This is a genomic window from Vibrio sp. R12-SG2-ISO1 (assembly GCF_059834045.1).
In genome coordinates, this window is sequence record NZ_JCBDGO010000017.1 from 1 (window position 1) to 115,343 (window position 115,343).

Consider the following 115,343-nt stretch of genomic DNA (forward strand, 5'->3'; position numbering starts at 1 on the left):
ACCTTCTGCCAATGAACAAATAAGCTCGTAAAGCTATAGGCTACTCCAACGTTATGCTTGAGAGAGATTGACGCAAGATACGGTTTGAGTGGCTGATGCAGTACTTGAGATACATCAAGTCGACTTTCCAAAATTTGCAGTATCTTGATATGGCACTGGTTGATTATGGAGTAAGCGATGAAAATGTTCAGAATCGAGACTTACACGAACGAAGTGAAAGAAAGTACGGTGAGTGTTCCATTGGCGTTAGCAACGATTGCTATAAAACCGTTCTTAAGCCGCATCATGACCACACAGAAAGACGTGATCTTAGCCGCGTTAGAAGACAAAACTTTTTCAGGTGTGATTTTGGAGCTGGATGATCATGCATCGGGTGAACGAGTGATCTTTTCTGTAAGTTGAGCAAGCCGTAGTTTACTTATGGAATTTGACCATTGGCTTCAAGAAACAGTCATTGATGTTTCATCTCTTAGAATGTGCTGCATGGGTAACATGAGTACTATTTAAATACATGAAAGTGCTCGCAAACCCCCTCAACAATTAAAGCTATTTGGGGTCGCTGTAGTATGTTTCTTGTTCAGTTTTGGCTTGACAGGAACAACTATGACTACAAGAAACATATTCGCCTGTTTTTTATTGGGTGCTTTGTTATTAGGGTGCAAAACGACCCTTATCGATCAGTCTTTTACGGCTGATACGAGATGGCAAACGACGACGTTAGACAACGGACTCGTTCTACATGTCAAAGAAGTACCGGGGGAAGCAGTATCGACACGCTTTTTGATTCGAACCGGTTCTAGAGATGAGGCAGATGACCAACAAGGATACGCGCACTTTCTTGAACATATGGCGTTTAACGGTACTGAGTCCTTTCCTAAAAATGAGACAGTCTCTCTATTCGGTGAAGAGGGACTGGCGTTCGGCCAGCACCTCAACGCTTTCACTACCCATACCCATACCGTCTATCAGGTTGATCTTCCCTCTGATGACAAACTTGCCAACGCCTTAACGTGGTTCAGAGAAATTTCGACTTCACTGTCCCTAGACTCTGAGGAATTGTCTAAAGAGCGAGGGGTGGTTCTGGGAGAAATGCGGTCTCGATCTCAACTAAATGGACACCTAGATTTTGAAATTTACCGATTAATTGGCGAACAGCTCTACGGTGTTAAAGGGGAGGTTATTGGTAACGAAGACAGCATTCAAAATATCTCAGAGCGCCGATTGAGAGATTTTTACCAGATTTACTACACCCCAAATCGCAGTGAAATCTTTATTGCGGGTAATGTTGACGCCACTTCGGTGGTTGCTAAGGTCCAAGCCATGTTTGGCCAGTGGTCTCCAGCAGAAAAAGACTCTTCAATAAAGAGTATATCTCCACTGAGTCGCTCAAAGAGTACCATTCTCCGAGGCAAGGACGGTTCATTACCATCGACTACCCTACTGGTGGACTTAGGCGCAAACCCTATGGTCTCGGTGGCTGATTTTGAAGATTTTGCAGCGGCGAGCATATTGTCGGATGCCATTAGCACGCGCTTGAACGATCGCGCACGAGATCTGAATGCTCCTATACAAAATACCCATGCAAATTTGATCCAATGGTTTGAGCGCATGGTGCTGAAAATTCATGTTTCGTATGAAGAGCAAGATCAACAGAAAGCCATGCAGTTTTTGGGAAAAGAGCTAGCAACGTTGAGAGACCAGGGTTTAAGCACTTTGGAACTGAATGCACAAGCGAGTGCTTTCTTAAAACTCGAATCAACCTTTGCTGACAACTATACGGCACGCAACTACGCCGAGGATCATGTTTTCTTTCGTATGATTGGTAGACAAACCTTGTCCCCAGAGACTTATAAGTCGTTGACGAAAGCCTTGGTCGAACGAGCTGACAAAGCTTGGTTTAATAAGAAGCTATATGGGTTGCTTGAAAGTGATGATGTCCAAACTATCGTGACAGTCGATCATCACCAAAACCTAACAGAAGTGGTAAAACAAGAACAGTTGGCCTTCGTTTCTGATTTGGAGAGAACGTTCAAGCAGAGTGGCAAAACGCTAATATTGCCCGAAGTGCTATCGGACTTTCCTCAACCAAGTAAAAGCGGTGAAATCGTGCTAATAGAGGAGCTCGATCCCAGCACGAGCAAGTGGCAACTTAGCAATGGCGTAACGGTTTACTTGAGGCAGATGCCAAACGCTGGCGATGAAATTCACGTTTACGCAGGCTCAAAAGGTGGGCTGTCAGCCCTTGCGACGCCAATTCGCCCTGCAGGTAATTTGTTAGTTGGGGCTTATACGGAGAGTGGTCTTGGCGGCTTTTCCGCTAGTGACTACAATCGTTTGATGCTCAGAGAAAATGCCTATCTTGAACCTCTTGTTTTGGAGCATTTGCATGGTTTCTATGGCAAATCCACCAAAGCCTCGTTGCCTTTAGTCCTTGCCTCTATCTATCAAGGTTTTCAGCACGCAGAACTTGATGAAGAGATGTTTGCCCGCTACAAATCACAGTTTATAACAGGTGCCCATCAATACCTTAAATCGGCAGATGGAAAGGCATTTACGGCCGTTTCAAATGCTATTTATGATTCTGACTCCGTTCGCCATACAAGATCGGCTGAAGATTATGAAATAGTAACCTCCAGTGATGTGAGACATGCCTATGAGCAACTCATGAAAACCAATCGTGGAGTGGTGTACGTCATCGCGGGAGATATCGCAATGGATGAATTCAAGCCACTGGCTAGAAATTATCTGGCGTCTATGACGTTCAATGAGTTATCTGCTAGTGAGCTGTATCAAGTGAAGTTGGCTCCTAAGGATGAGGAACTCACAATCGCGTTTGGACAGGCAGGGAATAATGTGGAGCTATATTCCATGTTCGCGCGCAATGCGAAGGAGAAAACCACGAAGGATTATTTCTTGACTGACATAGCAGGGCGCATTGTCACTAATCGTTTGACGGAGAAAGTCAGGGAATTCGGAAGTCTGGATTATTCACCTTACGCACTTGTAATTTGGCCTGAAGGCGCTGACAGTCAACAACTGCTCATTGTGATGAGTTCTTCTCTCATTCAACGAAAAGAGGCACGCGCCGCTCTGAACGACATTATTGACTCGATTGGTGATGGAGCTACCATCGACGAGTTCAACAGTACAACAAAGCAGTTATCTCATGCTCTACAAGAGGGTTTATCTCAACCAAAAGAGCAGGCAAGAATGATGTTCAACTATGTACTTTCTGATGCCGACCCTTTGGCTGTGGTTAATCCTGACAGTGTGATTGATTCATTGAGTCAAGAAGACATCAACGAGTACCTGAGGGCGTTTACGTCAAAAACAGCGACTCGAATAGATATAACTAACTTGCCTTCAGGCAACTAACGAGTATACGGGCATTGCCGCGGCTTTTTAATTCGCCCAGAGTGATGTGGTTGTTGAGGGGTGAGATAATTTCGCAGCTAACGGTCAAATTAGCGTTATATACCAGTAATCAGAAAGTCGATAGCAGCGATAATTTCGTTTCTAAATGTGCTTAGATCATTGACTGGGGTCGTGAGGATTTGAGTTGGTACACTAGCCATTTGTTGAGTAAGAATCACAAAGTCACCTTCATCAATATGGATCGTAGGGCACAGATGGCTAGGGGCTTTGTTCTCTAGCCGTTCGATAGGAGTTAAGGGAATGACCAAGCGACTATTTAGTGAATCGAGCAACTCGCTTTGAACATCAACAAAATACGGGTAAGTGCTTGCGGCGCTCTTATCGTTGTTTTTATAAAGTGTAAATTGTGACATTAGAATACTCGGTATGAATCAGAAAATAGTCCGTGTTTTGCAGTTAAGTCGTTACACGCTTCAATTGCTTCGGCGTTTTGTTCTAACCATTCGGCTTTCAATTGTTGCTTTACTTCTTTTTCCAAAGCCTTCTCCATTGTTGCTGATAGGTTGATGTTTAGGCGCTTAGCTTCGGCAAGTAACTCACTGTTTAAACTAAGGTTTGTCGCCTTTTTAGGTGCATGTGTGCTATATATATATTTCATGAAGTGTTTCCATGCGTATTAATGATGCGCATTTAGTATAGGTAAAAGCTAGGCATACGACAAATTGTTCAAGAGGGATTCATCCCGCGTGGCATTTTTACTATGCGGTTGTCAGTTTCACATTTGGTTAGGCCATGTGTTTATTGTTGGAGATACATAGCAATGGAAGTCACTATTGGGAATGATGCCGAGTTGATAAAGCGAGCTCAATCTATCCGCTATCAGGTGTTCACACTTGAGCAACAGATCCCGAAAGAATTAGACCTTGATGGACTAGATGAATAGTCAATCCATGCGTTAGTTGTGGAACAAGGTAAACCCATCGCCACTGCTCGCCTAACAGTGAAACAGGGCAGTACGTGTACTTTGGCTAGGGTAGCGGTCACAAAAGCATATCGAGGGGCTGGAGTTGCCTCAAAAGTTATCCAGGCTTTGATGGGTTATGCGCAGAGTAATGGTGTTGAGTCTATTGTGATCCACGCTCATAGTTATCTTCGAAATTACTATGAAAGGTTTGGCTTTGAGTTCATCAAAGAAGTGGAGATTGTGGGTGAACATCAGTTAATTGAAATGCGGCATCAAATAGTAAAGCGGTAGTTGCTCAAAGGAAATCTGATGAAACTCTTACTGGATACCTCTTATTTCTCTACCATCTTGCAGGACTTCTTCAATCTCCGCTCCATCAAGCATTTTTCCTAGTGGAGATTGAGGAGTGATGACAACAACGCGGTCGTTATCGAGTTTGTAGCCACCACATGCAGGTAAAAACCAACATGTCATGCCATCTGAGAGCGTCACTATCGCGCCGAGTTTGATCTCATCTTCTTCGTCAAAATTAATAAGTGGCAGAGACTTAAGGCGATTAATGGTTATATCAAATTCAGCCACACGCTGCGATTGACCATGTGCTAAGTACGCGGCCTCTAGTCCAACGGTATCGTACTGTGTTTCTGCAACACTTTGTTCATGCGTAGCAAGATCATGGGCGGTATCCGCCGCATCTAATGCATTTTGGCGTTGAGTGAAAAGGATCTCTAGGAGCTCGGTGCGCAGTTGTTCTTTGTTCAGCATGGTGTACAAGTGTTTGGGTAGACGCGTTGATAATACTGGATTAGCGATCAGAGTGCGATAGGGGATACAGCAACGATTTTATTTGTTCCAAAAACGGTGAAACCCCGATGTTGGTAGCATCGGGGTTTCGAATTTTTAGAAGTCTCGGTTGGTAAGGCCGATATTCTTTATGCAAAAGGCTGGATTACAATCCGGCTATTCCTTGGTAGGAGGAATTAGATGCGGATGAAGTCCATGTGCTCAACTTTTGGCTTGAAAGCGTGACGTTGAACGTCTTGTGGCTTAACTTTCACTTCAGCGCCGTCGATCACTAGAACGATACCTTCGTAGAACTCAGGCTTGTCCATTTGGTTAACGATGTCATCGTGGTTAAGAACGATCGATACTGGTGCAGCTTCGCCACCGTAAACGATAGCAGGGAATTTACCAGCGTGACGTAGGCGGCGGCTCGCACCTTTACCTAGTTCAGTACGTACTACTGCTTCAAATTTCATAGTAATTACTCTCAAATATGAAAAAATTAACTTCACATCTCGCAATGCGACCTTGCAGATGTGGTGTGCGCTTTAGAGAAATTGGTCGTAACTCTTAAAACGAGCGCGGATACTACCATCCATACCGTTTTCTCGCAATAGATATTCGCCGTGCGCGCGACAATTTCGCCTATTTTGTTTCAACGGCTTAGCGCTTGTGCTTCTTGGTTGCACTCGCACGTTGCATGGTGAGGATGGCTTTCAATCCACCTTGAGCACCCGCTTCTAAGCTCAGTGCGCCGCGATAGCTGTGTGCCATCTCTTGTACAATGTTCAAACCTAGCCCCGAGCCTGGGATGTGCTCGTCTAAGCGTACGCCACGTTTGAGCACTTGCTGAATGTGCTCTTTGGCAATTCCGGGGCCATTATCTTCAATCACGATGGAGAGTTGATGCCCGTCGTCGGCTTCGCGTTTTGCCTCATTAGTGATGACATCCACACTGTAGATTCTGATCATACTGCTGGCCCATTTATAGGCGTTCTCCAAAAGATTACCCAGCATCTCGTCGAGGTCGGTTTGTTCCACGGCAAGCTCAATATCGGAATCCAGTTCATTGATGACGGTTAAGCCTCGGTTGGCGTATATTTTGTCAAACGCGAGCGTGATGGCATCGACGCGCTCGGCGGGATTGGATTTTACCGCGAGAATGTTTTTTGCGCCGGCCATGCGGGCGCGTCCGAGGTGATAATCAATTTGGTGCTGAATTTGATCGATGGCTGGGGTCAGTTTTGCTTGTTCAGCCTCCCCCAATTGACGGATTTCATTCTTAAGCACAGACAGCGGCGTTTTTAAGGCATGCGAGAGGTTACCAGCGTGATGACGGGCACGTTCAAGAAGCTCTTGATAGTGAAACAGCAGCGCGTTGAGGTCACTGATCACCGGAGCCACATCTTTGGGGTAGGCTTCATCAAGGCGACTTTTTTCGCCACGACGCAGCTCGGCCAGCTCTTTCTTCATCTTGCCCAGTGGGCTTAATGACCACTCCACTTGCAGCATAATAACAGTCAGCAGCCCAAGATAGAGTAAGCCGAGGATCAGCCACAGCTGACCCATCAACTCGGTGACGGTCGCTTCGATGGGCTGTTCATCCATGCCAATCGTCACTTGAATAGGGCCGTTGTAATCGGGGAAATAGAGGGTCGAATCCATGGTGATGAGTTTCTCGCCTTTTGCCCCAAATACAGCGCTTTTGCCTTTATGTTTTTTGGGGCCTTTGAAGGTCAGTGTCTGATCCCACAGAGAACGCGAACGCAGCAAGTCGCTATCAGTGCTCGCTTGCCAGTAGAAACCACTATAAGGGCGAGTAAAGCGAGGATCGGATAAGCCCGAAGAGAGCGAGAGTTCACCTCGGTCATTGACGTTAAGCGCACCCGCCATTTCATCCATATAAATAGAGAGCTGATCGCGGCTGTCCTCAACCATATAGTGCAGAACTTGGGTCGGTACCGTCACGCCGGCGGCGATGATCATCGCCGTGAGCCAGATGATAGCGGCAAAGACCAGGCGACTTTTTAGGCTGAGCTTTTTAAGGTTGGCGACCCGGAGCTTAGGCATTGAGCTGGTATCCTAGCCCACGCACGGTTTTGATGACGTCAGTCGCGATTTTTTTGCGGATACGGCCAATAAAAACCTCAATGGTGTTGGAATCACGATCAAAATCTTGTTTGTAGATGTGCTCGACCAGTTCGGTGCGAGAGATAACTTTGTCTGGGTTGTGCATAAAGTAGGCGACGACTTTGTATTCTAGCGCCGTGAGTGTGACGGGGGTTTGCTGCCAGAGTACGGTAGAGCTGCGGGTATCGAGGCTCAGGTTACCCACCTGCATGACGGGTGAAGCATTACCAGAGGCTCGGCGAAGCTGGGCGCGAACGCGGGCGATCAACTCGACCATCTCAAACGGTTTGGTGAGGTAATCATCGGCGCCAGCATTCAGTCCTTCTACTCGCTCGCTGAGCGCGTCACGGGCACTGAGTATCACCACTGGGGTATTGATGTTGTTGGCGCGAATGCCACTCAACACCGAAAGCCCATCCAGTTTGGGTAGGCCCAAGTCCAATACAATCGCGTCCCACTCTTCGCTAGTGGCACGATAGAGACCATCCTCACCATCGGCAGACCACTCACTGACCCAATCTGCATCGTCAAAAGACGCTTGAATTTGTTGTCCAAGGCGAGAGTCGTCTTCAATCACCAATATTTTCATTGTAACCGAGGCTCCTTATTCGGTGGGTTTAAGCGCGTCGCGAAAGTGTCGGCCTTTGATTTCCAGCATTTCTAAACTGGCTGCATTGTACTCAACTTTAATGATGTTGTTATTGTGGTTGAGTTTGAGCTCATAAATCCAAATGCCATCATCTTGATCCAATTCAACTTGGATGATTCTACCATGCAAGTCGCGCTCGACCGCTGCGTACATCTCGGAAAAGGGTCGAATGTCGCCATTTTGCACCGCTCTATACACTTCGTCTTGATCGCCATCGAGATCGACGCGGGTTCCCGGGTGGTACTCATCTTGAACTAGGGCGTGGCCGTCTTGCGCCGCACTGGGCAGAGAAAAGAAGACGGCACTAGCAAGAAGAAAGGAAGCCGGTAAAAATTGACTCATACGGGGTGTTCTCAGTGTATTCATCAGTATATTCCTCTGTTCAGAATCAACATGAGCATACACGCAACAAGATGAACCTTGAGTGAATTATCCGTTCAGCTCATCGTCAAAGATTTTATCGCGCATTTTCCAAAAGCGCCCGACCTTACGCGCAATCACAAACTGCGGCGGGCGAAAGCGGTGTTGGTTATCGACCACTTTACTCGGTGATAGGGTATCAAAGGGGCGATGCTTGTCCGCCAAATGCGGACGAACGAAGCGATCTTTGAAGGTCTTTTTCTGTTTAGGCGTGGTGAGAGACCAAAATTCATGCACCTTGGCATCGTTGTCACCCACGTAGCTGATCCGGAGCTGGTTTTTACCTTGGCCATCTTTGTGCAGTGAAAAGTCCATCGCCAAGCACTCAAACACTAAAGCATCTTTAAGGTTTAACGCCTCTTTAAGCTTCTTGTCTGGGTCGACTAGGGTGGCGTCACACTCATGGCAAATACGCGCAGCAATATCGTTATCGGCGCCGCAATCACCGCAGTATTTTGCGCGAAAGCGGTAGTTGCAGTGCTCGCGTTCGCCCGTCTCTTCATCGGTAAAGTACCCTTGACACTTACGGCCAAAATGCTCAATTAAAAAGCCATTGCTATCGAGCTTGCCCCAAAAGTTGTTGTTAAAGCCACAAGCCGGACAGGGGATGGTGATGATTTCGCTGTCCGAGTCTGGTTTAGGGTCGCCCACTTCGGGTTGATAGAGATCGTAAGTGTTGCCTGCGTAATCAAGTACCAAGCAATCGCTTTTTCCCGGTGATAAACGTAGCCCACGACCGACAATCTGTTGATACAAACTGACCGATTCTGTTGGACGCAGAATGGCAATCAGATCCACATGCGGCGCATCAAAGCCCGTCGTCAGCACCGAGACATTGACCAGATATTTGATTTGGCGCTGCTTAAAGCGTTCGATGATGCTGTCACGCTCCGTAGTAGGCGTATCACCGATGACCAGCGCGGTGTGATCGCTAGGGAGAAGCGAAAAGACCTCCTGCGCATGCCTCACCGTGGCGGCGAATATCATTACGCCTTGCCTGTGCTCAGCGTGCTGGATGATTTGCTCGACGATTTGTGGCGTAGCGCGCTTGGCATTGTCAATCACCATATCAAGTTCTGACTCTTTATAGCGCCCGGTACTGGCGGGTTTGAGTTGCGAGAAATCATAGCTCAGTACCGGGGCATCGAGCAGCGTGGCAGGTGTTAGAAATCCTTCATCAAGTAAATATTGGATAGGCAGTTCAAAGATGCAATCGCGGAAGAATCTCGGTTCATCACTGCGCACTAAGCCACGTGTGTGGTACTGGTAAATCCAACCCATCCCAAGGCGATAGGGCGTGGCCGTCAGACCAAGCACTTTAATGCCAGGGTTAAGCTCGCTCAAGTGGCGAATGACTTTTTGATAACTGGTGTTTTTGTCATCTGGTACGCGGTGACATTCATCGATCACCAGTAGCGAAAATTGGTGACTAAACGCGTCCAAATTGCGCACAACCGATTGCACCGAGGCAAACACCACTTGCTGATCGGTCTCCTTGCGGCCAAGCCCGGCAGAAAAAATCGCCCCCTCTAACCCGTAACCTTCGTACTTGGCGTGGTTTTGCTCAACCAACTCTTTGACGTGTGCCAGCACCAAGACGCGCCCTTTTGCCAAACGCGCTAATTCTGCGATGACTAAGCTTTTCCCTGCACCCGTTGGCAACACAAGCACCGCAGGGGTTTGATTGGCGCGAAAGTAATGGATTACCGCTTTGACGGAGTCTGCTTGGTATGGTCTGAGGGTGTACATGGTAATGCGTAGCTGAGAATTTTTTACAATTATACACAGGTAAAAGTGTTGTTTTAATATGAATTAAATTCATATTAAAACTGTCTTTTGTTCTGTCTATACTCATCTCAATATGTGGTATCTTGATAGACAGTACTGATACGTAGACATTGTGTAGATAAGAGTGCAAATAAACAAACCCGTGTCACAATCAACGAGCATCGCCCTTGCTACATAGGGCTAGCCTTTGCTGTATTGGTGATAGAAGTTTCGCTTTAATCAGGTAAATCGATGCCAAAGGCCACCCATTTTGATTTTAATCTTTTGCGCGTATTTCTTAGCGTCTACAAAAGTCACTCATATACTGTGACCGCCGAGGAGTTGGATTTGACCCCCTCAGCGGTGAGCCATGCGGTCAAGCGACTCAATACACAATTAGGGGAAACCTTATTTCAGCGTAAACACGTCGGTGTAGAGCCAACGTTTGTCGCGCATGATCTGTTTAAGCAAGTCGCTGAACCATTTCATTCGATAGAACGGACCATTCTCGGTTATGAGGATTTCTCGCCAAGCAAAACGGATCGAGCGTTTCGTGTCTATGTGCCTGACGTGTATATGTCAGACCTAATTCAGCGTTTGGTTGGCCAGCATGACATTAGCGCTGAGGTGATATTCGCCGCGTTACCTTCCGATCAAGATGACACTTATGATTCACTCGCCAGCGGGGTGGTCGACTTGGTGGTGGATTATGTTGCGCCCAGACTGGGAGGTATTGCCTCTCAACTAGCTAAAGAGGAGTCGATGGTGTGCGTGGTCCATCGTGATCATCCTCGTATTGGCGATACCATTAGTTATGAGCAGTATTTTGCCGAGTCTCACGCTTTTCTGAATTTGGTGCGATTTAATACTCGCGCTGCGGAGACCTTGGCTAAGCAGCCGATCCCACAGCGTAAAATACACAGCGACCACAACTCACTGTACTCAATGCTACACACGATTGCACATACAGATGCTATTGGTATCTGTACACAAGACGTCGCCAGCCTTATGCAAGCATCATTACCCATTAAAACGATGGCTGTACCTTATGAGATCAACAAGGTCGCGCTATGGGTCAATTGGCCGAAGAAGCTGGATAATAACCCAGCGAATCAGTGGCTCCGCTCATTGGTGATTGAGTTGCTGGCGCAAGCGTAAAGGGTTCGCAGCGCGCAGTGAACTCTGTATACTGCGCGGCGAACACAGAGTGAGGTAAAAATGCGTTTAGACAAATTTCTCTGCGATGCCTTAGGTGCGACGCGAAAAGAAGCCACGAAAATCATCAAAAGTGGCGAAGTGACGGTCAACGATGTGATGCAAAAAAGCGGTGCAGTTAAAGTTTCCGACACGTGCGTCGTCGAGTGGCAGGGTCGTGAAATCGGCAAACCCGGGCCAAAGTACATCATGCTCTACAAACCTGAGGGATTTGTCTGCTCTCATGAAGATGGTTTTAATCACACCGCTTTTGTGCTGCTCGATGAGGTGAAGATTGAGAATCTGCATTTTGCTGGGCGATTAGACGTCGATACCACAGGTTTGGTGTTGATTACCGATGATGGCCAGTGGTCGCACCGCATCACTTCACCGAAGCATAAGTGTGAGAAGATGTACCGAGTGTGGCTGGCCGATCCTATCGGTGACGACTATGCTGAAAAATTCGCCCAAGGCATCGAACTGCGTAATGAGAAAGAGCCGACGCTGCCCGCGAAACTAGAAATCATCAACGCGGATGAGCACGAAGTGCTGCTGACCATTACTGAAGGCAAGTACCACCAAGTGAAACGCATGTTTGCTGCACTGGGCAATAAGGTTGAGCATCTTCACCGTGAACGCATCGGTGCGATAGCGCTGGATGATTCGCTTGAACCGGGTGAATACCGTTACCTGACTCAAGCAGAAATTGATTCTATTTGGAATTAATACCCCAATTTGGAAGAGCTTTATTTCCTAATAGGAACTAGTAATTTGATCTCAATCGGTTGAATATAGTCCGGTTAACTTCATTTCTTTTGACGAGCCGCCTTTCTGCGGCTCGTTTTTTCGCTATCGGATAGGAGACTTATGTCTGATACTGCTATTACCAAAACCGACACACCTCAGTTGAGCTTTTTGTTGTTTTTAGTTTTGGGTGCCATTGGTGCCTTAACGCCATTGGCGATTGATATGTATTTGCCCGCGATGCCCTCCATCGCTGCCGATCTCGGTGTCGAAAGTGGCGCGGTGCAAATCACCCTTACGGCTTATACCGCGGGCTTTGCTATTGGTCAGTTGATTCATGGTCCATTGGCGGACAGCTATGGTCGTCGCCCGGTGCTGATCCTTGGCGTGCTGTTTTTTGGTTTGGCCTCATTGGTGAGTGCAACCACCACAAGTATTGAAGCGCTCACTTGGGTGCGTACCGCGCAAGGCTTTGCGGGCGCTGCAGCGGCCGTCATTATTCAAGCTGTCGTGCGTGACATGTTTGATCGTGAGGATTTCGCGCGCACCATGTCATTTGTGACCTTAGTGATTACCATAGCGCCTTTGGTGGCACCGATGATCGGCGGTCACGTCGCCATTTGGTTTGGCTGGCGAGCAATTTTTTGGATCCTGGCGATTTTTGCCGCCATCGTGATCTCCTTGGTGCTTTGGAAAATTCCAGAAACCTTGCCAGTGGAGAAGCGTCAGCCGCTGCGTTTTCGCACCACGATGCAAAACTACTTCCGTTTGTGTGCCAACCCTGTGGCGATGGGGTTAATTTTCTCCGGTGCATTTTCATTCGCCGGTATGTTTGCCTTTTTGACCGCAGGCTCGTTCGTCTACATTGATATTTATGGCGTACGCCCGGATCACTTTGGTTATCTGTTTGGCTTGAACATCGTTGCGATGATCATCATGACCAGCATCAATGGCCGCTTGGTACGTAAAGTCGGCTCTCACGCGATGCTAAGATTTGGACTTGCAGTGCAATTGCTCGCCGGCATTGGGATGTTCATTACCTGGATGCTAGATCTTGGTCTTTGGGGCACCGTACCTTTTGTGGTGCTGTTTATCGGTACGTTATCGACTATCGGCAGTAACAGTATGGGGCTGCTGTTGAGCGGCTATCCGTCGATGGCGGGCACGGCGTCATCATTGGCGGGCACGCTGCGTTTTGGTACAGGTTCCGTAATTGGCGTGGTGGTTGCGATGTTGCCAAGTGATGCGACTTGGCCGATGATAGCGACCATGACGGCATGTTCGATACTCTCTGCCGCGTTGTATGGATTTTTTGGAAGAAAGGCGTAATGTCTGAATACACGATTGAGATGCGCAAGTTAGTCACACTTGCGCTTGAAGAGCTCGATGCGCAGCATCGTTTAGGAAAGCTGACCGACGCTCCGGTCGCCAACAATCATTATTTAGTACGCTGGGTGACCCGAGCGCTTAAAGAGCAGCGTTTTCATCGCGTGGTTGGTAATGACCTAAAACGTTGGCAAAAAATGGGGCGCTCAAAAGGCAACGAAGCAGGGCTGTTGTTCACGTTTAAACGCATCGCTAAGCTGTACGACACCTTCTTTAGTGGTGAGGAACGAACGCTGAAAGACAGTGATATTGAGCAGTTCCTTGATCTGATGGAGAACGCGGATTGGGAAGTCTCTACCTCAGAACCCTTAGTGGGTGTGGGTAAGGTGCAACTCTTTACGGAAGGGCAAAACTCCTTGGCACTGTGCGCGGATCAATGTGACGCTTGCTTTGAAGGCGAGGCTTTAGTTAAGCCGATGAGCTGGTTTGTTCGTGGTAATCACGCCGAGTTCGTTGAGAAAGCCACAGCCGCAGGCTTTTTGGTGCACAAGGTGACCGACTACAAGTCGAATGTGAAGTACCACGGTGAATATCTGATTTTTCCTGCTAATCGCGGAACACAGTTGCCCGAAATTCCCCTTAGCTTGACGGCTTAGCCTGAGTTCTTAATAATAAAAACAACGCCTTGCTGACACACAAGGCGTTGTTTTTTTTTGGCTTTATTCTGCTGCCTTTCTCACAATAGCTCTAACCATGCCTTTGAAGATAAACAGGTGCGGTAGCATCATGGCAAACCAATACATTAACCCCCAAAACCCTTGCGGGTGCCACCAAGCGGTGACGCTGAGTGTGCGCTGGGTGCCATTATCCTCAATAGAAAATTCCAAACGGCCCAAACCAGGCCCTTTCATACCAAACAGCAATGAGAGAAAACGCTTGGGTTCACAACGGATCACTTTCCACGAGTCAATAAAATCACCCACTTTAAGCTCAGGCCCAGGAGGTTGACGCCGAATCGGCGCTCCAGCGCCAAACAAGACGTCAAGCCATTCGCGTGTTCGCCATAAGCCATTGGCGAAAAAGTAGCCCTGATCGGGTTGGCCGATGGTTTGAATGATTTGCCAAAGCGCGTCGGAAGTGAGTGGCGTTTTTATCGTTGCGCCTGCCTGTTTCGGGTAATAGCCATAGCCCGGTTGCCAGCGATTGAGCGCCGCAGGGTCATACCCCCACACGTTACTGCGCACGAATTCTCCCTCTTGTTCTATCGCGCGCTCAATCATGGTTTGAAAGTCAATTAAGGTCTGTGGGTAGCGAGTGCGTATCTCGGCTGAATCCGCGACAAAGTCATGAGACAGCCCCGCCAGAAGCGCTGAGCCGACCGACGCAGGAACAGAGGTCACCAAGGCGAGCCAACGCGAGGCCATCTTAGGCGTGAGCAGCTCAGTGCTGACAAGTCGAACCCGTTTGCCCGCCGCTTGACCGATAACCTGAAACTGTTCTCGATAGTTCAACACATCTGGGCCGCCCACTTCAAAGCATTGATGCTGAGTCACTCGCTCTTTGATCAGGCAGAGTAGGTAGTGATTAAGGTTCGCCAATGCGATGGGATTCGCTTTTGAATCGACCCATTTAGGCGCGATGAGAATAGGCAGGTTGTAAACAAAGTCGCGCATGATCTCAAACGCCGCCGAGCCAGGACCAATGATGACGCCAGCACGTAACTCGGTGATAGGGACACCCGCTTGACGGATGATCTCTCCGGTCATCAAACGCGCTTTAAGGTGTTGTGAGTTGCCTGTTTGCGGTTGGAGCGCACTTAAATAAATCACATGTTTCACTTGGCTCACTCGAAGTGCGTCGCGAAAATGTTCTGCCAAGCTGATTTCATAATCGACAAAGTCTGAACCGTGGGCCATACCGTGTACCAAAAACAGGACGATATCAAAGGCGCGCACTAGTTTGATGGTCTCGGCGCGATCTGCCAGGTCTAAGTAAGTCAAGGTGAGGTTGGGATGCGGTGGGATACGCGTCTTCAATGCCGAAACATCTCGCGAAGCAGCAGTGACGCTGTAACCTTGTTCGCACAGCTGAGGAAGCAGTTGTGACCCGACATAGCCAGATCCGCCCAGCACCAACACTTTTTTCATCGACATTCCTTATGGCCTTGAGCAACAAAGTGATTCACACCTATAATAGCGACAAGTGGCAGCTCTGCCCAAACCCACCGCTCAACGCTTTGATCACCTTACCAAAAAGGACGTGCTCTTGTTCATTTCTCAGGTTTTGTCGCACACTCGCGGCGATTTTATTCGTCGCCTTATTGCTATTGCGCTGCCCATCACCTTGCAAAGCATTATGTTCTCTAGCCGAGGCTTGGTGGATGTGATCATGCTGGGTCAGTTAGGTGAAGCGGAGATCGCCGCGGTGGGTGTGGCCGCGCGTGCGACATTCGTGACCACCATTATGCTGGTTGGGGTGACCACCGGAGGTGCACTGCTTACGGCGCAGTATTGGGGCGCCGGTGATCAGCAAGGGGTGAGGCAGAGTACGGCGTTAACATGGCTTGTTTCGATGGTATTTGCGGCGTTGACCGCGGCGTTTTTCCTCCTCTTTCCGAGTGAGATTATGGCGCTGACAACAGATTCCGCAGAGGTCAATCAACTGGGCAGCGACTACTTGGTGTTAACCTCGGTGAGTATGTTTGCTGTGGCCTGCGTGGCCAGTATGTCTGTGGGTTTGCGCGCCATGCATCGCCCCGGCATTAGTACTTTCTTTAGTGGCATCGGCATTGTTGCGAACATCATTCTTAACTGGGTGCTTATCTTTGGTCAATTTGGCATGCCAGCCATGGGCATCAAAGGGGCGGCAATTGCCACCGTGCTTAGTGGTGCGATTGAAGTGGGCACCTTGTATGGTTATCTCTATCTGCGTCGACACTTACTGGCGTTTGGTGTCGATGACATCAAGGCTATCCTAAAGCTAGATAAGGTCGTGCGCTTCTTAAAACTCTCTCTGCCGACGACCTTTAATTTTCTTGCTTGGGCTGGCGGACTTTTTGTCTATCACGCGATTATGGGACAATCTGGCGTGCAGGGTTTGGCGGCGCTCTCGGTGATGACGCCAGTTGAATCGATCTCTCTCAGTTTGTTGATTGGTATGTCCAATGCAGCGGCCGTGTTGGTCGGAAATCAAATTGGCGCTAAAGCGTATAAAGAAGTCTATTATCAAGCGATTGGCGTCACGATATTGAATGTAGCGGTCAGCGTGATCGTGGCTATCTTACTCTATATGGTTCAAGGGGCGGTGCTTGGTGCCTTCAGTGCTCTGACCGATGAGACCCGCGCGTTGGCCGACCAATTCATTGTGATTTTGAGTGTAGGGATTGTGCTTCGCTCTGTCCCCATGATGCTGATCGTAGGTGTATTGCGTGCGGGGGGCGATGTGAAGTTCTGCCTCTATCAAGATCTTGTCGCGCAGTGGCTGATTGGGATTCCTTTGGCCGCGTTTGCTGCTATCGGTCTTGGGATGGAACCTCAGTGGATTTATCTGCTGTTTCTAACCGAAGAAGCGATCAAGTGGTTTGGATCCATATACCGTACCAAAAGTAAAAAGTGGATTCGAAATTTGATCGAAAATTAGACATCGTGCAGCGAAGTGGTGGGGTTTGATGCATATGTTGTGATCTCCCCTCCAAAACACTTTCTACTCATCACAATTTAGTGTAGATTCACAGTCCCATTTCTATCAAAGGTGAGACGGTTAATGCTACAACTTACAGACCTGTGTAAAGGCTATGTCGACGGCGGTGAATTTCATCCTGTCTTACAAGGTGCTGAGTTGTTGTTAAACCAGGGGCAGCAAATTGCATTAATGGGCGAGAGTGGGGCAGGCAAGAGTACCCTGCTCAATCTGATTGCTGGGCTGGATGTCGTTGATTCTGGCACCATTAGCTTCCCTAACATGTCGATGGACAGCGCCACCGAAAGCGAGCGCACCCTCTACCGTCGCAATAATATTGGTCTTATCTTTCAGCAGTATAACTTGCTGCCCACTCTTAATATTGCCGATAACATCCGCTTCTGCCGCCAATTGAAAGGCTTACCAGAAGACGCCGGATTGTGGCGACAAATATTATCTGCGTTGGATCTCATGCCGCTGCTTGGCCGTTACCCTGAAGAGGTATCGGGCGGTCAGCAGCAGCGAGCCGCGATTGCTCGTGCGCTCTATATGGAGCCCAAATTGCTGCTTGCTGATGAGCCAACAGGAAGCTTGGATGAGCGCAATGCCGAAGCCGTGATGCGACTTTTGACTTCATTGAGCCGCCAACTAGATTGCACTCTGCTGTTGGTGACGCACAGTGAACGCGTTGCTGAACATATGCAAGGAAAGGTACGTCTGCAAGGAGGGCAACTCCATGTTATGGCCCGTCATTAAGGCATTACTGGGGCATTACCGACGTTATCCTTTTCAAATTCTGCTTGTTTGGCTTGGCCTGACACTGGGCGTCTCGTTATTGGTTGGCGTGACCGCGATCAATGAGCATGCGAGACAAAGCTACGCGCATGGAGAAAAACTCTTTTCTAATCCTTTGCCTTACCGTATCCGCCCCAAACACGCGACCAACAAAATTCCTCAAGGTTTTTACATTCAATTACGCCGAGAAGGCTTTCATCAATGTGCGCCGTTTGATTTCGTTCGCGTCAGAACCAAGGATTACCGCGATCTGGTCGTCGTGGGCATGGATCCTATGTTCATGCTCAAAGATACGCCCGCGACGCGCTTAAAAAGCGCTTCAATTCTTGATCTGATGAAGCCGCCATACCCGATTATGGTCAGCGCTGAGTTGGCTGAGCACATGCGTTGGCACAATAACGATTTTGTCGAACTTGGCGATGGCAGTAAATTAGGGCCGATCATCGTTGATAAGCAAAACTTGATCCACGGGACTCGTATCGTCGCGGACATGTCGTTGGTACGAATGATTGAACGCAGTTCTGGCTTGTCGGTCATTGCGTGTAGTGAAATGCCGCTCGAGAAAGTTGAGCGGTTGAAAGAGCTGTTGCCCAACGGTATGAATTTAGCGCGCAACTCTCGAGTTGAACTCGAAGCGCTCACGGAGGCGTTCCACGTCAATCTCAGTGCGATGGGGATGATGGCGTTCTTAGTGGGGCTGTTTATTTTCTATCAAGCGATGTCGCTCTCTTTAATTCAACGCCAGCCATTAGTGGGTGTACTTCGTCAAACCGGTGTCAGTGGCGTTCAACTGGCGGCGTCGCTGTGCATTGAATTAGTGGCGTTAGTGTTGGTGAGTTGGCTGTGTGGTAACGCCTTTGGCATGGTGCTCGCGAAGCAGTTGATGCCAGCGGTATCGGCAAGCCTTGGTGATCTCTACGATGCGAACGTTGGCTTGGTGATTGGTTGGAGTTGGTCTTCCAGTCTTTACAGCCTCTCTCTGACCTTACTCGGTGCCATTATCGCCTGTGGTTGGCCTTTGGTGAGATTGCTGCGCTCTCAGCCGGTCCGTTTAACCACTCGTCTCTCTTTAGTGCGTTTCGCCGGCCGTGAATTCTCAATTCAAGCGTTGATTGCTGTTGGATTAGCGGTGGCGGGGATCGCCATTTACCAAGCGCCACAAACTCAACAGACAGGCTTTGCCATTATTACTTGCTTGCTGCTTGGTGCCGCGCTCATCACGCCGTTTATTATCTGGAAAGTATTCAATATCCTTTCCTATAAACTGCGCTGGGTGAAAGCGCGTTGGTTCTTTGCTGATGCGGCATCTAGTATGAGTTACCGCGGTGTGGCAACCATGGCCTTTATGCTGGCGATGGCTGCCAACATTGGGGTGGAAACCATGGTGGGTAGCTTTAGAGATACGACGGATAAGTGGCTATCCCAACGTTTGGCCGCCGATCTCTACATTTACCCGAGTAACAGTGCGTCGGTTCGCATGAGCAATTGGTTGACCAAGCAACCCGAAGTGAAGTCGGTCTGGTGGCGATGGGAAAAAGAGGTCACGGAGAAAGAAGGCGTGCTGCAAGTGGTCAGCACCGGTGGTTCCGAAGGGGAGCTAGAAGCGCTAACTGTTAAACTCGGTATCCCGAACTATTGGTACTATCTGCACAACACCAAAGGGGTAATGGTCAGTGAGTCAATGGCGTTAAAGCTCGGCATTCGTCCCGGTGATACCTTGGATTTGAAAGGTCGACTTGGCAGTGGTTGGCAAGTGGTCGGCATCTACTACGATTACGGCAACCCTTACAATCAGGTGCTTTTATCACACAGAAATTGGTTGTACGCCTACGCAGGCCGCGGCAATGTGGCGCTCGGCGCTGTGCTCAATGATGGCACCGATTCCAGTGCCTTGAAACGCCGTTTGGAGACGGTGTTTAGGATTGACGCTGAGCGTGTGTTTGACAACAGTCATATTCATAAGCAAGCGCTGCACATTTTTGACCGCACCTTCTCTATCGCAGACACCTTGGGCAACATTACCTTGATTATTGCTGTGTTTGGTATCTTTTTCGCCACTGTCGCGGGCGAGATCTCGCGCCAAAAACACGTCTCTTTGCTGCGTTGTCTTGGCATGAAAGGGTGGGAGCTGATCGTGATGGGCGGTTTACAACTGTTTGTCTTTGGTACCATCGCGATGCTGATCGCATTGCCGCTCGGTTGGGTACTGGCGGAGTTGGTGGTGGACATCATCATCAAGCAGTCGTTCGGTTGGACGCTTGAGCTGCAACTGATTCCGCAAGCTTATCTCACCACTGGTTTACTGGCGATGGGCGCATTGATGGTGGCGGGAGCATTGCCGGTATTGCGGATGGTACGAAACACGCCGATGAAATCGTTAAGGGATGCATTGTAATGACACAAGGTCGAGTGTTGAATCGTTCAGCCATTATGGCGGTGGGTTTGGTGGTCGCAGGGCTCATTGCGCTGCTGATCATCTTTCGTGAGACGCCATCTGAAGAGCCAAATGACTTCGATAGCATGAATGACATGCTGCGCGCGCAAAAAAGGCAGGTCTTTGAGCCTGTGCTGCCCAACTACCCCGTGATTTTACCCAACGACTTTTCCTTCAATAATGAGTACCAGCACGGTTGGTGGCAGTTCTTTGCTAATGTGCAAGATGAGGCCGGCACTGAATACGGCATTCAGTGGAGTTTTATTCGGATTGCCAGTCATGATCAACCTTTGCGTGGTTGGTTAAGCCCTCAAGTCTACGTGTCTCATCTTGTGGTATCGAGTCAATATGGCGTTTGGAAAGAGCAGCGGGTGGCTCGAGGTGGGATTGGCCAAGCAGAAATGACGTCACAGCCTTTTCGCATGTGGATCGATAATTGGAACTGGCGATCGCTTGGCAGAACGCCGTTTCCTGGCATGCTCACTGCGCAAACCGATGAGTTTAGTGTCCAGTTGAGTGCGTCGACCAATGGACCTTTTGTCCTGCCGGGTGAGCGTGGCTATGTGGCCAAACACGATCTGCTGCCGATTGCGTCCTACAATATTTTCGCGCCGTTCCTTAATGTACAGGGCTCAATCACGTTGCCGGGCGATCGTCAGATTAAGGTCGATGGCAAAGCGTGGATGAGTAAAGAGTGGGGAAGTGGCTTACTCGCTGAAGGGCAACAGGGTTGGGATTGGTTTGTCGTCCATCTGGATGATGAAACTACGTTATCTGTGAGTCAATATCGTCAAAACAAGCAACTTCCCTATTGGTTTGGCACCTTATCCAGTAACGATGGGAAAGTGATTAACCTCGCAGACTCTGATCTTGTCATTACGCCCTATGCACCAAGTCTCGTCGCGCGTGGCAAACGAGTGCCGATGAGTTGGACGATAGAAGTGCCCGCGCACAATATTCATCTCACCGTATCTGCGACTAATCAGAATCTTTGGCTGCCCTTTTTTGTGCCTTATTGGGAAGGACCAATAACAACCACGGGTAGTCATAAGGCACAAGGCTTCATGCAGCTGATAGGGTATTAACTTTACTCATTGTTTCTAATTGATTGTCGTTGTTAAGAGCAGGTTACCTCAGGGTAATCTGCTTTTTTTTTGCATGTTCTATACTAATGATTCAGTTTGGTGATAGAAGTGAGGTTGAACCTATTCGTTGGTGCTATTTATGCTGGGTATTGCATTGATTTTATGGTTTGTCGCCTCAATTTGTGGTACACAATCAGAGAGTTAGGTTGATTGTGTCCGACAGGTGACATGTTTAGCGACGACATCAATGCGGCATGATAGCCCTAGTGTCTCTAAGCATTCATTGGGTGTTCTCGTCAGGTTTTTATAAATAGCGTTATCAGATAGGTCTTAAATGATGAACAAATGGGTCCGTGACTTCTTCCGATTGGAGTCTGCCAGTGGGATTTTACTTATCGTCGCCGCTGTCGTGGCGATGACTATCGCAAACTCACCTTTAAATGAACATTATCAGCACTTTTTACACATCTATATTTTTGGGATGTCACTATCGCATTGGATTAACGATGGTTTGATGGCGATTTTCTTCCTGGTGATTGGCCTTGAAGTCAAGCGTGAACTGGTGGAGGGGGCGCTCAAGTCAAAGGAAACCGCCACATTACCAGCGGTTGCTGCCGTGGGGGGAATGGTGGTTCCTGCGTTGATTTATGCTGGTATGAACTGGGGCAACGACAACGCAATGGCGGGGTGGGCGATTCCTGCGGCAACGGATATCGCGTTTGCACTTGGTATTATGGCGCTCTTGGGTAAACGCGTTCCGATTGCCCTTAAGGTGTTTCTATTGGCACTGGCGATCATCGATGACCTAGGCGCGGTACTGATTATCGCTTTCTTCTATACGTCAGACTTGTCGACGCTTGCATTGACCATGGGCTTTATCTCTACGGGCGTGTTGTTTTGGCTTAACGCGAAGCGTGTCACACGCCTGACTCCCTACCTGATTGTCGGGGCGATTTTATGGTTCGCGGTGCTGAAATCTGGCGTTCATGCGACACTGGCTGGCGTGGTGATTGGTTTTGCTATTCCGCTAAAAAGTGAGAAGGAGCTTTACTCACCACTCAAATACCTTGAGCACTGGTTACACCCTTATGTCTCCTATGGCGTCTTACCTCTGTTTGCATTGGCGAACGCGGGGATCTCGTTGCAGGGCATTTCAATGGACGGCCTAATGTCGACGGTACCACTCGGCGTCGCGATGGGGCTATTGCTCGGTAAACCGATAGGCATCATGTTGTTCTGTTGGGCCTCACTGGCGCTGAAAATTACTGTGTTGCCAGAAGGCATCACTAAGCGACATCTGTTTGCCGTCTCTATTTTGTGTGGTATTGGCTTTACGATGTCGATCTTTATCTCTTCGTTGGCCTTTGGTTTCGATTTTGCCACGCTCGACACTTACGCACGTTTAGGTATCTTGATGGGGTCAACACTGGCAGCGGTATTGGGCTACATTGCTCTGCGTGTTTCTCTGCCGAAAGAGCCTGTGGCGGTGTCCGCGTCATCCTAGTGATATAAACATCTAACTTGAGCCCGCCAGGTCACCCCGGCGGGCTTTTTTTGTTAAGGGTCTGCGGAATCGTTCAGAGGGAAAGTACGCGAAGAGGCAGGGTAAGTAACACGACAAAAAAGTGTTTCATCGTGTTTCGTAAATTTGGTCTATGTGAGAGGGTGAAGTATCATCAATGCTTATGTTTGATGGTATTTCCTACTAATTTCTGCTTTGAGTTCGTTTTTTTCGAAAGAAGAGCTCCAGAGAAGCGAATGTTATTGTTAACAGGATTTGAATAGACTTTCGCACATTCACGTAAAGTGAGCTAGATCAACTAATGTTTCACTAACGTGTGAGTTTCACTCATGTTCTAGTTTCGCTAACGCTTTATAGCTTGGAGGCTTTTTTCGATGCTGTATGCAGTCCTGTCCGGTTTTTTCCTGGCAGCGTTTGTTCCTTGGCTGTTTCGCCAATTTGGTGAGCAGACCAGCAAACTGTTGGCACTTTTGCCCGCAGGTTTGTTTGTCTATTTCTCAACCTTTTGGACTCAGATAACAGAGCAAGGCCCACTTCTGATTCGTTATGACTGGGTCCCTTCGTTGGGTATCAGTCTCGATTTCTGGTTAGATGGCCTGAGTTTACTCTTTGCGCTGCTGATCTCTGGGATCGGTTTTTTTGTCGTTATCTATGCGGGCAGTTATCTGGCCAACAAACCGGATCAACGCAAACTGCTGACCTATTTGATGGCGTTCATGGGCGCGATGTTGGGCGTGGTGTTATCCAACAACCTGATGGCGATGTTTGTCTTTTGGGAGCTGACCAGTATTACCTCTTACATGCTGATCGGTTACTACCACGAAAAAGAGTCGTCGCGTAAATCTGCGCTGCAAGGTCTGTTTGTCACCGTCGGCGGCGGCTTGGCGCTATTGGCTGGTATTATTCTGCTTGGCAGCCTTGCGGGCACTTATCAGATCAACGAGATTCTTTCGCAAGGTACGCAGCTGCAAACGCACGCGCTGTTTAGCGTGATGATGTTGGCGATTTTGGGCGGCACCTTTACTAAATCGGCCCAGTTCCCATTCCACTTTTGGCTACCTAATGCGATGGCAGCGCCAACGCCCGTTAGTTCTTACCTGCACTCTGCGACCATGGTCAAAGCCGGTGTCTACTTGATGGCACGTTTGCAACCGACGATGGCGGGGCATGAGCTATGGACCTGGCTACTGACGTTTGTTGGCGCCACCACTATGCTCTTGGGCGCGGCAATGGCGGTGACCAGCACGGATCTGAAGCGTATTCTGGCCTATTCAACCGTGATGGCACTGGGTACCTTGACCATGCTGATTGGTATCGGCACGGAAGCGGCGCTGGTGGCGGCGGTGGTGTTCTTACTTGGCCACGCCCTCTACAAAGGTGCACTCTTCATGGCAGCGGGTACCATAGATCACGAAACGGGCACCAAAGATGTGCGTGAGTTAGGCGGGCTACGTAAAGCGATGCCGTACACCGCGGCGTTCATGTCACTCGCCGCACTGGCTTTAGCAGGCGTTCCACCTCTGTTTGGGTTCATCGGTAAAGAGATGATGCTCGAAGGCGTGTTGTCCAGCCCTTGGGCAGCGTTGCTTGCGCTTATGGCGCTGTTGACCTCCATCTTTATTGTCGCTTGTGCAGGGCTATTAGTGATCAAACCCTTCTGGGGTGAGAAGAAAGCCACGCCAAAAGAGGCGCACGAAGCGCCGCTTGGAATGCGTCTTGGCTTTACGGTGCTTTCGGTGTTAGGTCTGGTTCTTGGCTTGATTCCTTCATTGGCTTCGCCGCTTGTTGTATCTGCAGCGACGGCGATTCTAGGTAATCCTGCGAGTAAGGTGGATCTCGCGCTGTGGCATGGTCTCAATCTTCCGCTGATGCTGAGTATTACGGCTATGGTGGTCGGTTACCTCCTGTTTAAGCAGTGGGATAAACTCGGCAAACGTGCAATTAAAGCCAAACCATTACTGAACTACGGACCGGAAGCGGGTTACTTTGTCTTTATGGACAACATGGTGAAATTCGCCAAATGGAGTACCGCCAAACTGCAAAATGGTTATATGTCGAACTACATTTTGACCATTTTCCTCACGACGATCGGTTTGGTGGCGTACGCCATGGTTACCCGCGTTGGTTTCCACTGGGATTTGGATTTCTCTGACGTGACGCTCAAAGAGATCGGCCTATCGATTCTGATCATCGCGGTGATTACGTTTGCTTGCTTGACCAAAGTACGTTTGAGCTCGGTGGCGGCCCTTGGCGCACTCGGTTTTGCCATGGCGCTGATTTACGTCTTCTTTAGCGCGCCTGATTTGGCCATCACGCAGGTGCTGATTGAAACTCTGACGGTCATCATGTTGGTGTTGGTTTTGTTCAAACTGCCTAAGTTCCAAACGCTCTCAAGCGCGGATGTGCGTTGGCGTGACACCACCGTCGCCCTGTTGTTTGGTGCAATGATGGCGACGCTATTGATGACAGTAGTGCATTTCTCGATGCCAGGCGGTATTAGCGGTTACTTGATTGAAAACAGTGTGCCGATCGCGAAAGGGCGCAATATCGTCAACGTGATTTTGGTCGACTACCGTGCACTGGATACGCTAGGTGAGATTTTCGTCTTGTCGTTGGCGGCGATTGGTGTGACTGCGATGCTGCGTTCGAAGAGGGACTGATGATGAACAAGACAAGTACTTCTATGATTTTGCAGGTCATCGCACGCTTTCTGCTGCCGATGTTGCTGCTGTTTTCTGTGTTTTTGTTGGTGCGTGGTCATGATGAGCCGGGCGGCGGTTTTATCGCGGGCTTGGTGGCGTCAGCGGCTTTTGCATTGCACTTGTTCGCGTTTGATGCCAAAGAGACGCGCAAGTTGATTGGTATCGACAGCACCTACCTGATGGGTGGAGGATTGATTATCTCAACGCTCAGCGGTTTTGTCGGTGTGATTAAATCTGGCAGCACGTTTTTGACCGCGCAGTGGTGGTACGTCAATGTGCCGGGATTGGGTGAACTGAAACTGAGCACGCCGCTGATGTTTGATGTGGGTGTCTACTTTGTCGTTGTCGGCATGGTGACGACACTGCTTTTCTCACTGGCACAGTTGGAGGATTAAATGACCACATTATTTGCTTTGGTGATCGGTGCGCTCTACGCCGCTGCTCTGTACATGATGTTGCGCCGCAGTGTGGTGAAGTTGGTCATTGGCCTCATCATTCTGTCGAATGCGACCAACTTGCTGATCTTTACTGGTGGCGGCCTGGTTCGCGGTGCGCCACCACTGATCGCTGAGGGTATGACGGCTCCGGTGGGCGCGATTGCTGACCCGCTGCCCCAAGCCCTTATTCTGACTGCTATCGTCATCAGCTTTGGCGTATTAGCCTTTGCCGTGGTGCTGATTAAGCGCGCGTACAGCGTGATCGGTCAAGATGACATGAACGAAATGAAGAGTACAGATTCACAATTATGATGCTTCTATTGCCCGTACTGATCCCTATGTTTGCCGCGGCGTTGTCGATGACGCTGTGGAAACATCAAACGCTGCAACGCTGGATCAGTGTATTCTCTAATTTTGCGTTGCTGATTGCCGCGGTCACCTTGTTCTACACCGTCTATAACGATGGGATCCAAGTAGTCACCTTGGGAGACTGGCAGCCGCCTTATGGTATTTCAATGGTGGCGGATCTGTTGGCGGTGATTATGGTCACAGTGTCAGCGGTCGTGGCGTTTTGTATCTCCATTTATGCCTTGGCTACCATGAGTGAGGAGCACGAAAAGTTCGGCTTCTACCCGCTACTGCATCTGATGTTAGCCGGTGTTATTGGCTCTTTCCTAACCGGTGATATTTTCAACCTCTACGTTTGGTTTGAAATCATGCTGGTGGCGTCGTTTGGCTTGCTGATTTTGGGCGGCGAACGCAGTCAAATGGAGGGCGCGCTAAAATATGTGACGCTTAACTTGCTCTCTTCTGCATTGTTCCTCAGTGCGATTGGTCTGCTTTACGCCTATGCAGGTACCTTGAATATGGCGGATCTGGGGCAAAAATTGGCGACCACAGACAGCCCACAAGTGGTGACAGTAATTTCACTACTTTTCTTGGTGGCGTTTGGTATTAAAGCGGCGGCATTTCCGATGTTTTTCTGGCTGCCAGCCTCCTACCATACACCACCGGTCGCCATTTCTGCGGTGTTTGCAGGCCTGTTGACTAAAGTGGGCGTCTACGCACTGTATCGCGTGTTTAGCCTAATCTTTGTCGGTGATATCGCCTTTACTCACGGTACTTTGTTGATGTGGATGGGTATTTTCACCATGGTGACGGGCGTGCTGGGAGCGGCGGCGCAGTTTGAAGTGCGTCGTATCTTGTCTTTCCATATCGTGAGCCAGATTGGCTACATGATTTTAGGTTTGGCGCTCTTCACACCATTGGCGATTTTAGGGGGGGTATTTTATCTCTTCCACCACATCGTGGTGAAAACCAATCTGTTCCTTATCGGTGGTGTGATGCATCGTATGCACGGCAGTTACGATCTGGGTCGGTTAGGTGGTTTGTATAAATCCGCGCCGTTCCTTGCGATTTTGTTTGCTATTCCAGCCATGTCTCTGGCGGGTATTCCACCGTTGTCAGGCTTCTTCGCTAAGTTTGTCGTGATCAAGGCGGGTATTGATGCTCAAGCATGGATAGGGGTGATTGCTTCGCTCGCCGTGGGGCTACTGACGCTCTATTCGATGGTGAAAATTTGGGCGGAAGCGTTCTGGAAGAAGCTGCCAGAGGATGCAGAAGTGTTGCCAGCGATGTCAGATTCAGAGCGATTCTTCCTTTACCTACCGATCATCTTGATGGCTATCATTACCGTTACGATTGGTATCAACGCAGAATGGTTTGTCAATCTCGCAAGCATGACCGCGGATCAGCTACTGGATCCTGCGCAATACATCGATGCTGTGTTAGGAGGTCAATAAGATGAAAGCCTTTGGTTGGAATATGTTATTGGCGTTGGCGTGGGTGATCTTATCGGGCACCTACACCATCTCAAATCTCTTTGGCGGCATGCTGCTGAGCTATGTGGTGTTGGCTTACGTGCTGCGCGATCAGCCTGCGTTCAAACGTTACTTCGGTAAGTTTCCTAAGTTTGTTAAGTTCGCGCTGTTCTTTATCTGGGATTTGATTAAATCGAACGCTCGAGTGGCATACGATGTACTGACGCCGACGCATTTGATGAAGCCTGCGGTGATTGCCGTCCCACTCGACATTAAAAGCGATGCCGGAATCACGCTATTTTCGAACTTAATTACCGTTACACCAGGTTCATTAGCACTGGATGTGTCCACCGACAAAAAAGTGCTGTTTGTCCACCTGATGTATTTTGAAGATGAACAACAGCATGTGGCAGAGCTGAAAAAGCTTGAAGCCATGGTGCTGGAAATTATGGAGTAAGGCGACGATGGATACTGTATATACCCTCTGTTTTGCCATGCTAATTCTTGCGCTGCTGATCTCTTCGGTCCGTTTGTTGAAAGGACCGTCGCTACCCGACCGAGTGGTTGCGCTTGAGCTAATGGCCTCACTTACCGTCGGTTTGGTCGTGCTGTATGGACTGGCATACCAAGAGCCAGCGTTTATTGATGTGGCTATCGTACTGGCGTTGACGTCGTTTCTTGCGGCTGTAGGGTTCTCGAGCTTTTTGGAGAAAAGGGGAATTCAAGATGATGACTGAGTTTTTTGTTGCGCTATTTGCACTGCTGGGCTCTTTCTTGATGCTCCTTGCCAGCATTGGCTTAAACCGCATGCCTGACTTGCTGACTCGTATGCATGCGACCACTAAAGCAGGTGCGTTAGGGGTGGGTCTACTGGTGATCGCCTTTGCGATTGTTTTTTGGAGCGACGCCGCCATCGTCGTTCGCGCAGCAGCGGTTGTCGTGTTCATCATGGTGACGGCACCGATTGCGGCGCATGTGGTGGCGCGGACCAGTTACTTCGTCGGTGTCCCTGTTTGGGAAGGCACGGTAAAAGATGCCATCAAAGAGCAGTACGATATGGATACGCACCAGCTGTCTAGTCAAAACTGTACCGAAGCAACCCCCAGCGCTGTCGAGATGCCTGCTGCGGTGGAAACGCCGGGAGTCAAAGACGAGCCTTCGGCATCGTGACTGCTTTGACGTCGAGTGTAGTCATACTGTAAAGAAAACCGCCCCCACTGCTGGCAGTGAGGGCGGTTTTGCTATCAGAGAGGTTTATCGTCTCAATCCTTAAACAGCCACTTGGAACAGGGCTACTTAGGAATGGTTGTAAATATCGTCCACTCTTTGACCACTTCTCGGCTCATGCCGACCACGGTGGCGGACACCTTGCGATCTAAGGCTTCAGTAGTCGCGTCACCCGCGCTTTCTTCGGCTGCGCTGTCTCCGAAACCAACAATGGCAATCCGTTCAGGCTCCACACCGTAATAGAGTAACTCTTGCTCAACGGCATTTGCTCGTAGCTTAGACAGTTCTAAATTGCGTTCCGCGCTGCCGGTTTTACTGGCGTAGCCTTGCAGTTGTATTGATGTCTCTGGATATTGGGCAAGAAACTCTGCCATCGCTTCAATTTGGGTTGAATATTGCCAATCGACTTCGGCCGAATTGTTTGCAAATAAGATAAACAGCTGAGACTCTTCGCGTTTCGCGAGGGCTTGGCCACAGCCATCATTGTCAATCAAGGCACCTCTAGGTGTGCCGGGGCAGAAGTCACGTGCGTTCACTACACCATCACTGTCGTCATCGGTGAGATCAAATGGTTGCTCTGCTGTGGGAGTGTCAATATAGTCATACTGATCGTCTTCGGCTTGTGCGGTAAAGGCAAGCGCTACACTGAGCAGAGAAAACGGGAATAGCATCAATTTGTTCATCTTAATACTCCATCTTCTCTTGCCACTCTTTTGGCGTATCCACTAATAGGGCGTCGAGCAAGTTACCGGTCGCATTCATCACTCGATACTTGGCGTACTGCTCAGCGTAGTGGGCGTCGAGGTAATCTTTGCGTGCCTCAAACAGTTCGTTTTCGGTGTTGAGTAAGTCGAGTAGGGTACGTTGGCCGATACGATACTGTTTCTCGTAGGCAATCACTGTTTCTGAGGCAGAATCGACATGGTCAGAGAGAAACTGCTTTTGTTGCAAGGTCAAATCAAGCGCACTCCAGGAAAGGCGCAAACCTTCCTCTACTTGACGATACGCGTTGTCGCGTAAATCTTTGGCCTTGTTAAGTTGATAAGCCGCTCGTTCCGACAGGTCACTGTCGCTACCACCGTTATAGAGGTTGTAGCGCATGCGAAGCATAGCGAGGGTTTCGTCACTACGCCCTTCATCGCCGCCAGCGTCATCTCGCCAAGTTTGACTCGCCTCTATAGAGAAGGTGGGGTAGAAGTTGCCTTTGGACTGCTTGTATTGGAAACGTGCAGCATCGACATCCGCGTGTGAGGTTTGAATCACAGGGTGAGAGGCAATGGCCTGATCAAGTGCCTCTTCCAGAGTAAGAGGAATGCGTGATTCGTCAGCACGCGGGTAGATGAGTCCAAGCGGCGCTTGACCTACCACACGCTGAAACTGAGTATGGGTATCAAAGAGGTTATTTTGCGCCGCTAGCAAGTTACCATGCGCTTTGGCGATACGCGCTTCAACCTGAGTAACGTCGGCGGTCGAACCAACGCCAGAGTCGGCGCGACGTTTGATGTCTTTGTAGATGTCTTTATGGACCTTGAGGTTACTCTCTGAAAGCTGCAATACCTCGTAGGCTTTAACGGCATCTAGGTAAATCTCGGTGACTTGAAGTGCAAGGTCTGAAGCCTGCGACAAAAGTTGTAACCTCAAAGACTCCGCATCCGCCGCGGTGCGGTCGATATCGTTTAATGTTGCGTTACCGTCCCATAGTAACTGCGTTAAGCTTACGGTCGCTTCCTTTCGGGTGAGGTCAGTATCATCCCCTTGCCCAGGCGCTGGGCTAATGCCCTCATACCCGATCCCCGCATCTAAATCGATACTCGGCAAGTATGCACCGACTGCCGCATCGCTAGATTTCACGGCACTGCGGAACTCATTGTAGCTCGATTTTAGATCCGGATTAGTGGCAATGGTATAAGCCACCGCTTGTTCTAACGTTTGTGACTGTGCTGCGAGGCTCAACATCAGTGTGCTCGCGGCGACGCATGATAACTTCCAGTTCAAGGTGATCTCCCTATACATCTCGTTACAGATAAGACGCTGTCACATAAGGTGTTTGTATTTCGTTATAGTTGTTACTAGCTTAGCCTTTCTAATGACAAAGTGAGAGGGGCAAATTCAAAAAATGACCGAATGTAGTACTCATTTACAGGTACTGTCTCATTTTTGAGATGTTAGAGATGGTTTTTACTGATTGAGTTTGGGGTGGGACGCAATTTTACAGCGAGTTTTTTGTCGTTCATTTTCCTATGATTTGCGTATCCGCCAATACACGCAATGACTCTTATACCTCCCGGTTTTTTTGATTCAGCCTATTAACATGAAATCATGTTGATTGACGTGGTCTATTAACGCTTTTGTTTTGATAGATTAATTAATAATTTATTTCGATAGTGCGAAAATGAGTTGCCAATTTCCGGCAAATTATGATACTTTCGCGCGCAATCTCGGAGGGCAGTCGCAGTGACGCTCTGGGGGACACGCGTGAGGTCATTCGGGCTGAGTGAACACCACGTAGGGTAGGTATCGATAAGTCCTTTTATCGATAGACGGGATACTGTTGTCGTATAGCGACATATGAATGGGAAACCCAACATTGAATCCACTAAACAAACACACATTGATCAGCTTAGTTCTTCCTGAGTGCCCTGTTTTACAAGACAGTTGCATCACTGAACCTTGATTTTCTACTAAACGTCGAATCCATCCCATGTGATGGTCTGTTTATGCTTGGTTGCGATTTGTTATCGACACCGGGCCGTTTGCTGTTCCTTTTCCTCTCCCATTTTATCTCGGAAAAGGCCGAAAATTGTTTCAATGGAACTTATCATGAGCACAGCTTTTGAAGTCGATACCAACGCTATCGCAACCCCTTTTTCAACTCAGATCCCTGTTGTGGATGGTCTGTATGATCTCACGCCTGATCAAATTTTGCTTGATCAGCAGCAGCACGAATCTGAAGTTCGCTCTTACCCTCGACGTCTACCGATCGCGATTAAACAAGCGTACGGTGCTTTAGTTGAAGATACACGCGGTCAGTTATTCCTCGACTGTCTGGCCGGTGCGGGTACATTGGCTTTGGGTTACAACCACCCAGAGATCAACCAAGCACTGAAAGATCAACTCGACAGTGGATTGCCGTATCAAACATTGGACATCGCCACCCAAGCGAAGACTCACTTTATCAAGACGGTGAAGGAATTCTTACCTGAGCAATTAGGCGACAATTGTGTGATTCAATTTTGTGGCCCATCAGGTGCGGACGCTGTAGAAGCCGCGATCAAATTGGCGAAGCAGACCACCGGTCGTAACACCATGTTCGCTTTCCGTGGTGCGTACCACGGTATGACAAACGGCACCATGGGCATGATGGGCAACCTAGGCACTAAAGCGCGTCGTACTGGCCTGATGTCTGATGTGCACTTTATGCCATTCCCATACAGCCTACGCTGCCCATTTGGGTTGGGTGGCGATGAAGGCGCGAAAGCCAGCATTCGTTACATTGAGCGTCTACTTAACGACGATGAAGCGGGTATCATGAAGCCGGCAGCGATTATTGTAGAGCCAGTTCAAGGTGAAGGCGGTGTGATCCCTGCACCTGCATTCTGGCTTCAAGCTCTGCGCCGTATCTGTGATGAGCACGGCATCCTACTGATTTTTGATGAAATCCAATGTGGTGTAGCGAAAACAGGTTACAACTTTGCGTTTGAAGAAGCGGGTATTGTGCCAGACGTGCTCTGTCTATCGAAAGCGATTGGTGGCGGTATGCCGATGTCGCTGTTGGTCATCAACAAGCAGCACGATACTTGGAAACCGGGCGAGCACACGGGCACCTTCCGTGGCAACCAGTTGGCAATGGTCTCTGGTGCCAAAGCACTTGAAATCATTCAGCGTGACAACTTAGTGGAGCACGCTAACATCGCCGGTCAATACCTACGCCTTGGTTTAGAAAATATCCAAAAGCGTGTCAACTGTGTAGCAGAAGTTCGTGGTAAAGGCTTGATGCTAGGCGTTGAAATCAAGAAAACCAACGGCGAGAAGAACAAGTTTGGTGAGCCAGCCTCTGATGGCGCGATGACGTTGCGCATTCAACGTGCGGCACTAGAGCGCGGCTTGATGGTTGAAAAGGGTGGCCGTGACGGTTCGGTTATCCGTTTCCTACCACCGCTGATTATTTCGTTTGAACAAATTGATTTTGCGCTACGCACACTTGAAGCGGCGATGATTGCTGCGGGCGCGGATTACGTTGAAGCACCTGCGGACAACCAAAAGTGGAACAAGCATTTTATTCACACCGGTGAGCAGGGTGCGGATGAGTTCGCGGCGGTGATGTCTCACACTACGCGTGTGATGAAAGCGATGTTTGAGCAAGTGGAAAAACCATACTCAGGTATGGACCCTAAATTGCTTGAAGCGCAAATCAACGCGGTCAACCTTGATGCCTCTGAAACCAGCTTGAAAGATGTGATTGAGAGCACGACCGATTTGGTGGCGAAAAATGCTATTTTTACTCAGCACCCAAGCTGTATTGCCCACTTGCATACACCCCCTTTGATGCCATCTGTGGCGGCAGAGGCGATGATTGGTGCACTCAACCAGTCAATGGATTCATGGGACCAAGCGTCTTCTGCAACTTACGTTGAGCAAAAAGTGATTAACTGGCTGTGCGACAAATACGACATGAGCCAAGACGCCGACGGCATCATGACCAGCGGCGGCACGCAGAGCAACCAAATGGGTCTTATGCTGGCGCGTGATTGGATCGCCAACAAGCTTTCTGGCCACTCTATCCAAAAATTGGGTTTGCCAGATTACGCCGACAAATTGCGAATCGTCTGTTCGGCCAATGCGCACTTCACCGTGCAAAAATCCGCTTCTTGGATGGGCCTAGGTGAGAAAGCGGTATTACCTGTACCAGCGAATATTGACGGCACAATGAAAGCAGAACTGCTTGAACAAGTGGTTGCAGATGCGAAAGCGCAAGGCTTGATTCCATTTGCGATTGTCGGAACTGCAGGGACCACGGATCATGGCGCGATTGATGATCTTGAGCGTATCGCCGAGGTTGCCGAACAGCATGAACTCTGGATGCACGTCGATGGTGCATACGGTGGCGCACTGATTCTCAGTGGCTCAAAAGGTCGTCTCAAAGGTGTTGAGCGCGCAAGCTCCATCAGCGTGGACTTCCACAAGCTGTTTTTCCAAACCATTAGCTGCGGCGCTTTGCTAGTGAACGACAAAGCAAACTTTGCGTTCTTGCTTCACCACGCGGACTATTTGAACCGTGAGCACGATGAGTTGCCAAACCTAGTCGACAAGTCTATCGCGACCACCAAGCGTTTCGATGCACTGAAAGTCTTTATGACAATGCAAAGTGTCGGACCAAAGGCGCTCGGTGAGATGTACGATCACCTGTTAGAGCAAACTCAGCAAGTGGCGGATATGGTTGAGGCGGCACCTGGTTTTGAACTGTTAGCCAGACCTGCACTATCGACGGTGCTATTCCGCAGCACGCTGGGTGACGAAGCGAACTTGGATAAACTTAACCAGAAAGTGCGTATTGAAGCGCTGGTACGCGGTATTGCGGTATTGGGCGAAACCGTCATTGCGGGCAAATCAGCTCTCAAGTTTACGATTTTGAACCCAACGCTTTCATTGAAAGATTTTGAGAAACTATTAAACGACATCAACCAACTTGCGGTTGAACTAGTAAAATAAGGTAACAAAGACCATGGCAATTCTACAGATTGGTGCCGGCGGTGTTGGCTGGGTAGTCGCGCACAAAGCGGCTCAGAACAACGACGTCCTCGGTGATATCACTATCGCATCACGTACTTTAGGTAAGTGCGAGAAGATCATCGAATCGATTCAGAAGAAAAATAATCTGAAAGATTCAACTAAGAAACTAGAAGCGCGCGCAGTGAATGCGGACGACGTGGAGGCACTGGTTGCCTTAATCAAAGAGGTTCAGCCTGATCTTGTGATCAACGCGGGTCCTCCTTGGGTCAACATGGCGATCATGGAAGCGTGTTACCAAGCAAAAGTGTCATACCTAGATACCTCGGTAGCGGTTGATTTGTGCTCAGAAGGTCAGCAAGTGCCTGAAGCGTACGATTGGCAGTGGGGCTACCGTGAGAAGTTTGAAGAAGCAGGCATCACAGGCATTCTTGGTGCTGGTTTCGATCCAGGCGTGGTATCGGTATTTGCCGCGTATGCGGTGAAACACTTGTTCGATGAAATCGACACGATTGACGTGATGGATGTCAACGCGGGTGATCATGGTAAGAAGTTTGCGACTAACTTTGATCCAGAGACCAACATGCTTGAAATCCAAGGCGATTCTTTCTACTGGGAAGACGGTGAGTGGAAGCAAGTACCTTGTCACTCTCGTATGCTTGAGTTTGATTTCCCTAATTGTGGTGCTCACAAGGTGTACTCTATGGCGCACGATGAAGTGCGCTCAATGAAAGAGTTCATCCCTGCAAAACGCATTGAATTCTGGATGGGCTTTGGTGATCGTTACCTTAACTACTTCAACGTGATGCGTGATATTGGCCTACTGAGCCCAGATCCGCTGACGTTGCATGACGGCACTGTGGTTCAGCCACTGCACGTATTGAAAGCGTTACTTCCTGACCCGACCTCATTGGCGCCAGGCTACACAGGTTTAACCTGTATCGGTACTTGGGTGCAAGGTAAGAAAGATGGCGCAGAGCGTAGCGTGTTCATCTACAACAATGCGGACCACGAAGTCGCCTATCAAGATGTGGAGCATCAAGCGATCTCTTACACGACAGGTGTGCCAGCTATTACAGCTGCGCTTCAGTTCTTCCGTGGTAAATGGGCGGATAAAGGCGTGTTCAACATGGAACAGCTCGACCCAGATCCGTTCCTAGAGACCATGCCTGAGATTGGTCTAGATTGGCATGTTCAGGAACTCGAGCCTGGCCAACCCGTGATCCATAAACTCAAATAATCGAGTATCGGGTGTGAGTCCACACCCAGCGATGCTCATCAAAGCAGCCATTGGTCGTGTTCAATGGCTGTTTTTTGTCATTTAGGGTTCTATGGTGGTACAGCACAGTAGAACTCTTAAGCAGGAACTCGTGATGCACAACGAATTGAAAACTCCGTACTTTATGATCAACGAAGACAAGTTGATTGAAAACCTAGAGAAAGCCAAGCAGCTCAAAGAGATTTCGGGTGTTAAGCTAGTGTTGGCGCTGAAATGTTTTTCAACCTGGGGCGTGTTTGACATCATCAAGCCCTATCTTGATGGCACCACCAGCTCTGGCCCATTTGAAGTGAAACTCGGCTACGAAACGTTTGGCGGCGAGACGCACGCCTACAGCGTGGGTTACAGTGAAGAGGATGTGCGTGAAGTCGCGGACATCTGCGACAAGATGATTTTCAACTCGCAATCGCAACTTGCTGCGTACCGTCATATCGTTGAGGGCAAGGCGTCGATTGGTTTGCGTCTCAACCCAGGTGTCAGCTACGCAGGTCAAGATCTGGCTAACCCAGCGCGTCAGTTCTCTCGTTTGGGCGTGCAAGCGGACCATGTCAATGCAGAGGTGTTTGATGGCATCGATGGCGTGATGTTCCACATGAACTGTGAAAACAAGGACGTCGATGCGTTTATTGGCTTGCTCGATTCTATCTCGCATCAGTTTGGTGACTACCTAGATAAACTCGACTGGGTGAGCATGGGCGGCGGCGTCTTCTTCACCTGGCCAGGTTATGATATTGAAAAGCTGGGTCTAGCACTCAAAGCTTTTGCCGACAAGCATGGCGTGCAAATGTATCTTGAGCCGGGGGAAGCCATCATCACTAAGACCACCGATTTAGTGGTCACCGTCGTCGATATCGTTGAGAACGGCAAAAAAACAGCGATTGTTGATTCGGCGACCGAAGCGCACCGCTTAGATACGCTTATTTACAACGAGCCTGCCTCGATTCTAGAAGCGTCTGATGGTGGTGAGCATGAATATGTGATCGGATCATGTTCGTGTCTTGCTGGGGATCAATTCTGTGTTGCAAACTTTGACCAGCCGCTTGAGATTGGTCAGCGCCTTCATATTCTTGACAGCGCGGGCTACACCATGGTGAAACTGAACTGGTTCAACGGCCTGCGCATGCCATCCGTGTACTGCGAGCGCTCGTCTGGTGAGGTACAGAAGCTGAACGAGTTTGATTACTCGGATTTCAAACGCTCTCTCTCGCAATGGAGTGTCCGTTAAACATCAATATAATGTGATGAATACACGGTTCTACAAGCCATTTCTCCCAAACCCTATCTTCGGATAGGGTTTTTTATTGTCGTCAGAATTGTCTGAAAATTCGACGCTTTAGCTGCATCTGGTATCAGGTTCGCTACAATTAACCATGATCTAGGTTAAATTCTTGACTATTAGACGTTAACTGTGTGTACTGGATGTGCACATTATTAAATATACCTATAAAAAATTTGTTGCTGGGTTGTTTTTGATTCGGTTGTCAGGTGAGTTAAAGGCTAGGAGAGCAGATGCGCCCTATTATGTATATTGAAGTTGGCGGCGTCCTTTGGCAGATCATGCCAGATGGTAGCTGGCAACAAATCCCTTTCGACACTAGCAAAGAGCCAGATGTGCTGGTGATTACTCAAGATGTCGAGGGTGACAATCTTGTCCTGACGCCAGAGCAAGAAGAGGCCATTGAAGCGCAGCTAGACCAAGTGGTAGAAGAGCTGACTCAATACACGCTTAACAACCGAAGCGGAGAGGCGTACTCAGGCGCGAATTCGCAAGAGAGTCAAAGCGCTTCTTTGATTAACTTTGTTCAAGCAACCCTGCTAGAAACCATCGCTAAAGCGGGCTTTGACACCCGTCCTAACGACCCTTTCGCTAACGATGATGCCCAGCCTGAGCCAGAAGTGCTTGATCTCCTTAATCAAAACGCTCAACTGAGCGTGGATATCCTCGATGGCGGAGACGGCTACGAAAACCGATTTGAATCGCCAGGTGTGGTGATCCAAGGAACGGCGCCGAATATTCGTGACGGTCGCACCGTCAACATCACCATTACCGATATCAATGGTAAGAGTGTATCAACCACTGCAGTGACGAATGATGAAATCTACTCGGTAAGCGGAGTGGATTTGACCTCTCTCGCCGAGGGACCCCTGTTGGTCAACGCCGTGGTCGCAGACAACTTTGGCAATAGCGTCAGCGCCCAAGACAACACAATCAAAGATACCCTTGCCACCATTGATGTCGACTTTGATGGTGAGGGTGACGAATACTACAACCAGTTCGAAGTGAGTAACGGCGCCTTAATCGGGCGTGTCGAGTTCGTCCAAGATGGTCAGCCCATCACAGTGCGAATCATTGACAGTGTGGGAACAACGTTAACACTGAGCTCTGTCGTTTCCGGCGGAACTTGGGCGATGGATAACCTCGACCTCAGCGCACTCGCCGAGGGCACCTTAACCGTTATCGCACAAACCAACGATGTGGCGGGTAACCCTGCAATCGCGCAAGACACCATCACCAAAGATACGTTGGCGTCAATTACGGCGGATGTCGAAGATGGTGGTGACAACGTCATCAATATTAATGAAAAAGAGAGCGTGACGTTTTCCGGCGCCGTGGCCAATGTCGAAAATGGTCAGCCTGTTCATGTCGTGATCACCGATGGCAGTACAACCCTTGAATTTGACACTGTGGTGGTGAACGGTCAGTGGCAGGTAGAGGATGTCGATATTGGTGATTTTGTCGACGGTACTTTAGAGGTCACGGCCAGTACGCAAGATATTGCAGGAAACCCTGCTACCACGACCGATACGAGTACCATTGTCGATACCACTGTCCCTACTATTGATATCGACACCCTGTCGGGCTTTAGCATTTTAGATTTTCGCCAAGGCAATTTGACTACGATGCAAGGCACAACCACGGGGGTTGACGATGGATTGTTGGTCACCATTACCGTTTCAGACGGTACGCAGACGTTAACCTTTCAGGGCGCCGTAACGGGCGATGCATGGAGCGTTGAAGATATCGATATCTCGTCGCTTGACCTCAGCCAAACGTGGACCATTGATGCGTCTGTTTATAACGTCATTGGCAACCAAGCTGTCGACGATATGCCGACGATCGTCCTGCCTGACTCGCTCTCATTTTCTGAAACCGTGGTGGGCATATTTGGCAGCGAAGCAAAAGATGCCAGTATTAATGTTGATTTCGCCGATTTTCGTTTTTATTCCGATCAAAGCTTTCTGACCGATAGTGTCACCTCTCAAGCCAGCAGTATCACGGTGACAGTCGCTGGCGATGGGCAAAGTCTTGAAGGGGTGAATAACACTGATGAAGTGGTGTTCAGAGCACAAATCGTCGGCGATGAAGTTCGCGTCACCTTTTACAAAGCGATAGATCAAGGCGAAGGGTTAGATTCACTGCAAACGGCTCTGTTGCTTGAAGGGGTACAAACGGACGCCGACGGGACAACCGAAACCGTGATTGCCCATTTACCCATTACGATTAAAGACTCCGATCCGCTAGTGTTTGGCGAAAGCTACACCATGACAGAAGGGACAACATCATCAGGTAACTTGCTTAACAATGATATTGATTTGGATACGCAACTTCTGATCCGAGAGGTAGAAGTTGATGGTGAGACGAAAGCTATCACTGGCAATCAGCCAGTCAGCTTTACCACCAGTGATGGCGTATTAACGGTATTTGCCAATGGTCACTGGACGTTCACCGCATCGCGAAACTTAGATCACAACGCAGAGCACTTGGTTTCTATTAACTACAAGGCGGGAGATGAGAGCAATGACTTTGGCACCGCAACCGCCACGATCACCATCAACGATGGCGGCGCGGGTGATATTCAAAACGGTGTGGCAAGTAGCACAGAATCCAACTTAAGCGATGTTTCTGCTCCTCTCAACGCAACGTTTGAGGTATTGGCTGGCTCGGATAATCCCGATCCGTCCTCACTTGTGTTTGCCAATGGCACGCTCGCTTTGCTCGATGCGTTGGGTTTGCAGTCGACCTTAGATTTAGCCGATATCACTTATACTTTAAGTGGCGATGGTACCCTTATTACTGCCAGTTCGGCTGGCGAAACCATCTTTACTTTAACATTGAGCGCAGTCGCCAATGGCGATGATGTGACGGCAACGGTCACCCTTAATCAGTCGCAGCCCATCAGTCACACCTTAAAAAGTGATGCTGTCACTATTCCTCTTTTGATTGCCGGTAGCGATTTGGATGGCACGCCATTGTCATCCGGTGCATTTGAATGGGTGATTCATGACGGTGCGGATCCTGAGTTGGCCAATGCCACCAGCGTGACGCTCAATGAAAGCGATCTTGGCTCAGCACCGTTAAGTGCAAATGGTAGTTTTTCTCTCACGATCGGCAGTGATTACCTCGATAGTCTGTTTTTTGATTTGGCCGACCAACCAACGTTAAGCAGCGGCGGTCGCGATATTGTCTTTGTTTTGAATGACGACGGCTCTCTCTCTGGCTATACAGAAGATCTGCACACTCGTCTGTTGCCCGATGAACTGGTGTTTACCGTCACCTTTGCTCAGCCTGACAATGACGCGGATGCAACCGTTCCCTATACCGTCACTCTCTATCAAGCGCTCGACCAACTGGATGGTGATAGCACGTTGCCGATCGTGGTCACCGCCAAAGACAACGATGGCGATGAGTCGAAATTGACCTTGGATATTACCGTCAGCGATGGTGGCGTGCCGAGCATTGGTTCTGGGAACGTCGATTTGTCTGAAACGCCAAGAGCAACAGGCGTGACAGCGAAAGCGACCGCCGACGTTTCGTTTGATGTCAGTGCAGCGTTTGACCCGTTGGTATATTTGGGCTTGGGCGTTGCAACGGGTGATGCCGTGTTGGACTCGAATGGCGATCCCATCACCCAAAACGGTCAAGCGATCACATGGCGAGACAATGGTGATGGGAGTTACGATGCCATTCTCGCCAATGGTCAAACCGTTTTAAGCGTTTTTCTGCCTAGCGATTTTGGACTGGCGGCAGGCGACACGACAACGATTGATGTACGTCTTGAACTGTATCAGCAAATCGATCACAACCTTGCAGGCAATGATTTAAGCTTAACCATCCCCGTACCGGTCTACACCGTGGATTCAGATGGAACGGAAAATACCGTTGAATCGAGCATAACCATTTTTGATGGCACGGATCCTCAAATTGAAGTGATTGGGTCGATGGATGTCGATGAAGAGGGGTTGACCTCAGGTCAGCAAGACAGCGGTATTGAAACGTCGACGCCTTCGATCAACTTGATTGAAGGTTCGGATGATATCGTTTCCTTGAGTTTAGATCGCACCGCCTTTGATGCACAAGGTTATACCAGTGGCGGCGTCGCACTGACGTTGGCTGAGGTCGACATCAATGGTTGGTACTATGCGATGGCTGATGGCGACGAAGCGTTTCGTATCCGTTTCAACCTAGATGGCAGCGTTGAATTTGAATTGTACCGCCCATTGGATCACGAATCGGGGTTAGGTGAGAACAACCTCGAACTCAACTTTTCTTTGACGGCGACCGATGCGGATGGCGATATCTCAACTGCCGTAGACTACACCGTCAATGTCAAAGACGATGTGCCGATCTCGGTGGATTCGACGCTCAATTTGGTCGAAGGGGACAGTCAATCAGGCAACATGATCACCGCATTTGGTCGTGTTGGCGCCGATGGTGGTCAGTTGGTCAGCATCGGTTATGATGTCGACGGCAATGGTAGCTATGATCAGTATGTTTTTAGTGATGCCAATCCGTCATATACCATCAATCTCTATAACGACAACACCCCATCAGTCAGCTACGGCACGCTAACGGTCAATCGAGACGGCAGTTACACCTTGGTGACCAACGATAGCGTAGATGCAGACCCAGTATTGAATGACTTCCTGCAATTGGTAGTGCGGGACTTTGATGGCGATGAAGCCACCAGTGAGATTAGCTTTGTACTGGGGGACAACGAAGGCTTTATTCGTGTTGCTGATACGCAAACGACCGAAGACAATCTCGCTACGCTGGCGATTGAAGTCTCCACAGGGGATGTCGACCAAGAAGAGCAGGTGACGCAAATCGCCATCAGCGAAAGTTCGCTTCAAGGTGGTTCACTCTATCTCAATGGTGTGCTTCTTGTTGCCGTTGACGGATTGATTACCCTCTCTGGCAGCCAACTCGATAGCTCGAATCCAAGTTTAGTGGTACCCAATGGTACGTTGACGTATCTTCCTGCGGAAAATCAGTCAGATACTACACAGTCGATTTCTCTTGATGTCTCTGCGGTGATCAGCACGGATACCGGTCCTCGAGATCTAACGGAAACGCTAGAGGTCTCGGTATTACCGATTGCTGATACCCCTGAATGGGGCCAGTCCCAGTTTACTTACAGCACGGTTGAAGATGCCGACGAGGCGCTGTCACTGGATATCACGGCCAACCTTGTCGACCTTGACAGCTCTGAATCGCTTAAATATGAGATCTCAAATATTCCCGACGGGATCACCGTTACCCTTAATGGCTCGCCCATCAGTGAAGGTAAACAGTACACTCAATCTCAACTCGATCAGATGAAAATCGAAGCGGACCCGAATGTCGCGGGGAGTTTCACGTTCGAGATCAAGGCGATTGCGATTGAAGCGGGGAATAGCTTTGCTAGCAGCGATGATAAAACCGCTGAAACCACCTCACAGGTGGTGGTCAACGTGAGACCGGATGCCGATACGCCGTCCCTTGAAGTGAAAGATATCAAAGGGTTGGAAGATGAGGTGATCAATCTTCAAGATTACATCTTCGCTGACCTCACCGATACCGACGGCTCAGAAAGCTTGCGCATCAACATTCAAGTACAAGACGGCTGGACTATTGAAGGCGGCAGCTATATCGGTAACAACCAGTACACGGTGTTTGCGGCGGATCTTGCGGCTGGTTTAGTGACGTTGGTGCCTAAAGAAGACATCAGTTCCTACACGGAATCACTCTTTATCAATGTCACCGCTGTGGCGACAGAATCTACCCAAGATGGCTTGATTCCAGAGAACCCTCAAGCGTCAAGCAACACTGAAACGATTCAAATTTACCTCAAAGGCGTGGTGGATGAGCCGACGGTCATCGATGGCGGCCAAGGGCATTGGCAGTATGACGCTGAGAACAAGGTGATCAGCAATCAAGCGGACATGTTGGAAGATGCGCTAATCGCACTCGATTTTATTGTCCAAACCAGTGACGACGATGTCTCAGAAGCGATCAATATTCTACTCACCGATATTCCAGAAGGTACCCAGTTAGTTGATGCTTCTGGAAACCCTGTTGCGTTAACCATCGCGTATATCGATGACACCACAGGTCCTGTATATCAGGTCAGTAATGACGATTTAGCGTCGCTCTATCTCAAACCAGTTAAAGATTTCAGTGGCCAGCTCACCTTGTCGGTGATTGCGGTGTCGACCGAGCCTGACGGTGATGCCGGCGAGTTCCCAATGACCGTCGAGATTGAGGTGTTGCCTCAGGTGGATCAAGCCGATGGCCAAGTGATTTCGACCCAAGGGGTCGAAGACCGATTGATTTCACTATCGCTTCAGCCGTCCATCAATGCCGATCAGGATGGCAGTGAGACCTTAACCGGTTACGTTATTACGTCACTAGACAATGACCTTACCCTCTACTTTGATGGTGCGCCCATTGAGATTGGAAGCGGCCTCGATTTGAGCACCTTATTGGATGGCGAGACGCCAACCCTCGACAGTTTATTAGCCAGTGGTCGCTTGAGCGTACTGGCGAGCGAAGACTTAAGTGGCGTGTTCAGTGTGGGCATTCAATACCAAGTGACGGATACCTCTAGCGAAAGCGCGACCGATGTCCGCTGGCTTGACGGTTCACTGAGTGTCAATGTGAGTGCAAAAGTCGAGCTGGATACGCGTCTTGAAAGCTCCGGCAAATTGTACAGCAGTGATGATGGCTCCGCGGTGGATATATCGGATGCGGTCATTTTCATTGACGAAGATCTTGATGGCTCGGAATACCTTGATTACATTTTGCTCGTCGTTCCGGATGGGTACACCTTGATTGTGACGCATCCTAATGGTGCTAGCCAAGATGGTGATGGTAATTGGCTGATTCCAGCAGCGGGTTTGACTAGTGACAGCTTCCAGGAGAGCGTGACACAAATTCTAAATGGTGCGACTATCTCCAGCGCACAAAACACCCCTGTGTTGGATATCGTGGTTCGCGCGCGCGTGCTTGACGGCAGCGATGACCGCTTTATCGATACCAGTTTTGAACTGCAGATCACCGGTCATGATGGCAGCGGAACATGCGATCCAGTCGGAACGCCCGGTGATATTCAGTCAGGCGATATTACGCAACCGGAAGGCGACAACATCGACCTCTCAGGGCTACTCAATAGTGATGTTGCTAGCGATCCAGACAACGTCATCTCGTTCTTTGTGCCGGCCGATTCACTGCCCGAAGGCGTTGAGATTCAGGGCAGAGGTGTCACTGTCGAGTATGATCGTTTGGGGAACGTGATTGGCTATTCCATTACTGCTTCGGCGCTGGACAGTTTGGTCTTGACTGGTATTGATGAAGATTATGCGGGTATCCTAACCTTTACCGTTCAAACCATAGAAACCTCAGCCTGTAATGGCACCTCGGTGACCACAGACCAAACCATTAGTATCAAGATTACGCCCGTGGTCGATGACATTGCGGTCACAGCGGATACTTACACGATTCAAGAGGATGCGGTCAGTGACCTCAATCTATCGCTCATTCTTGGCGATAGCATTGAAGACAGCCAGACGATCACTGGCGAGGGCACCGAAGCAACGGGTAAAGAGGCGGTCAATAGCTTGACCGTGACTCTGACTGCCGGTGCGACGCTGTCTGGCCCTGAGGATGTGTTGCAAGACAACGGCGATGGAACGTGGACTATTTTGCAGCCTGCTCGATTAAATGAAGTCGAGTTGGTACCGCCAGCGCATTACAGTGGAGACGTCGTGATGACCTTCACTGCCAACATCACCGACGAAGCGAGTGGCATCGCCGAAACTGACACGCAAGACAAATCCACGACTGTCACTGTTAATGTTGAACCTGTCGCTGATGAAGCGAATCTTGTGACAGAGAACGTGACTGGCGACGAAGACAGCTATATTTCTCTCGGCTCCATGAGTGCGGCGCTGATCGATCAAGACGGATCAGAAAGCCTCTCTTTGAGTTTAAAAGGTGTCCCTGATGGTGCGGTTGTGGTTTACAAAGTGGGAGACAGTTACGAGCTTGCACCAAACAATGGCCCTGATGGCGGCACTTTTAACGGCAGCAACACCTATGAGTGGCAGTTAGACAGTGCTCGCTTGAGCGATGTGTACATTCTTCCGCCACGTGACTTCAGTGGTGATATGCCTCTCTCCTTGGAAGCGATAACCCAAGAGCTTGAAAACAGTGATGTTAATTTCACGAGTTCTGAATTCATTGTCGGTGTATTGCCGGTAGGTGACCGTGTAGAGTTGGTCGACCTTGCTGATAGCTTGACGAGTGAGGAAAACACCGGTGTGGAGATTACACTCAACGCCTCGAGTTTTGAGACCAACAGTGACGAGTACCTACTACTCAGTTTTATTATTGAACCGACTTCTGACGCTAGTGCGTTTACGGGCTTAGATCGGATAAAAGTGGGATTGCAAACCTCGGTGTTTTTGTCGACAGGCGATGGCCGAGCGATCGCGACTGTACAGGTTAAAGCGAGCGAAATTAACAACGTCACTTTCTTCCCGGGTGATGCTTTTGGAGAGTTCGACGTGACGATTTCTGTGTCGAGCTATGATCAAGCGATCGTGTTGGGTGAGCTTGCCGATGATCTGGGCGAGGCGACCGAGGAGAGTTTAACATTAACCATTACGCCGGAGCCTGATGCGCCCACTCTGACTGTGGATTATGACACCATTGTCGCCGATGCCGATGGCACCATACCATTGGGGCTGAGTCTTGAACTTATCAATCCAGCCGACAATGAAACGGGCAGCGTGATCATCTCTGGCTTACCGAGTGGCCTAGTGTTAAGCGCGGGTACTAGTCAAAACGGTAAGTACACCGTTGCGATGGAGGACATCGCTGATTTATCGATTGTTGGCGGCTACGATGGAGCCAGTGATTTTCAGTTGTCGATTGAGCCGGTGGCCAGCATAGGTTCCGATTCAGCAAGCGGTGTCGCGCAAGTTATTGACATCAGTTTGCAAGACCCAAGCGTTGTCTCAACCACGTTGACGGGTACTGATGGCGTTAATGACCGATTTGTGATTGGTCAAAGTAGCGGCACCGATACGATTACGGATTTTGAATACAGCGCCGATAGCGATGCCATCGACTTAAGTGCGATTTTAACTGGCGTGACCGACGGCGATAGTGCGGCGCAACAACTCGATATTCGAGATGACGGCGGGGATGTCTTGATTGAGGTGACACCAGATGGCAGCACAGTTCAGCAATCCGTGCGTATTTCGGGTGTGAGCCTTAATGACTTCGCGCCGAGTGTGAGCGGGGAAGCCGAGATTCTGCAAAAAATGATTGATGATCAAAACCTCATCGTGCAGTAAAAGATGGGCAAGAAGGCTATGGAACAAGACGGGGCGTTAGACCCTTGGTATGCAGCCCTTGAGTGGTGGGTAAACCACTTTGATAAACGTTGCCACAAGGATTTGTTGCTGACGGGTTTGCCGCTGTCTGAACACGGTAGGTTGGATCATCAGCTCTTTTTCCGTGCGTTGGAACGGGCACAGCTATACGCGACGCCGTTGCCACTGTCAGAGATCACTCCACAATCCTTACCCCTCTTACTGGTGGACAAACACAGCAATCAACCTCATATCGTCACCAAGCACGATGAGCAAGGCTATCAGCTGTGGTCGGCAGAGGGCGAGAAGACCATGAGCGCCGAAGAGATCAAGCGGTGCTCAGAGCCCAACCTGTGGCGCATTGACGTTCAAGCACACTATGACGAGAGAATCGAAAACTCGCAGCCTCGTTCCCAAGGGCATTGGCTATGGAACGTGGTCAAAGAGGTGAAGCCTTGGTATCGAGATCTGCTCGTAGCGTCTTTACTTATCAACGTGCTGGCTCTGGTTGTCCCGCTGTTCACGATGAACGTGTATGATCGAGTGGTGCCCAATCAAGCCTTTAGTACTTTGTGGGTGCTGGTGGTTGGGGTCTGTGTCGTGATTGTTTTCGACTGGTTGCTGCGCGAGGCGCGAAGCTCAGTGACGGATGTCGCTGGGCGTTATCTGGATAATAAGCTGTCTGCCATCTTGCTTGGTAAAGTATTGGGGATGAAGCTAGAAAACCGTCCGCAATCGATCGGGGCGTTTTCTCGCCAACTTCAAGATTTTGATAGTGTCCGTGATTTCTTCACCTCAATTTCTCTGGTGACCTTGATTGATCTGCCTTTTACCCTGCTGTTTTTGCTTCTTATCGGCTGGCTAGGTGGGGCGATGATGTTGATTCCTGTCACTGTGATGTTGGTGCTGATCGGATTGTCGGTCGCGATGAAAGGCAAGATAGAACAAACCCAACAGGAGACGGCAGCGCTGTCGAGCCAGCGTCAAGCCCAACTGTTTGATTGCCTAAGTTCGTTGCCTGAAATCAAACAAAATAACGCACAAGGGACGATACAAAAACGCTGGGAGCAGACGGTCGCTTCCTTGTCCGACTGGCAAAATCGTTCTCGTCATTATTCCAACTTAGTGGCGCACTCGATTCAATCGAGTCAGCAAATCGTCACCATTTGCCTCATCGTGTTTGGTGTCTATCAGATTTCTGAGGGCTTGCTCAGTATGGGCGGGTTGATTGCAATTGTGATGCTCAGTGGCCGAGCGGCGGGCAGCATCAATCAGCTCTCTCTTCTCATGCTGCGCTATCAGCAAACCAAGACTGCTATCGAAGGGCTCAACGCCATCATCGATTTGCCTCAAGAAGATCAAGAAAGCAATAAATTGTCCCAAGGCCAGTTCCAAGGCGGCGTGCGTTTAGACAAGGTGAGTTACCAATACCCTCAAACTCCGACGCCTAGTGTAGAGAGCGTAAGTATTACCATTCCCACCGGTGAGCGTGTTGGCATTATTGGCGCTGCGGGCGCGGGAAAGTCTACGTTACTTGCCATTATCGCCAAGCAGGCCAATCCAACCCAAGGACGCGTCTTTTACGATGAGATTGATAGCCAACTTTGGCCGAGTGCCTCCATTCGTCATCACACCGGCTGGGTGGGACAAAACCCGCAACTGCTCTATGGCACAGTGATAGACAATATCACCTTGGGCGCGAACGAGGTCGATCAGAAAAAGTTAGCGCAGGCGATACAGCTTTCGGGACTGGGTGCCTATCTCGATCGTATGAGTAACGGGTTGGAGACCCAAGTGGGTGAAGGCGGACGTTTTTTATCCGGCGGTCAACGTCAAGCGGTGGCGTTGGCGCGTTCGTTTTATCGCACCTCAAGTTTATTGATTCTAGACGAGCCGACCGCTTCCTTAGATAGCGACGCAGAGGCACGTTTATTCCATAGTTTGCAGTCGTTGCCGCGTGACAAAACGATGCTCATTAGCTCGCACAAACACTCCTTCCTCTCCTTGTGCGACCGTATTTTGGTGGTTCATCAGGGGCAGATCGTCGCAGATGGTTCACCCGCAGAGATCTTGCATGCGCGTAAAGAGACCAACAAAAAGCGTGTCCGCTCTGTCTCAGTGGTCAAAGGAAGCAAGCATGAATAGCACCGCGTGGAACAACGCGCATTTAGCCCATCGCTCACGCCGCTTGATTTGGTTAAGTGGTGCGCTCATTGTTGCCATCATTGTGTGGGCCACGTGGGCCAAACTGGAAGAGGTGGTAGTGGGCGAAGGAAAAGTGGTACCGAGCCTTTCTGTCCAGACGATACAAAGCCTGGAAGGGGGCTTGGTGAAACAAGTGCTCGTCACTCAAGGTGAGCGCGTTGAGCTTGGTCAGCCCATAGCGATTTTAGACGACACGCGTTTTAAAGCGAGCTTTCAAGAGTCGGCTCAGCAAGCGCAATCTTTGCTGGCACAAAAGCAGCGACTGGAAGCCGAATTGATGAGTGTTCAAGTACAAAGCTCGCAAGTTGACTGGCGTGAGCAGGTCAACGTGGTCACCGCGCCCTTTGTGTTAGAAGAGGGCAGCCATAACGCACTATTTAATGAGCGCGCGAACTACTTGGAGCGCATTGGCCAGCTCAATGCAGAGCTTGAGGAGTCGACGCTGCGCATTGAGCAGCAAGCCCAAACCTACAATGATACCTTGAATGCCATCAAAACATTGCAAAGCAGTCTGGCCATTGTCACTCAAGAGCGTGACATGTTACGTGACGTCGTTGCTAGTGGCGCGGTCGCGGAAGTCGAACTGCTCAAGCTCAATCGTGATTACGTCAAGCTACAAGGTGACATCGCCAGTTCACAAGTGATGGCGCAAAAGCAAAAAGCCGCCTACGCCGAAGCGATTGCTGATAGGCGAAGCACGGCGCTCGATTTTCGCGCTAAAGCGCAAGGACAACTGAATGAAGTCGCCACTAAACTGGCTCAACTGCAAGAGAGTCAACAGGCGATAGCGGATCAACTTAATCGCACGCAGCTTGTCTCGCCAGTTGATGGACGAGTCAAAGAAGTCTTTATTCGCACCATTGGTGGTGTGGTAAGACCCGGCGAGCCGATCATGGAGTTGATACCTGAGAACAGCACCTTGATAGTTGAAGCGAGGATCTCTCCGCAAGACATTGCTTTTGTGCGCAGTGGCCTTGCTGCGACCGTGAAATTCAGTGCCTACGATTTTGTCATTTACGGTGGATTAGCAGGCAAAGTCACCTATGTCAGTGCTGACGCCCTGCAAACGGAAGAGGGAAATGCCTACTACCGTGCTCACATCACGTTGGATGACAACGAAAAGGTGTCGCAATTTACCATTATTCCGGGCATGCAGGTGGCCGTGGATATCTTGACGGGGGAGAAAACCGTCCTGAGTTATTGGCTAAAACCTATTTTGAGAGCAAAAGAGAATGCTCTTCGAGAACGATAATAAACATAAGGATAGATAATGCGTTCCAAATCGTTATTGTTAGGCGTGTTGCTCTCGAGTTCAGCGCACGCCATTTCTCTGGAAGAGTCGGTGGCGTTTGCCATCGATTACAGCCCAGAGTTGTTGGCTCAGTATTCCCGCTATCAGTCTGTAGTGCGTGATGGTGATGCCGCAAGTGGACTTCAGCTTCCACAGGCCAACCTTTATGCTGCAGCCGGTTATGAGGAGACGCGTTACAACAGTGGCTCATACATTGATCCAGATGATAGAGGCTTAACGCGCACCGAAATTGGCCTAAAAATCTCTCAATTGCTGTTTGATGGTTTTAGCACCAGTTCAAATGTGGCTCGTTTGGGGTATGAGGCAGAAGCAGAGCGCCTAACTTTAATCTCAAGGGCAGAAAACGTGTCACTGGACATTGTGCGTATTTACTTGGAACTGCTGAAAGCGCAAACCTTACTTGAGCTTGCAGAGCGCAATGTCCGAGAGCACCAAGAGATCTACCAAAATGTATTGGATAAAACGCAAAAAGGGTTGAGCAGCAATTCCGATTTAGCGCAGATTTCAGCGCGAGTCGCCACGTCCCAATCCTCTCTTATCGCTTCGCAGAACAATCTCGTCGATCTTCAGACTCAGTATTTGCGCTTGGTGGGCAAAATGCCTACGGACTTGGTCGATCCTGTGTTTGATGACGCGCTGCTGCCGAGCAGTGCGGAGGTAGCGAAAACGCAGGCCATCGACAATCACCCTGAAATTAAGGCGGCGGTATTGGATTTGGATGCCGCGCGTAAAGAGGTCCGCCGAGAAAAAGGCGGTTATTACCCAGAGATCAAGCTTGAATTACATGCCAACAAGAATGACAACGTCAGCAACGCTGAAGGGCCAGATGAAGATGCGCGTATCATGCTGACTATGGATTACGATATTTTCAATGGCTTTGCCACCGATGCGAGTGTTGAGTCTTCCGCTTGGCGCGTAGAAGAGGCTCGCGCTATTCGCTTGCGCACTGAGCGTGAAGTCGAAGAGGGCACGCAACTGGCTTGGAACGCCTACGACATGTTAGAGAAACAGATGATGTTACTGCAACAAAACGTGGATGCAGTGAAAATTGCAGAGCTTGGTTATATCCAGCAGTTTAACGTGGGTCGCCGTAGTTTGTTGGATGTGTTGGATGCCAAAGTGGAAGTGTTCTTGGCGAGAAAAAATTATGTTTCAGCTAAATACGATCATACCTTAGCCGCATACCGACTGTTTAATGCGATGGGTATTCTCACTTATGCGCTTCGGGTCGAACATCCAGAAGAGTGGCAAGGGGAGGAGAAACAATGATGAAGTGGTTACCCCTTTCGCTTGTGCTGCTGACCGCTTGTGCGCAAGAGCCAAATATTGAGACGACGCGTCACCAAATTGATGATCTGACCGATGACGATCGCGACGGCGTCATCAATCAGCGTGATTTGTGTGCATTGACGCCGGAAAATGTGGCTGTCGACAGACAAGGTTGTACGCAGTGGCAAATTGAAGAAAAAGCCAACGTGATCAGTTTCTTCTTCGATATGGACAAGCACCAAGAAACGCCGGAGCATCAGGCGCCCCTTGAGCAGCTTACGCAACTGCTCGATGCGCACCCCGATGCGTCGGTAATATTGCTCGGTGATACCAGTCCTGAAGCGAGCTTGGCGTACAACCAGGCTCTGGCTAAGCGTCGCACCTACACCATACGTTTGATGCTTGAGCGACAAGGCGTCGACCCCAACCGTATTTCAGAGCAGGAGTTCACCCAAGTGACGGCATTGACTCAGTATCTGCATGCGCGTAAACGTCGTGCCATTGCCGTCGTCATGACCGACGTCATGAGCGTAAAGCCAACATGGACGATTTTCAGCTCCGAGCAACAATTAACACCCAAAAGCAACGCAGAGGTGAAAAATGAACAGTAAACTTTTGCCACTGATGTCGACTGCGTTGTTTATTATGCCTTGGAGTATGGTCTCTAACGCATCGGCGCAAGACTCGATCACCGCAGTGGCGGTGGACAGTCATATGGTCTCTCTCATCGGTGCATTAACGGATGGCAACTTTGAGCAGTTGGACATTCTTAGCCGAGAAAATATTCCTGCGGCTATGCTTAGCCGAGAAGTTCGGGTCGGTGTGAGCGCTCGTCGTTGGACGGACTTAGAAGTGGCCAAATTTGAAAAGCTCACCGGGTATCGTCCGACCGAGCTTTACTTTACCGCTGATGTGGTGGCCGTACTAGCCAACGAAGAGAACCCAAACCAAGAGGTGACATTGCAACAGCTCCGTGACGTTTTTGGTTGTAACGACGATGTCCTGCCTACGCGCTGGTCAACGTGGGGCGAAGAAGCAGAAACGCCGCTGATGCTGCCTTTTGCGGTGGATGAAGGTTTAAAACTCCATCATACCTTCCACGAGTGGGTCACGTGCAAAGAAGGCACCTATGCGGCGACGCAGTTTGTCGCAGATGAAGAGGGGCTGGAAGAGGCGCTGGATGATAACGAGCAAGCGCTAGCGTATGTGACCTATTCCAAACGTTGGCAAGAGGCGAATATCTTGTCGGTCGTCGATGACCGAGGTGATCGTTACGATGTGAATAAAGAAACCATCTTGTCGGGCCGTTATCCGCTGTCGAGTGTTTATTACTTGTATCTCGACCTGCCACCACATCGAAATTACTTTTCACCGTCAGAAAAGCAGTTTATCGAGTTGGCACTGAGCCAAGAGCATCAATCGGTGCTCAATCGCTTTGGCTTTATCAGCTTACCTGAACAGGCGATTTGGCGAAATTATGTCAAGCTAGGCCTAGAGCCACCTATCGTTGAGGGTGGTTACAAGTAACCACTTCACTGACACTAACTCATTCGATCTAAAAAGCCCCAAACGGGGCTTTTCTATTGGTAGAGGCGGTGAAATTCCAATTAGGACTCGACCATGACGCGCGTATCTTCACTCAGCGATTCGAGTTCGTTGGCCACATCGTCAATGCTGATCTCCTGTGGTAATCGAATTGCCATGTTGGCGGTGAACAAACTCGAGCTCACTCCACCACCGCCCGCAATAAAGACGCGCTGGCAATCCATGTCGAGAATATTAATACCTTGACCATCCAGTACGTGAGTGATCTCATTAACGATGCCGTTGCGATCGTTAGCGTCTAAACGGATTTGATAAATGGTATCCGAGGCATGAGCCGCAGTGTCTGAATCGACAATTTGCACCAACAACTCATCATAAGATTGGAATGCGGCTTTGACGGTGTCTACGTTCTCCGCTGGGACATCGACTTTGATCACGGCCGCGACTTGATCCTCAATAAAATTCACTTTGCTAATCAGCCATTTACCGCCGTTCTCATGGGTAATGGCCGCGAGGTTTTTGATTGTGGTTGGCGTCGCTTTACCAACAAAATTGACAATAAATGTGTGAGTCATAAGTGCCTCCTGCGTTCTTGGACGAAAACATATCGTCTCATTTCAGTGTAGGATCGCGGTAAAGTTGAGGTTTGACTTAGGTCAATTTTTCAAGCTAATACATTGTTGAAATTGAGAATATTGGTACTTCTGACACAAAAAAGCGACGCATGGCGTCGCTCGATGAAGAAGCGTAAACACGAGACGTTAGGTTTAAAACGTCACTTTAAGCTCAAAACCGTAAAAGACGGGGTCATAGGTTGCGCCTGAATTGAGGGCAAACGTCGCGGCCTCTTGGTTACCAAACCACGGATTGCTCACGTACTGCCACTCTGCGCTGCCGCCCCAGGCGTCAGTCACCCAACCGTGAATGTGGCCAACGGGGTTCAAGAAAAACAGTGTTACGTCACCCATACCTTGGGAGCCGAACACTTCACCGCCATCGGCGACGATACTTTGTTCTGCTTCAAACATCATCTCACCGACTACGGCGCCAAAGAATGGGGTGATGAACAGATCTTGCCAAGAGGGCACTTCCGCAAAAGCTTCCACCCCGTACTCCCAGAAAAACGCTGACATCGTAGCGGAATAGAGGAAGGACTCAAACTCATTGAATCCAGCGTGACGCGCCGCAGTGTAGTAGACACCCCCAAAATAGGGGTGCATGATGTAATTGAGAAAATGCTCGTCACGATCCCAAACTGGACCATCAGAGACGTTGTCTTTCCACTTCTTACCCAAATTACTCAGGTCACGACTCTCTTCATCCCACTTAGTGATGGACTCAGGCAGTAGAGTCATCAGGCCGACAGTGGCGACACTGAGGCCTAAAATGGTGTAGGTTTGGCCCATCAAGTAATCCCAGTCTTTCTCACTTTGCACCGTAAGATAGCGTGGGCGAGGAGGCTCAGAGAGCTCAAGCTCATTTGCGCTCAGACTTAAGGTAAAAGGATCACCGCTTTGGTATTGGTATGAGTGCTCGTAGAAGGTATGGGGCTTGGCAGGGATATAACTCAACTCTATCGGCTGAATATCATGTTGGCTTCCTGCTGCGGCATAAGACGACGCCGTTAATAATAGTGCACCCACGCTTTTTCTAAACACATGAACTCCAAAGGGTTGTTATATTGATCGCGCTCACAATTATCCCTTATAGAGGGGAGAATGCAAACCAGTAAATGTCATAAATAAGAAACTAGGTGATATTAGTAATGTCTGTCACTATAGAGCGATAACAAAAAGATAAGTTTCACGCGCTGACGCTACCAAATAAAGGAATTCATATGTTAAAAATTGCCATGTTAAGTACTGGGGAAGAAGTGCTCCACGGAGATATCGTCGACACCAATGCCGCTTGGCTGTCTGAGCAGTTCTTTACACACGGATTTTCATTAGCTAAACGTTCTACCGTTGGTGATGAAGAAAGTGCCCTAGTGGAAGAGCTGTTGATGTTGAGCTTTAACTATGACGTGGTGGTGGTTAATGGCGGCCTCGGACCAACCAGCGATGATTTAAGCGCGCACGCAGCTTCGTTGGCTGCAGATGTGGAGCTTGTGCTGTATCCCGAGTGGCTTGATAAGTTGACGGCCTTTTTTGCTGCCCGCAACATGGCAATGCCCGAAAGTAACCGCAAGCAAGCGATGTTACCTAAAGGCAGTGTCTTACTCGACAATCCTATCGGCACGGCGTGTGGGTTTAAGGTCGTGATCAATGACTGCGTGTTTTATTTTACACCGGGTGTGCCGAGTGAATTTAAGCGCATGGTCAAAGAGCAAATCTTGCCTGATTTAAAACAGCAGTACCCTCAAGTGCAGGGGTACGAATGCAGTCGACTCTATACGTTTGGCACGTCCGAATCGGCGTTGTCTGACACGCTCGATAAGGTGGCATTACCAGAGGGGTATACTCTGGGCTATCGGTCTTACCTGCCTTTTATTGAGGTCAAACTCTTTGGCCCGAAAGGAGAGCTAGAGACACGGGTTAAGTTACTGCAACTGATCTTTAATCTCATTGAATCTAGTGTGGTGTCGGTAGATGAAACCATGCAAAAGCATGTCGCGTATTTAATCGAAGAGCGCAAATCATCCATTGCGACCGCCGAGCAATCGACGTTTGGTGCGCTATCTCAGTGGTTGCACGCCGAGCCAGAGGCAGCGCAATACTGTGGTCATGGCTGGGTGATTGGTCATGCGGTCTCGGTGGGCGAGCAAAAAGAGGATTCATTAGCGGCGGCGTTCGCCTTGGCGGGGGCGACTCGCGAGAAATGCGCGACGGATGTCGCTATTGTGACGGGCAAGGTCATAGAGGGGGTGTTCTCCCTCGCGCTATCGACTCCAGAAGGTGAATGGGGGCAGACGATGAAGTTCAATCGCCAATATGGTCGTCAGGATCAAATCGCGATCATTACGACCACGGCGGCGGATATGCTCAGACGCTATTTGTCAGCGAAGCCCTTGTTTGCGAAATACAGCTCGTTATCTCGTGAAAAAGAGCTGTTCGTGCCACGAAATGCACTTGAGAGCTAGCCAATAACAGTGAGTCTGTCAAATGACTCGCTATGTTATTTCTCCTTATCCTTCTGAAAAATAAGTTTATTTTCTACTCCCTCAGAATTAAATTTTTTAGAAGAAATCGTTCTAATGGTTAAACGGATGATTTTCAATAGAAGCGCTGTTTGTCTTACTTTTGCAACGTGCATTTAACAAAATTGATCGTAAACTGGAAATTCGGCAGGGTGTTGCAAAGGAGAGTGACATGTTTAATCAATCGAAGATCCTTATCTGGTATCAAGTAGCGAGCCAGAAAGTATTTCTTGGTGAAGCGCTCAGCGATGAGCATCACGATGTGATTTCTATGTGGCTCAACGCCCCAGAAGAGCTCACACCTAGAGAGAGTTTGGGCTATCGACTTTCACTGTTTGATGATGACGGAAGACAGATTGGTGACAAACCCGTCTCCATGATGACCGCCGATGCGTTTTTGTCCGGTATTCGGCTTCAGATCTAAGCTCAATCTCGATGACTTTTTTGGGGCGTTCAGTTCTGTTCAGTGACTCAGTTTAAGCAGTTGAAGATTGGATATGAAGCTTCAAAATTGACTACAGCAAAAAAGAGTAAGGCCAGCTTAATGCTGGCCTTAATGGAATAGGAAGGTTTTTGATGTTAATCGGTACGCGCTCACTAATCGCTGTTAAGCGCGTTTTTCCTTAAGGCGGTAATTGACGTCAGCCACTTCCACATCCGACTTCGCTTTACATATACAAGGTAAAATTTCATCACCCTGTGTATAAGCCATCGCAAAACCAACGTATTCCACCTCGCCTGAGACCAAAGTACAGCGGCACGCTCCACAGTGTCCATCTCGACAGTTATATTCAGGTTCCAGTCCGGCCTGTTCCATCGTCTCCAATATCGTGTTGGATGAATTGGATTGGATGGTGGTAATCGCGTTGATTTTGATACTTGGCATTACAGTTCGAAGTCCTTGAAGTCATCAGCACGTACGTCGCTGTCAATCTGACCGACAAGGTACGATGAGATCTCCGCTTCTTGCGGTGCGACTTGAACATTATCTGATGATAACCAGGCGTTGATCCAAGGGATCGGGTTCGAGGTCGCATTAGGGTAAGCGGCGCTCAGTCCGACAGCTTGCATACGAATATTAGTAATGTACTCAACGTATTGGCAGAGGATGTCTTTGTTCAAGCCGATCATAGAACCGTCTTTAAACAGGTACTCAGCCCACTCTTTTTCTTGTTCCGCCGCGGCTTTAAACAGGTCGAAGCACTCTTGCTTACACTCTTCTGCGATCTGGATAAATGAGAAGTCATCTTGACCGTTGCGAAGCAAGTTGATCATATGTTGGGTGCCAGTCAAATGGAGCGCTTCATCACGGGCAATCAACTTAATGATTTTTGCGTTGCCTTCCATCAGTTCACGTTCTGCAAACGCAAAAGAACATGCAAAGCTGACGTAGAAGCGAATGGCTTCCAATGCGTTGACAGACATCAAGCAGAGGTAAAGTTGCTTCTTCAAATTGTGCAGAGAAACCGTGACTTCTTCGCCTTTGATTTGATGAGTACCTTCACCAAAACGGTGATAGTCGTTGGTCATCTGAATCAAATCATCGTAGTAGCGTGAGATGTCGTCCGCACGCTTCAAGATGTGCTCGTTTTCAACGATGTCATCAAACACGAGACCTGGATCATTCACAATGTTACGAATGATGTGCGTGTAAGAGCGTGAGTGAATCGTTTCAGAGAACGACCAAGTCTCGATCCACGTTTCGACTTCTGGCAATGAGACCAAAGGCAACAGCGCGACGTTAGGGCTGCGACCTTGGATCGAGTCAAGTAGCGTTTGGTATTTCAGGTTGGAGATGAAAATGTGTTTTTCATGCTCTGGCAGTTTGTTGTAGTCGATGCGGTCACTCGACACGTCGACTTCTTCTGGACGCCAAAAGAAAGAAAGCTGTTTTTCGATCAGTTTTTCAAATATCTCAAATTTCTGTTGGTCGTAGCGAGCGACGTTGACAGATTGGCCCAAGAACATAGGCTCTTTGAGTTGATCATTTTTAGTTCGGTTAAAAGTACTGTAAGCCATGATGCCTCAATTCCTTTTATGCCCCGAGACTCGGGGCATTAATTTGGTTAAACGTTGCAAATCCTAGTAAGCGTTAGATCTTACAACCGCCGCCTGCACAATCGTCGTCTTGCGGCTGAACGGCGTCTTTTTGGTCGTCGCTCGCGCCATCACGCGTGTTGTGGTAGTACAAGGTTTTAACGCCGTATTTGTACGCAGTCAGAAGGTCTTGCAGCAGTTTCTTCATTGGCACTTTGCCACTTTCAAAACGGCTTGGGTCATAGTTAGTGTTCGCGGAAATCGCTTGGTCAACGAATTTCTGCATGATGCCCACTAGGTGCAAGTAACCGTCGTTTGAACCAATATTCCAAAGCAGTTCGTAGTTGTTCTTAAGCGCAGTAAAGTCAGGCACCACTTGTTTCAAGATGCCGTCTTTAGAGGCCTTAACAGAGACATAACCACGCGGTGGCTCAATACCGTTGGTGGCGTTAGAGATCTGAGATGAGGTCTCAGAAGGCATCAACGCGGTTAATGTTGAGTTGCGCAGACCGTGGGTCATGATCTCTTCACGTAGGCCATCCCAGTCGTAGTGCAGAGGTTCATCACACACTAAGTCCACGTCTTTCTTGTACGTATCGATAGGCATGAGGCCTTTCGCGTAGTTGGTCTCGTGGAACGATGGGCATTTGCCTTGTTCTTTCGCCAGTGCAACGGACGCCTTAAGTAGGTAGTACTGCATCGCTTCAAAAGTGCGGTGCGTCAGTCCGTTGGCGCTGCCATCTGAGTATTTCACGCCATTTTTCGCTAGGTAGTAAGCGTAGTTAATGACACCCACGCCGAGCGTACGGCGGTTCATGGTGGACTTATAAGCCGCTGGTAATGGGTAGTCTTGGTAATCAAGCAGTGCATCAAGGGCACGTACGACCAAGTCAGACAACTCTTCGAAGTCATCCAGTGACTGGATAGCACCCAAGTTGAAAGCAGAAAGCGTGCAGAGCGCGATCTCGCCAGAATCATCTTCAACATTGCTCAGTGGCTTGGTCGGCAAGGCGATTTCAAGACACAGATTCGATTGGCGAACCGGCGCAACGCTGGCGTCAAACGGACTGTGGGTATTACAGTGGTCGACGTTTTGAATGTAAATACGACCTGTGGATGCACGCTCTTGCATCAAGATAGAGAACATCTCGATGGCTTTTACCGTTTCCTTCTTAATCGATGGATCGTTTTCGTACTTAACGTACAAACGTTCGAACTCATCCTGATCTTCGAAGAAGGCATCGTACAACCCAGGGACATCAGAAGGAGAGAATAGGGTGATGTTGCCACCTTGAACCAAGCGTTGGTACATCAAGCGATTAAGCTGAACGCCATAGTCCATGTGACGAACACGGTTCTCTTCGACACCGCGGTTGTTCTTGAGCACCATCAGTGTCTGAGATTCGCGGTGCCAAATAGGGTAGAAGACGGTCGCGGCGCCGCCACGAACACCACCTTGAGAACAGCATTTGACGGCGGTTTGGAAGTATTTGTAGAACGGGATACAGCCAGTGTGGAACGCTTCACCGCCGCGGATCTCTGAACCCAGAGCACGGATTCGACCTGCATTGATACCAATACCGGCACGTTGTGATACGTAACGCACGATGGAGCTTGCGGTCGCGTTGATCGAATCAAGGCTGTCGCCACACTCAATCAGTACGCATGAACTAAATTGACGCGTTGGGGTACGTACACCCGACATGATTGGCGTAGGCAGAGAAATCTTAAACGTCGACGTCGCATCGTAGAATCGCTTGATGTAGTCAAGGCGCGTCTCTTTCGGGTAGTTTGCGAACAAACACGCTGCCACAAGGATGTACAAGAATTGAGCGCTCTCGTAAATTTCCCCTGTAACACGGTTTTGAACGAAATACTTACCTTCCAGCTGTTTCACAGCGGCGTAAGAGAAATCGAGATCGCGGCGGTGGTCGATGTAAGCATCGAGCTCATCTAGCTCAGACTTAGTGTAGTCCTCTAGGATGTGCTGATCGTATTTACCCATATCGACAAGGCGCGCAACGTGTTTGTACAGCGTTGGTGGCTCATATTGACCGTACGCTTTCTTACGCAGATGGAAGACGGCTAAGCGAGCGGCGAGGTATTGATAATCTGGCGTCTCTTCTGAGATAAGATCAGCGGCTGACTTGATGATGGTCTCATGGATATCAGAAGTGGTGATGCCATCGTAGAACTGGATGTGAGCGCGAAGTTCTACCTGCGACACAGAGACATTATCAAGGCCTTCTGCTGCCCAGGTAATCACTCTGTGGATCTTGTCCAGATCAATGTTTTCTTTGCTGCCATTACGTTTAGTAACGGTGAGTTGTTGGTTCATTCTGCTTCATTTCCCTAACAAAACTGATTAAAGCCGTGTTTATATGTAATTCTTGTAAAATTGATTCCAGCTTTGTGATCAAAATCATTCTATACATTGTAGTACAAACACAATATATAGGGGTGCATCGATGTGCGGGTTACAAGATAGAGCTATCGAAGACGGTTTTCAAGTTACAGTTTTGGGATGACTTGTGGATAACTGACAAAAATAGAAAAAACAGTAAGTGACTACTAACCGATGAGGAAAGGGCAAACAAGATTGTACAAAATTACCGTTTTGGAATCGGTTTAGAAGTAACCATAAACAAAAAAAAATTCCTTGATCTTTGCTAATTTTTTTCTGCGTTTTTTGATGTGTTTAAAATGGAATCACGTGCACAAAAATCGACCTAAAAAGGCGGTGAACTTGTGCTACCGCCTAGGAGATGACCACTAGATGTTGTGCGCTGATTGGGGGGCTTCGCTCAACGTTTTTGGGTATGGACGATGTAGTTTACGTCGACATTAGTGCCTAATCGATAGCGATCAGTGAGCGGATTGTAGTGCAGCCCGGTAATGCCGAGTTCAGTAAGATCCGTTTGATCAATCATCTTGATAAGCTCAGATGGGCGAATAAATTTCTCATGCTCGTGGGTGCCTTCCGGCACGATTTTGAGGAGCTTCTCCGCACCGACAATCGCAAAAAGATAAGACTTGATATTGCGGTTAAGTGTCGAGAAGAAAACGTGACCACCCGGCTTGACGAGGCGAGCACAAGATTGCACAACGGAAAGAGGCTCAGGAACATGCTCAAGCATTTCCATACACGTCACAACGTCGTAACTTTGGGCATGGGTTTGCGCATGGTCTTCAATGGTACTCTGAATGTAGGTTAACTGAGTACCGGTTTCCAAGGCGTGCAAGCGAGCGACTTCAAGGGGCTCTTTACCCATATCGAGACCGGTCACTTCCGCGCCTTCTTTCGCCATGCTCTCGGCTAAGATGCCGCCGCCACAACCGACATCCAACACACGCTTGCCAAACAGCCCACTGGCCTTGTCGAGCACATATTGTAGGCGTAGGGGATTGATTTGATGAAGGGGCTTAAACTCGCCTTCTAAATCCCACCAACGTGATGCCATATCTTCGAATTTCTTTATCTCTTTTGGATCGACGTTTTGTGATTGGCTCATAGTCATCTCTGTATCCATACCTAGGTTATTGGGCGACATTATACTCAATCATCTCCTTGGCACCATGAAAGGGCGCACTTTTCTGTATGGCTGGCTAAAAAGTAGTCATTAATCAGCAAGATAATTCATGAGTGTGCAATTTCTCAGCGTTTGATTCACAACCAAGCTCACAACCTGATAAAACGGGCGGGAAAGTAATGCCGAACTATTGATTTGTGTGTTATATTTTTGCACCTTAAACGTATTGTACATACGATCTATAAATAGAGGGATAATGGCTCTATGAGCGATCTAGCTAAAGAGATCACGCCCGTAAACATTGAAGATGAGCTGCGAGGTTCCTACCTAGACTATGCGATGTCAGTCATCGTTGGTCGTGCTCTTCCAGATGTGCGTGATGGCCTAAAGCCTGTACACCGCCGCGTGTTATTCGCGATGAACGTACTAGGTAATGATTGGAATAAACCATACAAAAAATCTGCCCGTGTTGTTGGCGACGTTATCGGTAAATATCACCCTCATGGTGACAGTGCTGTGTACGATACTATCGTACGTATGGCTCAGCCGTTTTCATTGCGCTACATGCTTGTTGATGGCCAAGGTAACTTTGGTTCTATCGATGGTGACTCCGCAGCAGCAATGCGTTACACCGAAGTGCGTATGGCAAAAATTGCCCACGAACTTCTCGCTGACCTAGACAAAGAAACCGTAGATTACGTGCCAAACTATGATGGCACAGAGCAAATCCCTGCGGTACTGCCGACAAAAATTCCTAACCTACTGGTGAACGGTGCCTCTGGTATCGCGGTAGGTATGGCCACCAATATTCCGCCTCACAACCTAGGTGAAGTGATTGATGGCTGTCTGGCTTACATCAATAATGAAGAAATCACGATTGATGAGCTTATGGACTACATACCGGGTCCTGATTTCCCGACTGCGGCGCTCATCAGTGGCCGCAAAGGCATTGTAGACGCGTACAAAACCGGTCGCGGTAAGATCTACATGCGTTCTAAAGCGGAAATCGAAGTAGAGAAAAATGGCAAAGAGACCATTATTGTCACTGAAATTCCTTATCAAGTGAACAAAGCTCGTCTTATCGAAAAGATTGCTGAGCTGGTTAAAGATAAGAAAGTGGAAGGCATCAGTGCACTGCGTGACGAGTCTGATAAAGACGGCATGCGCATTGTGATTGAATGTAAGCGTGATGCAGTAGGCGAAGTGGTGCTCAACAACCTCTACGCACAGACTCAGCTGCAAACGACTTTCGGTATCAACATGGTGGCTCTAAATAACGGCCAGCCACAGCTATTCAACCTAAAAGACATGTTGAAGTGCTTCGTTGACCACCGTCGTGAAGTGGTCACTCGTCGTACTATCTTCGAACTACGCAAAGCACGTGAACGTGCGCATATCCTTGAAGCATTATCGCTTGCGCTTGCAAACATCGATGAAGTTATTGAGCTGATCAAAAACGCACCAACACCAGCAGAAGCGAAAGTGGGCTTGGTATCGCGTGGCTGGGATCTGGGTAACGTTGCATCAATGCTTGAGCGTGCGGGTACTGATGCTGCACGTCCAGAATGGCTAGAAGATCAATACGGTATCCGTGATGGTCTGTACTACTTAACAGAAACTCAAGCGCAAGCCATTCTAGAACTTCGTCTACACCGTCTAACCGGTCTAGAGCACGAGAAGATTCTTGATGAGTACAAAGCACTTCTAGATGAAATCGCAGAGCTTATGCACATCCTGGCTAGCACTGAGCGCTTGATGGAAGTCATCCGTGAAGAGTTAGAAGCGGTACGTGATGGTTACGGCGATCCTCGTCGTACAGAAATCACAGCGGCTACCCATGACATCGACATGGAAGAGCTGATTGCTCGTGAAGACGTAGTGGTAACCCTGTCTCACGAAGGCTATGTGAAGTATCAGCTACTGAGTGATTACGAATCTCAGCGTCGTGGTGGTAAAGGTAAGAGCGCCACCAAGATGAAGGACGAAGACTTTATTGAGCGTCTGCTTGTCGCCAATACGCATGACAATATTCTCTGCTTCTCGACTCGCGGTAAGACCTACCGTTTGAAGGTGTACCAATTGCCTCAAGCGACACGCACAGCACGTGGTAAGCCAATCGTTAATATTCTGCCTCTTGAAGAGGGAGAGCGTATTACGGCTATTTTGCCAGTCGATGAGTTTTCAGCAGACAAATACATTTTCATGGCGACAGGCGATGGTACAGTGAAGAAAACGTCACTGGATCAATTTGCCAATGTTCGTTCAAATGGTCTGATTGCGGTGAACTTGCGTGATGACGATTCACTGATTGGTGTGGATATCACTACCGGTGAAAGCGACATTATGCTTTTCTCTAAAGCGGGCAAAGTGGTGCGCTTTAGTGAAGATAAAGTCCGTGCCATGGGCCGTACTGCAGCAGGTGTGCGCGGTATGAAGTTAGCGGATGATGACCAAGTGGTGTCACTGATCGTTCCTGCGAACGAAGGCGATATCCTCACCGTGACGCAAAACGGCTACGGTAAGCGTACTGAATTGGCGGAATACCCAATTAAAGGTCGCGCGACCCAAGGTGTTGTCTCTATCAAAGTCTCCGAACGTAACGGCCCAGTCGTTGGCGCTGTTCAAGTAGAAGAAGGCGATGAGATGATGATGATCACCGATGCCGGTACACTGGTACGTACTCGTGTGGCGGAAGTGAGCCAAGTCGGTCGTAACACACAAGGTGTGACTCTGATCCGCACCGCTGAAGATGAATCGGTCGTTGGATTACAGCGTATCGATGAAATCGAACAAGCAGACATCATCGATGGCGAAGATGCTGAGCAAGATGAGTTAGCACAAGTGAGCGCGCCAACTGACGCACCGGATGTGAATGACGGTGATGACGAGCAAGTGTAATCTTACTCTGTTACGTTGATAAAGAAAGCCGAGGTTAACCCCTCGGCTTTTTTGATCGATTAAAAATTGGCGTCAAAAATATATCGTTATAACAATAGTTTAGCTAATTGATGAGCGAAATTTAATTCACGTGCATAGGTGCCATTTTGCCTATAGAATGCGCGCGATGTTTATTTACTCACTCAATGCGAATCATGAAGTTATCACTCAAACAAAAACTCATTATTGCTAGTTTGTCGGCCGTTGTTTTGATGGCCAGCGTCTTGACTTGGCTGTCTGCCCAGCAACTTGCCAATCAAACTCATCAAGGTGTACAAGACCGTGCAGAAAGTATCGCCAATGCGGCGACCTCCGGTATTGCCGACTGGATAGCGATCCGCAAGGACATTGCGTCTGCCTTCAATCAATACGTAGGCGAAGAGAATGTGGTTCCTTATCTGCAACAAGCACGCAATGCTGGTGGCTTCGACGACATTTTCTACGGCACACCGAAGGGAGAGATGTTCCGCTCTCACCCTGAGCGGAATCGTGCCGACTACGACCCGCGAGTCAGACCTTGGTATATCGATGCCAAGAATGCAGGACGCCAGATGATCACTACGGCTTACCAAGATGCAATCACTAATGCGTTGCTCGTGACGATCGCTCAACCGATTACGCAGGGTACGCAGCTACTTGGTGTGGTTGGGGCCGATGTGTTGATTGATCAGCTGATTAACGACGTCATCAACCTCAATGTAGGCAAAAATGCGCACGCGATGTTGATTGATACACAAGATGGTAACTTCCTCGCTCATCCTGATAAAAACTTGCTGCTCAAACCGGTCAGTCAGTTGTTCGACCGATTATCTTTGCGAGACATCAAACAGGCAGCAGACAACGGATCGATACATCGTTTACATCAAGGCAATCAAGAGAAGCTGTACTATTTCAAATCCGTTGCCCACACCCCTTGGATTTTCGCCATTGAAATGGATGTGACGACAGAAGAAGCGGCGCTCAATCAGCTGATGATCAAGCTGGTGGTGACGTCACTGGTGATCACGGCAGTGGTCATCGCACTGGTCTCTTGGTTGGTGAGCTTCTTATTTCGCGATTTAGTGCGCGTGTCGACCGCCTTGGAAGCCATTGCGTCAGGCGAAGGGGATTTAACTCAGCGTCTAGAGCCAAGAAGTGACGATGAAGTGGGTCAACTGGCGGCAAACTTTAATACGTTTGTTGGCAATATGCATGCGATGGTATCGAAGCTGAGCCTTGTGTCTGCCTCATTGTCTGAGCAATCGAAAAGCACAGCACGAAATGCCGCGCAGAGAAGTGAACGAATTCGTTTACAGCAAGATGAGATCAACATGGTCGCCACTGCCATCAATGAGATGGCGGCCGCGACGCAAGAAATTGCCGGCAACGCGGACCACACAGCGCAGAACTCAACCCAAGCGGTATCAGCCTGTATGCAAGGTGGTAAACAAGTGGTGCAAACGCAAAGCTCGATTCAGAACCTGGCTAATGAAGTTCAAGTGGCGACAAAGGTCATTCAAGAGCTTGAAGTCCATGGCAACAGCATCAATACCATTCTTTCGACGATTCAAGACATCGCAGAGCAGACAAACTTGCTCGCCTTGAATGCGGCCATTGAAGCCGCTCGCGCTGGTGAGCAGGGTCGTGGGTTCGCGGTCGTTGCCGATGAAGTGCGCGTGCTTAGCCAACGTACCCACTCATCGACCAAAGAGATCCAACACATGATTGAGACACTACAAGGCACAACGCTAAAAGCGGTGGGCATCATGCGTGATAGTGGACAATTAGCGGGAACCAGTGTTGAAGACGCGGATTTGGCGGCACACAGCCTCACTGATATTCAACATGCGGTCGAGCGTATTAGCGATATGGCGACTCAGATCGCCTCAGCGGCAGAAGAGCAAGCCTCGGTGACGTCAGAAATCACGCGTAATACGGTTGGTATTCGTGATGTCTCCAATGAATTAGCCGATGAAGCGCATGACGCTGCGGCTCAAGCGAGACAGCTTTCCGAGCTCTCACTTCAGCTTGAACAAGAGATAAAGCGCTTTAAGCTCTAAGCGATGAGATGAAAAGCCACTAAGTAGAGATATCATTGTTAAGATAAAACAACGCCCAGCTAAGCTGGGCGTTGTCGTTTCAGTCGAACAGGCCACTTAGTCAATGAGACCGTAGTCTGCGGCAAGAATATCGATGATCTCTTGCTTCGGATTAACGCTGAGCGTAATCGCTTTGCCGGTGATCTTTTCTGCGATACCTGTGTAGGTCTTTGAGATGTCCATCAACGCAGAGAGAGGAAGGGCATTGTCACGAGCAAGGGCTTCACGCTCAGGCATGCGATCTTTATTAAGCAAGATGTCTGGGTCAGGGAAGTGGTTCAGCAAGAACTGGCGGAACCCTTCTTTTGAGTTCTCGACAATATTGCCGGCTTGGTATTGTGCTTCATCCCAAATACGTGAAGAGTCCGGTGTCCCCACTTCATCCATGTAGATGAGTTTTTCCTGACCCGCCGCGTCGGTGACGTAACCAAACTCAAATTTGGTATCAACAAAGATTTGACCGACTTTCGCTAGCGCAGAGCTAATGACGCCAAAGCCTTCACTGAGTAGCTTCTCATAAAGCGCGATGTCGCTTTGCTTTGAGAAGTTAAACGCGGCAAAGTTCTCCTCAATGTTGCGGCGACTGATGTTGACGTCGTCCGCTTCTGGTACACCAGGGATGCCATGTAGAATGCCTTTAGTGGATGGCGTCATAAGTAGCTCTGGAAGCGCTTTGTCTTTCTCTAAGCCCTCAGGTAGTGTGATACCACAAAACTCGCGCTCACCTTTTTCGTAAGCACGCCACATTGAACCGGTGATGTATTGGCGGCAGATGGCTTCGATCATGATGGGCTTGGCTTTTTGCACGATCCAAACCAATGGGTGAGGAATGTCGAGAATGTGGCTGTCTGCGAGCCCATTGTCTTTAAACAATTGGAACCAGTGGTTTGAGATGGCGTTTAACGCCGCCCCTTTACCTGGCACGCCTTTTAGATTCCCTTCACCGTGCCAAATGCAGTCAAACGCGGAGATACGGTCACTGATCACCATAATTGCTAGTGGTGCGTCAGGCGACACGTCGTAACCTTTTTCTTCGATAAGGCGTCGGCTATCGGCTTCGGTTAGCCAATACACAGAGCGGACTTTACCACTGTGAACCGGTTTATCAGTGCGGATGGGAAGATCGTCATTAACGGCGAGAACTTGTTCTGCGAGACTCATTTAGACATTCCTATAATTTGTCAAAAATGGTTGATAAGCCATGAAGGCTATTCATTTGCAGAGCATGATACCAGAACTTTTTCTCGGTTCCAGATAAAAAGCAAACGTTTGCTTGTTTTTAAGTTGAATGGGTTAGACCTTGGTTTCAAATCAAGAAACCGCGAAAAGAAACGCCTCTTATCACAACGATAAGAGGCGAAGGCAGTGAGGTTTCGATTTAGTGGTAGTGATGCATAGACGCATCAACAAAAAAGACTTCACAGTGGTGCTGCTTGGCCAGTTCTTTCAATAGTCGCTGTTCGATAAGAGAGAGCTCACAGGAGGCAACCACCGCACTGGCATTACCTGATTGAATCGCTTTGGTCACAATATCGACTTCCGACTGAGTTTGCGATGGCTTCATGTGGATGATTTGATTGCAACGCACTTGATGAGAGGACAGTTGGGCAAAATCTGGACGTGGGCATTGACCTGTAAATAGAATCCACTGTTTCTGCTGTGACAGATCAGCCAGTCGTTCAAGGCTGGTGTCATCCAAAGATAGAGGCTGGGTAGGCTGAGCCAACACATTAAACTTTGAGTAGCCCTGACGAGGTGTTTGAACTGAAATCATAATACTGTCCTTTTATACATGCTGTATGTGTATACAGTAGTTTTGTTGTGGTGAAGACGCAAGCATTTTTTGCACGCAGAATGAGCGAGTTAGGTAGGTTGATAAAAGAGGTTTGTTTTCTAACTATCTGATAAATAGTTAAATTATATTGGTTTGATAGGTTGAATGAGAGCTTTGAAAAGGTGCAGGAAATGTGATGGGTGACGCACTCTACTCAGCAGGAGGCCAAGTAGAGGCGAACAGGGTGAGAGGAGGTGCTAGAGAAAACGTTCTGGATAGTCGCTAAAAATACCATCCAATTGAGAAAGGTGTTTGAGTCGTTTCGGATTATTGATGGTGTAACACCACACTTCATACCCGGCATCTTGTAGCTTTGAAACGGTAGACTTGGTCGCCCATGTCGCGCCGATATTGCAGCCTGTCGCCTCCACCTCTTTGAGCAGTCGCCAATCCTTTCGCTTCAATCGCTCGGTAAGTAAAGCGCGTCGACACTGAGGAATTTGCTTCGCTAACTCGCGCATCACGTCATGGCTAAAACTCGACAAAATAATGCGCTCTAGCGGTATTGAGGTCGCATTGAGCGTAGAGGCCAATAGCGCGCATACCGATTGGGCGTCGTGGGTATCAACTTTCACTTCAATATTCAGCTTGATGTCGCTGGGTTCAATAAGTGTCAGTAGCTCTTCAAGGGTTAACAGGGTTTGTGGTGTCACTTGACCTTCATGGCGTGCCGCAAAGTTGAGTTGTTTGAGCGCACTGAGTGTCAAGGTGTCGACTCTGCCTGTACCATTCGAGCAACGGTCAACAGTATGGTCGTGACACACGACGAGATGCCCGTCTTTGCAAGGCTGCACATCGACTTCAACCCAAGTAAGGCCAAGATCTATCGCCGCTTGAATGCTGGCGGCGGTGTTTTCTGGATAGTGTCCTGCCACGCCGCGGTGGCCAATAATGAGCATATCTGATTCTCAACGGAGGGATTTGGTCTGAGAATACGCGTCATTGAGTGGATGTGGTAGTCATTTTGCTCTCTAAATTGTGCTCGCTCTTTCAACAGATTGCGATTAACTCTACTGGATTTTATGCTATGAGCGATATTTTTATCTAATATTTAATTTTTAGACAAAATTAAATTGGAAAAAAGAGGTTTCAGACGATTAGAATAAGCCCAGAGCACTAAATTTGATTGGAACAAGGAAGAGAGCATGAAGATCGGAGTGATCGGCGCTGGCGCAGTGGGTGTGGGTGTCTGTAATTATCTACTGACATTGGGCAGCATTAGTGAACTGGTGTTGTTGGATCAGAATCTAGCAAGGGCGGAGGGGGAAGCGTTCGATTTTCGCCATACTGCCGCGCTAACATTCACAAAAAATACCCACATTGTGCCGACCGATGACTATCTCAGTTTGATTGGCGCAGACATTGTCGTGATTACCGCAGGCGCGCAGATTAAGCAGGGGCAGACTCGAATTGATTTGGCAGAAATCAACGCCAAAATTGGTGTTGATATCGCGAGGAATGTTGAGCGCGTCGCACCGAACGCGATACTCATCGTGGTCTCCAACCCTTGTGACATTGTCACACACTTTATCGCAACCAATACTGGCTACACAGCGGAGAAAGTGATCAGCAGCGGTTGTGTGATTGATACCGCACGTTTGATGAGTATTGTGGCTAACCGCGTCAACTTAGATCCTAAAAACGTCTTCGGTTATGTTCTTGGTGAGCATGGAAGCAACTGCTTCACCCCCAAGAGCTTAATTTCGATCGCCGGACAACCTGCAGATTATTACTGCGATACACACAAAATGCCTCGTATTTGCGCGGATGAACTGCTTGAATCGGTCAAGCAAGCGGGTTACGAGATATTTAAGCGCAAGCAAAACACCACACACGGTATTGCCGCGAGTGTGTTCCGGATTATTCAAGCCATTATGATCAATGAACGCTCGGTGTTGCCGGTTGCGACCTTGATACAAGGGGATTATGGCCTCGACAATGTTGTGCTCAGTTTGCCAACCGTCGTCGGGCAAAATGGTGCCCAAGCGATTTTGCAACATCCCTTTACTCAAGATGAGCTCAGTACACTCCATGCGGTGGCGGATAACGTCACGAAAATCGTTGATCAAGTGGCGGCGCAAACAGGTTTGAATGCCCGTTAACGGGTTGTTCTTTGCAAGATCACAACCTGTCTCGCTACTGGCTTAAAAAAGAGGATAGGGCTCACAGCTTAGAGTTTTTACTCTTTGCCAAGAGTAAGACGCTGTTAATTTATAATGTGAATACATTGTTAAATTAGCAGCGTTATGCACATTCATACCATTCAAGGTTATATTCAAACCATCTATCTCGCTGAGTATCCCGACAAGCTCTTGCTTCTTGACGGCGCTAGTCGAGCCGACATTACGTACTTGTGCCAGTTCATTGAGCAGCAGCTTGCGCGTCCTCTGAGCGATCTGAAAGTCGTTGTGGTGACACACATGCACCCCGATCATGCGGGTGCGGCGCATCGTATAAGAGCATTAACGGGGTGCCAGATAGTTTCTGCCGACAAAAAGACCCATTGGTATCAAGGGTGGTCGGGTGGGGCGATGTTTTTGTCAGATTTGCTACTCGCATTATGGGTAGCGGGGAGAATGAAAAAAGCACGCGTCAACCTCTGGTATGACCGTTACCTCAAGCCTGATAGCGTAGTCAATGAAGGGGACCAGATACCTGGATTTCCAGATTGGACGATTCTAGAGACGCCGGGCCACACTGATCGGGACCTCTCTTTGTGGCATGAGCCCACACGGCTACTCTATGTGGCGGACTTAATGGTGGAAGTGAAACAGCATCTGATCTCACCTTTCCCTATCTTTTATCCTAATCACTATCGGCGCTCCGTCGAGCGGGTTTTCAAGCTAAACCCAGTGACTTTGCTCGTTGCTCATGGTGGCTCGGTGACCTTCGATGAGAGCGCCTATCAGCACCTTATCGCGACCACGCCCACCACTCCCTCAACGCACTGGAGGGCAACAAAAACCAAGTTACGCGCAGTGCTAAAAGGCCTATTCGCTCAGGTCACCATGAAAAGGAAACAGTAACTGCTCTGTGTCAAAGCCAGCGGATTGGGCAATCCTAACGTATTTATTGAGCTTGTACGCAGGCAAATCAGGCTCTCTGGCGAGAATCCATAAATAGTCTCGATTGTAACCGCTGACGACCGCGGCTGAATAATCCTCTTCTAAATAGAACACCACATAACTGCCGTAAAACGGACCAAAGAAAGAGACTTTGAGGTGCCCAATCTCCTCGCCATCGACAAATTTGGCAACACCTATCGCTTCTTTCCACTGGTTATCTTCATCACTCCAGCCACGATTGATCACTTGCACGCTGCCATCATCATTGAGCGAGTATTGTGCGCTGACATGGCTGAGACCCCGTTCAAAGCTGTGATTAAGCCGAGCAACCTCATGCCATGTGCCAAGATAGCGCTCGAGAGAGAAATCATTAACAGGCGCGATGCCGGTGGGTGTCGACACACAACCGGACAACAGCGAGATCAGTACCGCAAATAGCGCCAAAATACGGGGATGAAGGGTCATGTTACACCTCTCGTTGTGGATAGAGTGCATTGAAACAAAAAGAGAAACCGGATGGTTTCTCTTAAGTATGGTGCATTCATCGAGTAATGACGATCATTTTGAGTCTAAGCAGACAAATTCGGCTCGCCAACGCAGACGATCCGAGCTGCTCATGGTCGCAAGCAGCTCTTTACCCGACAATTGGGGGTAGGCATGTTTGATGCGATCTTGTTCACCAGAAGGGCAAGATTCATAAGCACGAACGTGAGTGAACGTACCAGTGAGATGGTTTGAAAGTAGCGCTTTTGAAAGGCAGAAGCCGTACATATCCTTTTCCATGTCCAACGTTCCTATCTGTTGAGCAGCATCGAATCTTGTGCGTGAGTCGCTTCTTTTAAACGGTGTGCTGCAGGTTAGCCAATGACGATTACCACTGAGTGTTCAAATAGTATACAAAACAAATGCGGTTTTAGTGCATAAAATGTTCTAAAAACGGTTTGATCTTAATCAATGAAAAGGAGGTTAATAACTGAATAAACATGAAGTGAACTCAAAAAAGCAACCTTGCGGCTAAAAAAGCACCAAGTTATTAGCATTTTGATCTCAATTCACTTGGGGAATTCACAGTTTGGATGAGCGCCAGTCGTCCAATACTGGCATCGATGTTAGCCTTAAAATGTCTCATTATAGGAAGGTCTCTTGATCGCAGCGACACGCGATCGGCACTGAGGAAAAGTATGAATTGGAGCAGTATCAGCTTTCGCAAACGGATGCTGATGATCATGACATTATCTGGGCTAATCGAATTGCTCTTGCTCTCGGCCGCCGGTTTTATTTACATCAAGCATTCGCAAGAAGAAGAGATGGGCTTGAAGGCGCTTGGGGTGGCCTCTTTTCTTGCCAAATCACCGATTGTGATTGAAATGATTGAAACCGGCCAAGTGCAAAGTCAGCAGCGCTATCGTGATTTGACCCAGTTGATTGGCGCCGCATTTATCGTGATCGGTGACAAGCAAGGTATGCGTTTGGTGCACCCAGTCGATGATCGAATTGGTAAGCCGATGCGCGGTGGTGATAACAAGCGCGCTTTGGTCGACGGGGAGGCGTACATCTCGTTCGCCAAAGGGTCACTGGGCTACTCTGTGCGGGGTAAAACGGCGGTGTTTAATCAGCAAGGTGAAATCATCGGCGTTGTGTCTGTCGGGTATTTGATTGACCGGCTTCAAGACAGGATTGAACCCTTCCTGTTCTTCTTGATTGTGATGGCATTAATAGTGGTCGGTGCGAACGCCTTGGTCTCTAGCTATGCATCACGGCGCTTTCAAAAAGCGATATTGGGGTTTGAGCCCGAAGAGATTGGCCGACTTTATGTCGAGTTGGATGTAACACTGGAAACCCTTAAAGAAGGCATTTTGAGTATCGATGGGGCCGGTAAACTGCGCTCAATCAATAAAAGTGCCTGCCAAATTTTAGGTTTGGATAAACAGGCATGTTTGAATCAGCCACTCAGTGAAGTGTTGCCAGACAGTGATTTGCATACTGTGTTGACGACTGCTCGCACCGATAACGACATCAATCTTTACCTCAATAATAAACGCCTTATTGCCAATCGCAGCCCGATTATATTGGATGGCCAAGTGGTCGGTGCGGTGTCCAGTTTCCGCTTGCGTGACGATATCACAGATTTAACTGAGCAATTGGCCAAAACCAAAGAGTACGCAGAGATGCTCCGCTCCCAAACGCATGAGCATCGAAACAAACTCAACACCATCAGCGGCATGGTGCAAATGGGGGAGTTAGAGGGAGTGCTTGCATTGATTGGCCAAGAGACTGAGCATTATCAAGTCTTGATCGAATTTTTACGCGAGACGGTTAAAGAGCCGCTAATCGCGGGCATGTTGCTTGGCAAAACCGAGCGCGCGCGCGAGCTTGGATTGGAGTTGACGGTAGAAGAAGGCACAAGACTCGAGCCGTTACCAAAGCGAATCAATGCCGAAGACATAGTCACCATCTTAGGTAATTTGATCGACAACGCGTTTGATGCCGTGCGTGAGGCAATTAGCCAAGAAGGGCAATTAGCCCAATCGAGGCGCATCATAGAAGTCTCGATCAGTGATTATGGTAACGAGATCATTCTTGAGGTGAGCGATCAAGGTTGCGGGCTACCTGTACACCTAAGCAAAGAGGATCTTGTTCAACGCGGTGTGTCGAGTAAAGACCAATCTAATCGCGGGGTCGGATTATACTTAGTGAATGAGCTCTCTACACGTTACCACGGACAGTTAGATATTACCGATAACAAGGATTTTGGCACCAGAATGACAGTCTATTTACCAAAGGAAGAGCGAGGATGAGTTCGGCGATTCGAATCATGATTGTGGAAGATGACTTAGCCATCGCGCAGCTTCACCAACGTTATCTCGATCAGATGGGCGGCTTTGAGGTTATTGGTATCGCGACAAGTAAAGTGGAGGCAGACATGCAACTCGATCTGCTGACCCCCGATCTCGTGCTGCTCGACGTTCACTTGCCTGATGGAACGGGGCTGGATATTTTGCGTGAATTGCGCGCAAAACAGCGCCAGTGTGACGCGATTTTGATCACGGCGGCGCGCGATGTTGAAACCTTACAACAGGCGATGCGCGGTGGTGTGGTGGATTACTTGCTCAAACCCGTCGTCTTTTCTCGCCTAGAAGCGGCGTTAAGCAAATATCGAGATAGGCAGCAACAACTGACGCACAGTGACGGTATCGATCAACGCTTAGTGGATAAAATGCTGCAAGCATCCACGCCAGCGACCTCCAATGTGGCCCGACTGCCAAAAGGCATTGACGCCGTTACTTTGGATAAAATTCGTGCTCTGTTTAAGCAAGCCGAGAGTTTGACCGCGGATGAGGCGGGCGAGCAGATTGGCGCAAGCCGCACCACAGCTCGGCGCTATCTGGAACACTTAATCAGTACGGGTGAGCTGACGGCGGATCTCAACTACGGCACGGTCGGGCGCCCTGAGCGCTGCTACAAATCTGCTGCGGCGGAGTGAAGTTGTGGTAAAGTATTGAAAAGTTAAGCTATTGGTGTGAATGGAATGGAAAGTGTTTTCATCGTTGTTGCGATACTAGTGATCTTCTTTTTCATCGTGCAAAAGCGATTTCTTACGCAAGATGAGCTCAAAGACAGCGCCTACAAACGCAAGGGCGCACTACTCAACATGCAAGAGACGGCGTTTTACAATGCCCTTATCAGCGCGGTTGGTCAGCAAGCGGTGGTGCTGAGTAAAGTGAACATGGCGAACGTCATAGCGCCCAAGGCCACCGACAAAAAGCAGTGGTTTATCGCCAACAACCGCATTGCGCGAAGCTATTTTGACTATGTGGTGTGCGATCCTCGTTCTTTGGATGTGCGGGCCGTGATTGAGCTTGATGACGGCAAAGAGCTCAATAAAGGTAAGGTCGAGCGCCAGAAGCTGTTGATGCACGTATGCAAATCTGCCGGGATCCCGCTCATCGGTGCAACGGTCAAGCACAGCTATCAAGTCGGGAGACTGCGTCGATTGCTCGCCGCACATATTGATCTGATTGAATCGGATAAAGAGGTGCGTTTTTGCAAACGCTGCGGCAGCCCAATGAACATCAAGATCGCCAGCCAAGGGGAGTTCAAAGGTCGGCGTTTCTTTACTTGTAGCCGCCAACCTCACTGTACTTACACAGAAAACTACAACGTTGTGTTTGACGACGAGTCAGACACCGCAGAATAGCGGCCCTATGAGGCCGCCGCTTCATTGCATACCATGACCTGATTGCGGCCATTTTGTTTGGCGCGATAGAGCTCTTTGTCGGCTTCACGCAGCACACTTTCAAGATCGTGGTAGTGGTCGCACTGGTAAACCCCAATACTGACGGTTAAATGAATCGGCTCTTCACGAGAGTGAAAGTTTGCACGTTCAATCGTGGCGCGAATCTGTTCGGCTTTTTGCATCGCTTGCGGTAAATCCGTGTTGTGCAGGGCAACACAAAACTCTTCGCCCCCAATGCGATAGACCAGATGCTCATCGCTTAAGGCATCAATCAGTGCCGCCGTCTGTATCAGGACCTTATCTCCGACATCGTGGCCAAATTGGTCATTGACCTGCTTAAAGTAATCCAAATCTAAGATCAGCAAAGAGAGAGGCAGTGTTTGACTCTCACGACGATAACGCTCGAAGTTATGCACCAACGCATGGCGGTTGTAGACACCCGTCAGAGCGTCGCGTGACGCTAGGTGACCTAAGGAGGCTTCAGAGGTTTTACGCTTGACCTCCAAGACGTGCGCAGTTACCCACACCGCGGCAAAGGCAAGCGCAAAGTTAATCGAGAGGTGGAAGTAATCAAGTAGGGCGGTATCGCCGTTTTTTTGAGAGATGATCACCAACTGTAAAGAGAATCCAATCGCTGTTGCAATGAAGCCTTGTCGACGACCAAGAATCAGATAAAAGAGAACTGGGTAAAGGAACGCCCATACAAACAAACCGTGCGCGACTGGGTGGCTATAGGTCGCGATGCTAATGATGGCCACCACGCTATAAATGTAGAGCACTGCTAAGGTGTTCGAGTGCCTGCCATGGTAGCAACAGTAACCCACGTAAAGAGAGAAGGTGCAAAACATCGCTTCTATGTAGGCAAGCGTATAAAACGGTCCAACATAGACGTTCACAATGGCCACCAGCATCGACATGGCAGCCAACACTAAACTAAGCCAAAATAACGTTGCCCGTCGCAATTGCCGCGACGGTCGAAAAATATCGAGTTCGTTCCCTGAAGCCATCTGTTAACCGCTGTTTTATTATACTTTTGTTTGATTAATAGACATATTATGCCATTAATTTCACTAATCAAGCTCAGGAGTGAAGTAAGATCACACTAATGAAAATGAAATTAGGTGCACTGTTACAGTGTTAGTGTGATCTCAAAGCATAAATGGCAGATAGGTGTTTGAATTCACTTTAGTTCACGTCTACCCCTTTAGGGTAGTTTGATTTTTGAATTGATTTACGTCATGAAATAAATCAGCCAATCGATAAACAATGCGCTCAGATATAAGCACCTAACTCTTAGGAAGTATTATGAGCAAGTTGAAACTGGTCATCGTCGGCAACGGCATGGTTGGCCATCGTTATCTGGAAGATTTGGTCGATAAGACGGATGTCTCACAGTTTGACATCACGGTTTTTTGCGAAGAGCCTCGTGTTGCCTATGACCGTGTCCACCTTTCTTCTTACTTTTCTCACCATACCGCGCAAGAACTCTCTCTCGTTAAAGAAGGCTTCTACGAAAAACACGCGATCAACGTATTACTCGGTGAGCGCGCAATTAACGTCAATCGAGACAAACGCACCGTCTATTCAAGCTCTGGCCGTGAAATTCAGTACGATAAGCTGATTATGGCGACGGGATCTTTCCCATTTGTGCCGCCCATTAAAGGTCGCGAAAGCAAAGATTGCTTTGTTTACCGCACCATTGAAGATCTAAAAGCGATTGAAGCTTGTGCGAAGAAGAGCAAAGTCGGTGTGGTTATCGGCGGCGGTCTACTTGGCCTTGAAGCGGCAGGCGCATTAAAGGCGCTGGGCGTTGAAACACACGTCGTTGAGTTTGCACCTAAGTTGATGGCTGAGCAACTCGATCAAGCGGGCGGCGACCAACTGCGTAACAAAATTGAAAGCATGGGCGTGAACGTTCACACCAGCAAAAACACACTTGAGATTGCACCAGAAGGCAAAAATGCACGTAACGTGATGCGTTTTGCCGATGGCACTGAGCTTGAGACGGACTTTATCGTGTTCTCGGCCGGTATTCGCCCACAAGACAAACTGGCGCGTCAAATGGAGCTAGAGATCGGGACTCGTGGCGGTATCGCCATCAACGATGTTGCTCAAACTTCAGATGAGAACATCTATGCGATCGGTGAGTGTGCCGCTTGGAACGATATGTTCTACGGCTTAGTGGCGCCAGGTTACAAGATGGCAACGGTTGCGGTTGATCACCTGCTTGGTAATGACAGCAAGTTTGAAGGTGCTGACATGTCGGCCAAACTGAAACTGCTGGGCGTGAAAGTCGGGTCTATTGGCGATGCCAACGGTCGTACTCCAGGTTGTAAGAGCTACGTTTACCAAAACGAAGAGCAAGAAGTTTACAAGCGTCTGATTGTGTCCCAAGACAACAAAAAACTGCTTGGCGCGGTGATGGTTGGTGATACGTCTGACTATGGCGATCTTCTTCAGTTGATGCTTAATGAAATTGACCTGCCAGAGCACCCAGATACGCTGATCCTGCCAGCGCACGCTGGTGCAGAGAAGCCAACACTGGGTGCAGACGCGCTACCAGAAAGTGCGGTTATCTGTTCTTGTTTCGATGTAACGAAAGGCAAAGTGGCACAAGCGGTGGCTGAAGGTCATCACACGATTGCTGACATTAAAGCGGCAACCGGTGCAGGTACTGGCTGTGGTGGTTGTATTCCACTGGTCACATCAGTTCTCAATGCTGAGCTGGCAAAATCTGGCATCGAAGTGAAAAACGATATTTGTGAGCACTTTGCCTACTCTCGCCAAGAGCTATTCCACCTGATTCGCATTGAAGAGATCAAAACGTTTGATGAGCTTCTAGAGAAGTATGGTAAAGGCTACGGCTGTGAAGTATGTAAGCCAGCAGTGGGCTCTATTCTGGCTTCTTGCTGGGGTGAGCACATCCTAAAACCACAACTGGTTAAGCTGCACGATACCAACGATAACTTCCTCGGGAACATGCAAAAAGACGGTACTTACTCGGTGATTCCGCGTATGGCCGGCGGGGAAGTCACCCCACAAGCATTGAAAGTATTGGCTGAAGTGGCAGCGGAATACAACCTTTACACCAAAGTGACGGGCGCGCAGCGTATCGGTCTATTTGGCGCGCAAAAAGATGACCTTCCTGCCATTTGGAAAAAGCTGATTGCCGCAGGCTACGAAACAGGTCAAGCGTACGCGAAAGCACTGCGTATGGCCAAGACTTGCGTGGGCTCCACGTGGTGTCGCTACGGTGTTCAAGACTCAGTTGGCCTAGGCGTGATGATCGAGAACCGCTACAAAGGCATCCGTACTCCACACAAGATGAAGTTCGGTGTCTCTGGCTGTACGCGTGAGTGTGCGGAAGCGCAAGGTAAAGACCTTGGCATCATCGCGACCGATGGAGGTTGGAATATGTACGTCTGTGGTAACGGGGGTATGAAGCCACGCCACGCTGATTTGCTCGCGAGCGACCTAGATGAAGTAACGCTCATTAAATACATTGACCGTTTCATGATGTTCTACATTCGTACGGCTGCGCCACTGCAGCGCACATCCGTGTGGCTAGAGAACATGGTAGGTGGCGTTGATTACCTGCGTGAAGTGATTGTCAAAGACAAGCTGGGTATCAACGAACAGCTAGAAACGGACGTGGCGAAATTGGTTGAAGCGTTCCGTTGCGAGTGGACGGATACCATCAACGATAAGTCGCAGTTAAAACGCTTCTCACACTTCATCAACTCAGATAAGCGTGATGACAACGTCGTGTTTGTTGATGAGCGTGCTCAGCACCGCCCAGCCACTTACACCGAAAAACACCCTGAAGCCGTCTCCTCGAAAATAAAGGGCGACATCCTTCACGTAGCAGTGACTGAATAAGAGCGGAGTCATCATCATGGCATTTGAAAAAGTATGTGACATCACAGACATCATCCCAGGCACGGGCGTATGTGCGCTAGTGAAGGAGCAACAAGTGGCAATCTTTCGTCCGTCAGAAGCAGAAGAGGTGTTTGCTATCAGCAACATGGATCCTTTCGCTCGTTCCAACGTGTTATCACGCGGCCTTATCGGTGAGCACAAAGGCGAGCTTTGGGTGGCAAGTCCACTGAAAAAGCAGCATTTCAACCTAGCAACGGGCGTGTGTATGGAAGATGAGCGCTTCAGCGTCAAAGCGTTTAATGCCCGCGTCGTGAAAGGGGCGGTAGAGATTGAGGGCTAGCGTTATCGCTTACTTTCTTTCTTAGAGTCAATAGATTAAAGGTTCCCTGTTGGCGCAGGGCTGCGACAGCTGGGAGCCTTTCCCTATTCACTTTTATTTTTAAACTTTATGGAGAGACAATGATGTCTGATTTCAAGCCTGCTGAATTCGTGCAAACGATGATCAATGTTGGTGAAGCGAAAACCAACACCCATACGCGAGATTTACTTATCCGTGGCTTTATGGCGGGTATTATCCTGTCACTGGCGGTGGTTCTGGCGCTCACGACGATTACCCAAACTGGGTTGGGTGTAGTCGGGGCGATGGTGTTCCCTGTGGGTTTTGTGATTTTGAGTATTATGGGTTACGACTTAGTGACCGGTGTCTTTGGCTTAGCGCCGCTAGCGAAATTTGAAAACCGTCCAGGCATCACCTGGGGTCGCGTCCTTCGCTGCTGGGGGCTCGTTGGCCTGGGCAACCTAGTGGGCTCTATCTTCATCGCTTACATCATTGCACTGTCACTGACCTCCAACTTCACCAATGATGGCGGCGCCGTCGCTAAAACCATCATCAATGCTTCAACAGCACGCTCGGCGGGTTTTGAATCATTAGGTATGGATGGTTGGATCACCTGCTTCGTGCGCGGCATTTTGTGTAACCTCATGGTGTGTCTCGGTGTGATTGGTAATATGACCGCGCGCCGTTTAAGTGGCCGTATCGCCGCTATGTGGTTCCCTATCTTTATTTTCTTCGCGCTAGTATTCGAGCACGCAGTAGTAAATATGTTCCTATTCCCGCTAGGTATGATGCTGGGTGCGGATTTTGGTGTCGCGACATGGTTAAACTTTAACCTAATCCCAACGATTTTAGGTAACATTGTCGGTGGCCTTGTGTTTACCTGCATCCCTCTCTATCTCACTCACGCGAAAACAGCGCCAGCGCTTGACACAGAAGAGACGAACGCGCAAGCAACTCCGGTATTGAACGCGAAATAATGTCACTCAGCCCCGCTCTCCGCGGGGCTGAATTTCGATAACAAGTGATGATTTCAATAGAGCGATTGTCACTTTTTATCGTGAATTTTTAAGAGTGGTGGCTATGTCTACAAACGCCGTTAACACAAATCAAGGTGGTTTTGTCTCTTTGGTCGGAGCGGGCCCAGGCGATCCGGATTTGCTGACAGTGAAAGGGTATCGCGTTATCCAGCAAGCGGAGGTCTTGGTCTACGACCGATTGGTGTCACAGGAGATCCTCGCCATCGCTAACCCTGAGGCTGAGCGGATTTACGTGGGTAAACAGCTCGATTTTCACTGTGTACCGCAAGATCAAATTAATCAAATTTTGGTCGAAAAAGCCCAGCAAGGCAAACGTGTCGTGCGCCTTAAAGGTGGTGACTCATTCATTTTTGGCCGTGGTGGCGAGGAGTTGGAAGCGCTCGCTCAGCACTATATCTCATTTGAAGTGGTGCCGGGCATCACCGCCGCCGCAGGTGCGACTTCTTACGCGGGGATTCCCTTGACGCACCGAGACCATGCCCAGAGCGTGCAGTTTATTACCGGTCATGTTCAACAAAATGGACAAGAGATTCAATGGTCCGCGCTGGCACAGCCCAACAACACGTTAGTCTTCTATATGGGCTTAAAACAGTGTCGCCACATTCAGGCCAATCTTATCGATCAGGGTATGGATGTCGACATGCCATGCGCTATCATCGAAAACGGCACTCGTAAAGAGCAGCGTGTCTTAACGGGTAAACTCGCAGATCTGGCGAGTCTAGGCGAACAAGCCGTGAGCCCCGCGCTGATTGTGGTCGGCAGCGTCACACAATTGCATCGTTCATTGCATTGGTTTGCACCAGAAAATAAGACGGAATAATCGTTATTCCTAGTGAAGCGGCGCAGGGTTGCTTATTCTCCTTAACAACGAATTAACGCGAACGCTTTGTTGGAGCAACGATGAAACGAATGACCACGTTATTTGCCACCCTTGTCATGGCAGCCGGCGCAAACGCCAATTTGATTATTGATAAAAACGGCGTTGATGAAAAAGACTTTATCTACGATAAACATCAATGTGAAGAGTTGGCCAATCAAGTGCAAAAAGACACCCAATCACGTGGTGCTGTCGGTGGCGCAGCCAAAGGCGCAGCGCTGGGCGCGGCGGGAACGGCAATCGCTGGTGGTTCAGGTTCGGAAGGTGCGAAGAAGGGCGCAGGCGTGGGCTTAGCGGTTGGTGTACTTGGTGGCAGTAAAGATCGCCGTGAAAACCAGAAAAACTATGAAGCTGAACGCCAAACCGTGATGCGTAACTGCATGACCAACCGTGGCTACACCGTATTAAATTAACAACTCGTTGGCTAGACGAGCGATAGCGGCAGGGACTCTCTGCCGCTATTGTTATTGCCAATAGACCGATTTCTCAACCTCATCGAATTCTGTTACAGTGCCGAACCATTGCTAAATCACCAGGTTGGATGCACTTGATGGAAACCATCGCACTCTTTGTGGATGTGCAAAACATCTATTACACCACGCGCGCGCAGTTCCGCGCTCACTTCGATTACAACCAATTTTGGTACGTGGCAACGCAAGGGCGTCAAGTGTCGATCGCCAATGCTTACGCCATCGCTTCTCATGATCCTAAACAACGCCAGTTCCACCATATCTTGCGTGGTATCGGGTTTGATGTGAAGTTGAAACCTTTCATCCAGCGTCAAGATGGCAGTGCGAAAGGGGATTGGGATGTGGGTATCGCGCTCGATGTCTATGAGACGGCGGCCAAAGTGGATAGAGTCGTTCTGCTGTCAGGGGATGGGGATTTTACCTTGTTACTGGAGCGTATTAAGCAGCGTTTTAATACGCCCGTTGACGTTTACGGTGTCGAGGCACTGACAGCACAAAGCTTGATAGAGGCGAGTGATCGATTCATCGCCATCGACCACGATCTATTACTGCGTCGCTGATTCTGAATCGGCTACGCTCTGCTTAGTCTCATTGTCTGATACTTGGGTTGCGTTCTCTTCCTCGTTTTCAAGCTTGGCGCGCTCGGCTTTTGAGATGTAACGCGGCTTGTTGCTTTTGTGCAGCTTAGCGTTCGCTTTTTTTTGTTTTGACTTCAAAATCTGGTTGATGCGTTTTTTACGATTCATGGTGAACACCTTATCGAGTAGAGGGCGCACATCCTAGCAGATTCCACCTACGCTGCAAGACTCCCCCGTCATTTGAATGGTTGAATTATCACTCAGAATGATAGTTTCAGCATTAAGATTAACTCCGATCAATAAAGGATTGGCAGCATCGCTTTACCCTTAATGCATATTTCAATAATGACAAAGGGGAATGAGCGTGAATTCATTCAAACTGAAAATATCCGCGGCGATTGGCAGCATGATTGTTGTCATCGTTGCATTGCTGACGGTGACTGGATTTTTATCATTCAAAGAGGAGAGCGTGGCACTCAGCCAAACAGTGCTGATGGAGAAAAATGCTGCAGTAGAAACCTACCTAACTGAGAAGTTCACTGGCTACCAACACGTCTTGTCGGGCGTTAAGGTGAGCGTTGGTGATATCACTGACCAAGGTTTATCGACCAAAGCGGTGACGCAGTTGGAAATGCTTTATCGCACACAGCAGTCTTTTATTGAGGGCGCGTATATTATTGATGTGGATGGCGGCATATACAACGTGGAAGGTCGCCAAATGGATTTCAACGTTAAAGAGCTCAGCCGCTCTTATTACACTGCACTGTTCACACAAGGGAAGACATTTTTCGTTTCACCGCCTTTTGTCTCTGCTGTGACACAAAAAGAAGTGGTGGTATTGGCCTACAAAATCAATTCTCACGTGGCTGTGATCACTTCGATCTACCTCGATTCATTGCTGACTAAAATCAAAGGTCGCAATGATATGTTCCTATATGGTGAAGATGGCACTATTTTGCTATCCCCGTATCAAGATCTATTAGGAAAAAACATCTACCAAGAGCGCCCACTCTATAAACAATTCAACAAGGATACCCACATCCTACAATACGAGGCAGTCGTGGATGGTAAGGCGACCGACTTCACCGCCTTTTGGACAAAACTGGACGTCAGTGGATGGAAGTTCGTCACCTTCATCCGCGATGCGCAAATTGAGCGCAATGCGAACGATCAATTGATCACATCTACTGTTATAGGTTTTGTGAGTCTGCTGCTAGCGATTGGCGTGCTGTTTGTGTTGGTCGACAAGCTGGTATTAGTCCCGGTTGGTGGTACGCCCGATGAAATTGCGCATTTGATGGAAGATATGGCCAAAGGGGACTTCAGTCAAGAGATCCCACAAACGGGCAAAGAGACGGGTATTTATCTCTCTCTGATCAAGCTCAAACTGCAACTCTCTGAGCTAATTAAGAACACACACGGCATCTCAGAAAGCGTCTCTTCGGCGTCTGAGCAGCTCAACGTCATCATGAATGACACCAAATCCAACGCACATCAAGAGTTGGCGCAGATGGAACAAATATCCACAGCCATCAATGAGTTGTCTTCTACCTCTCAAGAGGTGAGTCAGCAAGCGGTGCAAGCGGAAGAGGTTGCCAAAGGTGCACGTGAGAATGTCGCCAACGGTAAGCTGACTCTGGAGAAAAATATCGCCTTGACCGATTCTATCAGCGCCTCCGTCAATGACAGCGCGCAAATTGTCAGCGATTTGCGCCAGTTTGCGCTAGAGATCAGTAGCGTGATTGAAGTCATCAATACCATTTCGGAGCAAACCAATTTGCTGGCGCTGAATGCAGCCATTGAGGCGGCGCGTGCGGGTGAGTATGGGCGAGGCTTCGCCGTGGTGGCGGACGAAGTGCGCAGTTTGGCATCCAAAACGCAAGATTCTACCGTAAGCATCAAAGAGATCATTGAAAAGCTGCAAAAACAATCTGATGTAGCGCAGCACAATATGAGCAAAAATGTTGAGTTGATTGAGGAGTCAGTCGAGCTTGCCGATCGCGTGAAAGCCTCATTTGAAGAGATATATCGCGCGGTGGACGCCATCTCTGAAATCAACACGCTAGTGGCGACCGCCGCGCAAGACCAATTTAGCGTCACCGAGGACATCTCCCAAAACACCACTCACGCCTACGATCTGGTGCAAAAGAACGTCTCGGGTGTGGATGAAACGCTGCAAGCCTCGGCTGAGCTGTCAAAACTCGCAGTCACGCAAAAAGAAGAACTTGGCTTTTTCAAAGTGTAACGCCTTCGATTAGCACTTGGTTTATCAAGACTACCCATTAAGCTCGCCATTTGGCGGGCTTAATTTTTTTGTGTAGCTCCGCTACTATGGCGCAATGAATGGTGGATAGATAATTAGAGGTGTGAATGGATTTGGCCAGTAGGATGGAGCTGTTGCTGGAAGTATCGAAAGCGGGCTCGTTTGCTAAAGCGGCAGACCGACTCAATCTCGACCGTTCAGTGCTCTCTAAGCAGGTGAAACAGCTTGAAGAGCATTTAGGGGTAAGGCTTATCAACCGAACTACCCGTTCGTTGTCGCTAACCGATGTTGGCTATCAGATTGTGGATCAAGCCAATAAAGTCAGTTCGCTGCTCGAAGAGACCAAGCAAATTGCCGAGTCTTACCATAGTGAACCGGTCGGCAACTTGAGGATCTCAAGCAGCACGCTGTTTGGGCGTAAGTACATTCAAAAGGTGGTGGAAGCGTTTTTGGAGAAATACCCGAAAGCGACCGTCAACTTGGTGCTGGATGATTTACGTGTAGATGTGATCAAAGAGCGTATTGATCTTGCGTTTCGCATCGGCCCAATGCGGGATTCGTCCATGGTTGCGAAACGGCTGGCGGACAACAAATTGGCGCTGGTGGCGTCTGAAGAGTTTGTTGAGCAGCATGGTCTGCCTGAGACCCCTGAGCAATTGGTGGCTCTCCCAGCGGTTATTTACGCCAACAGCAGTATTGTGATTGATAAATTGCAGATTCACTCGAAAGATAACTTGCGCTTGGACACCTTCACCATGACTGGGCCATATCGCGTCAATGAGCCTCAGTTAGTGATAGACAGCGTTAAGTCGGGGATGGGGTATGCCATGATTGGTCAGTTTATGATTTCTAAAGAAATCGAAAAGATGGGGTTGGTTCAGTTGCTCCCCGATTATCACATGCCCTCTTTTGGTGATGTCTACGCCCTGTATACTCACCGCAATGTTTCGCCTTTGGCAAAAGCCTTTATTGATATTGCTCAGCAAGTCATCGGGACGCCGCCAGTGTGGGAGCAGTACTTTAGCTAACATACACCAAGTAGATTGAGTGAAAGCAGAGCGAACCGTAACGTCCGAGCAATAAAAAACGCCCAGTTGATACTGGGCGTTTTGATATACTGAGCAGACTGGCCGAACAAGGCGCGTCTCACTGTGACGATTCACGCAGACAGCTGTGGACAGCAACCGTCTAACTTAGAATGAAGTGAGGTAACGTTGTTCGCGAACGACTTCGCCGTTGTCATCAACCAGTTCAAAGGTGAAGGTACGGCCGTTATCGAACAAGTTTGCCGCAACGAAGGTGCCTTTTGAGCCTGAAATGTGAGTTTTGGTGCCGTTGCCGACGACTTTAACCGGTACGTTGCTGACCGGTTGGCCATCTTTCAATACGGTAACTTTCGCTTGGTTGTTGTTAGGTTCAACGTTCAGTGTGTAGTCACTAGCCGCAAAAGCCATGCTTGAAGTCAGTGTGGTAAGGGCGAGTACTGATAATACTTTTTTCATTTTGATTTCCTCAGAATTTGTTCACATGGGAGAAGTTGTTCTCTGTACGGAATGTATTCTGCGCGAAATCATAAGTGTGATAAATATCACGTTTGTCATTTTACATGTGCAAAAATGGCAACAATATCGCTATTGAATTTTAAATTAACCACCCCAATGTCACGAAATTAATTTGATTGTGGCTAAATCTGCACGTTTATTTTTCTGGCGAGCACGGATAACAGCACATTGAGCGCTTGACGTCAGCCACGTTGTCGCGTAGCACGTGAAAAGTGAGCTCTAGATCACATTCCAAATAACTCATTGGTATAGTTGCAAAAAGATTGATCCGACACTAGGGTCGTCAGCTTTCTAAAGCCTGATACTGCGGCGAGAAATTATTCTCAGGATGAGCTGTGTCATGCAAAAGTACTTGAAATTCATTATACCGATCGTGATTCCACTGATCGTTCTCGCCTTACCTCTGTCCGCTTTCCCGTTTGACGGATTTACGCTAGTACAACAACGTGTAACGGCGATTTTTTTACTGGCTGCGTTGTGCTGGGTATTTGAGCCGATCCCCATCTATGCCACGTCAGTGGTGATTATTGTGTTGGAATTACTGCTGGTTTCCAACAAGGGTATTTATTGGTTTCGCGCCAATGAGGGTGAGGCGCACTTTGGTACCTTACTCAACTACTCTGACATTATGGCGACCTTCGCAAGCCCAATTATCATGCTGTTTTTGGGTGGTTTTTTCTTGGCGATGGCCGCAACCAAATACCGGTTGGATGTGAACTTAGCACGAGTATTACTCAAACCGTTTGGCCATGATCCTAAGTATGTGATGCTCGGGTTAATGCTGATCACGGGCATCTTTTCCATGTTTATGTCCAACACGGCCACCACAGCGATGATGCTATCGATCTTAACGCCGGTGATTGCGCTGTTTGGCCCCAAAGATCCAGCGCGTGTGGCGTTTGCACTTTGTATTCCGGTCGCGGCCAATATCGGCGGCATCGGTACGCCAATCGGTACGCCGCCTAACGCGATCGCGTTGAAGTATCTGGTGGGGGAGAACAGCATCAGTTTTGGTGAGTGGATGGCATTTGGTGTGCCGTTTGTCGTGGTGATGATGGCGCTCGCATGGGTGTTAATGAACAGCCTCTACCGTGCGCAGCAGCAACGCATTGAACTGTCGATCAAAGGAAAGTTCCTCAAAACTCCGAAAGCAATCTTAGTGTACGCGACATTCACGCTGACGATTGTATTGTGGTTGATGGGCTCAAGCCACGGTATGAACTCCTACACCGTGGCGCTAATTCCGGTCGCGATCTTCTCGCTCACAGGCATCATCAACAAAGAAGATTTGAAGAAGATCTCTTGGGATGTCCTATGGCTCGTTTCGGGTGGTATTGCGCTCGGTCTCGCGCTGGACAAAACCGGATTAGCACAAAGTGTTGTTCACAGTATTCCGTTTGATGCTTTCTCTCCTTACGTTGTCCTGTTTGGCGCCGCAATGCTCTGCTTGTTGATGGCGAATTTCATGTCTCATACTGCAACCGCCAACTTGTTGATGCCTATTATGGCCGCGCTTGGCACCTCGATGACGTCACTGGCGCCATTGGGCGGTGAAGTGACCTTGATTCTTGTAGTGACATTCGCTGCCTCGCTTGGCATGTCGCTGCCCATCAGTACGCCTCCCAACGCGTTGGCGCACGCAACGGGTCACGTACAGAGCAACCAGATGGCGAAAGTTGGGGTGATTCTTGGCGTGGTGGGCGTGTTACTGAGCTTTGTGTTGGTGTGGATTTTAAATCTTATTGGCCATGTTGGATAACGTCATGGACGAGCTGATTCGTCACTATTTTTCAGATCCAGATCGCCAAATTGATTTGGCGGCGAATCAGGTGATCTTGCAACAAAATGGCAGTAACGATCGGCTCTACTATGTTCGAGAAGGTGAGCTTGAGGGGTTTGTTGCATCCGAATCCAAATGCAAACGCATTAAGGTGTTTACCGCTGGGCCAAGCGCCTTCATTGGCGTGCACAGTTTTTTCTCCGGGACGTGGATGGCTTCCTCAACGGTCATCAGCAAAACAGACGTCAAACTGGCTTGGATTGATCGCACCACGGCAGCGGTGGAGCCTGAACGGTTGGGGCCGCTCAATGCGCAGTTTATGCCGGTGATGGTCAATGAACTCAATCGTCGCCAGCATCGAGCAACTCAAGAAGCGCTAGCCAAAGAAAAAGCGTTACAACAGCTGCATACCGCCGAGCAGATGACCACCTTGGGTCAACTGGCTGCGGGGATCGCCCATGAACTAAACAATGCGATTGGTGTTGTTAGCAGTAAAACTGAGCGCCTGCAACACGAACTGAGTGAGCTACTGGCTGAGGTCAAACCCGCTTATAAGGCGCACTTTGATTTTGGCTTGCGGCAAGGGCAAATGATCTCGTCACGCGAGATACGCCGTTTGGCAAAAAATATTGAGCAGCGCTATCGCGTTGATAGTAAAACCGCCAGTGCGCTCGCACGCGCGTTGGCCAGTGATGAGGTGCCAAGCGAGTGGCTAAGCGATGTCGACTCAGCGCTCAAATATTGGCAGATGGGTAGGGGGATGCACGATTTGCGCAGTGCAGCGCGCCATTCTGTTGCCATCGTCAAATCGGTGAAACAGCTTGGGCGCACGGACAATGAGCCGTTGGAGCTGCTCGACATCAACGACACCCTCAACAAAGCCCTTGCGTTGCTGCAAAGTGATTTACGCCGAGTGAATGTGCACTTGCGGCCTGCTCAATTACCAAGGATTCAAGGCTCCTCGACCGAATTTGTTCAGGTATGGAGCAACATCATCAAAAACGCGTGTGATGCGATGCGCAGCACAGACGACCCGATGATTGAGATACACACTAAGGTGGTCAACCAGAGGATTTTGGTCACCATCGCTAACAATGGGCCAGAGATTGATGAGCCGACCCGGCGCAAAATTTTTCAGCCCAATTTCACCACCAAAAAAGGTGGCTTATCGTTTGGCTTGGGCCTTGGGCTTGCCATCGTTAAAAGAATCGTCAGCGAAAATGGCGGTAGTGTGGTGGTCAAAAGCGATCCTTCACGCACCATTTTTCGCGTCAAGTTACCGTTAGGAGAGAGCAATGGATAAGCTGAATGTCATTTGTGTTGACGACCAACGAGAAGTATTAAGTGCGGTCGTTCAGGATTTAGAGCCACTCAACCAATGGCTCACGGTGTTAGATTGTGAATCTGGTGAGGAAGTGCTGGAGTTAATGGATGAGCTTGATGCACAGGGCGAGTTTATCGCAGTCGTGGTCTCAGATCATGTTATGCCTGGAATGACAGGGGTAGAACTCTTAACCGAGATCACCAATGACAACCGATTTAAGCACACCAAGAAAGTCTTGCTCACTGGACAAGCGACCCACACCGACACGATCACCGCTATCAACACCGCCGGGGTGAGTCACTATTTTGAAAAACCTTGGAGCGCAAAGGAATTGCAAGGGTGCGTACGAAGCTTGGTGACAGAATATCTGTTTGATATGGGACTCGACTATCAACCTTTTCATCAGCAGCTTGATCAAACCATCGTATTGAAACGACTCAGCTAGGCGCAAACAAAGCGTGAAATTGCACAGGAAAATTGAATAACCTCGATGTTGAGGTTATGTTTATAATATTATTATAAACAGTAAGTTGAGTTGGCTATGGTTGGATATCGTCAGGTTAAAAAATCTGCAGCGCACTTTGCGGTGTACGTCATCCCGCCTCTGATGATTTTCGTTGCCTCAGTCTACTTTGCCACGCAAAAAATTCACCAAACCCTGCAAGATATCGGTGACCATTACATGGTCACCTACGAGCGCATCATCAACGGTATTCTTGATGAAAACCGCGCTGCACTCATCGCGCCCAATCTCTGTCATGTGATTCAGCAAAACATGCGCTATGAGCGAGAGGTGGAAGAGCAGCAAACCCTCCGCAATGGCCAAGTGATATGCTCATCATTGAGCAACACCAGTGCGTTGTTTCCGCTGACCGAACCGGTGGAAAATCAGACCATTGAGGTGGTGCCGCTCCCTAACTCTGTAGATGTCTCACTAGCGGTGATTAATTCACGTGTGATTGATAGCGAGATCTACCACGCTGTGTCGCTGGTGGATAGAGATTTTATGCGGGCACGTTTGGGCTATCTGACGGAGCCGAACATCAATACGGCGGTGTTAATCGTAAACGGCAAAGTTGCTCCTGCTGGTGCGAGTATCCCAAACAGTTGGTTCGTGTATTCGATAGAGTCCAGTCAATTTGGCCATCGAATGCTCGTCGAGGCGAGCAGCGAGTTAATTCGACAGACCACGCTGTATTACGTGAGTCTCGCAGTACTGGCGTTAATCGTGCTGTATATCGCGGTGTTTTTACTTAGAATTCAGCTGAGCGCAGAGCGCAGCATGTACGCAGAAATTAAGCTCGCACTGCGTCGCAATGAGTTTGTGCTCCATTATCAGCCGCAAGTGGATGCGGCGTGTGGTCGAACGGTCGGGGTGGAAGCGTTGGTGCGTTGGCAGCATCCCACTCGAGGTTTGATCTATCCGGATGTGTTTATTCCCGTGATGGAGGAGTTTGACTTAATCAATGAGTTGACCGATGTGGTGGTCAAGCAAGCATGGAATGATTGGTGCGATCGCCACTTTGATGCGCCGTTCCACTTAGGGATCAATTTCCCGCCGGGTTACTTTGCCTCAGCGGAGAAGCAACTATTTTTGGTGAATCATCACGACCAGTTCGCAAAGCGCAACATTGTATTAGGTTTAGAGGTGACCGAGCGTCAATTGCTTGATGGTCAAGCCCGAGATGGCATAGCAAAATTGCGCGAAAAAGGCCTCGAAGTGTTGATTGATGATTTTGGCACCGGACAAACCTCACTCGCGGTGTTAGAGCAGACCAAAATCGATGTGCTTAAAATTGACAAGTGCTTTGTTGATACCATCGGCGTCGACAGCGTGAGCGCACCCGTGCTTAACGCCATCATTAATCTAGCCAAAGCACTCAACCTGACCATGATCGCCGAGGGGGTTGAGTATGCGGAACAAGCCGACTACCTCCTCTCACAAGGGGTGAACTTGCATCAAGGTTACCTGTACAGTAAACCGGTGCCGCTTGGGCAGTTAAATCTGTAAATGTAGTGTGATTGAATGGGTGTAGTGCGTCTAACTCAGTTAGGAGGCAAAACCAAGTGCACAAAATTGCCAGACGCTACGGTTTGCATCTCGGTATGGATGTCGCGTTTAGTGACGAAGAGAGTGCTCTGTATATTAATATTGGTAGTGGGTTTTAGGGAATAGCAAAGTCCCCCCCGTTACATGGCGTGACGGGGGGCTAAACTCAGTTAATCAAACCGAATGCTCGGGGCAGGGCCAAACTGATGTCTGGGACAAAGGTGATGAGCAGGAGAGTGATGATCAATACCGCGCAAAAAGGCAAAACTGCACGTATTACGCTCTCTATCCTTGCGCCGCTGACACTGCAGCCGACGAATAGCGCGGTCCCTACTGGGGGCGTCGCTATGCCGATGCATAGGTTGAAGATGATCATCATCGCAAAGTGAATCGGGTGCATACCGAGTTGAGTTGCGATGGGCATAAATATTGGCGTGAAGATAAGCACGGCAGGGGTTAAGTCCATAAACATCCCGACGATGAGCAAAATCACGTTCATTAAAATGAAGATAATAATCGGGTTGTCTGAAATCGATAGCATCCATTCACTGATGAGGTTAGGCAAACCAGTGAAGGCCATCGCCCAAGACATAATTGTTGATGCACCAATCAAGAACAGCATAATCCCTGTGATTTCAGCCGTTTCCACACAGATGGTTTTTAGCTCTTTAACGCCGAGAGTGCGATAACATAATGACAAGAAAAACGAATACAAAACGGCGATACACGCGCCTTCAGTGGCGGTAAAGATCCCCCCTATAATCCCTCCAATGACGACCACGACCAACCCCAAGCTCGGTATTGCCCGCCAAGTAATGGTGAGAATTTCTCTCGCTGTTTTGGGTTGCGACAAGGTTCGATAGCCTTTTTTCTTGGCAATAAAATAGGCGACAACCATACAGCTGAGGCCCATTAAAATGCCTGGCACATAACCGGCGATAAACAGCGCCGCGATGGACGTACCACCACTGACGACAGAGAAGACGATCAATGAATTACTGGGTGGAATTAATAAGCCTGATGGACACGACGCCACATTCACTGCGGTAGCGAACGATTTGTCGTAGCCTTCCTTTTCCAGCTCTGGCTCTAGTGTTTTTCCTACCGCTGCCGCCGCGGCGACCGCTGAGCCGGAAACCGAGCCAAACAACATATTGGCAATCACATTCACATGTGACAACGAGCCGGGCATTTTTCCAACCAAGAGTTTTGCGAACTCGACCAACCGGTTGGCTATTCCCCCTCGATTCATGATGTTCCCTGCCAAAATGAAAAAAGGAATGGCAAGCAAGCTGAAGCTATCAATGCCAGTCACAATCTTTTGACCTGCGGTCATGAAGGCCACGTGAGGAGGAAGGATAGTACACATGATCACCAGTGAGGACATTGCGATGGCGATCGCAATCGGAATACTGAAGCTGATCATGACGATAAAGAGGCATAAAAGCCAAAAACCTACAGAGATATCCATATCATTACCCTTGAATGCGTCGCTCTTGTTGGTTGAAGAGCAGTAAGGTGTTGAGAAGAAGGTAAACCAGCATTAACGCTCCTGAGAGCGGCAAAATGAAATAGACATAAGCCATCGGGATCTGTAGCGCAGGCGAAAACTGCAGCATCGTCCGACCAATGAGCTGGCTGCCACCTTTGATCATGGCAAGATAGATAAAGGCACACGACACCAAGTTGATGAGTAGATGGCAGAATTTTTGGTATTTAGGACCCACTGAACCGACAAAAAGGGTGATGGCCAGATGGCCATTTTTACCGAACAGATAACTGGCACCCAGCAGACCGAACCATATCATGGTGTACCGGGCAAGCTCATCAGTAAAAGAACTGGGATCGTTAAGTACGTAGCGACTAAACACCTGCCAAGTCACAGTAATGACAAGACTAATAATGGCCACGCCACACAGTATGAGTATCACTTTATCGAGCGTCGTTTTTAACGTGTTAAGAGCAGAAACCATTGAAACTCCTATTTACAATGATTCAAAGTTGCAGCCCCACCGCGATGGTGGGGCTTGTTACTTTAAGGGGAAATCAGAGCTTTTGGATGGCTTCAATGTAGGTGCCTAAGACAGGATCTTGCTTGGCACTGTCCAACATCGGCGCGACTTTTTCGCGGAACTTGTCTTTGTCAACCTCAACAAATTTCACGGCCAATGTTTCGGCTAATTTCTTGTTCTTACTGTCGATATCAGCCCAGATCTTAATTTCTTCCTCCATCGATTCGGCGGCAGCTTCGCGAACTATGGCTTTCTGAGCGTCATTGAGGCTACTCCATGTCACTTCTGAAATCATGATGAGATCAGGCGTCATCATATGTTGATCCATGGAATAGTATTTCGCGACTTCAGAGTGTTTCATTTCGACTAAGCTGGAAATGTTGTTCTCTGCGGCATCAATTACGCCTTGCTGAAGCGCGGTATATACTTCCGTAAACGGAACGGGTGTCGCGCGTGCACCGAGCAGTCTTACCATTTCCATCATGGTTGGAGATTCTGGAACACGGACTTTGAGGCCAGCAAGATCGTCGGGGGTTTGAATGGGTTTCGAGCTGTAGAAACTGCGTGAACCAGAATCATACAGTGTGAGCCCGATGAACCCTTTTCCTTCGCTAGACTGGAGAAGTTGCTGTGCTGTCTCACTGCGCATAAAGGTATGCATATGGTCTGCATCACGGAACAAGAATGGGATAGAGATCGCTTTGTAAGTGGGTTCAAACGATTCAGCCAACGATCCGTTGATTTTCGCCATATCGATGGCGCCTGTCACGACTTGCTCTGCTTGATCGCGCTCTGACCCAAGCATGCCATTAGGAAAGATTTTTACGTCCATTTCGCCATTGGATTTTTCTTTCACTTTCGCCGCAAAGATTTCCATCCCTGCATGGGCAGCGCTCTCGAGGTTCATCGCGTGACCTAATGTTAGCGTTCGAGCTTGCGCACCGAAAGCCAAGATCATCGAGGCGGCAGCCACCGTCAGAATCGTCTGTTTCATGTTGTCATCCTTTTTATTTTGGTCGGTAGAGTGAAGAGTCTTTCAAACTTCCTCATCAGTATTTTCTTGAATTATTTGTAATACAATGACACAAAAGTTTATATGTGCGGCAAGCCAGCATAATTGAGTGGAATTTAAACTGAATTGTGATTTTACTCATATTAATTGTTGCTAAAATCACCAATTTTGGACTTTATTTTTACTTTAATGCGTAATTTAGGCTGATTTGGTGGCATTTTGATCTGCGTGGCAAAATATAACTTTGTACTGTGAGTTGGATTGGCTTTTTCGTTCTTGGTTGTTTTTGAACAATAAATAATCACTATCATGTAGGACAATAACACAAAAAGGAGTAACAAAATGAAACAAATGTTAGTGGCGACGTCGCTGCTTCTGTCCTTACCTACGCTTGCTGATGTGGCCAATAATGGTGTGAACTATCCCGTCCCTGCAGACAAGTTCGACATGCGCCACTGGAAGATCACCATTCCTTCAGACATTAACCAAGATGGCCGAGTCGATGAGATTGAAGGTGTCGCGATGATGAGTTATTCACACTCTGACTTTTTCTACCTCGATCGCCAAGGGCATTTGGTGTTTGAAGTGCACAATAAAGCCATCACCACCAAAAACTCTAAAAATGCTCGTTCAGAGTTGCGCCAAATGGCAAGAGGCGCGAACTTTGCAATCGGAACGCATGATCCTTTAAACAACTGGGCATTGTCGAGCCATCCAGACGCCGAATCATTCAGTGCTATTGGTGGTAAACTCGAAGCGACGCTCAAGGTTAATCATGTCTCTCTTCATGCTAAGTATCCAAATAAGTATCCCGCCTATTCTGTGGTGGTCGGGCAGATTCACGCTGAAAAAGACAACGATCAAATCAAAGCCAAGACAGGTTTTGGTCACGGAAACGAACCGATCAAAATTTTCTACAAGAAGTTTCCAAACCATAAAATGGGTTCAGTATTCTGGAACTATGAACGAAATTTAGCCAAAGACGATCCCAATAGAGAAGACATGGCCTACCCAGTCTGGGGTAACACTTGGGAAAATGATGCCGAGCCTGGTGAAGCGGGCATCGCCTTGGGTGAGTCATTCAGTTATCAAATTGAAGTTAACGGAACTACCATGTCTCTAATGTTTGAAGCGGACCGACATGACACCGTGACTTATGAGATTGATTTGAGTAAGGGGATTGATGACAAGGACTCACCTACCGGCTACGCCAAAGACGCGTTCTACTTTAAAGCAGGCGCCTATGGTCAATGTAGCGTTCAGGACAGTCACCCAATATGGGGCCCGGGTTGCGAGGGCACGGGTGATTTTGCCGTGGACAAACTCAACGGTGATTACAACAGCGTAACCTTCACAGAGTTAAAACTGAATGGCCAATAGTCTTAATAGACAGCGTTTCGATAGGTAAAGAGTTCGCCGTGCTCAGTCACGAGTGCCACTCATTCGCGTCTCAGACGGCGACTCTCCAAATAATTGACGGTAGCTACGGCCAAACTCTCCCATATGATAAAAGCCAAAGCGAAAAGCGATGTCTGAAATCGAACCATCCTCGAGTCGCGCCTGCAGGGCACGCCTTACTTGATTGAGCCTGACGCGCTTGATGTACTGTTTGGGTGACACCTGGCAATAGTGCTCGAAGGCGTATTGCAACGTTCTTCGGCTGACATGTGTCGCTTGGCAGAGATCACTGACGGTGATGGGGAGATGAGAGGGCGCTTGAGTGAGGTAGTCGATGGCGCTCTGGATAATACGTTGTTGCTGAGGGGTCGCCACCCGAGGGGTTGGCGCAGAGCTGCGAGATAGTAATTCGCTAATGAAATCACACAATAATCGCTGATGAGTGTGAGCTGACCATACATGCCTTTCTGGATTGAGCAGGACACTGAGATAACGCCTGAGGAGATTGGCGGATGACTCGTCTGTGATTCCAAGTAATGCGGGGTTGAGACCGGAACCTTGATGGTCGGTTTCACACAATACATGATCAAGCACTGACTGGTCAGCGACGATACCGTAGATGGCATAATCTCGCGGTGTCACGAGTTCAAACTCGCTGTTGCTATCACGCACGAGAATATCAGAAGCATTCATCGGCCGCTGGTTGACAGTAATAGCGTCAGCCTCGACGCTGAGACCTAGCCATATCCCTTCTTCAATCGAGCATTGCTGACGAAGTGAACGATTGCTGTCTTCACGAAACACATGCAGATGACGAAACCGTCGCTCTTGTATCATCCCACTAAAATTCCCCTCGCTGAGTTGATCATACTCTTGATGCCAGTTAATCAATTGGCCTGCTTGCTGATTTGCATCATTACAGTGACGAGTGCACAAGTTTGGTTCACTGGTTGGGGTATCGAGATCCATCCTGTAATACTCCTAATCTCCACTTTGCGCCATTGTGGGGCGCCCATCATTAACTCATTGAATAAAAAGGGGTTAAAGATTGCCAATTCTTGATAGTTGATTGGAACAGTTTTCGCTTCATTCCTCTTAAACACACGCTTAAAGAGTTCATTCTCTTACTGGGAATGATGAAGAGAGCAAGAACTGCACCAATAGCCAAAAAGAGGTAATGGATGGCGATTTATCGACGGCAGCAAGGAACGACAGTGTATACCTTTGCTTCACTGACAGAACTGATGGCCAAAGCGACACCTGAGCGATCAGGCGATCGCTTGGCTGGCGTGGCGGCAGAATCCGCCACCGAGCGCGCTATTGCGCAAATGACGTTGGCAGACTTGCCACTGAGCACATTTCTCGATGATCTTCTTATTCCTTATGAGGATGATGAAATCACGCGTTTGATCATCGATACACACGACCGTGAGGCGTTCAAGTTGATCGCTCACCTGACGGTGGGTGGCTTGAGAGATTGGTTGTTGAGTGATGAAGCCGATAGCCATACTCTGACCGCCATTCGGCCTGGCCTAACCCCTGAAATGGTCGCGGCAGTCAGCAAAATCATGCGCAATCAAGATTTGATTCTCGTCGCGAAGAAGTGTGAGGTGGTGACGGCGTTTCGCAATACGATTGGCTTACCCCAACGTCTATCCACACGCCTTCAGCCCAACCATCCCACAGATTCACTCAACGGGATCGCCGCGACCATTTTCGATGGTTTGATGTATGGCAATGGCGATGCGGTGATCGGCATCAATCCGGCGACAGACAACGTGCCGCAAGCGGTCAAATTGATGACCCTCATGGATGATGTTATTCAACATTACGCCATTCCTACTCAATCCTGTGTTCTGACCCATGTGACCAATACCATCGAAGCGATTGAAATGGGCGCGCCGGTTGATTTAGTTTTTCAATCTATCGGTGGCACGCAGGGTACCAACGACACGTTTGGTATTAACCTCAATATTCTAAAAGAGGCTCAAGATGCCGCACTCTCGCTAAAGCGAGGCACAGTGGGCAGCAATGTCATGTACTTTGAAACAGGCCAAGGCACGGCGCTGTCGGCCAATGCCTTTCACGGTGTGGATCAGCAGACTTGCGAGACACGCGCTTACGCTGTCGCTCGTCACTTTGACCCACTGCTTGTGAATACCGTGGTGGGTTTTATCGGTCCTGAGTACCTGTTCGATGGGAAGCAAATCATTCGCGCCGGATTAGAAGATCACTTTTGCGGCAAGCTGCTCGGGCTGCCGATGGGTTGCGACATCTGTTACACCAACCATGCTTACGCAGATCAAAACGATATGGATAACTTGCTCACGCTACTGGGTGTGGCTGAGTGCTCCTTCATCATGGGGATCCCTGGCTCTGATGACATCATGCTCAACTATCAAACCACTTCTTTTCACGATGCGCTTTACGCGCGAAAAGTGCTCGGACTAAAACCCGCGCCAGAGTTTGAACGTTGGTTAATGGAGATGCAGATCTTTGAAGATGTCAGCGGTGTACGCCTCAGTAATCAAGTCGCGAAGTCGTTTTCCAACGCAATGAATCGAATCCAGGGAGCGTAGTTGATGGGTAAAGTGATCAGATTTGAATCTCACCCTGCTCGAGAAAGTGTGGTCGAGAATCCGTGGCAGAAACTGAAAGATTTCACCTCCGCACGCATTGCACTCGGCCGTTGCGGAAGTAGTGTGCCGACCAACGAATGGCTGTCGTTTAGTTTTGACCATGCCAAGGCGATGGATGCGGTGCATTGCGCGCTCGACATTAACAAACTGGCGCAGGACATTACTCAATCAAGCGTAATGACTTCCCAGATAGGACGCGAGCCCATTGTGGCGAAATCAAAAGCCAACGACCGCTTCGAATATTTACAAAGGCCAGATTTTGGCCGTGAACTAAGCAAAGAGAGCATGGAGGTGATCGCGCAGCATCGACATGACCAACACACTTATGACTTGGCCTTTGTTGTGGCCGATGGCCTTTCATCGGTAGCGATTCAGCGACATGCAGTGCCACTGCTAGAGGCTCTGCTTGTGAGACTCACCAGCCAACACAACGCGCCTTGGCGCATCGCCCCCATCACGATTGTTGAGCAGGGAAGAGTGGCAGTCGGTGACGATGTAGCCCAGTGCCTCAATGCCAATATGGTTGTCGTTCTGATTGGTGAGCGCCCAGGGCTCACTTCGCCGGACAGCATGGGGATGTACCTCACCTGGGGCGCCAAGCGAGGCAGTAAAGACTCTGAGCGAAACTGCATCTCTAACATTCGGCCGCAAGGTTTGAACTATTCCGACGCTGCTTTTCGCGCCAGTTATCTTCTTGAAGAAGCGCGTTCGCTCAAGCTGACAGGCGTTAATCTCAAAGACCGATCAAGTATGGATGAGCAGCAAGATGGCATGACGCTCGGTGAACAACATCAATCGAACTTTCTAATTTCAAAACAGTAAAGGGAATGACTATGTCTAAACATCAAGAATACCTTGCCAAACGGCAACTGAAACGAGGCACCGCCGGTTGGGTGCTATTAGCAGGACTAGGGGTCTCGTATGTGATCTCGGGAGATTTCGCAGGGTGGAACTTTGGTATTGCCCAAGCGGGTTGGGGCGGATTTCTGATTGCCGCCGTCGCGATGGCAGTCATGTATTTAACCTTGGTTCTCTCTTTAGCGGAAATGTCTGCCGCGATCCCAGCCGCAGGCGGTGGTTACAGTTTTGCACGACAAGCCATGGGCCCAACGGGTGGGTTTATCACCGGGCTTGCCGTCTTGATTGAGTACGCGTTGGCACCAGCGGCCATTGTCATTTTCATTGGGTCTGCCGTCAATGAACTGATCGGTATTGATGGGCCTTGGGTCTATGCACTCTTTTATGCCGCCTTTATCGCTGTGCACCTAGCGGGTGTTGGCGAAGCACTTAAAGTGATGATGGTGATCAGCGGTCTTGCGGTGTTCGCCATCTTATTGACCGCCGCCGTGCTTATTGGCCATTTTGACGCCAGCAATCTATTCGATATTGCCCCAGCAAGCGCGCAAGCCACAGAGGCACTGCCTTATGGTTGGTATGGTGTTTGGGCCGCGTTGCCGTTTGCGATGTGGTTGTTTCTGGCAGTAGAAGGAGTGCCACTGGCTGCCGAAGAAGCTAAAGACCCCGCGAAAGATGTACCTAAAGGTATCATAGGCGCGATGTTATTTCTGCTGTTTACTGCGGCGTTAGTTGTGCTTCTGTTGGCGGGTGCCGTAGGGTCAAACGTGATTGGTAGCAGTGCGGTGCCGTTAGTGGATGCACTTAAACTGACAGGTAATCCGACGATAGCCACCATTGTCAACGTTTTAGGGCTTGCCGGTCTGGTCGCGTCTTTCTTTTCGATCATTTATGGCTACAGTCGTCTGGTGTTTGCTTTGTCCAGAGCCGGTTATTTACCGAAGAGCTTGTCACTGACGAGCAAAAATAAAGTCCCTTCTCGCGCGTTAATCTTCCCTGGTATTTTTGGCTTTGTGGTGTCATTAACCGGAGAGGGCGATTTGATCCTCGCTATGGCGGTAGTGGGTGCGACCGTGTCCTATGCGCTGATGGCACTGAGTCATATTCTGCTTAGAGTCAAACAGCCCGAATTGCCAAGACCATACAAAACACCGGGCGGTGTGGTCACATCGGCGATCTGTTTGGTGTTATCGCTGATTGCTATGACAGGGGTGTACGCGTTTGATCCCTCGGCCTTTATGATGACACTTGGCTTGTTCGTGATTGGTGGTGCTTACTATGGTCTATATAGCCGCAATAACTTAGTGGCGGGTACCGCAGAAGAAGAGTTCGCCATGCTGTCGATTGCTGAACAAGAGCTTGAATCTACCGCCTCTTAATCAATCGCTTTGATACTACTCAAGCCAAGCGGATATCGCTTGGCTTTTATACGTCTGGCGATATGGGCTATTGCGTTGGCTACAGCAACGAGGGGGAGCCTTCTATATTTCATGGACACCGAAATTGAGTCCTACAACTTTCAGTTTGGACACCGTTTTGGTCACCAAACAATTTTTATTTAGCCACCATTTTGGACACCAGATGGACACTGAGCATTTTTGAGTATTAAGTTGATTGTTGTAGGTGAATAAAAAATGAATGTGTATGCACTTAGTAATTACGGGAGTAGGGTAAGAATTTAGGATTTAATCAACACAAAATTACAGTGATTAAAAACAACAAAGCCCGCAAGATGCGGGCTTTGTGTTTGTTCTATAAGAACGAATTTGGTGGGTCCGGGCGAACTCGAATCGCCGACCCCTACCATGTCAAGGTAGTACTCTAACCAACTGAGCTACGGACCCAAATTCTTGTTCCACTGAACTTGATTCAGAAAGGAATGGTGCGTCCGAGTGAACTCGAATCACCGACCCCCACCATGTCAAGGTGGTGCTCTAACCAACTGAGCTACGGACGCATTCCCTTGGAACGCCGAGAATATTAACCAGTCTTAATTCCCTGTGCAAGCCTAATTTCAATGATTTGAGTGCGTTTGCTTTATATCTAATCGAATTGGCGCCGTTTTAGACGCCGTTGGCGGTAAAGTGTGCATTGGGTCACGTGTTAGCGGCCTCGGCCGTTGAACATCACGCTGACGGTTTTGGTCATGATTGCCATATCCATAAGTAACCAAGACTTCACTGACGACAAAGAGAGTGCGTAGCTGTGGTCGAATCCGACTTTACGGCGTACATCGTCGATGCAGGAGTCGTAACCTTGGTTCACTTGCGCAAGGCCTGTGATACCGGGCATAACGCCATACGTGCGGTCGGCAAAGTAGGGAATGGCGGTTTCCAGTTTTTGATAAAAGACTGGGCGTTCTGGGCGCGGGCCAATCAGTGACATTTCCCCTTTGATGACATTAAGCAGCTGCGGGATCTCATCAAGGCGTGTTTTTCTAAGGAAACGGCCGACAGGAGTGATGCGTGGATCGTTGTCGGTAGCCCAGACCGCGCCGCTGATTTTTTCTGCGTCTTGGTACATGGTTCGAAATTTAATGATTTCGAATAGCGCCATTCGATCGGGGCTGGATTGACCTACTCGCAACTGCTTGTAGAGCACCGGGCCGGGAGAGGTGAGCTTGACAGCGAGGGCGACCAACACAAAAATGGGCGCGGATAAGACCAGACCAATCAGGGCAACGGTAACGTCGAACGCGCGTTTAGAATGTTTAATCGTAGTGTAAGCAGACATAATGAACTCCTGTTACTGGTTTTGACCAGTCCAACCTTTGGCGCCGACGCCACATAGATAGCGCAGACCACCGACAAAATTTGCGTAATGACCCATCACCACATACAACATCACTTTGCACACCTTGTGACGAAAGAGGATGGGGAACAAGTAACTCAACACAGCGGTTGTGTATAAGAAGCATTGCACGAACAATGCCAAACTAAACAGCGGGTAGCTTGCAAGCAGCAAAGCCGTAATAAAACAGACAATCAATAGATACGGCGTGGCGAGTCTGAGCCCTTTGCCAGAGAGAAAAGCAAAAGCAACCCCGCGGTATTTGGGTAAGAGCATGTCAGCTAACTGTATGACTTGCTGCATGTTTCCTGCTGAGATGCGCAGGCGACGTTTGAAATCATTGTCTGGGTCAGTGGGTTCGAGTTCGAGCGCGACGAGCTCAGGTTCATAGACCGCTTGGTAGCCTTTTTTTACAATGCGCATCGGCAAAATGAAATCGTCGTTGATGGTATTCTCATCGAGAGAATCAAAAAGAGAAGTGCGAAAGAGATAAAACGCGCCATGTGCGCCCAAAGTCGAACCTAAGCTAACCTCTTGCTGTTTGACTTTGGTCTGATACTGCCAATAACGGTTTTCGCCTTGATGCTGGCTGCCAAACAGCTGGTAGTGACCATTGACCACTCCCACCTGACGGTTTTGGAAATGAGTATTAGCAAGTATCAGCGCATCCACCGAGATGATGGCTGAGACATCACTGAGCGCCGTGAGTTGAGTGGTCACCAAAGGAATCTGCTCATTCAGCACCGCGACTTTACCGCGGTTAGTGGCAAAACTCTTGATTTCGAAGTGGGTATCGGCGCAGATGGCCTCTTGCACCGTTTGCTGCGCGATATGCACGGTGTCATCAGTGCAGCCGTCACACAGAATCATCACTTGGTATTTGTGCTTGGGGTAATCTAAACAGGCTAGGTTACGAATTTTTTCCGCAATCCAAGCTTGTTCATTGTAAGCGGGAACCAAAATGGTGATGGAAGCACATTGTTCATCCTCTTTCTGCGCTTTAAAACCACGATTGGCATGGCGCGGCGCGTTGACGGGATGGTTTTTCGCATACCACGCCAATAGAAGTGGATAGCCGATATGATGGTAAATCACCAAACTGGCGGACAGGGCAAATAACGCCATTAAGATCGTATCGCTCATGCGCATGCCTCCTTAGTGAGCATTTGATAGGCTTTAATCATCTCGCGTATCTCAAATTGTCTTTCAACAAACGGGCGCGGTGAGAGGGGGAGTGCTCGGCGCTCTAGAGCCAAAATGGCTTCGCTGAGGGCGGTGACGTTATCTGGTTCAATCAGCAGGCTAGATTGTGGACACAAGGTGTCCGCAGTGCCGCCAACATCGGTCGCGATAGTAGCAATGCCACACGCTTGCGCTTCCAGCGTCGCGAGAGGAAACCCTTCAAAGCGCGAAGGTTGAACAAACACGTCTAAGCATGGGTAAAAGCGTGCGGTATCTTCTACCAGTCCAAGTAGAGTGAGCCGAGACTCGACGCCTAGCTCTCGAGCGAGCGCAATCAATGACTCACGCTCACTGCCTCTGCCGGCTATGACGAGATGGTAGTGGCTTGGCAGTGTTGCCAGTGCACGTATTGCGACATCGTGTCCTTTGACGTTTTCTAAGCGACCCGCACAGCCAATGAGCCTTTTATCGGTCGGTAAACCGAGCGCTTGACGAGCCAGTGGCTTTGCGGCCGGTTTGAAGCGTGCGCAATCAATCCCGTTGTGAATCACGGTGGAGCGAGAATAGCCAAAGTGGCCGTCGATCACCCCTTTGACATGCTGAGCATCGGCCACCAACCACGGCTTGGCGAAAGAGAGCGCAGCGCCCTGTACCCAGCGTGACTTGCTGTTTTCAAGGTGCCATGCATCGTGCTCAGTATGAATTCGATGTTTCACCCCCGCCAATCGCGCCGCGACACTGGCATAAAGCAGTGGGCCAATATGATGGGTATGCACCACATCCGGCTGCATGATTCGAAATAGACGGTAGAGCGTGCGCCATGTCTTCAACTCCACACCCGGACCTTTGCCAAGAAACAGCAGTTTGTCTTGAATCTCTGCGAGCGCTGGCCAGGCGTCAATCGCTTGTTGAAGCTGACCTTCAAGGCTGATGATGAGCACTTTATGTTCTGGAGACGCGAGCTTGGTCATGTTAATCGCTAATGTCTCTATACCGCCGGGGGTGAGATGTTGAACAACATGAAAGGTAAGTTTACGTTGTGTGGTCATGGGCACCTCATACTGATGATCGTTCCGTGATGGTTACTATGGAATTGCAGTATGTGTGCCGACTTTTATCTGCTTACATTTCAGTAAGTTAAAATCTATTCCTATTTTGACATACGGCCATTGTCAATTTGAAATTCGTTATAGTTTGCGATCTTAGGAATAGAGGTGATGACGGGGCTGCCGGTGATTGCTTGGATCTCTTGTCGGGTGCGAATGGAGGTGTCAAACAGTTCAATAAACGTGGCAATACCGCAACCTAGGCCGATGCCTGCGAATAACCCGGCGATGATAAATACGATAGTGGGGAGGTTATTGGGTGTGGTCGGTGTGTAGGGCAAATCAATGATTTTGACCCGTTTGTTTTGCTCAAACATACCGAGCGATCCGGTAAGTTGCGCCATTTCATAGCGTTGCAATAACTCGTCATAGAGCTGCTGCTTGTTGGCGACATCGCGCTGTAGGCGAAACATCTCACGCGCGTTGTCACCAAACTGATTGGCTTGCTGTTCAAGATCGGCAATGATCACTTCAAGGCTCTTTGTTTCTTCGCTCAGTGACTCGTAGCGCCCACGTTCCACTTGCAGGCTTTGCAGTTGGGTGACTAATAAGGGCTGCATACGGCGGATATCATCCAAATCTGTACTGCTGGCGATGTCCCACAATTGATCGCTCGAGACGGCGTTTTGTTTGACGGACAACAACGCCTCGCGTTCACTTTCAAGGCGCTGCAGTTCGCGCTCTTTACCTTTCACTGCGCTGTGGTTATCGGTGTATTTCGCTTTCAGTAGCGTCAGTTCACTGCGGATCTCTATGATTTGATCCTCAATTTTGCCAACCACAGGATTGGTTTTTGACAGTTGCTCATCCAAAGAACCTAAGCTTCGTTTTACCCCGGCCAGCTCCGCTTGTTTTTCTGCCAAACTTTGCTTGAGCGATGCCAGTCTACCGAGGGCTTGGCTTTGCATTTCAGGGGTGACGGAGGCGTATTGGTTGCGAAACTTGGCCAGTTTGAGTTCGGCGTCATCCAGCTCTTTGCGACGTTTGTCAATGTGCATGGCGAGAAAGTTGGCTGAATCTTCGATGCTTGAGCGCTCAGGCGCTAAAAGTTGGTCAATAAACTGATCGCTGATGGACTCTAACAGCTCTTTCATCCCGGTTGGCGAACTTGCGGTAAAGGTGATTTGCAAGAAATCTTTGCCAGGTTGCGTCACGCTAAGACTCTCTGCCAGTTTGTTGATAATAAACTCTGCCTCTTGGGGTGAGGTGTTGTCGTCAATTAACTGATGCTTGGTGGCCACTGCGGTTAACACATGGCGGCTTTTAAGCAAGGTGCTTAAGGCTGTGAGTCGTTCTTTGATCATCGACGAGACGGCCAGATCCTCTAAAAACGGATTCATTTTGGCGGTCTCTTGGATCAGCATACTGGTGTGCGAGGTGTATTTGACGGGCGCAAGGTAGCTGACAGCTAGCCCAACAAACGGCATGACCAGAATAGGCACCACGATCACGTAACGCTGCCGCCACGCCCCGTTTAGTATCTGCATTAACCGCAGTTTAAGCTCATTCATAGCGCCTCCAGCAGCGTTGCGACTTCCTTGCCTCTTGCTTGCCAGCTCTCTGCACGCAGATTAGCCGCTGGCTTGTGGGTGCGTTGTGTTTCTATTTCTCTGAGCGCGCGAGAAAAACATTCGACACCGTCTATTAAATGTAGATGATTTTTGTAATCCAAAGCGGCAGGAAAACGGCTTGAGATCACAGGTTTACCTGCGGCGAGGTATTCACGCAGCTTCAGTGGGTTACATGCCGCGATTTGTTCATTATCAACAAAAGGCAGCAATCCAACCGACCAGTGCTGGCTATATTGCGGCAATTCATGGTGCGCTTTGGGGCCGAGATAGTGGACGTTATCACGCTTTGGTAGCGGGTTATGGCTAAGTTCTTGCGGCCCGATGAAGACGAAATGCCACTCTGGATGACGCGCAGAGATAGCATCAATCAAGGGGTAATCGAGCCAATTGGAGAGACTGCCATAAAAACCGGCGATTGGTTTGCCGTCATTGGGTAGATCCTGGGCTCGCTCGGTGAATGACTCAAACAGTTCGAGGTCGACGCCATGCGGTAAGTAGTGGGTTTTACTGGCGGGAAATCGCGTCAGTAGGGCAGCACCGGAGGTGAGGATCAAATCCGCATGCTCGACCAGTGTCGCTTCGTGCTGGGCGACGCAGGCGTGATCCACTCCAGCTAAAGAGGAGAAATCATCTCCGCAATAATACACCACCGCCGACTCGCCAAAATGGCCGCATAAATCGGCCGCCGTAGGCAGAGAGGTCCACAGAATTGGCGAGCGTAACTTGAGTTTTTGTATCCACGGTTTGAGCTGCGCAATCATCATGTCACGCGCAACGCGTCTTGCGAGAGCAGAGCGCGGAGCAGGCACGGTACGTAAATTAATCACCTGAATATTTGGGTGTTGATGCGTTTGACTGGCATAGCCGCCTTTGCCTCGCCCAATCAGCTTTTGCCCAGCGCGTTTGAGATCGCTCAGTGTCCATTTGGGTTGGCGCAAGCCAATAGAGTTGACCCACAACACGCGGCGTGTCTGTGCCAATGTGCGAATGAGGTGCTGCGTACTTGAAGGCAGGCCTGTGAAGTCTTCACCGAAAACAATCAAATCGCGCATGGGTTACTCCTTCTCTTCGCTAGAGGATTTATCGCTAAAAGATTTGTCGCTAAAGGGTAAGGATTTGACCACTTTGGCAGGGTTGCCCGCCGCGACCACAAACGCCGGTAGTGACTTGGTGACGACGCTTCCTGCCGCTACGACGGTACCTTGGCCGATCGTGACACCAGGGCAGACGGTAACATTGGTGCCAAGCCAGACATCGCGCTCTAAGGTGATATCGCCGACGTCTTTGTCTAAATCCCCTTCGCCTAACGCGCGAAGTTGCGGATCAAGCGAGTGACCCGAATATCCAAACAGAAAAGCACGTCCCGCAATGCGCACGTGATCGCCGATGATCACTCTGCTGCCCACGGCGATGGTGGTTTGCCAGCCGATGTCGGTGTTACTGCCCACCACCAGTGTTGGGCGTTGAGATTGGGGGCGGGCAGAAAAGGTAGTGTGGCCGCTGATGCGCGCGTCATCGGCGATATGTATCTCTAGCGCGCCTGACACATAAGGGACGCCACCGTACAAATACAAGCGTTTACCGCATTGGTTCACCCGACCTTTAAAAATTGGTGTGTGCCAAAGAGTGCGCAGCAGTGTTTGCACTGTGAGTGAGACAGTGCGATGAGCGTGGTACATCAAACGGCACAGTGCAGTGGGAAAGGGAAGGTCATAAGCACGAATCGCTTTAAGCGTTTGGAAAGCACGCTGCTTCGTCGGGCTATCGCCATCGCGCAGCCACAGTTTGAAGGTGTTTAAATGGGTCGCCAACATCATTGCCTCTTAAGGTGTTATGAGTGTGTACTCCTTAACACTTCACAGAGTGTGCCAAAATATAAAAGCCTAGATTTCATTAAGTTACGTTTGGTCTTTGGCGGCATTCTCAATTTGAGAATAGTTTTGACTTAATTTTGCGGTGGCGATGCATATTGAGGCGAGAATATACAGCGGCCAAGTGAAGCCTTGGGTAAGGAAGGTACCCGAGACTATGGTGCCCACCAGACCGGCATAGGTGGCGAAGGTCGTTGCATGTAAATAGGTCGAGCAGTCGCACTCTGGTTTATCTAGAATGGCGAGCGCGCTGCGACTGGTGAGAATCAACTTGACGATAATGCCGCAAAAGACAATCAAACCGAGAAACCCGGTTTCAGCCAGTACGCCAAACCAAGTGCTGTGCACCGCGTGATTGACCCCATCCCAATGCGAGCTGTAGAAAAAGTAATTGGGGAAAAAGTTGTTTAAACCCACACCTGTCAGCGGGTTGTCCAGCGCCATTTTAAACGCCGCTTCCCACGCGTAGAGTCGTCCCATGGCAGAGGCGTCGATGCCTTCCTCTGCCGCGCCGCCCGATTGACGATCTGACACGCCCGCCAACGCAAACAGCACCAGCATGGCGACTACGCCCAGCGTGATCAGTAAAGTTTTGGAGCGAATCATTTTTAGACCGAAGATGCCAAACACCGCCAATGAACCAAGCAGGCCGCCGCGGCTCTGTGTGGCGATCACCGCCCACATCGTAAGCAGCATGGCCCCAAAGGCGAGATAGCGCAGCGGACCAATCTCTTTGGCGGTGGCTAAACTGACGGCAAACGCCAACGGGAACATCAGCACCAGAGAGAGATCGTTCGGATCGCCAAGCACTGACCCCAAATGGCGACCTATGGTGACCCGCGTCCCCTCAACCAATCCAACCCCTGACAGTGAATTGGAAATCGCCACGATAGCAATCAGGGTTCCTGCAATAACAATCCAAATTGAAAAGTGTTTTACCGCCTCTTCATTGTCGAGCAACCACGCGACGGCGAACGTCATAATAATGATCTTCCAATAGATGTTTTTGATGTATTCAATTGCAATCCCCGGGTTCGATGAGGTCACCGCGCCAAAAATAACCAACGCCCAGAACACGCTCAGCCAAGTGAAGGCTGGGTGCCAATACATCTCCAATTTACGGGTAATGATGGCATGCCAAAGCAGCGCCGATAGCGCGCCAAGTGAAAGCAATAACGGGATTTTCAGTGAGTAGAGGGCAGGAAGTGCTTCATGGATGCGAAAAAACGAAAACAGAACAAAAAACATCACCAACCAGAAGGAAAATCGCAGCACAAACAGCAGCGCAAACGGCAAAAAGCACAGCACCACGATCACGGCTGGGTGAGGGAGAAACTGCCACAATGCAAACAGCGTCAGGCAGAGCACCGTCATGGCGCTGAGTGTCATCCATTTACTTGCAACCACCATCGTTTGGCTCCCATGCTATCAGTGAGGTGAAATGGGTTAGGGACATTGGCACATTGTCAGCGCGACCTGCTGCATAGTTAATGCGCTGGGCTTCGTTTAAGCATAGTGCTTAGCTTGGAAATCAGCACTTTTTGCGCCACTAAGTCCTCTAAAGAGAACAGTTTGGCGAAGAGAGACAAAGCGATGAGACCGATTAAGCTCAACGCGCTGATCGCCATATACAGCCCTTGATCTTCGAGCCAAAGAGGCGTCAATACCGTCACCGCGCTCAGTATGATGACTTGGATTAGCCAAGCGAGGTGAAACGGCAGTGGGTGATGACGCTGACTTAGCGTGAGCACAAGCACAAAGCGCACAGCTTGACCAAAGCCGAGGCAGATAAGAATCGCGCCTGCGCCCATCTCGTAAAACCACACGCAGAGCAATAAGGCGGCTGTTGTCGCAATCACGTTCGAAAGCAGCAACCATCGAGATTGCTTTGCCGCCAGTAGGCCGATGTTGGTGAGCTCGGTAAGCTCTTTTAATACCATGATGATGATTGCCAAAGGCAACAGTAATGCCGCGTGCTGGTAGCTAGCGGGCATCGCCACATTGATAAAGAGCTGGGCAAACACGCCAACGCTCACCGCGATTAGGGTGAGGCACAGCACGCCAAGCTGAGTCATGCGCACCACGTAGCCTTGTTGACCTTTTTCCAGATGCGCAAAGCGTTTGGGCATCCACATCATATGAAACGGTTGAATCAAAATGCCCACCGCCAGCGCAAATTTAGCGGCAACCGCATAAAGACCAAGCTGATCGAGATTATTGCCCGCCGCGATAAACCAGCGCTCAGCACCACTCATACCAAACGCCACCATCGCAGACAGCATGATGGGCGTTGAATAGCGCAGGTAGCGCAGTAGTGTCGCTCTGCTTGGCAGCGATAAACGAAAGCGCAGCGATAGATGAAGAAAAAGGAATTGGCCCAATGTGCAGGTTACATTCCAGGCCACAATAGCGGTGATACTGGTGGTAAATTGCAGCAACGTAAATAGCCCGCCAAGCTGAAGGACCACAGTGGCAAGGGTCAGTTTGACGAACAGACTCGCTTGATCGTTTAAACGCAGCCAAGCTAAACAGATGGCTAGCGGCGCTTCGTAGCTCACCGCTAAGGCGATGAGAGCAATGTGCTGTGCAGATAAATCGCTAGGTGACAAGGCAAATAGCGTTACACCCGCAAAGGCACTGAGAAGCAGAGAAATCAGAATAGTCATGCTGTAGAGTTTGCTGGCGAGACGTTTGCGAGTGGTGTGCGCCTCTTCAACAGCAATAAATCGGTAGAGGTTTTCATGCATGGCTAACCCGACGACCAGGCTTAGAAACATGGTCACCGAACCAATCAGTTCTAACTGACCAAGCGCACTAGGGCTGAGGTATCGGGCGACAAACGGCAGGGCGATCAGCGCTGAACCTTTCATTGCGATAAGGCTGAGGGCATAAAGTGCCATCTGTGCTATCGGATTCTGCTTGGCCATAGTGACATCCTCTGTGTTGTCGTATTGATTATCTCATTGTTTACGTTTGATATTAGGGGTTACGCAGCGCTGAGCGTGTTCGCGAAGGCTTGATAGCACTGTGTGGCGGTATAGCGTTTAGCGATGCGCTGCGCGCCTTGACAACATGTAGAAAAGAGTGCCTTTTTCGTCACGGCTTGCTCGATGGAGTGGGTCAGCGCCTCGGTATCGCCCGCCGGATATTTGATGCAGTGCTCGCCGTCAGTCAGCACTTGATCCCAGTAAGATCCATCTTGAGGGAGGATGACGCACATCCCTGCGGCGAGCGCTTCAAGAATCGAGAGACCGAAAGGCTCATTGACACTGGTCGAGACAAAGATGTTGCTCTCACGGCGCAGGGTGTCGAGGTTGTCTGGATCATGGTGCCATTCGGTGTATTTCAATAATACCGGTGCGCGCGAAACAGGCAGTGTGGTCGATGTCGGAATCAAATAGCAGATGTGGGTTGCAAAGCGGGTGCGCTGATGTGCGGTTTTGAGCGCTTGCACAAACAGATCCAAACCCTTCCATTTAAGCAATGATGCCGCCCAAAAACAGACGGGTGTTTTGTGCTGACAAACGCTTGGCCAGTGAGACTCTTGCAAGCCATTAACAAATTCGACATAGCGCTCGCCGTTAAGGTAACACTCACTCAGTGCGTTAACCTCTTGCTGACCGAGCGCGCTTTGCAAGTAGCAGCTTAACGCTTGGTTAAGGCTGGCTTTGGTCGAGGGCAAATAGTGCACCGAATCCGCTTGGGTTAAGCAGTACCCAATCGAGCGTGACAGCCCGACATTGCCGTGGATAAACTGAATCACCTCAAAACGAAAACAGGGCTTGAGCAAATAAAGCGGCATATCCAGCCCAGGACCAGACGCGCCGACCACCTGCTTGAGCTGACGAGTGGTCACGCAAATCATCGCCAAGGCAAGCATAAACCAAAGCTGACACAACCAGTAGCGCGCACCGTTGTGCTGCTTGAGCAGTGAACCGGGAATCCAGAGACGCACCACTTGCACGTCGTGGGTACGATAAACATCCGAATTGCGCCAAAACGTTGGGTCCACGGTGGCGATAACAAAGCGTTTTGCATTGACTTTACAGGTGCCAAGGGCGACGGCGGTGGCAATTTTGGATCCGCCCTTAAAGGGAATCGGATCAAACACGAGCGCTGATGAGCGGGGTGATTTAGCCATGTTGACCTCCAAAGCTGAGTCGGTTGCTGATGGCGGTTTTGATGGGCAGTAGAGTGCGAAGCACACCCACTTTCTTCGGCTGCTTTTGCTTGATCAGCTTGCGATATACGCGCTCAATACTGGCGCACGCTACCGAGGTGTCATAATGCTCAGTGATGTGCTGATAGGCGTTTGCCACTAAGCTGTCACGCAGTGCTTCACTGTTGATCACATTGCGCATCGAATTCGCCATCGGGCCGTAGCCTTGATTCACGTAGAGGACGCCGGTTTTACCATGCTGAACAAACTCAGGAATGCCGCCTTCATAAGGCGCCACGACGGGGATCTGTGCAATGGCGGCTTCAGCGACCACAAGGCCAAACGCCTCACTTCGAGCGCCGCTGATAAAGGCGTCACACCCTTTTAACCAACCCACGACATGGCTCTGCTCGCCCACAAAATGCACGTGATCTTGCAGGTTTAGATAGTCACACTGCTGCTCTAAGTGATCGCGTTGTGGGCCATCACCAATCACAACCAGCTTCGTATTTGGATGCTCAAGCACCACATGGCGAAGGGAGGTAATGATGCGATCAATGCCCTTACGGTGAATGAGCGAGCCGACAGTGGCAAAAAGAAAATCGTCAGCCGCGAGGCCAAGCTCTTCGCGCACATTCACTTCTGGCTGGGTTTCAAGTGCAGTGACATCAATGCCATTGTGGATAACAGAGAGCCTGCGTTTATCAAAGCCATCACGCAAGAGCGTGCGCGCCACGTATCGGCTGACGGTAATCACATGCGGCGAAAGGTGAATGCCCAGCGTCATGCGATCGCGGGCCGTGTATGGGCAGTGAAGCTGCGTGACTAATGGCGTACCCGTCGCGCGGGAAGCCGGAATCATCCACTGACAAGGCGCGCCACTGTTGACGTGAATAAGGTCAACATTCAACTTGTGCAGCATGACGGTGGCCTTTTTGACCAACCTTGACCACGCTGAGATATCCAAGCGCGGCTTACTCCAACCGAGCAGCAGTGGGAATTCATCCAACTGACAGCGCAGACTCATCATCTCGACCTGTTTGGCCAGCGACGGGTTATTGGTCCACACCATTGGGTAATAGCCAAGGTGCGCGACGTATTTGATTTGGTCGAGCAAACACTTTTCGCTGCCACGAATCCAATCACTGCCGTAATGAACAAAAAGAATACGCTTGGCCATGGGGCTTCTCCTTAGCGGTTAATGAGTATAACAACCATAGAGCAAGGAGGGTGCCAATTGTGATGTGCGTATAACGTATTGAATTTATGTGTTATTTATTTAGGCGAGGTGAGGCTCAGTTTAAATTCTCAAATTGACAATCACTTTGGTAGTGAGGTCCATAGTAGAGTTTGAGTAGCGTCGGTAATGCCGCGCGCAGGGAGTAGTGACGACGAATTGTCTCTACAGCGCGGTGGCGCAGAGCCTGATCTTGCGCGTTATCAAGTGCCAGCACTTGGCACAGTGTATCGGTTAATTGGACAGGATCACTAACGAGAAAGCCATTTTTGCCGTGTTTAATCAGTCGGCTCAAATTACCGACATCCATTGCGATGACGATGATTCCCCGTGCCATCGCCTCAAGCGCTGTCATGGGCAACCCTTCAAATCGCGAAGGAATGACCAATACGCCGATGTCGGGCCAGATTTGATTCATCTCAGCTTGATGACCATGAAAGGTAAGGTTAGCGAGTCGCGGCTGCTGGCTTTTGGCCTCTTCTGGCCCAGTACCGTAAACATCAAAATGGTGATTAGGCAGTGCTTTGGCAAGGCCGACGAAGCGGTCTGGCGCTTTTTCAAAACTGAGCCGACCGACATAGGCGATTTGATTGCCGACTGAAGCCGCAAGACCTTGCGTGTCGATAAAGTTGTTTTGCAACTTAGAACGAAACGGGATGCGAGCGCGAATCGCATCGCTGACACAGAGTGTGTGGTGAGACATAAACGCGCTGTAGCGGTCTAGGGCATCGTAGAGCCACACTTTACCACTGGGCACTTCGCCAGCATGGTAGGTGGAGAGTTGACGCACGCCGGTGATTAACCTCGCCACTTTCCCCATTAAACTTGCTTTGTAGCCGTGGCAATGCAGGCACTGTGGTGCGTTCTGTTTTACTCTCTCAATTAAGGCAAACAGGGGCGGCTGACCACTGTCTGAAAGACAGTCGACGTCGACACCTATATCACGAAGTTTTTGTTCGAGTGGGCTGGCTGAACCATAGCGTCTGACCAAGAGTACGCGCACCGGTACGTGATTGCGGATAAGTCCGGTCGCCAGCTGCAAGACGTGGGTTTCGATGCCGCCGTAGGTGAGTGAATCGATCACCAACCAGACGGGTTTAGCTGAGCTCTTGCTGCTCATCATTTTCCCATGCCTGTTTTTTACGATAGACGGTCGAGGGGCTCAACTCCAACAAAACAGCGGCATTGAGCACGTTGCCATCACAATACTCAATCGCTTGCTGAATGGCTTCTCGCTCGATTTGCCACATGGGCCGGATAGTGATTGGTCTATCTTCAACATGAGTGATAGGCTCGTCAACGCTTTGTGCGGCGACGCCGGGTTCTGGTTGAGGTGAGGGCGGCACAGTTTGCGTGGCGGCAGGGCTAGAGACATGCGTGGGCGTGGCAACACGTGCGGGGGTTTTACCGCGGGTAATTTGCTCTGGCAAATGATCGTATTGCAGTTGGGTATCGTCATTGAGCACGACAATG

The 115,343-nt window shown here is 49.2% G+C and carries 93 protein-coding genes, 2 tRNA genes and 1 pseudogene (1 of these 96 running past the window's edge); 53 read left to right on the forward strand and 43 right to left on the reverse strand.

All coding sequences use genetic code 11. The features are described from left to right. Positions 1-177: 177 nt before the first annotated feature. Together AC6R10_RS11995 and AC6R10_RS12000 are read left to right on the forward strand one after the other, a co-directional pair. On the forward strand, positions 178-402 hold the full coding sequence (locus tag AC6R10_RS11995) for a hypothetical protein (protein WP_500628654.1): 225 nt from the start codon (positions 178-180) through the stop codon (positions 400-402). A 201-nt stretch (positions 403-603) separates the two neighbouring features. Next, positions 604-3,375 carry a M16 family metallopeptidase gene (locus AC6R10_RS12000; protein WP_500672354.1) on the forward strand — a complete coding sequence of 924 codons (2,772 nt, stop codon included), beginning with the start codon at positions 604-606 and terminating at the stop codon, positions 3,373-3,375. Positions 3,376-3,470: 95 nt separating this feature from the next. On the opposite strand, the gene AC6R10_RS12005 is transcribed toward AC6R10_RS12000, so the two are convergent. Both AC6R10_RS12005 and AC6R10_RS12010 read right to left on the reverse strand, forming a co-directional pair. After that, complete coding sequence (locus AC6R10_RS12005) at positions 3,471-3,788, reverse strand: CcdB family protein (protein ID WP_500633307.1); 318 nt, start codon at positions 3,786-3,788, stop codon at positions 3,471-3,473. Then, complete coding sequence (locus AC6R10_RS12010; protein WP_500672355.1) at positions 3,788-4,033, reverse strand: type II toxin-antitoxin system CcdA family antitoxin; 246 nt, start codon at positions 4,031-4,033, stop codon at positions 3,788-3,790. Before AC6R10_RS12010 ends, AC6R10_RS12005 begins: the two co-directional genes overlap by 1 nt. Before the next feature lie 162 nt (positions 4,034-4,195). On the opposite strand from AC6R10_RS12010, the pseudogene AC6R10_RS12015 reads away from it, so the two are divergent. Continuing rightward, a pseudogene (locus AC6R10_RS12015) lies at positions 4,196-4,630 on the forward strand (GNAT family N-acetyltransferase). A 27-nt stretch (positions 4,631-4,657) separates the two neighbouring features. Here the strand turns inward: AC6R10_RS12015 and AC6R10_RS12020 are convergent. The 6 genes from AC6R10_RS12020 to radD all read right to left on the reverse strand — a co-directional run bounded on the left by AC6R10_RS12020 (position 4,658) and on the right by radD (position 10,070). Continuing rightward, on the reverse strand, positions 4,658-5,104 hold the full coding sequence (locus AC6R10_RS12020; RefSeq protein WP_500672356.1) for a hypothetical protein: 447 nt from the start codon (positions 5,102-5,104) through the stop codon (positions 4,658-4,660). 215 nt (positions 5,105-5,319) lie between these two features. Beyond that, positions 5,320-5,598: a 50S ribosomal protein L25 gene (gene rplY / locus AC6R10_RS12025; protein ID WP_334552334.1), complete on the reverse strand. Its 279-nt coding sequence runs from the start codon at positions 5,596-5,598 to the stop codon at positions 5,320-5,322. Positions 5,599-5,785: 187 nt separating this feature from the next. Continuing rightward, positions 5,786-7,192: an ATP-binding protein gene (locus AC6R10_RS12030; RefSeq protein ID WP_500672357.1), complete on the reverse strand. Its 1,407-nt coding sequence runs from the start codon at positions 7,190-7,192 to the stop codon at positions 5,786-5,788. Continuing rightward, a complete protein-coding gene (locus AC6R10_RS12035; RefSeq protein WP_500672358.1) occupies positions 7,185-7,841 on the reverse strand; it encodes a response regulator transcription factor in 657 nt (218 codons plus the stop codon). Before AC6R10_RS12035 ends, AC6R10_RS12030 begins: the two co-directional genes overlap by 8 nt. A 15-nt stretch (positions 7,842-7,856) precedes the next feature. Continuing rightward, entirely contained in the window at positions 7,857-8,267 is a 411-nt protein-coding gene (locus tag AC6R10_RS12040) for a PepSY domain-containing protein (protein ID WP_500628445.1), read from the reverse strand. Between the two features lie 63 nt (positions 8,268-8,330). Continuing rightward, positions 8,331-10,070 (reverse strand): DNA repair helicase RadD, encoded by a 1,740-nt coding sequence (radD, locus tag AC6R10_RS12045; RefSeq protein ID WP_500672359.1) that lies wholly within the window; start codon positions 10,068-10,070, stop codon positions 8,331-8,333. Positions 10,071-10,340: 270 nt separating this feature from the next. On the opposite strand from radD, the gene AC6R10_RS12050 reads away from it, so the two are divergent. The 4 genes from AC6R10_RS12050 (at position 10,341) to AC6R10_RS12065 (ending at position 14,008) form a co-directional block, all read left to right on the forward strand. Then, positions 10,341-11,246 carry a LysR family transcriptional regulator gene (locus AC6R10_RS12050; RefSeq protein ID WP_500672360.1) on the forward strand — a complete coding sequence of 302 codons (906 nt, stop codon included), beginning with the start codon at positions 10,341-10,343 and terminating at the stop codon, positions 11,244-11,246. A 60-nt stretch (positions 11,247-11,306) separates the two neighbouring features. Next, positions 11,307-12,008 (forward strand): 16S rRNA pseudouridine(516) synthase RsuA, encoded by a 702-nt coding sequence (rsuA, locus tag AC6R10_RS12055; RefSeq protein ID WP_500672361.1) that lies wholly within the window; start codon positions 11,307-11,309, stop codon positions 12,006-12,008. Between the two features lie 141 nt (positions 12,009-12,149). After that, positions 12,150-13,355, forward strand: coding sequence for a Bcr/CflA family multidrug efflux MFS transporter (locus tag AC6R10_RS12060; protein ID WP_500672362.1), 1,206 nt, complete (start codon positions 12,150-12,152; stop codon positions 13,353-13,355). Continuing rightward, the gene (locus AC6R10_RS12065; protein ID WP_500672363.1) at positions 13,355-14,008 is read left to right on the forward strand and encodes a DUF2913 family protein; all 654 of its coding nucleotides are present in this window, start codon (positions 13,355-13,357) and stop codon (positions 14,006-14,008) included. Before AC6R10_RS12060 ends, AC6R10_RS12065 begins: the two co-directional genes overlap by 1 nt. A gap of 63 nt (positions 14,009-14,071) precedes the next feature. Here AC6R10_RS12065 and AC6R10_RS12070 read toward each other — a convergent pair whose 3' ends face one another. Next, positions 14,072-15,499, reverse strand: coding sequence for a DUF2867 domain-containing protein (locus AC6R10_RS12070; protein ID WP_500672364.1), 1,428 nt, complete (start codon positions 15,497-15,499; stop codon positions 14,072-14,074). A gap of 118 nt (positions 15,500-15,617) precedes the next feature. Here AC6R10_RS12070 and AC6R10_RS12075 point away from each other — a divergent pair, with 118 nt between their 5' ends. The 12 genes from AC6R10_RS12075 to mnhG all read left to right on the forward strand — a co-directional run bounded on the left by AC6R10_RS12075 (position 15,618) and on the right by mnhG (position 28,995). Further along, positions 15,618-16,991 (forward strand): MATE family efflux transporter, encoded by a 1,374-nt coding sequence (locus AC6R10_RS12075; protein ID WP_500672365.1) that lies wholly within the window; start codon positions 15,618-15,620, stop codon positions 16,989-16,991. Between the two features lie 123 nt (positions 16,992-17,114). After that, positions 17,115-17,786 (forward strand): ABC transporter ATP-binding protein, encoded by a 672-nt coding sequence (locus tag AC6R10_RS12080; protein ID WP_500672366.1) that lies wholly within the window; start codon positions 17,115-17,117, stop codon positions 17,784-17,786. Next, positions 17,767-20,220 (forward strand): ABC transporter permease, encoded by a 2,454-nt coding sequence (locus tag AC6R10_RS12085; RefSeq protein WP_500672367.1) that lies wholly within the window; start codon positions 17,767-17,769, stop codon positions 20,218-20,220. Before AC6R10_RS12080 ends, AC6R10_RS12085 begins: the two co-directional genes overlap by 20 nt. Beyond that, positions 20,220-21,344 carry a lipocalin-like domain-containing protein gene (locus AC6R10_RS12090; RefSeq protein WP_500672368.1) on the forward strand — a complete coding sequence of 375 codons (1,125 nt, stop codon included), beginning with the start codon at positions 20,220-20,222 and terminating at the stop codon, positions 21,342-21,344. The genes AC6R10_RS12085 and AC6R10_RS12090 overlap by 1 nt, the downstream gene beginning before the upstream one ends. Positions 21,345-21,681: 337 nt before the next feature. Continuing rightward, on the forward strand, positions 21,682-22,848 hold the full coding sequence (gene nhaA, locus AC6R10_RS12095; RefSeq protein WP_500628172.1) for a Na+/H+ antiporter NhaA: 1,167 nt from the start codon (positions 21,682-21,684) through the stop codon (positions 22,846-22,848). A gap of 392 nt (positions 22,849-23,240) precedes the next feature. Beyond that, the gene (locus tag AC6R10_RS12100) at positions 23,241-25,526 is read left to right on the forward strand and encodes a putative monovalent cation/H+ antiporter subunit A (protein ID WP_500672369.1); all 2,286 of its coding nucleotides are present in this window, start codon (positions 23,241-23,243) and stop codon (positions 25,524-25,526) included. Next, complete coding sequence (locus AC6R10_RS12105; RefSeq protein ID WP_500627648.1) at positions 25,526-25,963, forward strand: Na+/H+ antiporter subunit B; 438 nt, start codon at positions 25,526-25,528, stop codon at positions 25,961-25,963. The genes AC6R10_RS12100 and AC6R10_RS12105 overlap by 1 nt, the downstream gene beginning before the upstream one ends. Further along, on the forward strand, positions 25,964-26,317 hold the full coding sequence (locus AC6R10_RS12110; protein WP_334552316.1) for a Na+/H+ antiporter subunit C: 354 nt from the start codon (positions 25,964-25,966) through the stop codon (positions 26,315-26,317). It begins immediately after the preceding gene. Further along, positions 26,314-27,807: a Na+/H+ antiporter subunit D gene (locus tag AC6R10_RS12115; protein ID WP_334552315.1), complete on the forward strand. Its 1,494-nt coding sequence runs from the start codon at positions 26,314-26,316 to the stop codon at positions 27,805-27,807. Before AC6R10_RS12110 ends, AC6R10_RS12115 begins: the two co-directional genes overlap by 4 nt. Before the next feature lies 1 nt (position 27,808). Further along, positions 27,809-28,282, forward strand: coding sequence for a Na+/H+ antiporter subunit E (locus AC6R10_RS12120; protein ID WP_334552314.1), 474 nt, complete (start codon positions 27,809-27,811; stop codon positions 28,280-28,282). A 7-nt stretch (positions 28,283-28,289) separates the two neighbouring features. Further along, on the forward strand, positions 28,290-28,562 hold the full coding sequence (locus tag AC6R10_RS12125) for an MrpF/PhaF family protein (protein ID WP_334552313.1): 273 nt from the start codon (positions 28,290-28,292) through the stop codon (positions 28,560-28,562). Further along, on the forward strand, positions 28,552-28,995 hold the full coding sequence (mnhG, locus tag AC6R10_RS12130) for a monovalent cation/H(+) antiporter subunit G (protein WP_500628167.1): 444 nt from the start codon (positions 28,552-28,554) through the stop codon (positions 28,993-28,995). The genes AC6R10_RS12125 and mnhG overlap by 11 nt, the downstream gene beginning before the upstream one ends. Positions 28,996-29,117: 122 nt before the next feature. On the opposite strand, the gene AC6R10_RS12135 is transcribed toward mnhG, so the two are convergent. Together AC6R10_RS12135 and AC6R10_RS12140 are read right to left on the reverse strand one after the other, a co-directional pair. Next, entirely contained in the window at positions 29,118-29,735 is a 618-nt protein-coding gene (locus AC6R10_RS12135; RefSeq protein ID WP_500672370.1) for an OmpA family protein, read from the reverse strand. 1 nt (position 29,736) lies between these two features. Continuing rightward, entirely contained in the window at positions 29,737-31,008 is a 1,272-nt protein-coding gene (locus AC6R10_RS12140) for a TolC family outer membrane protein (protein WP_500631177.1), read from the reverse strand. Between the two features lie 864 nt (positions 31,009-31,872). On the opposite strand from AC6R10_RS12140, the gene AC6R10_RS12145 reads away from it, so the two are divergent. The 9 genes from AC6R10_RS12145 to AC6R10_RS12185 all read left to right on the forward strand — a co-directional run bounded on the left by AC6R10_RS12145 (position 31,873) and on the right by AC6R10_RS12185 (position 53,009). Continuing rightward, positions 31,873-34,761, forward strand: coding sequence for a pyridoxal phosphate-dependent class III aminotransferase (locus tag AC6R10_RS12145; RefSeq protein ID WP_500672371.1), 2,889 nt, complete (start codon positions 31,873-31,875; stop codon positions 34,759-34,761). A gap of 13 nt (positions 34,762-34,774) precedes the next feature. After that, on the forward strand, positions 34,775-36,019 hold the full coding sequence (locus AC6R10_RS12150; RefSeq protein ID WP_500627653.1) for a carboxynorspermidine synthase: 1,245 nt from the start codon (positions 34,775-34,777) through the stop codon (positions 36,017-36,019). A 130-nt stretch (positions 36,020-36,149) separates the two neighbouring features. Beyond that, positions 36,150-37,283: a carboxynorspermidine decarboxylase gene (gene nspC / locus AC6R10_RS12155; RefSeq protein ID WP_500638257.1), complete on the forward strand. Its 1,134-nt coding sequence runs from the start codon at positions 36,150-36,152 to the stop codon at positions 37,281-37,283. 284 nt (positions 37,284-37,567) lie between these two features. Next, positions 37,568-46,678: a T1SS-143 repeat domain-containing protein gene (locus AC6R10_RS12160; RefSeq protein ID WP_500672372.1), complete on the forward strand. Its 9,111-nt coding sequence runs from the start codon at positions 37,568-37,570 to the stop codon at positions 46,676-46,678. 3 nt (positions 46,679-46,681) lie between these two features. Continuing rightward, positions 46,682-48,841, forward strand: coding sequence for a type I secretion system permease/ATPase (locus tag AC6R10_RS12165; RefSeq protein WP_500672373.1), 2,160 nt, complete (start codon positions 46,682-46,684; stop codon positions 48,839-48,841). Further along, complete coding sequence (locus AC6R10_RS12170; RefSeq protein ID WP_500672374.1) at positions 48,834-50,153, forward strand: HlyD family type I secretion periplasmic adaptor subunit; 1,320 nt, start codon at positions 48,834-48,836, stop codon at positions 50,151-50,153. The genes AC6R10_RS12165 and AC6R10_RS12170 overlap by 8 nt, the downstream gene beginning before the upstream one ends. An 18-nt stretch (positions 50,154-50,171) precedes the next feature. Beyond that, positions 50,172-51,482: a TolC family outer membrane protein gene (locus tag AC6R10_RS12175; RefSeq protein WP_487903135.1), complete on the forward strand. Its 1,311-nt coding sequence runs from the start codon at positions 50,172-50,174 to the stop codon at positions 51,480-51,482. Continuing rightward, entirely contained in the window at positions 51,479-52,093 is a 615-nt protein-coding gene (locus AC6R10_RS12180) for an OmpA family protein (RefSeq protein ID WP_500672375.1), read from the forward strand. Before AC6R10_RS12175 ends, AC6R10_RS12180 begins: the two co-directional genes overlap by 4 nt. After that, positions 52,083-53,009, forward strand: coding sequence for a PstS family phosphate ABC transporter substrate-binding protein (locus AC6R10_RS12185; RefSeq protein WP_500672376.1), 927 nt, complete (start codon positions 52,083-52,085; stop codon positions 53,007-53,009). Before AC6R10_RS12180 ends, AC6R10_RS12185 begins: the two co-directional genes overlap by 11 nt. An 80-nt stretch (positions 53,010-53,089) precedes the next feature. Here the strand turns inward: AC6R10_RS12185 and AC6R10_RS12190 are convergent, their stop codons facing one another. Both AC6R10_RS12190 and AC6R10_RS12195 read right to left on the reverse strand, forming a co-directional pair. After that, positions 53,090-53,602 (reverse strand): glycine cleavage system transcriptional repressor, encoded by a 513-nt coding sequence (locus AC6R10_RS12190; protein ID WP_500628160.1) that lies wholly within the window; start codon positions 53,600-53,602, stop codon positions 53,090-53,092. A gap of 192 nt (positions 53,603-53,794) precedes the next feature. After that, positions 53,795-54,685, reverse strand: coding sequence for a DUF3943 domain-containing protein (locus AC6R10_RS12195; RefSeq protein ID WP_500672377.1), 891 nt, complete (start codon positions 54,683-54,685; stop codon positions 53,795-53,797). A gap of 179 nt (positions 54,686-54,864) precedes the next feature. On the opposite strand from AC6R10_RS12195, the gene AC6R10_RS12200 reads away from it, so the two are divergent. Beyond that, positions 54,865-56,106, forward strand: a complete 1,242-nt coding sequence (locus tag AC6R10_RS12200; RefSeq protein ID WP_500672378.1) for a CinA family nicotinamide mononucleotide deamidase-related protein — start codon at positions 54,865-54,867, stop codon at positions 56,104-56,106. A gap of 229 nt (positions 56,107-56,335) precedes the next feature. Further along, on the forward strand, positions 56,336-56,587 hold the full coding sequence (locus tag AC6R10_RS12205; protein ID WP_500672379.1) for a hypothetical protein: 252 nt from the start codon (positions 56,336-56,338) through the stop codon (positions 56,585-56,587). Between the two features lie 183 nt (positions 56,588-56,770). Here AC6R10_RS12205 and yfaE read toward each other — a convergent pair whose 3' ends face one another. The 4 genes from yfaE to ubiG all read right to left on the reverse strand — a co-directional run bounded on the left by yfaE (position 56,771) and on the right by ubiG (position 61,712). Beyond that, positions 56,771-57,049 (reverse strand): class I ribonucleotide reductase maintenance protein YfaE, encoded by a 279-nt coding sequence (gene yfaE, locus AC6R10_RS12210; protein WP_500672380.1) that lies wholly within the window; start codon positions 57,047-57,049, stop codon positions 56,771-56,773. Continuing rightward, positions 57,049-58,182: a class Ia ribonucleoside-diphosphate reductase subunit beta gene (gene nrdB, locus AC6R10_RS12215; protein ID WP_500672381.1), complete on the reverse strand. Its 1,134-nt coding sequence runs from the start codon at positions 58,180-58,182 to the stop codon at positions 57,049-57,051. Before nrdB ends, yfaE begins: the two co-directional genes overlap by 1 nt. Positions 58,183-58,255: 73 nt before the next feature. Then, the gene (gene nrdA, locus AC6R10_RS12220; protein WP_500672382.1) at positions 58,256-60,538 is read right to left on the reverse strand and encodes a class 1a ribonucleoside-diphosphate reductase subunit alpha; all 2,283 of its coding nucleotides are present in this window, start codon (positions 60,536-60,538) and stop codon (positions 58,256-58,258) included. 466 nt (positions 60,539-61,004) lie between these two features. Then, entirely contained in the window at positions 61,005-61,712 is a 708-nt protein-coding gene (ubiG, locus tag AC6R10_RS12225) for a bifunctional 2-polyprenyl-6-hydroxyphenol methylase/3-demethylubiquinol 3-O-methyltransferase UbiG (protein ID WP_500631146.1), read from the reverse strand. A 282-nt stretch (positions 61,713-61,994) separates the two neighbouring features. Between ubiG and gyrA the strand changes: the two genes are divergently transcribed. Then, positions 61,995-64,628, forward strand: a complete 2,634-nt coding sequence (gyrA, locus tag AC6R10_RS12230; protein WP_500672383.1) for a DNA topoisomerase (ATP-hydrolyzing) subunit A — start codon at positions 61,995-61,997, stop codon at positions 64,626-64,628. A 194-nt stretch (positions 64,629-64,822) separates the two neighbouring features. Then, positions 64,823-66,706: a methyl-accepting chemotaxis protein gene (locus AC6R10_RS12235; protein WP_500672384.1), complete on the forward strand. Its 1,884-nt coding sequence runs from the start codon at positions 64,823-64,825 to the stop codon at positions 66,704-66,706. 96 nt (positions 66,707-66,802) lie between these two features. Here AC6R10_RS12235 and AC6R10_RS12240 read toward each other — a convergent pair whose 3' ends face one another. The 3 genes from AC6R10_RS12240 to AC6R10_RS12250 all read right to left on the reverse strand — a co-directional run bounded on the left by AC6R10_RS12240 (position 66,803) and on the right by AC6R10_RS12250 (position 69,478). Continuing rightward, positions 66,803-67,906, reverse strand: a complete 1,104-nt coding sequence (locus AC6R10_RS12240) for a phosphoribosylaminoimidazolesuccinocarboxamide synthase (protein WP_500672385.1) — start codon at positions 67,904-67,906, stop codon at positions 66,803-66,805. 217 nt (positions 67,907-68,123) lie between these two features. Continuing rightward, a complete protein-coding gene (locus AC6R10_RS12245) occupies positions 68,124-68,519 on the reverse strand; it encodes a SulA-like leucine-rich domain-containing protein (protein WP_500672386.1) in 396 nt (131 codons plus the stop codon). Positions 68,520-68,776: 257 nt separating this feature from the next. Then, a complete protein-coding gene (locus AC6R10_RS12250) occupies positions 68,777-69,478 on the reverse strand; it encodes a glycerophosphodiester phosphodiesterase (RefSeq protein WP_500672387.1) in 702 nt (233 codons plus the stop codon). A gap of 246 nt (positions 69,479-69,724) precedes the next feature. Here AC6R10_RS12250 and AC6R10_RS12255 point away from each other — a divergent pair, with 246 nt between their 5' ends. Then, positions 69,725-70,681: a lactate/malate family dehydrogenase gene (locus tag AC6R10_RS12255; protein ID WP_500672388.1), complete on the forward strand. Its 957-nt coding sequence runs from the start codon at positions 69,725-69,727 to the stop codon at positions 70,679-70,681. 144 nt (positions 70,682-70,825) lie between these two features. Continuing rightward, a complete protein-coding gene (locus AC6R10_RS12260; RefSeq protein WP_500672389.1) occupies positions 70,826-71,605 on the forward strand; it encodes an MBL fold metallo-hydrolase in 780 nt (259 codons plus the stop codon). Here the strand turns inward: AC6R10_RS12260 and AC6R10_RS12265 are convergent. Together AC6R10_RS12265 and AC6R10_RS12270 are read right to left on the reverse strand one after the other, a co-directional pair. After that, positions 71,570-72,109: a lipocalin family protein gene (locus tag AC6R10_RS12265; RefSeq protein WP_500672390.1), complete on the reverse strand. Its 540-nt coding sequence runs from the start codon at positions 72,107-72,109 to the stop codon at positions 71,570-71,572. The two genes, AC6R10_RS12260 and AC6R10_RS12265, sit on opposite strands and share 36 nt — an antisense overlap. A gap of 93 nt (positions 72,110-72,202) precedes the next feature. Beyond that, the gene (locus AC6R10_RS12270; protein ID WP_500631138.1) at positions 72,203-72,427 is read right to left on the reverse strand and encodes a hypothetical protein; all 225 of its coding nucleotides are present in this window, start codon (positions 72,425-72,427) and stop codon (positions 72,203-72,205) included. 398 nt (positions 72,428-72,825) lie between these two features. Between AC6R10_RS12270 and AC6R10_RS12275 the strand changes: the two genes are divergently transcribed. From AC6R10_RS12275 to AC6R10_RS12285, 3 genes are read left to right on the forward strand one after another with little or no spacing between them, the layout of a single operon-like run. After that, positions 72,826-74,442, forward strand: coding sequence for an ATP-binding protein (locus AC6R10_RS12275; RefSeq protein ID WP_500672391.1), 1,617 nt, complete (start codon positions 72,826-72,828; stop codon positions 74,440-74,442). Beyond that, on the forward strand, positions 74,439-75,128 hold the full coding sequence (locus AC6R10_RS12280) for a response regulator (protein WP_500672392.1): 690 nt from the start codon (positions 74,439-74,441) through the stop codon (positions 75,126-75,128). Before AC6R10_RS12275 ends, AC6R10_RS12280 begins: the two co-directional genes overlap by 4 nt. A gap of 45 nt (positions 75,129-75,173) precedes the next feature. After that, positions 75,174-75,842 carry a DUF2726 domain-containing protein gene (locus tag AC6R10_RS12285; protein WP_500672393.1) on the forward strand — a complete coding sequence of 223 codons (669 nt, stop codon included), beginning with the start codon at positions 75,174-75,176 and terminating at the stop codon, positions 75,840-75,842. A 5-nt stretch (positions 75,843-75,847) separates the two neighbouring features. On the opposite strand, the gene AC6R10_RS12290 is transcribed toward AC6R10_RS12285, so the two are convergent. Beyond that, positions 75,848-76,888, reverse strand: coding sequence for a GGDEF domain-containing protein (locus AC6R10_RS12290; RefSeq protein WP_500672394.1), 1,041 nt, complete (start codon positions 76,886-76,888; stop codon positions 75,848-75,850). Between the two features lie 298 nt (positions 76,889-77,186). Between AC6R10_RS12290 and nirB the strand changes: the two genes are divergently transcribed. The 6 genes from nirB (at position 77,187) to AC6R10_RS12320 (ending at position 83,041) form a co-directional block, all read left to right on the forward strand. After that, on the forward strand, positions 77,187-79,760 hold the full coding sequence (gene nirB, locus AC6R10_RS12295) for a nitrite reductase large subunit NirB (protein WP_500672395.1): 2,574 nt from the start codon (positions 77,187-77,189) through the stop codon (positions 79,758-79,760). Between the two features lie 16 nt (positions 79,761-79,776). Further along, positions 79,777-80,100: a nitrite reductase small subunit NirD gene (gene nirD / locus AC6R10_RS12300; protein ID WP_334552280.1), complete on the forward strand. Its 324-nt coding sequence runs from the start codon at positions 79,777-79,779 to the stop codon at positions 80,098-80,100. Between the two features lie 119 nt (positions 80,101-80,219). Further along, positions 80,220-81,074 carry a formate/nitrite transporter family protein gene (locus AC6R10_RS12305; protein WP_500672396.1) on the forward strand — a complete coding sequence of 285 codons (855 nt, stop codon included), beginning with the start codon at positions 80,220-80,222 and terminating at the stop codon, positions 81,072-81,074. Between the two features lie 103 nt (positions 81,075-81,177). Continuing rightward, on the forward strand, positions 81,178-81,954 hold the full coding sequence (gene cobA / locus AC6R10_RS12310; protein WP_487903157.1) for a uroporphyrinogen-III C-methyltransferase: 777 nt from the start codon (positions 81,178-81,180) through the stop codon (positions 81,952-81,954). Positions 81,955-82,034: 80 nt separating this feature from the next. Continuing rightward, positions 82,035-82,424 carry a glycine zipper family protein gene (locus AC6R10_RS12315; RefSeq protein ID WP_334552277.1) on the forward strand — a complete coding sequence of 130 codons (390 nt, stop codon included), beginning with the start codon at positions 82,035-82,037 and terminating at the stop codon, positions 82,422-82,424. 137 nt (positions 82,425-82,561) lie between these two features. After that, complete coding sequence (locus AC6R10_RS12320) at positions 82,562-83,041, forward strand: LabA-like NYN domain-containing protein (RefSeq protein WP_500672397.1); 480 nt, start codon at positions 82,562-82,564, stop codon at positions 83,039-83,041. Here the strand turns inward: AC6R10_RS12320 and AC6R10_RS12325 are convergent. Beyond that, positions 83,027-83,227, reverse strand: a complete 201-nt coding sequence (locus tag AC6R10_RS12325; RefSeq protein ID WP_500672398.1) for a DUF2986 domain-containing protein — start codon at positions 83,225-83,227, stop codon at positions 83,027-83,029. The genes AC6R10_RS12320 and AC6R10_RS12325 overlap by 15 nt on opposite strands. Before the next feature lie 190 nt (positions 83,228-83,417). Here AC6R10_RS12325 and AC6R10_RS12330 point away from each other — a divergent pair, with 190 nt between their 5' ends. Further along, complete coding sequence (locus AC6R10_RS12330; RefSeq protein WP_500672399.1) at positions 83,418-85,304, forward strand: methyl-accepting chemotaxis protein; 1,887 nt, start codon at positions 83,418-83,420, stop codon at positions 85,302-85,304. A gap of 125 nt (positions 85,305-85,429) precedes the next feature. After that, on the forward strand, positions 85,430-86,350 hold the full coding sequence (locus tag AC6R10_RS12335) for a LysR family transcriptional regulator (protein WP_500631129.1): 921 nt from the start codon (positions 85,430-85,432) through the stop codon (positions 86,348-86,350). Between the two features lie 165 nt (positions 86,351-86,515). Here AC6R10_RS12335 and AC6R10_RS12340 read toward each other — a convergent pair whose 3' ends face one another. After that, positions 86,516-86,824: a hypothetical protein gene (locus tag AC6R10_RS12340; protein WP_487903459.1), complete on the reverse strand. Its 309-nt coding sequence runs from the start codon at positions 86,822-86,824 to the stop codon at positions 86,516-86,518. Between the two features lie 400 nt (positions 86,825-87,224). Between AC6R10_RS12340 and AC6R10_RS12345 the strand changes: the two genes are divergently transcribed. The 4 genes from AC6R10_RS12345 to AC6R10_RS12360 all read left to right on the forward strand — a co-directional run bounded on the left by AC6R10_RS12345 (position 87,225) and on the right by AC6R10_RS12360 (position 91,999). Further along, positions 87,225-88,643 (forward strand): SLC13 family permease, encoded by a 1,419-nt coding sequence (locus AC6R10_RS12345; RefSeq protein WP_500627680.1) that lies wholly within the window; start codon positions 87,225-87,227, stop codon positions 88,641-88,643. Next, positions 88,633-89,967 (forward strand): ATP-binding protein, encoded by a 1,335-nt coding sequence (locus AC6R10_RS12350; protein WP_500672400.1) that lies wholly within the window; start codon positions 88,633-88,635, stop codon positions 89,965-89,967. The genes AC6R10_RS12345 and AC6R10_RS12350 overlap by 11 nt, the downstream gene beginning before the upstream one ends. Beyond that, positions 89,960-90,433 (forward strand): response regulator, encoded by a 474-nt coding sequence (locus AC6R10_RS12355; RefSeq protein ID WP_487903462.1) that lies wholly within the window; start codon positions 89,960-89,962, stop codon positions 90,431-90,433. Before AC6R10_RS12350 ends, AC6R10_RS12355 begins: the two co-directional genes overlap by 8 nt. A gap of 96 nt (positions 90,434-90,529) precedes the next feature. After that, positions 90,530-91,999 (forward strand): EAL domain-containing protein, encoded by a 1,470-nt coding sequence (locus AC6R10_RS12360; RefSeq protein WP_500672401.1) that lies wholly within the window; start codon positions 90,530-90,532, stop codon positions 91,997-91,999. A 205-nt stretch (positions 92,000-92,204) separates the two neighbouring features. Here the strand turns inward: AC6R10_RS12360 and AC6R10_RS12365 are convergent, their stop codons facing one another. The 3 genes from AC6R10_RS12365 to AC6R10_RS12375 all read right to left on the reverse strand — a co-directional run bounded on the left by AC6R10_RS12365 (position 92,205) and on the right by AC6R10_RS12375 (position 95,044). After that, positions 92,205-93,509 (reverse strand): TRAP transporter large permease, encoded by a 1,305-nt coding sequence (locus AC6R10_RS12365; RefSeq protein WP_334552257.1) that lies wholly within the window; start codon positions 93,507-93,509, stop codon positions 92,205-92,207. Positions 93,510-93,513: 4 nt separating this feature from the next. Next, complete coding sequence (locus AC6R10_RS12370; RefSeq protein ID WP_500672402.1) at positions 93,514-94,011, reverse strand: TRAP transporter small permease; 498 nt, start codon at positions 94,009-94,011, stop codon at positions 93,514-93,516. A 73-nt stretch (positions 94,012-94,084) separates the two neighbouring features. After that, positions 94,085-95,044, reverse strand: a complete 960-nt coding sequence (locus AC6R10_RS12375) for a TRAP transporter substrate-binding protein (RefSeq protein WP_500672403.1) — start codon at positions 95,042-95,044, stop codon at positions 94,085-94,087. Positions 95,045-95,404: 360 nt separating this feature from the next. Between AC6R10_RS12375 and AC6R10_RS12380 the strand changes: the two genes are divergently transcribed. Continuing rightward, positions 95,405-96,442: a polysaccharide lyase family 7 protein gene (locus tag AC6R10_RS12380; RefSeq protein WP_500672404.1), complete on the forward strand. Its 1,038-nt coding sequence runs from the start codon at positions 95,405-95,407 to the stop codon at positions 96,440-96,442. A gap of 42 nt (positions 96,443-96,484) precedes the next feature. Here the strand turns inward: AC6R10_RS12380 and AC6R10_RS12385 are convergent, their stop codons facing one another. Further along, positions 96,485-97,429: a helix-turn-helix domain-containing protein gene (locus AC6R10_RS12385; RefSeq protein ID WP_500672405.1), complete on the reverse strand. Its 945-nt coding sequence runs from the start codon at positions 97,427-97,429 to the stop codon at positions 96,485-96,487. Positions 97,430-97,641: 212 nt separating this feature from the next. Here AC6R10_RS12385 and AC6R10_RS12390 point away from each other — a divergent pair, with 212 nt between their 5' ends. The 3 genes from AC6R10_RS12390 to eat are packed head-to-tail and all read left to right on the forward strand — an operon-like array spanning position 97,642 to position 101,333. Continuing rightward, positions 97,642-99,039 (forward strand): ethanolamine ammonia-lyase subunit EutB, encoded by a 1,398-nt coding sequence (locus AC6R10_RS12390; protein WP_500672406.1) that lies wholly within the window; start codon positions 97,642-97,644, stop codon positions 99,037-99,039. A 3-nt stretch (positions 99,040-99,042) separates the two neighbouring features. Beyond that, positions 99,043-99,921, forward strand: coding sequence for an ethanolamine ammonia-lyase subunit EutC (gene eutC / locus AC6R10_RS12395; RefSeq protein ID WP_500672407.1), 879 nt, complete (start codon positions 99,043-99,045; stop codon positions 99,919-99,921). 11 nt (positions 99,922-99,932) lie between these two features. Further along, positions 99,933-101,333, forward strand: coding sequence for an ethanolamine permease (eat, locus tag AC6R10_RS12400; RefSeq protein ID WP_500631121.1), 1,401 nt, complete (start codon positions 99,933-99,935; stop codon positions 101,331-101,333). Positions 101,334-101,721: 388 nt separating this feature from the next. On the opposite strand, the gene AC6R10_RS12405 is transcribed toward eat, so the two are convergent. From AC6R10_RS12405 to AC6R10_RS12470, 14 genes are all read right to left on the reverse strand, one after another. Continuing rightward, positions 101,722-101,798, reverse strand: a tRNA-Val gene (locus AC6R10_RS12405). Positions 101,799-101,834: 36 nt separating this feature from the next. Then, positions 101,835-101,911, reverse strand: a tRNA-Val gene (locus AC6R10_RS12410). Positions 101,912-102,057: 146 nt separating this feature from the next. Then, positions 102,058-102,687 (reverse strand): sugar transferase, encoded by a 630-nt coding sequence (locus tag AC6R10_RS12415; protein WP_500672408.1) that lies wholly within the window; start codon positions 102,685-102,687, stop codon positions 102,058-102,060. 12 nt (positions 102,688-102,699) lie between these two features. Next, on the reverse strand, positions 102,700-103,887 hold the full coding sequence (locus AC6R10_RS12420) for a glycosyltransferase family 2 protein (protein ID WP_500672409.1): 1,188 nt from the start codon (positions 103,885-103,887) through the stop codon (positions 102,700-102,702). Then, on the reverse strand, positions 103,884-104,975 hold the full coding sequence (locus tag AC6R10_RS12425) for a glycosyltransferase (protein WP_500672410.1): 1,092 nt from the start codon (positions 104,973-104,975) through the stop codon (positions 103,884-103,886). Before AC6R10_RS12425 ends, AC6R10_RS12420 begins: the two co-directional genes overlap by 4 nt. 101 nt (positions 104,976-105,076) lie before the next feature. Next, positions 105,077-106,543 (reverse strand): GumC family protein, encoded by a 1,467-nt coding sequence (locus AC6R10_RS12430; RefSeq protein ID WP_500672411.1) that lies wholly within the window; start codon positions 106,541-106,543, stop codon positions 105,077-105,079. Further along, positions 106,540-107,655 carry a glycosyltransferase gene (locus AC6R10_RS12435; protein ID WP_500672412.1) on the reverse strand — a complete coding sequence of 372 codons (1,116 nt, stop codon included), beginning with the start codon at positions 107,653-107,655 and terminating at the stop codon, positions 106,540-106,542. The genes AC6R10_RS12430 and AC6R10_RS12435 overlap by 4 nt, the downstream gene beginning before the upstream one ends. A 3-nt stretch (positions 107,656-107,658) precedes the next feature. Continuing rightward, positions 107,659-108,417, reverse strand: coding sequence for an acyltransferase (locus tag AC6R10_RS12440; RefSeq protein ID WP_500672473.1), 759 nt, complete (start codon positions 108,415-108,417; stop codon positions 107,659-107,661). Positions 108,418-108,501: 84 nt separating this feature from the next. Next, complete coding sequence (locus AC6R10_RS12445; protein ID WP_500672413.1) at positions 108,502-109,884, reverse strand: O-antigen ligase family protein; 1,383 nt, start codon at positions 109,882-109,884, stop codon at positions 108,502-108,504. A 77-nt stretch (positions 109,885-109,961) separates the two neighbouring features. Continuing rightward, complete coding sequence (locus AC6R10_RS12450; RefSeq protein WP_500672414.1) at positions 109,962-111,401, reverse strand: lipopolysaccharide biosynthesis protein; 1,440 nt, start codon at positions 111,399-111,401, stop codon at positions 109,962-109,964. 59 nt (positions 111,402-111,460) lie between these two features. After that, positions 111,461-112,615, reverse strand: coding sequence for a glycosyltransferase family 4 protein (locus AC6R10_RS12455; RefSeq protein ID WP_500672415.1), 1,155 nt, complete (start codon positions 112,613-112,615; stop codon positions 111,461-111,463). After that, positions 112,608-113,813 (reverse strand): glycosyltransferase family 4 protein, encoded by a 1,206-nt coding sequence (locus AC6R10_RS12460; RefSeq protein ID WP_500672416.1) that lies wholly within the window; start codon positions 113,811-113,813, stop codon positions 112,608-112,610. The genes AC6R10_RS12455 and AC6R10_RS12460 overlap by 8 nt, the downstream gene beginning before the upstream one ends. A 115-nt stretch (positions 113,814-113,928) precedes the next feature. After that, on the reverse strand, positions 113,929-114,993 hold the full coding sequence (locus tag AC6R10_RS12465) for a glycosyltransferase family 4 protein (protein WP_500672417.1): 1,065 nt from the start codon (positions 114,991-114,993) through the stop codon (positions 113,929-113,931). Next, positions 114,968-115,343 carry the 3' end of a sigma-54-dependent transcriptional regulator gene (locus AC6R10_RS12470; RefSeq protein WP_500672418.1) on the reverse strand. It continues 1,103 nt past the right edge of the window, so 376 of the gene's 1,479 nt are visible here — the last part of the coding sequence; its start codon lies off the right edge, out of view; its stop codon occupies positions 114,968-114,970. The genes AC6R10_RS12465 and AC6R10_RS12470 overlap by 26 nt, the downstream gene beginning before the upstream one ends.

Coding starts and splice junctions, on each gene's coding strand:
- AC6R10_RS12000 (WP_500672354.1), top strand. CDS start 604: ATGACTACAAGAAACATATTCGCCTGTTTTTTATTGGGTGCTTTGTTA.
- gyrA (WP_500672383.1), top strand. CDS start 61,995: ATGAGCGATCTAGCTAAAGAGATCACGCCCGTAAACATTGAAGATGAG.
- eat (WP_500631121.1), top strand. CDS start 99,933: ATGTCTAAACATCAAGAATACCTTGCCAAACGGCAACTGAAACGAGGC.
- AC6R10_RS12330 (WP_500672399.1), top strand. CDS start 83,418: ATGAGCGTGAATTCATTCAAACTGAAAATATCCGCGGCGATTGGCAGC.
- AC6R10_RS12120 (WP_334552314.1), top strand. CDS start 27,809: ATGAAAGCCTTTGGTTGGAATATGTTATTGGCGTTGGCGTGGGTGATC.
- AC6R10_RS12115 (WP_334552315.1), top strand. CDS start 26,314: ATGATGCTTCTATTGCCCGTACTGATCCCTATGTTTGCCGCGGCGTTG.
- AC6R10_RS12390 (WP_500672406.1), top strand. CDS start 97,642: ATGGCGATTTATCGACGGCAGCAAGGAACGACAGTGTATACCTTTGCT.
- AC6R10_RS12325 (WP_500672398.1), bottom strand. CDS start 83,227: ATGAATCGTAAAAAACGCATCAACCAGATTTTGAAGTCAAAACAAAAA.
- AC6R10_RS12305 (WP_500672396.1), top strand. CDS start 80,220: ATGATGTCTGATTTCAAGCCTGCTGAATTCGTGCAAACGATGATCAAT.
- rplY (WP_334552334.1), bottom strand. CDS start 5,598: ATGAAATTTGAAGCAGTAGTACGTACTGAACTAGGTAAAGGTGCGAGC.
- eutC (WP_500672407.1), top strand. CDS start 99,043: ATGGGTAAAGTGATCAGATTTGAATCTCACCCTGCTCGAGAAAGTGTG.
- AC6R10_RS12260 (WP_500672389.1), top strand. CDS start 70,826: ATGCACATTCATACCATTCAAGGTTATATTCAAACCATCTATCTCGCT.
- AC6R10_RS12420 (WP_500672409.1), bottom strand. CDS start 103,887: ATGAGCGATACGATCTTAATGGCGTTATTTGCCCTGTCCGCCAGTTTG.
- AC6R10_RS12030 (WP_500672357.1), bottom strand. CDS start 7,192: ATGCCTAAGCTCCGGGTCGCCAACCTTAAAAAGCTCAGCCTAAAAAGT.
- AC6R10_RS12060 (WP_500672362.1), top strand. CDS start 12,150: ATGTCTGATACTGCTATTACCAAAACCGACACACCTCAGTTGAGCTTT.
- yfaE (WP_500672380.1), bottom strand. CDS start 57,049: ATGCCAAGTATCAAAATCAACGCGATTACCACCATCCAATCCAATTCA.
- AC6R10_RS12380 (WP_500672404.1), top strand. CDS start 95,405: ATGAAACAAATGTTAGTGGCGACGTCGCTGCTTCTGTCCTTACCTACG.
- AC6R10_RS12185 (WP_500672376.1), top strand. CDS start 52,083: ATGAACAGTAAACTTTTGCCACTGATGTCGACTGCGTTGTTTATTATG.
- AC6R10_RS12110 (WP_334552316.1), top strand. CDS start 25,964: ATGACCACATTATTTGCTTTGGTGATCGGTGCGCTCTACGCCGCTGCT.
- AC6R10_RS12285 (WP_500672393.1), top strand. CDS start 75,174: ATGGAAAGTGTTTTCATCGTTGTTGCGATACTAGTGATCTTCTTTTTC.
- AC6R10_RS12200 (WP_500672378.1), top strand. CDS start 54,865: ATGTTAAAAATTGCCATGTTAAGTACTGGGGAAGAAGTGCTCCACGGA.
- nrdB (WP_500672381.1), bottom strand. CDS start 58,182: ATGGCTTACAGTACTTTTAACCGAACTAAAAATGATCAACTCAAAGAG.
- radD (WP_500672359.1), bottom strand. CDS start 10,070: ATGTACACCCTCAGACCATACCAAGCAGACTCCGTCAAAGCGGTAATC.
- AC6R10_RS12145 (WP_500672371.1), top strand. CDS start 31,873: ATGAGCACAGCTTTTGAAGTCGATACCAACGCTATCGCAACCCCTTTT.
- AC6R10_RS12270 (WP_500631138.1), bottom strand. CDS start 72,427: ATGGAAAAGGATATGTACGGCTTCTGCCTTTCAAAAGCGCTACTTTCA.
- AC6R10_RS11995 (WP_500628654.1), top strand. CDS start 178: ATGAAAATGTTCAGAATCGAGACTTACACGAACGAAGTGAAAGAAAGT.
- AC6R10_RS12070 (WP_500672364.1), bottom strand. CDS start 15,499: ATGAAAAAAGTGTTGGTGCTGGGCGGATCTGGCTATGTCGGGTCACAA.
- AC6R10_RS12280 (WP_500672392.1), top strand. CDS start 74,439: ATGAGTTCGGCGATTCGAATCATGATTGTGGAAGATGACTTAGCCATC.
- AC6R10_RS12235 (WP_500672384.1), top strand. CDS start 64,823: ATGAAGTTATCACTCAAACAAAAACTCATTATTGCTAGTTTGTCGGCC.
- AC6R10_RS12170 (WP_500672374.1), top strand. CDS start 48,834: ATGAATAGCACCGCGTGGAACAACGCGCATTTAGCCCATCGCTCACGC.
- AC6R10_RS12355 (WP_487903462.1), top strand. CDS start 89,960: ATGGATAAGCTGAATGTCATTTGTGTTGACGACCAACGAGAAGTATTA.
- nhaA (WP_500628172.1), top strand. CDS start 21,682: ATGAACAAATGGGTCCGTGACTTCTTCCGATTGGAGTCTGCCAGTGGG.
- AC6R10_RS12080 (WP_500672366.1), top strand. CDS start 17,115: ATGCTACAACTTACAGACCTGTGTAAAGGCTATGTCGACGGCGGTGAA.
- AC6R10_RS12360 (WP_500672401.1), top strand. CDS start 90,530: ATGGTTGGATATCGTCAGGTTAAAAAATCTGCAGCGCACTTTGCGGTG.
- AC6R10_RS12205 (WP_500672379.1), top strand. CDS start 56,336: ATGTTTAATCAATCGAAGATCCTTATCTGGTATCAAGTAGCGAGCCAG.
- AC6R10_RS12140 (WP_500631177.1), bottom strand. CDS start 31,008: ATGTTGAGCCTCGCAGCACAGTCACAAACGTTAGAACAAGCGGTGGCT.
- AC6R10_RS12455 (WP_500672415.1), bottom strand. CDS start 112,615: ATGGCTAAATCACCCCGCTCATCAGCGCTCGTGTTTGATCCGATTCCC.
- AC6R10_RS12440 (WP_500672473.1), bottom strand. CDS start 108,417: ATGTTGGCGACCCATTTAAACACCTTCAAACTGTGGCTGCGCGATGGC.
- AC6R10_RS12065 (WP_500672363.1), top strand. CDS start 13,355: ATGTCTGAATACACGATTGAGATGCGCAAGTTAGTCACACTTGCGCTT.
- AC6R10_RS12320 (WP_500672397.1), top strand. CDS start 82,562: ATGGAAACCATCGCACTCTTTGTGGATGTGCAAAACATCTATTACACC.
- AC6R10_RS12085 (WP_500672367.1), top strand. CDS start 17,767: ATGTTATGGCCCGTCATTAAGGCATTACTGGGGCATTACCGACGTTAT.
- AC6R10_RS12335 (WP_500631129.1), top strand. CDS start 85,430: ATGGATTTGGCCAGTAGGATGGAGCTGTTGCTGGAAGTATCGAAAGCG.
- AC6R10_RS12100 (WP_500672369.1), top strand. CDS start 23,241: ATGCTGTATGCAGTCCTGTCCGGTTTTTTCCTGGCAGCGTTTGTTCCT.
- AC6R10_RS12020 (WP_500672356.1), bottom strand. CDS start 5,104: ATGCTGAACAAAGAACAACTGCGCACCGAGCTCCTAGAGATCCTTTTC.
- AC6R10_RS12340 (WP_487903459.1), bottom strand. CDS start 86,824: ATGAAAAAAGTATTATCAGTACTCGCCCTTACCACACTGACTTCAAGC.
- AC6R10_RS12040 (WP_500628445.1), bottom strand. CDS start 8,267: ATGAATACACTGAGAACACCCCGTATGAGTCAATTTTTACCGGCTTCC.
- AC6R10_RS12365 (WP_334552257.1), bottom strand. CDS start 93,509: ATGGATATCTCTGTAGGTTTTTGGCTTTTATGCCTCTTTATCGTCATG.
- AC6R10_RS12425 (WP_500672410.1), bottom strand. CDS start 104,975: ATGACCACACAACGTAAACTTACCTTTCATGTTGTTCAACATCTCACC.
- AC6R10_RS12465 (WP_500672417.1), bottom strand. CDS start 114,993: ATGATGAGCAGCAAGAGCTCAGCTAAACCCGTCTGGTTGGTGATCGAT.
- nrdA (WP_500672382.1), bottom strand. CDS start 60,538: ATGAACCAACAACTCACCGTTACTAAACGTAATGGCAGCAAAGAAAAC.
- AC6R10_RS12150 (WP_500627653.1), top strand. CDS start 34,775: ATGGCAATTCTACAGATTGGTGCCGGCGGTGTTGGCTGGGTAGTCGCG.
- AC6R10_RS12290 (WP_500672394.1), bottom strand. CDS start 76,888: ATGGCTTCAGGGAACGAACTCGATATTTTTCGACCGTCGCGGCAATTG.
- AC6R10_RS12430 (WP_500672411.1), bottom strand. CDS start 106,543: ATGAATGAGCTTAAACTGCGGTTAATGCAGATACTAAACGGGGCGTGG.
- AC6R10_RS12435 (WP_500672412.1), bottom strand. CDS start 107,655: ATGCGCGATTTGATTGTTTTCGGTGAAGACTTCACAGGCCTGCCTTCA.
- AC6R10_RS12350 (WP_500672400.1), top strand. CDS start 88,633: ATGTTGGATAACGTCATGGACGAGCTGATTCGTCACTATTTTTCAGAT.
- mnhG (WP_500628167.1), top strand. CDS start 28,552: ATGATGACTGAGTTTTTTGTTGCGCTATTTGCACTGCTGGGCTCTTTC.
- nirD (WP_334552280.1), top strand. CDS start 79,777: ATGGCATTTGAAAAAGTATGTGACATCACAGACATCATCCCAGGCACG.
- AC6R10_RS12240 (WP_500672385.1), bottom strand. CDS start 67,906: ATGAGTCTCGCAGAACAAGTTCTCGCCGTTAATGACGATCTTCCCATC.
- rsuA (WP_500672361.1), top strand. CDS start 11,307: ATGCGTTTAGACAAATTTCTCTGCGATGCCTTAGGTGCGACGCGAAAA.
- cobA (WP_487903157.1), top strand. CDS start 81,178: ATGTCTACAAACGCCGTTAACACAAATCAAGGTGGTTTTGTCTCTTTG.
- AC6R10_RS12275 (WP_500672391.1), top strand. CDS start 72,826: ATGAATTGGAGCAGTATCAGCTTTCGCAAACGGATGCTGATGATCATG.
- AC6R10_RS12105 (WP_500627648.1), top strand. CDS start 25,526: ATGATGAACAAGACAAGTACTTCTATGATTTTGCAGGTCATCGCACGC.
- AC6R10_RS12345 (WP_500627680.1), top strand. CDS start 87,225: ATGCAAAAGTACTTGAAATTCATTATACCGATCGTGATTCCACTGATC.
- AC6R10_RS12135 (WP_500672370.1), bottom strand. CDS start 29,735: ATGAACAAATTGATGCTATTCCCGTTTTCTCTGCTCAGTGTAGCGCTT.
- AC6R10_RS12160 (WP_500672372.1), top strand. CDS start 37,568: ATGCGCCCTATTATGTATATTGAAGTTGGCGGCGTCCTTTGGCAGATC.
- AC6R10_RS12445 (WP_500672413.1), bottom strand. CDS start 109,884: ATGGTGGTTGCAAGTAAATGGATGACACTCAGCGCCATGACGGTGCTC.
- AC6R10_RS12090 (WP_500672368.1), top strand. CDS start 20,220: ATGACACAAGGTCGAGTGTTGAATCGTTCAGCCATTATGGCGGTGGGT.
- AC6R10_RS12460 (WP_500672416.1), bottom strand. CDS start 113,813: ATGGCCAAGCGTATTCTTTTTGTTCATTACGGCAGTGATTGGATTCGT.
- AC6R10_RS12165 (WP_500672373.1), top strand. CDS start 46,682: ATGGGCAAGAAGGCTATGGAACAAGACGGGGCGTTAGACCCTTGGTAT.
- AC6R10_RS12255 (WP_500672388.1), top strand. CDS start 69,725: ATGAAGATCGGAGTGATCGGCGCTGGCGCAGTGGGTGTGGGTGTCTGT.
- ubiG (WP_500631146.1), bottom strand. CDS start 61,712: ATGAGCCAATCACAAAACGTCGATCCAAAAGAGATAAAGAAATTCGAA.
- AC6R10_RS12245 (WP_500672386.1), bottom strand. CDS start 68,519: ATGATTTCAGTTCAAACACCTCGTCAGGGCTACTCAAAGTTTAATGTG.
- AC6R10_RS12180 (WP_500672375.1), top strand. CDS start 51,479: ATGATGAAGTGGTTACCCCTTTCGCTTGTGCTGCTGACCGCTTGTGCG.
- AC6R10_RS12190 (WP_500628160.1), bottom strand. CDS start 53,602: ATGACTCACACATTTATTGTCAATTTTGTTGGTAAAGCGACGCCAACC.
- AC6R10_RS12415 (WP_500672408.1), bottom strand. CDS start 102,687: ATGTCTGCTTACACTACGATTAAACATTCTAAACGCGCGTTCGACGTT.
- AC6R10_RS12375 (WP_500672403.1), bottom strand. CDS start 95,044: ATGAAACAGACGATTCTGACGGTGGCTGCCGCCTCGATGATCTTGGCT.
- AC6R10_RS12125 (WP_334552313.1), top strand. CDS start 28,290: ATGGATACTGTATATACCCTCTGTTTTGCCATGCTAATTCTTGCGCTG.
- AC6R10_RS12370 (WP_500672402.1), bottom strand. CDS start 94,011: ATGGTTTCTGCTCTTAACACGTTAAAAACGACGCTCGATAAAGTGATA.
- AC6R10_RS12315 (WP_334552277.1), top strand. CDS start 82,035: ATGAAACGAATGACCACGTTATTTGCCACCCTTGTCATGGCAGCCGGC.
- AC6R10_RS12035 (WP_500672358.1), bottom strand. CDS start 7,841: ATGAAAATATTGGTGATTGAAGACGACTCTCGCCTTGGACAACAAATT.
- AC6R10_RS12450 (WP_500672414.1), bottom strand. CDS start 111,401: ATGGCCAAGCAGAATCCGATAGCACAGATGGCACTTTATGCCCTCAGC.
- AC6R10_RS12250 (WP_500672387.1), bottom strand. CDS start 69,478: ATGCTCATTATTGGCCACCGCGGCGTGGCAGGACACTATCCAGAAAAC.
- AC6R10_RS12010 (WP_500672355.1), bottom strand. CDS start 4,033: ATGAAATATATATATAGCACACATGCACCTAAAAAGGCGACAAACCTT.
- AC6R10_RS12385 (WP_500672405.1), bottom strand. CDS start 97,429: ATGGATCTCGATACCCCAACCAGTGAACCAAACTTGTGCACTCGTCAC.
- AC6R10_RS12175 (WP_487903135.1), top strand. CDS start 50,172: ATGCGTTCCAAATCGTTATTGTTAGGCGTGTTGCTCTCGAGTTCAGCG.
- nirB (WP_500672395.1), top strand. CDS start 77,187: ATGAGCAAGTTGAAACTGGTCATCGTCGGCAACGGCATGGTTGGCCAT.
- AC6R10_RS12265 (WP_500672390.1), bottom strand. CDS start 72,109: ATGACCCTTCATCCCCGTATTTTGGCGCTATTTGCGGTACTGATCTCG.
- AC6R10_RS12005 (WP_500633307.1), bottom strand. CDS start 3,788: ATGTCACAATTTACACTTTATAAAAACAACGATAAGAGCGCCGCAAGC.
- AC6R10_RS12050 (WP_500672360.1), top strand. CDS start 10,341: ATGCCAAAGGCCACCCATTTTGATTTTAATCTTTTGCGCGTATTTCTT.